Annotated in this window: 103 protein-coding genes, 1 tRNA gene, 1 pseudogene and 1 riboswitch (2 of these 106 only partly in view); of the genes and pseudogenes, 58 read left to right on the top strand and 47 right to left on the bottom strand. The window is 64.4% G+C overall.

From position 1 onward, the window contains the following. The 3 genes from icmF to HGB41_RS14375 form a co-directional block, all read right to left on the bottom strand. A protein-coding gene (icmF, locus tag HGB41_RS14385; RefSeq protein WP_171085517.1) for a fused isobutyryl-CoA mutase/GTPase IcmF crosses the window boundary here: on the bottom strand, nt 1–251 show its start. It extends 3,037 nt beyond the left edge of the window; the window shows 251 of its 3,288 coding nt (coding positions 1–251); its start codon is at nt 249–251; the stop codon falls past the left edge of the window. 233 nt (nt 252–484) lie between these two features. After that, nucleotides 485–4,042: an indolepyruvate ferredoxin oxidoreductase family protein gene (locus HGB41_RS14380; RefSeq protein ID WP_171085509.1), complete on the bottom strand. Its 3,558-nt coding sequence runs from the start codon at nt 4,040–4,042 to the stop codon at nt 485–487. A 184-nt stretch (nt 4,043–4,226) separates the two neighbouring features. After that, a complete protein-coding gene (locus HGB41_RS14375) occupies nt 4,227–5,162 on the bottom strand; it encodes a LysR substrate-binding domain-containing protein (protein ID WP_171085507.1) in 936 nt (311 codons plus the stop codon). 108 nt (nt 5,163–5,270) lie between these two features. On the opposite strand from HGB41_RS14375, the gene HGB41_RS14370 reads away from it, so the two are divergent. Together HGB41_RS14370 and HGB41_RS14365 are read left to right on the top strand one after the other, a co-directional pair. Continuing rightward, nucleotides 5,271–6,491, top strand: a complete 1,221-nt coding sequence (locus tag HGB41_RS14370; protein WP_171085505.1) for an HD-GYP domain-containing protein — start codon at nt 5,271–5,273, stop codon at nt 6,489–6,491. Between the two features lie 81 nt (nt 6,492–6,572). Beyond that, nucleotides 6,573–7,178, top strand: a complete 606-nt coding sequence (locus tag HGB41_RS14365) for a 2-hydroxychromene-2-carboxylate isomerase (protein ID WP_171085503.1) — start codon at nt 6,573–6,575, stop codon at nt 7,176–7,178. Between the two features lie 6 nt (nt 7,179–7,184). On the opposite strand, the gene HGB41_RS14360 is transcribed toward HGB41_RS14365, so the two are convergent. After that, nucleotides 7,185–8,219, bottom strand: coding sequence for a GGDEF domain-containing protein (locus HGB41_RS14360; protein WP_171085501.1), 1,035 nt, complete (start codon nt 8,217–8,219; stop codon nt 7,185–7,187). A 355-nt stretch (nt 8,220–8,574) separates the two neighbouring features. Here HGB41_RS14360 and HGB41_RS14355 point away from each other — a divergent pair, with 355 nt between their 5' ends. The 12 genes from HGB41_RS14355 to HGB41_RS14300 all read left to right on the top strand — a co-directional run bounded on the left by HGB41_RS14355 (nt 8,575) and on the right by HGB41_RS14300 (nt 19,665). Beyond that, complete coding sequence (locus tag HGB41_RS14355) at nt 8,575–8,784, top strand: Flp family type IVb pilin (RefSeq protein WP_171085499.1); 210 nt, start codon at nt 8,575–8,577, stop codon at nt 8,782–8,784. A 60-nt stretch (nt 8,785–8,844) separates the two neighbouring features. Continuing rightward, complete coding sequence (locus HGB41_RS14350) at nt 8,845–9,366, top strand: A24 family peptidase (RefSeq protein WP_171085497.1); 522 nt, start codon at nt 8,845–8,847, stop codon at nt 9,364–9,366. Nucleotides 9,367–9,478: 112 nt separating this feature from the next. Continuing rightward, nucleotides 9,479–10,873, top strand: coding sequence for an ATP-binding protein (locus HGB41_RS14345; RefSeq protein ID WP_229423024.1), 1,395 nt, complete (start codon nt 9,479–9,481; stop codon nt 10,871–10,873). Next, nucleotides 10,870–11,715: a Flp pilus assembly protein CpaB gene (gene cpaB / locus HGB41_RS14340; protein WP_171085495.1), complete on the top strand. Its 846-nt coding sequence runs from the start codon at nt 10,870–10,872 to the stop codon at nt 11,713–11,715. Before HGB41_RS14345 ends, cpaB begins: the two co-directional genes overlap by 4 nt. A 25-nt stretch (nt 11,716–11,740) precedes the next feature. Beyond that, nucleotides 11,741–13,324, top strand: a complete 1,584-nt coding sequence (locus HGB41_RS14335) for a type II and III secretion system protein family protein (RefSeq protein WP_171085492.1) — start codon at nt 11,741–11,743, stop codon at nt 13,322–13,324. Between the two features lie 9 nt (nt 13,325–13,333). Beyond that, entirely contained in the window at nt 13,334–13,609 is a 276-nt protein-coding gene (locus tag HGB41_RS14330; protein WP_371868522.1) for a hypothetical protein, read from the top strand. Between the two features lie 48 nt (nt 13,610–13,657). Further along, the gene (locus HGB41_RS14325) at nt 13,658–14,833 is read left to right on the top strand and encodes a CpaE/TadZ family protein (RefSeq protein WP_171085489.1); all 1,176 of its coding nucleotides are present in this window, start codon (nt 13,658–13,660) and stop codon (nt 14,831–14,833) included. 29 nt (nt 14,834–14,862) lie between these two features. Further along, nucleotides 14,863–16,209 carry a TadA family conjugal transfer-associated ATPase gene (locus HGB41_RS14320; RefSeq protein ID WP_171085487.1) on the top strand — a complete coding sequence of 449 codons (1,347 nt, stop codon included), beginning with the start codon at nt 14,863–14,865 and terminating at the stop codon, nt 16,207–16,209. A gap of 10 nt (nt 16,210–16,219) precedes the next feature. Further along, entirely contained in the window at nt 16,220–17,197 is a 978-nt protein-coding gene (locus HGB41_RS14315) for a type II secretion system F family protein (protein ID WP_171085485.1), read from the top strand. 7 nt (nt 17,198–17,204) lie between these two features. Further along, nucleotides 17,205–18,146 carry a type II secretion system F family protein gene (locus HGB41_RS14310; protein ID WP_171085483.1) on the top strand — a complete coding sequence of 314 codons (942 nt, stop codon included), beginning with the start codon at nt 17,205–17,207 and terminating at the stop codon, nt 18,144–18,146. Nucleotides 18,147–18,163: 17 nt separating this feature from the next. Beyond that, the gene (locus HGB41_RS14305) at nt 18,164–19,249 is read left to right on the top strand and encodes a LytR C-terminal domain-containing protein (RefSeq protein WP_171085481.1); all 1,086 of its coding nucleotides are present in this window, start codon (nt 18,164–18,166) and stop codon (nt 19,247–19,249) included. Nucleotides 19,250–19,341: 92 nt separating this feature from the next. After that, the gene (locus HGB41_RS14300) at nt 19,342–19,665 is read left to right on the top strand and encodes a BON domain-containing protein (protein ID WP_171085479.1); all 324 of its coding nucleotides are present in this window, start codon (nt 19,342–19,344) and stop codon (nt 19,663–19,665) included. A 25-nt stretch (nt 19,666–19,690) separates the two neighbouring features. On the opposite strand, the gene HGB41_RS14295 is transcribed toward HGB41_RS14300, so the two are convergent. Continuing rightward, nucleotides 19,691–20,458 carry a GIN domain-containing protein gene (locus HGB41_RS14295; RefSeq protein ID WP_371868521.1) on the bottom strand — a complete coding sequence of 256 codons (768 nt, stop codon included), beginning with the start codon at nt 20,456–20,458 and terminating at the stop codon, nt 19,691–19,693. 717 nt (nt 20,459–21,175) lie between these two features. Here HGB41_RS14295 and HGB41_RS14290 point away from each other — a divergent pair. The 5 genes from HGB41_RS14290 to HGB41_RS14270 all read left to right on the top strand — a co-directional run bounded on the left by HGB41_RS14290 (nt 21,176) and on the right by HGB41_RS14270 (nt 29,149). Then, a complete protein-coding gene (locus tag HGB41_RS14290) occupies nt 21,176–24,193 on the top strand; it encodes a TonB-dependent receptor (protein WP_171085477.1) in 3,018 nt (1,005 codons plus the stop codon). Nucleotides 24,194–24,307: 114 nt separating this feature from the next. Beyond that, entirely contained in the window at nt 24,308–25,885 is a 1,578-nt protein-coding gene (locus HGB41_RS14285; protein WP_171085475.1) for a tryptophan halogenase family protein, read from the top strand. 25 nt (nt 25,886–25,910) lie between these two features. Next, nucleotides 25,911–26,621, top strand: coding sequence for a SapC family protein (locus tag HGB41_RS14280; protein ID WP_171085473.1), 711 nt, complete (start codon nt 25,911–25,913; stop codon nt 26,619–26,621). Beyond that, complete coding sequence (locus tag HGB41_RS14275; protein ID WP_212760941.1) at nt 26,605–27,633, top strand: cupin-like domain-containing protein; 1,029 nt, start codon at nt 26,605–26,607, stop codon at nt 27,631–27,633. Before HGB41_RS14280 ends, HGB41_RS14275 begins: the two co-directional genes overlap by 17 nt. Nucleotides 27,634–27,643: 10 nt before the next feature. Continuing rightward, nucleotides 27,644–29,149 carry a tryptophan halogenase family protein gene (locus tag HGB41_RS14270; protein ID WP_371868520.1) on the top strand — a complete coding sequence of 502 codons (1,506 nt, stop codon included), beginning with the start codon at nt 27,644–27,646 and terminating at the stop codon, nt 29,147–29,149. On the opposite strand, the gene HGB41_RS14265 is transcribed toward HGB41_RS14270, so the two are convergent. Beyond that, the gene (locus tag HGB41_RS14265) at nt 29,128–29,739 is read right to left on the bottom strand and encodes a TetR/AcrR family transcriptional regulator (RefSeq protein WP_171085470.1); all 612 of its coding nucleotides are present in this window, start codon (nt 29,737–29,739) and stop codon (nt 29,128–29,130) included. The two genes, HGB41_RS14270 and HGB41_RS14265, sit on opposite strands and share 22 nt — an antisense overlap. 135 nt (nt 29,740–29,874) lie before the next feature. Here HGB41_RS14265 and HGB41_RS14260 point away from each other — a divergent pair, with 135 nt between their 5' ends. Beyond that, nucleotides 29,875–30,900: an MBL fold metallo-hydrolase gene (locus HGB41_RS14260; RefSeq protein WP_212760940.1), complete on the top strand. Its 1,026-nt coding sequence runs from the start codon at nt 29,875–29,877 to the stop codon at nt 30,898–30,900. Nucleotides 30,901–31,010: 110 nt separating this feature from the next. Here the strand turns inward: HGB41_RS14260 and HGB41_RS14255 are convergent, their stop codons facing one another. The 9 genes from HGB41_RS14255 to HGB41_RS14215 form a co-directional block, all read right to left on the bottom strand. Beyond that, a complete protein-coding gene (locus HGB41_RS14255) occupies nt 31,011–32,327 on the bottom strand; it encodes a sugar MFS transporter (protein WP_171085466.1) in 1,317 nt (438 codons plus the stop codon). Nucleotides 32,328–32,342: 15 nt separating this feature from the next. Further along, complete coding sequence (locus HGB41_RS14250) at nt 32,343–33,311, bottom strand: glucokinase (protein WP_171085464.1); 969 nt, start codon at nt 33,309–33,311, stop codon at nt 32,343–32,345. Then, nucleotides 33,308–35,797, bottom strand: a complete 2,490-nt coding sequence (locus HGB41_RS14245) for a glycoside hydrolase family 3 protein (protein WP_171085462.1) — start codon at nt 35,795–35,797, stop codon at nt 33,308–33,310. The genes HGB41_RS14250 and HGB41_RS14245 overlap by 4 nt, the downstream gene beginning before the upstream one ends. A 32-nt stretch (nt 35,798–35,829) precedes the next feature. After that, the gene (locus tag HGB41_RS14240; RefSeq protein WP_171085460.1) at nt 35,830–37,197 is read right to left on the bottom strand and encodes a GH1 family beta-glucosidase; all 1,368 of its coding nucleotides are present in this window, start codon (nt 37,195–37,197) and stop codon (nt 35,830–35,832) included. Nucleotides 37,198–37,300: 103 nt separating this feature from the next. Beyond that, the gene (locus HGB41_RS14235) at nt 37,301–38,329 is read right to left on the bottom strand and encodes a LacI family DNA-binding transcriptional regulator (protein ID WP_171085458.1); all 1,029 of its coding nucleotides are present in this window, start codon (nt 38,327–38,329) and stop codon (nt 37,301–37,303) included. A gap of 78 nt (nt 38,330–38,407) precedes the next feature. After that, nucleotides 38,408–39,460, bottom strand: coding sequence for an ABC transporter ATP-binding protein (locus HGB41_RS14230; protein WP_171085456.1), 1,053 nt, complete (start codon nt 39,458–39,460; stop codon nt 38,408–38,410). Between the two features lie 4 nt (nt 39,461–39,464). Beyond that, nucleotides 39,465–40,349: a carbohydrate ABC transporter permease gene (locus tag HGB41_RS14225; protein WP_171085454.1), complete on the bottom strand. Its 885-nt coding sequence runs from the start codon at nt 40,347–40,349 to the stop codon at nt 39,465–39,467. Beyond that, nucleotides 40,346–41,221 carry a carbohydrate ABC transporter permease gene (locus HGB41_RS14220; RefSeq protein ID WP_171085453.1) on the bottom strand — a complete coding sequence of 292 codons (876 nt, stop codon included), beginning with the start codon at nt 41,219–41,221 and terminating at the stop codon, nt 40,346–40,348. Before HGB41_RS14220 ends, HGB41_RS14225 begins: the two co-directional genes overlap by 4 nt. Before the next feature lie 3 nt (nt 41,222–41,224). After that, nucleotides 41,225–42,493 (bottom strand): ABC transporter substrate-binding protein, encoded by a 1,269-nt coding sequence (locus HGB41_RS14215; protein ID WP_171085451.1) that lies wholly within the window; start codon nt 42,491–42,493, stop codon nt 41,225–41,227. A 385-nt stretch (nt 42,494–42,878) separates the two neighbouring features. Between HGB41_RS14215 and HGB41_RS14210 the strand changes: the two genes are divergently transcribed. Next, complete coding sequence (locus HGB41_RS14210; protein ID WP_229423023.1) at nt 42,879–43,418, top strand: lysozyme family protein; 540 nt, start codon at nt 42,879–42,881, stop codon at nt 43,416–43,418. A gap of 52 nt (nt 43,419–43,470) precedes the next feature. On the opposite strand, the gene HGB41_RS14205 is transcribed toward HGB41_RS14210, so the two are convergent. The 6 genes from HGB41_RS14205 to petA form a co-directional block, all read right to left on the bottom strand. Beyond that, a tRNA-Thr gene (locus HGB41_RS14205) sits at nt 43,471–43,546 on the bottom strand. A gap of 26 nt (nt 43,547–43,572) precedes the next feature. Then, nucleotides 43,573–44,061 (bottom strand): ClpXP protease specificity-enhancing factor, encoded by a 489-nt coding sequence (locus HGB41_RS14200; RefSeq protein ID WP_171085449.1) that lies wholly within the window; start codon nt 44,059–44,061, stop codon nt 43,573–43,575. A 138-nt stretch (nt 44,062–44,199) separates the two neighbouring features. Continuing rightward, nucleotides 44,200–44,811 carry a glutathione S-transferase N-terminal domain-containing protein gene (locus HGB41_RS14195; protein ID WP_171085447.1) on the bottom strand — a complete coding sequence of 204 codons (612 nt, stop codon included), beginning with the start codon at nt 44,809–44,811 and terminating at the stop codon, nt 44,200–44,202. Nucleotides 44,812–44,910: 99 nt separating this feature from the next. Beyond that, complete coding sequence (locus HGB41_RS14190; protein WP_171085445.1) at nt 44,911–45,675, bottom strand: cytochrome c1; 765 nt, start codon at nt 45,673–45,675, stop codon at nt 44,911–44,913. Nucleotides 45,676–45,698: 23 nt separating this feature from the next. Beyond that, nucleotides 45,699–47,114 carry a cytochrome b gene (locus HGB41_RS14185; RefSeq protein WP_171085444.1) on the bottom strand — a complete coding sequence of 472 codons (1,416 nt, stop codon included), beginning with the start codon at nt 47,112–47,114 and terminating at the stop codon, nt 45,699–45,701. Next, nucleotides 47,115–47,729 carry a ubiquinol-cytochrome c reductase iron-sulfur subunit gene (gene petA, locus HGB41_RS14180; protein ID WP_171085442.1) on the bottom strand — a complete coding sequence of 205 codons (615 nt, stop codon included), beginning with the start codon at nt 47,727–47,729 and terminating at the stop codon, nt 47,115–47,117. Nucleotides 47,730–47,955: 226 nt separating this feature from the next. On the opposite strand from petA, the gene mscL reads away from it, so the two are divergent. From mscL to HGB41_RS14160, 4 genes are read left to right on the top strand one after another with little or no spacing between them, the layout of a single operon-like run. After that, the gene (gene mscL, locus HGB41_RS14175; protein WP_171085440.1) at nt 47,956–48,363 is read left to right on the top strand and encodes a large conductance mechanosensitive channel protein MscL; all 408 of its coding nucleotides are present in this window, start codon (nt 47,956–47,958) and stop codon (nt 48,361–48,363) included. A gap of 38 nt (nt 48,364–48,401) precedes the next feature. Then, a complete protein-coding gene (locus HGB41_RS14170; protein WP_171085698.1) occupies nt 48,402–49,550 on the top strand; it encodes a Do family serine endopeptidase in 1,149 nt (382 codons plus the stop codon). Nucleotides 49,551–49,571: 21 nt separating this feature from the next. Then, entirely contained in the window at nt 49,572–50,264 is a 693-nt protein-coding gene (locus HGB41_RS14165) for a DUF2461 domain-containing protein (RefSeq protein WP_171085438.1), read from the top strand. Between the two features lie 27 nt (nt 50,265–50,291). Continuing rightward, nucleotides 50,292–50,672: a cupin domain-containing protein gene (locus tag HGB41_RS14160; protein WP_171085437.1), complete on the top strand. Its 381-nt coding sequence runs from the start codon at nt 50,292–50,294 to the stop codon at nt 50,670–50,672. Nucleotides 50,673–50,904: 232 nt separating this feature from the next. Here HGB41_RS14160 and HGB41_RS14155 read toward each other — a convergent pair whose 3' ends face one another. From HGB41_RS14155 to HGB41_RS14135, 5 genes are all read right to left on the bottom strand, one after another. Continuing rightward, nucleotides 50,905–51,936, bottom strand: a complete 1,032-nt coding sequence (locus tag HGB41_RS14155; RefSeq protein ID WP_171085434.1) for an NAD(P)H-dependent glycerol-3-phosphate dehydrogenase — start codon at nt 51,934–51,936, stop codon at nt 50,905–50,907. A gap of 19 nt (nt 51,937–51,955) precedes the next feature. Next, on the bottom strand, nt 51,956–52,396 hold the full coding sequence (locus tag HGB41_RS14150) for an SH3 domain-containing protein (RefSeq protein ID WP_171085432.1): 441 nt from the start codon (nt 52,394–52,396) through the stop codon (nt 51,956–51,958). A gap of 104 nt (nt 52,397–52,500) precedes the next feature. Beyond that, the gene (secB, locus tag HGB41_RS14145) at nt 52,501–52,959 is read right to left on the bottom strand and encodes a protein-export chaperone SecB (RefSeq protein ID WP_171085430.1); all 459 of its coding nucleotides are present in this window, start codon (nt 52,957–52,959) and stop codon (nt 52,501–52,503) included. A 170-nt stretch (nt 52,960–53,129) separates the two neighbouring features. Beyond that, complete coding sequence (gene grxC, locus HGB41_RS14140) at nt 53,130–53,393, bottom strand: glutaredoxin 3 (protein ID WP_171085428.1); 264 nt, start codon at nt 53,391–53,393, stop codon at nt 53,130–53,132. A 23-nt stretch (nt 53,394–53,416) separates the two neighbouring features. Further along, on the bottom strand, nt 53,417–53,818 hold the full coding sequence (locus HGB41_RS14135; protein WP_171085426.1) for a rhodanese-like domain-containing protein: 402 nt from the start codon (nt 53,816–53,818) through the stop codon (nt 53,417–53,419). 212 nt (nt 53,819–54,030) lie between these two features. On the opposite strand from HGB41_RS14135, the gene gpmA reads away from it, so the two are divergent. The 17 genes from gpmA (at nt 54,031) to HGB41_RS14050 (ending at nt 71,361) form a co-directional block, all read left to right on the top strand. Further along, nucleotides 54,031–54,777, top strand: coding sequence for a 2,3-diphosphoglycerate-dependent phosphoglycerate mutase (gpmA, locus tag HGB41_RS14130; RefSeq protein ID WP_171085424.1), 747 nt, complete (start codon nt 54,031–54,033; stop codon nt 54,775–54,777). Between the two features lie 8 nt (nt 54,778–54,785). Then, entirely contained in the window at nt 54,786–56,210 is a 1,425-nt protein-coding gene (locus tag HGB41_RS14125; RefSeq protein WP_229423038.1) for a murein hydrolase activator EnvC family protein, read from the top strand. An 8-nt stretch (nt 56,211–56,218) separates the two neighbouring features. Continuing rightward, a complete protein-coding gene (locus HGB41_RS14120) occupies nt 56,219–57,697 on the top strand; it encodes a S41 family peptidase (protein ID WP_171085422.1) in 1,479 nt (492 codons plus the stop codon). Between the two features lie 193 nt (nt 57,698–57,890). Beyond that, nucleotides 57,891–58,649 carry a HesA/MoeB/ThiF family protein gene (locus HGB41_RS14115; protein WP_171085420.1) on the top strand — a complete coding sequence of 253 codons (759 nt, stop codon included), beginning with the start codon at nt 57,891–57,893 and terminating at the stop codon, nt 58,647–58,649. 141 nt (nt 58,650–58,790) lie between these two features. Next, nucleotides 58,791–59,234 carry a type II secretion system major pseudopilin GspG gene (gene gspG, locus HGB41_RS14110; RefSeq protein WP_171085418.1) on the top strand — a complete coding sequence of 148 codons (444 nt, stop codon included), beginning with the start codon at nt 58,791–58,793 and terminating at the stop codon, nt 59,232–59,234. A 9-nt stretch (nt 59,235–59,243) separates the two neighbouring features. Continuing rightward, nucleotides 59,244–59,723 carry a type II secretion system minor pseudopilin GspH gene (gene gspH, locus HGB41_RS14105; protein ID WP_171085417.1) on the top strand — a complete coding sequence of 160 codons (480 nt, stop codon included), beginning with the start codon at nt 59,244–59,246 and terminating at the stop codon, nt 59,721–59,723. 38 nt (nt 59,724–59,761) lie between these two features. Then, on the top strand, nt 59,762–60,151 hold the full coding sequence (gene gspI / locus HGB41_RS14100; RefSeq protein WP_171085415.1) for a type II secretion system minor pseudopilin GspI: 390 nt from the start codon (nt 59,762–59,764) through the stop codon (nt 60,149–60,151). Then, the gene (locus tag HGB41_RS14095; RefSeq protein ID WP_171085413.1) at nt 60,148–60,786 is read left to right on the top strand and encodes a PulJ/GspJ family protein; all 639 of its coding nucleotides are present in this window, start codon (nt 60,148–60,150) and stop codon (nt 60,784–60,786) included. The genes gspI and HGB41_RS14095 overlap by 4 nt, the downstream gene beginning before the upstream one ends. An 11-nt stretch (nt 60,787–60,797) precedes the next feature. Next, the gene (gene gspK / locus HGB41_RS14090) at nt 60,798–61,793 is read left to right on the top strand and encodes a type II secretion system minor pseudopilin GspK (protein WP_171085412.1); all 996 of its coding nucleotides are present in this window, start codon (nt 60,798–60,800) and stop codon (nt 61,791–61,793) included. A gap of 16 nt (nt 61,794–61,809) precedes the next feature. Continuing rightward, entirely contained in the window at nt 61,810–63,030 is a 1,221-nt protein-coding gene (gene gspL, locus HGB41_RS14085) for a type II secretion system protein GspL (protein WP_171085410.1), read from the top strand. Then, nucleotides 63,027–63,557, top strand: coding sequence for a type II secretion system protein M (locus tag HGB41_RS14080; protein ID WP_171085408.1), 531 nt, complete (start codon nt 63,027–63,029; stop codon nt 63,555–63,557). The genes gspL and HGB41_RS14080 overlap by 4 nt, the downstream gene beginning before the upstream one ends. Continuing rightward, on the top strand, nt 63,554–64,327 hold the full coding sequence (gene gspN, locus HGB41_RS14075; RefSeq protein ID WP_171085406.1) for a type II secretion system protein N: 774 nt from the start codon (nt 63,554–63,556) through the stop codon (nt 64,325–64,327). The genes HGB41_RS14080 and gspN overlap by 4 nt, the downstream gene beginning before the upstream one ends. Next, nucleotides 64,327–66,636, top strand: coding sequence for a type II secretion system secretin GspD (gene gspD / locus HGB41_RS14070; protein WP_171085400.1), 2,310 nt, complete (start codon nt 64,327–64,329; stop codon nt 66,634–66,636). Before gspN ends, gspD begins: the two co-directional genes overlap by 1 nt. A gap of 7 nt (nt 66,637–66,643) precedes the next feature. Then, the gene (gspE, locus tag HGB41_RS14065) at nt 66,644–68,065 is read left to right on the top strand and encodes a type II secretion system ATPase GspE (protein WP_171085398.1); all 1,422 of its coding nucleotides are present in this window, start codon (nt 66,644–66,646) and stop codon (nt 68,063–68,065) included. Nucleotides 68,066–68,072: 7 nt separating this feature from the next. Beyond that, a complete protein-coding gene (gspF, locus tag HGB41_RS14060; RefSeq protein WP_171085397.1) occupies nt 68,073–69,293 on the top strand; it encodes a type II secretion system inner membrane protein GspF in 1,221 nt (406 codons plus the stop codon). A gap of 73 nt (nt 69,294–69,366) precedes the next feature. Continuing rightward, on the top strand, nt 69,367–70,089 hold the full coding sequence (locus tag HGB41_RS14055) for a hypothetical protein (protein ID WP_171085395.1): 723 nt from the start codon (nt 69,367–69,369) through the stop codon (nt 70,087–70,089). A gap of 84 nt (nt 70,090–70,173) precedes the next feature. Beyond that, nucleotides 70,174–71,361: a serine hydrolase domain-containing protein gene (locus tag HGB41_RS14050; protein ID WP_171085392.1), complete on the top strand. Its 1,188-nt coding sequence runs from the start codon at nt 70,174–70,176 to the stop codon at nt 71,359–71,361. On the opposite strand, the gene HGB41_RS14045 is transcribed toward HGB41_RS14050, so the two are convergent. The 11 genes from HGB41_RS14045 to HGB41_RS13995 all read right to left on the bottom strand — a co-directional run bounded on the left by HGB41_RS14045 (nt 71,339) and on the right by HGB41_RS13995 (nt 82,385). Beyond that, on the bottom strand, nt 71,339–72,073 hold the full coding sequence (locus HGB41_RS14045) for a helix-turn-helix domain-containing protein (RefSeq protein ID WP_171085390.1): 735 nt from the start codon (nt 72,071–72,073) through the stop codon (nt 71,339–71,341). The two genes, HGB41_RS14050 and HGB41_RS14045, sit on opposite strands and share 23 nt — an antisense overlap. A 307-nt stretch (nt 72,074–72,380) precedes the next feature. Next, entirely contained in the window at nt 72,381–72,581 is a 201-nt protein-coding gene (locus HGB41_RS14040; protein ID WP_171085388.1) for a hypothetical protein, read from the bottom strand. Between the two features lie 19 nt (nt 72,582–72,600). After that, nucleotides 72,601–73,941 carry an ATP-dependent protease ATPase subunit HslU gene (hslU, locus tag HGB41_RS14035; RefSeq protein WP_171085694.1) on the bottom strand — a complete coding sequence of 447 codons (1,341 nt, stop codon included), beginning with the start codon at nt 73,939–73,941 and terminating at the stop codon, nt 72,601–72,603. A gap of 14 nt (nt 73,942–73,955) precedes the next feature. Further along, a complete protein-coding gene (hslV, locus tag HGB41_RS14030) occupies nt 73,956–74,492 on the bottom strand; it encodes an ATP-dependent protease subunit HslV (protein ID WP_171085386.1) in 537 nt (178 codons plus the stop codon). Between the two features lie 111 nt (nt 74,493–74,603). Continuing rightward, a complete protein-coding gene (locus HGB41_RS14025) occupies nt 74,604–75,899 on the bottom strand; it encodes an STAS domain-containing protein (RefSeq protein WP_171085384.1) in 1,296 nt (431 codons plus the stop codon). Between the two features lie 261 nt (nt 75,900–76,160). Beyond that, the gene (gene dksA / locus HGB41_RS14020; protein WP_171085382.1) at nt 76,161–76,613 is read right to left on the bottom strand and encodes an RNA polymerase-binding protein DksA; all 453 of its coding nucleotides are present in this window, start codon (nt 76,611–76,613) and stop codon (nt 76,161–76,163) included. A 256-nt stretch (nt 76,614–76,869) separates the two neighbouring features. Next, the gene (locus tag HGB41_RS14015; protein ID WP_171085376.1) at nt 76,870–77,940 is read right to left on the bottom strand and encodes a CobW family GTP-binding protein; all 1,071 of its coding nucleotides are present in this window, start codon (nt 77,938–77,940) and stop codon (nt 76,870–76,872) included. A gap of 140 nt (nt 77,941–78,080) precedes the next feature. Then, complete coding sequence (xerC, locus tag HGB41_RS14010; RefSeq protein WP_171085375.1) at nt 78,081–79,034, bottom strand: tyrosine recombinase XerC; 954 nt, start codon at nt 79,032–79,034, stop codon at nt 78,081–78,083. Nucleotides 79,035–79,038: 4 nt separating this feature from the next. Then, nucleotides 79,039–79,704 carry a DUF484 family protein gene (locus HGB41_RS14005; protein WP_171085373.1) on the bottom strand — a complete coding sequence of 222 codons (666 nt, stop codon included), beginning with the start codon at nt 79,702–79,704 and terminating at the stop codon, nt 79,039–79,041. A 111-nt stretch (nt 79,705–79,815) separates the two neighbouring features. Beyond that, nucleotides 79,816–81,093 carry a porin gene (locus HGB41_RS14000; RefSeq protein WP_171085371.1) on the bottom strand — a complete coding sequence of 426 codons (1,278 nt, stop codon included), beginning with the start codon at nt 81,091–81,093 and terminating at the stop codon, nt 79,816–79,818. A gap of 242 nt (nt 81,094–81,335) precedes the next feature. Then, complete coding sequence (locus tag HGB41_RS13995) at nt 81,336–82,385, bottom strand: porin (protein WP_171085369.1); 1,050 nt, start codon at nt 82,383–82,385, stop codon at nt 81,336–81,338. A 447-nt stretch (nt 82,386–82,832) separates the two neighbouring features. Between HGB41_RS13995 and HGB41_RS13990 the strand changes: the two genes are divergently transcribed. Further along, entirely contained in the window at nt 82,833–84,461 is a 1,629-nt protein-coding gene (locus HGB41_RS13990) for a tetratricopeptide repeat protein (protein ID WP_171085368.1), read from the top strand. A gap of 375 nt (nt 84,462–84,836) precedes the next feature. On the opposite strand, the gene HGB41_RS13985 is transcribed toward HGB41_RS13990, so the two are convergent. Then, nucleotides 84,837–85,418: an SCO family protein gene (locus HGB41_RS13985; protein WP_171085366.1), complete on the bottom strand. Its 582-nt coding sequence runs from the start codon at nt 85,416–85,418 to the stop codon at nt 84,837–84,839. 8 nt (nt 85,419–85,426) lie between these two features. Beyond that, nucleotides 85,427–87,085, bottom strand: coding sequence for a multicopper oxidase family protein (locus HGB41_RS13980; RefSeq protein ID WP_171085364.1), 1,659 nt, complete (start codon nt 87,083–87,085; stop codon nt 85,427–85,429). A gap of 923 nt (nt 87,086–88,008) precedes the next feature. On the opposite strand from HGB41_RS13980, the gene HGB41_RS13975 reads away from it, so the two are divergent. Next, nucleotides 88,009–88,272, top strand: coding sequence for a hypothetical protein (locus HGB41_RS13975; protein ID WP_171085362.1), 264 nt, complete (start codon nt 88,009–88,011; stop codon nt 88,270–88,272). A gap of 160 nt (nt 88,273–88,432) precedes the next feature. Here HGB41_RS13975 and HGB41_RS23545 read toward each other — a convergent pair. From HGB41_RS23545 to HGB41_RS13960, 4 genes and pseudogenes are all read right to left on the bottom strand, one after another. Further along, nucleotides 88,433–88,624 (bottom strand): annotated as a pseudogene (locus HGB41_RS23545) (IS5/IS1182 family transposase); the annotation flags it as partial. 94 nt (nt 88,625–88,718) lie between these two features. After that, a complete protein-coding gene (gene dapF / locus HGB41_RS13970; RefSeq protein ID WP_171085360.1) occupies nt 88,719–89,579 on the bottom strand; it encodes a diaminopimelate epimerase in 861 nt (286 codons plus the stop codon). Between the two features lie 57 nt (nt 89,580–89,636). Beyond that, nucleotides 89,637–90,500: an LpxL/LpxP family acyltransferase gene (locus HGB41_RS13965; protein WP_171085358.1), complete on the bottom strand. Its 864-nt coding sequence runs from the start codon at nt 90,498–90,500 to the stop codon at nt 89,637–89,639. Then, a complete protein-coding gene (locus HGB41_RS13960; protein WP_171085356.1) occupies nt 90,497–91,348 on the bottom strand; it encodes a lysophospholipid acyltransferase family protein in 852 nt (283 codons plus the stop codon). The genes HGB41_RS13965 and HGB41_RS13960 overlap by 4 nt, the downstream gene beginning before the upstream one ends. Nucleotides 91,349–91,539: 191 nt before the next feature. On the opposite strand from HGB41_RS13960, the gene metK reads away from it, so the two are divergent. The 5 genes from metK to metF all read left to right on the top strand — a co-directional run bounded on the left by metK (nt 91,540) and on the right by metF (nt 97,233). After that, nucleotides 91,540–92,706, top strand: coding sequence for a methionine adenosyltransferase (gene metK, locus HGB41_RS13955; protein WP_171085354.1), 1,167 nt, complete (start codon nt 91,540–91,542; stop codon nt 92,704–92,706). A gap of 265 nt (nt 92,707–92,971) precedes the next feature. Further along, nucleotides 92,972–94,354, top strand: a complete 1,383-nt coding sequence (locus HGB41_RS13950) for an ATP-binding protein (protein ID WP_171085352.1) — start codon at nt 92,972–92,974, stop codon at nt 94,352–94,354. A gap of 90 nt (nt 94,355–94,444) precedes the next feature. Then, nucleotides 94,445–94,516: riboswitch (S-adenosyl-L-homocysteine riboswitch) on the top strand. Between the two features lie 29 nt (nt 94,517–94,545). Beyond that, nucleotides 94,546–95,958 (top strand): adenosylhomocysteinase, encoded by a 1,413-nt coding sequence (gene ahcY / locus HGB41_RS13945; RefSeq protein WP_171085350.1) that lies wholly within the window; start codon nt 94,546–94,548, stop codon nt 95,956–95,958. A gap of 101 nt (nt 95,959–96,059) precedes the next feature. Beyond that, nucleotides 96,060–96,416, top strand: a complete 357-nt coding sequence (locus HGB41_RS13940; RefSeq protein WP_171085348.1) for a phage holin family protein — start codon at nt 96,060–96,062, stop codon at nt 96,414–96,416. Further along, the gene (gene metF, locus HGB41_RS13935; protein ID WP_171085346.1) at nt 96,403–97,233 is read left to right on the top strand and encodes a methylenetetrahydrofolate reductase [NAD(P)H]; all 831 of its coding nucleotides are present in this window, start codon (nt 96,403–96,405) and stop codon (nt 97,231–97,233) included. Before HGB41_RS13940 ends, metF begins: the two co-directional genes overlap by 14 nt. Nucleotides 97,234–97,376: 143 nt before the next feature. On the opposite strand, the gene HGB41_RS13930 is transcribed toward metF, so the two are convergent. Further along, nucleotides 97,377–97,976 carry a 5-formyltetrahydrofolate cyclo-ligase gene (locus HGB41_RS13930; protein WP_171085344.1) on the bottom strand — a complete coding sequence of 200 codons (600 nt, stop codon included), beginning with the start codon at nt 97,974–97,976 and terminating at the stop codon, nt 97,377–97,379. A gap of 32 nt (nt 97,977–98,008) precedes the next feature. On the opposite strand from HGB41_RS13930, the gene HGB41_RS13925 reads away from it, so the two are divergent. The 6 genes from HGB41_RS13925 (at nt 98,009) to HGB41_RS13900 (ending at nt 105,388) form a co-directional block, all read left to right on the top strand. Continuing rightward, entirely contained in the window at nt 98,009–100,057 is a 2,049-nt protein-coding gene (locus HGB41_RS13925; RefSeq protein ID WP_171085342.1) for a lytic transglycosylase domain-containing protein, read from the top strand. A gap of 10 nt (nt 100,058–100,067) precedes the next feature. Then, nucleotides 100,068–101,030 carry a complex I NDUFA9 subunit family protein gene (locus HGB41_RS13920; RefSeq protein WP_171085339.1) on the top strand — a complete coding sequence of 321 codons (963 nt, stop codon included), beginning with the start codon at nt 100,068–100,070 and terminating at the stop codon, nt 101,028–101,030. Nucleotides 101,031–101,073: 43 nt separating this feature from the next. Then, nucleotides 101,074–101,793 carry a glutathione S-transferase family protein gene (locus tag HGB41_RS13915; RefSeq protein WP_171085337.1) on the top strand — a complete coding sequence of 240 codons (720 nt, stop codon included), beginning with the start codon at nt 101,074–101,076 and terminating at the stop codon, nt 101,791–101,793. Between the two features lie 2 nt (nt 101,794–101,795). After that, nucleotides 101,796–103,034, top strand: a complete 1,239-nt coding sequence (locus HGB41_RS13910) for a multifunctional CCA addition/repair protein (protein WP_171085336.1) — start codon at nt 101,796–101,798, stop codon at nt 103,032–103,034. A 99-nt stretch (nt 103,035–103,133) separates the two neighbouring features. After that, a complete protein-coding gene (locus HGB41_RS13905) occupies nt 103,134–104,666 on the top strand; it encodes a diguanylate cyclase (RefSeq protein ID WP_171085334.1) in 1,533 nt (510 codons plus the stop codon). Between the two features lie 77 nt (nt 104,667–104,743). Continuing rightward, a complete protein-coding gene (locus HGB41_RS13900) occupies nt 104,744–105,388 on the top strand; it encodes a GNAT family N-acetyltransferase (RefSeq protein ID WP_171085329.1) in 645 nt (214 codons plus the stop codon). 109 nt (nt 105,389–105,497) lie between these two features. Here HGB41_RS13900 and HGB41_RS13895 read toward each other — a convergent pair whose 3' ends face one another. Continuing rightward, nucleotides 105,498–106,013 (bottom strand): Lrp/AsnC family transcriptional regulator, encoded by a 516-nt coding sequence (locus HGB41_RS13895; RefSeq protein ID WP_091870301.1) that lies wholly within the window; start codon nt 106,011–106,013, stop codon nt 105,498–105,500. Nucleotides 106,014–106,225: 212 nt separating this feature from the next. Here HGB41_RS13895 and HGB41_RS13890 point away from each other — a divergent pair, with 212 nt between their 5' ends. The 3 genes from HGB41_RS13890 to HGB41_RS13880 all read left to right on the top strand — a co-directional run bounded on the left by HGB41_RS13890 (nt 106,226) and on the right by HGB41_RS13880 (nt 113,437). After that, nucleotides 106,226–109,780 (top strand): indolepyruvate ferredoxin oxidoreductase family protein, encoded by a 3,555-nt coding sequence (locus HGB41_RS13890; RefSeq protein WP_171085327.1) that lies wholly within the window; start codon nt 106,226–106,228, stop codon nt 109,778–109,780. Nucleotides 109,781–109,946: 166 nt separating this feature from the next. Next, on the top strand, nt 109,947–111,560 hold the full coding sequence (locus tag HGB41_RS13885) for a S41 family peptidase (protein ID WP_171085325.1): 1,614 nt from the start codon (nt 109,947–109,949) through the stop codon (nt 111,558–111,560). Between the two features lie 116 nt (nt 111,561–111,676). Then, on the top strand, nt 111,677–113,437 hold the full coding sequence (locus HGB41_RS13880) for a M14 family metallopeptidase (protein WP_171085323.1): 1,761 nt from the start codon (nt 111,677–111,679) through the stop codon (nt 113,435–113,437). Between the two features lie 152 nt (nt 113,438–113,589). Here HGB41_RS13880 and HGB41_RS13875 read toward each other — a convergent pair whose 3' ends face one another. Together HGB41_RS13875 and HGB41_RS13870 are read right to left on the bottom strand one after the other, a co-directional pair. Then, the gene (locus HGB41_RS13875; RefSeq protein ID WP_171085322.1) at nt 113,590–113,979 is read right to left on the bottom strand and encodes an MAPEG family protein; all 390 of its coding nucleotides are present in this window, start codon (nt 113,977–113,979) and stop codon (nt 113,590–113,592) included. Nucleotides 113,980–114,135: 156 nt separating this feature from the next. Further along, on the bottom strand, nt 114,136–114,512 hold the 3' portion of the coding sequence (locus HGB41_RS13870) for a SixA phosphatase family protein (RefSeq protein ID WP_229423022.1). 124 nt of this gene lie beyond the right edge of the window; only the last 377 of its 501 coding nucleotides appear in the window; its start codon lies beyond the right edge, outside the window; the stop codon is at nt 114,136–114,138.

The following is a 114,512-nucleotide window of genomic DNA, read 5'->3' as shown; positions in this document are numbered from 1 at the left end:
CCACCCTGGTAGCTCGAGATGGCGATGCCTTGCACGTCTTCGTTCAGCGCCGCGGTGACGACTTCGTCGACCGAGCGGTTGTGGCCGAGGTGAATCACTTCGGCACCGTTCGACTGCAGGATGCGGCGCATGATATTGATCGAGGCGTCATGGCCATCGAACAGCGAAGCGGCGGTGACGAAGCGCACCTTGTTGGCCAGCTTCGGCTGCTCCGGCAGGTCGAGTTTGGCGGCGGAAGTGATGTCGTTCATTGGATGTGGTCCTTGGTATTGGGAGGACAGGGGTAGTTTGGTACGGTATATGACGTTAACGTTAACGTCAAGCCGGGTACGTCTAACTTTCGTAGGGTGGGCGGCTTCGCCGCCCGCGCGTTCAACCAGCGGATGCGCCGTCGAGCATTCAGCATTTGCGATAACGCGAGGGCTCGTCGAACGCGTGGGCAGGGCAAGACAGTCCAGTGGACTGTTTTACGCCCTTCCAGCGATTACGCGGCTCGTTTCTTGACGTTGCCTGAGAGCAGCTCAGCCTTGCGCGCGCGGAACTCGGCCACGGCCTTTTCCTTCACGTGGCCGAAGCCGCGGATCTGTTCCGGCAGCGAGGCCAGTTCGACCGCATCGGCGTGCGTCGCAGCGTTCAGGCCAGCCAGCAGGCCTTCCACCATCCCGCGGTATTCGACGATCAGGGCGCGCTCCATCTTGCGCTCTTCGGTGTAGCCGAACACGTCGAAGGCGCCGCCGCGCAGGCCTTTCAGCTTGGCCAGCAGCTTGAAGGCGCCGAACATCCACGAGCCGTACTGCGCCTTGACCATGCGGCCCTTGGCATCCTTTTTCGCGAACAGCGGCGGGGCCAGGTTGAACTTGAAGGAGAAGTCGCCCTCGAACTGGCTCTTCACCTGCTCCAGGAAGCGGCCGTCGGTGTACAGGCGCGCCACTTCGTATTCGTCCTTGTAGGCCATCAGCTTGAAGTAGTACTTGGCCACGGCTAGCGACAGCTTGTTGCCCAGGCCTTGCGCGGTTTCAGCGGCGCGCACGCGCGCCACCAGGTCTTCGTACACGCCCGCATAGGCGCTGTTTTGGTAGCCGGTCAGGAAGTCCACGCGCTTCTTGATAATGGTCTCGAGGCTTTGCGGCATCTGCACGACGATAGCTTGCGAAGGCGTGGCCTGCTTCTCGACGCGCTTGAAGTCCACGGCGGCGCGGCGGCCCCACAGGAAGCTCATCTTGTTCGAGGCGACCGCCACGCCATTGAGTTCGATCGCGCGCAGCAGCGCGGCTTCGCTCAAGGGGATGCGGCCCTTCTGCCAGGCGTAACCCATCAGGAACAGGTTCGTCGCGATCGAGTCGCCCATTAGCGCGGTCGCGATGCGGGTGGCATCGACGAAGTCCACGCCATCCGCGCCGCCCACGGCTTCCAGGATCAGCGCACGCACGTCAGCAGCCGGGAATTCCCAGTCGGCGTTCTGCGCGAAGGTGCCGGTCGGTTGCTCGTGCAGGTTGACGATGGCCAGGGTGCGGCCCGGGCGCATCTTCGAGACTGCGTCGGCCGCGCCGGTGGTCAGGATGTCGCAGCCGAGGATCAGGTCCGCTTCGCCGGTGGCGATACGCTGGGCGCGCAGGCGGTCCGGGGTCACCGCGATCTTGACGTGCGAGGTCACCGAGCCGTTCTTCTGGCTCATGCCGGTCATGTCCAGCACCGACGCGCCCTTGCCCTCGAGGTGGGCGGCCATGCCCATCAGCGCACCGACGGTGATGACGCCGGTGCCGCCGATGCCATTGATCAGGATGTTGTAAGGATGTTCGATGCTTGGCAGGGTCGGCTCAGGGAGCAGGCCCCAACCATCGTCGGAACCTTGCTTGCTGACGCCGGCCTTGCTCTTCTTGAGCATGCCGCCTTCGACGGTGACGAAGCTCGGGCAGAAGCCCTTGGCGCACGAATAGTCCTTGTTGCAGGACGACTGGTCGATGGCGCGCTTGCGGCCGAATTCCGTTTCCTTCGGCAGGATCGACACGCAGTTCGACTGGATGCCGCAATCGCCGCAGCCTTCGCAGACGGCTTCGTTGATCACCATGCGCTGGGTCGGGTCGGGGAACTCGCCTTTTTTCCGGCGGCGGCGCTTCTCGGCGGCGCAGGTCTGGTCGTAGATGATGACGGTGACGCCCGGCAGTTCGCGCAGCTCGCGCTGGATGTTATCCATCTCCTTGCGGTCGTGCAGGGTGACCAGCGCTGGCAGGTTGGAGCGGTCCGCATAGCGCGACAAATCTTCGGTGACCAGCGCGATGCGCTTGACGCCTTCCGAGGCCATCTGGTTGGCGATCATCGGCACCGAGGTCTGGCCGTCGACCGGCTGGCCACCGGTCATCGCGACCGCGTCGTTGTACAGGATCTTGTAGGTGATGTTTACCTTGGCCGATACGGCGGCGCGGATCGCCAGGTAGCCCGAGTGGAAATAGGTGCCGTCGCCCAGGTTCTGGAACACGTGCGGCACTTTCGAGAACGCAGCCTGGCCGATCCACGGTGCGCCTTCGCCGCCCATGTGGGTGGTCAGCTTGTTCATTTCCGGGTAGATCGAGGTCGCCATCACGTGGCAGCCGATGCCGGCCAGCGCGAACGAACCGTCCGGCACCTTGGTCGAGGTGTTGTGCGGGCAGCCGGAGCAGTAGAAGGCCGGGCGGAAGGGCGTGGTGATGGCCTTCTGCAGCACGGCGTCCTTCGCATCGAGGAAGGCCAGGCGTGCGCGGATCAGATCGCGGGTGGTGTCTTCCAGGTTCAGGCGCGCGATGCGGCCGGCGATCACGCGCGCCACTTGCGCTACCGAGAAGTCGGCCTTTGGTGGCAGCAGCCAGTCGCCGCGCGGGGCGACCCATTCGCCCTTGTCGTCGAACTTGCCGACCACGTGGGGACGCACGTCGTCGCGCCAGTTGTACAGCTGCTCTTTCAACTGGTATTCGACGACCTGGCGCTTTTCTTCGACCACCAGGATTTCGTCCAGGCCCTGCGCGAATTCGCGCACGCCGTCCGGTTCCAGCGGCCAGATCATCGCGATCTTGTACAGGCGCAGCCCGACCTTGGCGGCCATGGCTTCGTCGATGCCCAGTTCTTCCAGTGCTTCCAGCACGTCCAGGTAGGATTTGCCCGAGGCGATGATGCCCAGCTTCGCATCCGGGCTGTCGATCGTGACGCGATTGAGCTTGTTCTCGCGCGCATAGGCCAGCGCTGCGTAGATCTTATAGTCCTGCATCAGCGCTTCCTGCGCGCGTGCCTGCTGGCCCAGCGGAACTGAAGAAAGCCGCGTATTTAATCCACCCTCCGGCATCGTGAAGTCCTGCGGCAGCTTGACCTCCACGCGGAACGGGTCGGCGTCGACCGAGGCGCTCGATTCGACCGTATCGGCCAGCGCCTTGAAGGCCACCGCGCAGCCCGAGAAGCGCGACATCGCCCAGCCATGCACGCCGAGGTCCAGGTATTCCTGCACGTTGCACGGGTAGAGCACCGGGATCATGCAGGCCGAAAAGATGTGGTCGGACTGGTGCGGCAGCGTCGAGGAATAGGCGCCGTGGTCATCGCCGGCCACCAGCAGCACGCCGCCGTGTTTCGCGGTGCCGGCGTGGTTCATGTGTTTAAAAACGTCGCCGCAGCGGTCCACGCCCGGGCCTTTGCCATACCACATGGCGAACACGCCGTCGTACTTGGCAGGGCCGATCAGGTCCACGGTCTGGGTGCCCCAGACGGCGGTTGCGGCCAGGTCTTCGTTCACGCCCGGGACAAACTGGATGTTGTTCGCTTCGAGGTGGCCCTTGGCCTTCCACAGCGTTTCATCGAGGCCGCCCAGCGGCGAGCCGCGGTAGCCCGACACGAATCCGGCCGTATCCAGGCCCGCGGCGGCATCGCGCTCGCGCTGCATCATCGGCAGGCGCACCAGGGCCTGGATACCGGACAGGAAGATGTTGCCGGTCCTGGCGGTGTACTTGTCGTCCAAGGTGACGTTGGTAAGGCGGGACGAATAGTCCGGCGCCGCGGTGTCGCGGGCGATGGTGTCTGGCATGGGAGTCTCCAAAATCGTGGTTCGGGCGGTGCTTACTCGCTGGCTGCCGGGTAGGCGAGGGCGGGGAAGCAGGGAAGCGCTCTGTAGGCACTTCTTGACCGGGTGGAGTGTAGGGACTTAGCCCAGCCAGGGCCAATAGGGATTGCGGATGGGGGTATAAGAAATAATGATGACTGTTATAAGCTCAGGGCCCGATCAGCCGTGCCCCTGGCCAGGCGCTATTCGCACAGAGTTCTTCGGTGATTTCTCGCACCAGCTTCCCGATTGCCGCGGCGGCATTCGTGAGCGGGATGTTCCGTGAAGCGCACAGCGTCACGTGGCGCGTCACCGCCGGACCATGAACCGGCCACGCCGCCATCGCGCCGCGTTCGATATCCGCCTGCAGGGGCGCCACCGGCAGCAGGGTGGCGCCGAGATCGGCCAGCAGCGCCGAGCGCAGGATGGCGAGCGAATTGATTTCGAGGATGCTGCCGGGGACCAGGCCGGCGCCCTGCGCGACCCGTTCGACCAGCGGACGCACGCCGTGCTGGCGCGCCGGCAGGATCAGGGTGCTGGCCAGCGCCTCCGCCAGGGTGAGCGAGGCCGCGCCAGGTGCGAACGGGGAACCGGCGCGGCAGATGAACATCAGGTCTTCCTCGACCAGCGGTGTGCTGATGAAATGCCCGGCCGGGACTTCGTCGAACAGCACCGCCAGGTTCAGGCGCCCGGACTTGAGCTGCTCGGTGAGGCTGCCCGAAATTTCCTCGGTCAGCTGCAGCGTGATTTCCGGATAGCGCGCGCGCGCGCTGCTGAGGATCGGCAGCGCCAGCGCACCCGAGATGCTGTGGGGAAGGCCCAGCGTCACGCTGCCGGAGGGCCGCGTGGTGGACTGCACCACGGCCGAGCGGGCATCCGCCACCTGCTTCAGGATGGCCTGCGCATGCTCGTAGAAGATCTTGCCGGCGTCGGTGCTGACGACGCCGTGGGCCGATCGGTGCAGCAGTTGCGCGCCCAGTTCTTCTTCCAGCTGGCGCAGTTGCTGGGTGAGTGCCGGCTGCGCCACGTGCAGGACCAGCGCGGCGCGCGAGAGCGAGCCGTGGTCGACGATGGCGACGAAATAGCGCAGCTGGCGGAGTTCCATGCAATTGACTGTGTCTTAAAGGAAACAAATAGTGAATATTAGTAACAATCTTGCTATACTGCATCTAGGCCGACTGGCGCCGACATTATTACAGAGCAGAGACTTACCATGTTAAAGAAGGTGGATGCATCGCAGCTGAAGGTCGGGATGTTCATCCACGACCTCGATTGCGGCTGGATGGATCATCCATTCGTGCGCGCGCGTTTCGTGCTGACGACGGAAGCCGAGATCTACAAGATCCGCAATGCCAGGATCCGCAGCGTGGTCATCGACTGCAGCAAGGGACTGGACATCGACGACGCACCGACGCTGGCCGAAGCCGACGCCGAGACCGAAGCCGAAGTGACCGCGATCGCGACCAAGCCGCTGATCGTCACCCGCGTCTCGCTGGGCGAAGAACTGCAGCGCGCGGCCCAGATCCGCAAGCAGGCGGCCGGCATGGTGCGCACCGTGATGGCCGATGCACGCCTGGGCAAGGCGGTCGAAATGGACAAGGTGGCCCCGGTAGTCGAAAGCATCACCGAATCCATCCTGCGTAATTCGGGCGCGCTGCTCGGGCTCCTGCGCATCAAGAACAAGGACGACTACACCTTCCTGCATTCGGTGAGCGTGTGCGCGCTGCTGGTGGCCTTCTGCCGCTCGCGCAACCTGGACGCGGAAACGACCTACCAGGCAGGCCTCGGCGGCCTGCTGCACGACACCGGCAAGGCGCTGGTCCCGGACAGCATCCTGAACAAGGCAGGGCGCCTGACCGACGAGGAATTCGACATCATCAAGCGCCACCCGCGCGATGGCTACGACATCCTGGTCAAGTCGCCGGAGATCGGCCAGATCCCGCTCGACATCACGCTGCACCACCACGAGCGGCGCGACGGCAGCGGTTATCCGGACAAGCAGGGCGAAGGCAGCATCAGCGAACTGGCGCAGATGGCGGCGATCGTCGACGTGTACGACGCGATCACCTCGGACCGCTGCTACCACAAGGGCATGCCGGCCGCCGAAGCGCTGCGCAAGATCTACGAGTGGAGCAAATTCCACTTCAATCCGACGCTGGCGCAGGAATTCATGCGCTGCGTCGGCATTTACCCGGTCGGCACGCTGGTGCTGCTCGAGTCGGGGCGCCTGGGCGTCGTGATCGAGCCGCATGAAACCAGCCTGCTCACGCCGAAAGTGAACGTCTTCTTCAGCACCAAGACCCCAGGCTACATCAAGCCGCAGACCGTCGACCTGTCCAAGGCGCTGGGCTTTGGCGGCGGCGACAAGATCGTGCGCCACGAAGCGGCCGAGAAGTGGAACGTCAACCCGCTGCAATTCATGAACATCGCCTGACGCTCCCCGGAGCAGCAGGCCCCGGAGATGCGACAATGGCATCTCCGGGGCTTTTTTTTTGCCATTTGGTAAGGATTCGCGATGCACCCACCCATCGAGTTCTGGTTCGAGTTCGGCAGCAACTACAGCTATCTCTCCCTGATGCGCATCGAGGCGCTGGCCGACCGCGCCGGCGTGCCGCTGTCTTGGCGGCCCTTCCTGCTTGGGCCGATCTTCCGCGAACTCGGTTACCAGAGCTCTCCGTTCAACGAGCAGAAGGAAAAGGGCGAGTACGCCTGGCGCGACATGGAACGCCGCGCTGCGAAATACGGGCTTCCCTTCAAGCGCCCATCGGTGTTCCCGCGCCCGGCCCTGCTGCCGATGCGCGTGGCGCTGCTCGGCGCGGACCAGCCGTGGATGGGCGAATACTGCCGCCGCATCATGCTGCAGAATTGGGTGCACGACCGTGACATCGACAATGCCGATGTCGTGCTGGCGGCGCTTGCAGGGCTGGTCGACGATCCGGCTGCCATCGTGGCGGAGGCAGGTTCGGAGCGGACCAAGCTGCTGTTGCGCGCCCAGACCGCTAACGCACGCGATCACGGGATCTTCGGCGCCCCGACTTTCATGGTGTACAACGAGATGTTCTGGGGCGATGACCGCCTGGAAGACGCGCTCGAATGGGCGCAGGCCTGTCCGGCCCCCTAAAACGCGTCAGAAGAATTCGGCGGTGTCGTTGGTGGCGATGGTCTGCAGCAGGCCGTTCGCCAGCAGCTCTTCGTAATAGCAGGCGCGGTTGCGTCCGTTGGCCTTGGCGAAGTACAGCGCCTGGTCGGCATGTCCGAGCGTGACCACTGGCGAATCGGCCGCGCGGATGCTGGTGAAACCAACACTCACGGTCACCCGTCCCACCTGCGGGAATTCATGCGTCTCGACATCAAGGCGGAAGCGGTCGATGATCTTGCGCGCATTGTCCAGCGTGGTCGAGCGCAGCAGCACCACGAATTCCTCGCCGCCGAAGCGGAACACCCGGTCCTGCGCACGGAACGACGACTGCAGCAAATTGGCGACCAGGATCAGCACTTCGTCGCCGTACAGGTGGCCGAAGCGGTCGTTCACTCCCTTGAAATGGTCGACGTCGACCACGGCCAGCCACTGCTTTTCCTCGGCGCCGTGGTGGCGCCGTTCGGGCAGGCCGGGCACGAGGGACCCGGCATCAGGCGCGTGCAGCATGCGCGCCAGCTGGTCGTCGAAGGTCTTGCGGTTGAGCAGGCCGGTGAGTGAGTCGCGCTCGCTGTAGTCGAGCAAATTCTGGAAGTTGCGGTAGACGCTGACGATCCCGCTGATCATGTGGATCGTATCGCCCGTGAATTCGCCGTGGTGCGTGATCTCGAGGCAGGTCGCGGCCTTGTCGCCGAACCAGATCGGCAGCCACAGGACACGCAGTCCGTCGGGCCCCTTACCTTCCGCACGCGAATCGTGGTGGTCCAGGCAGTGCGCCAGTTCGGGGAAGGCCGTGATTGGCTCGCCGGGGCTGCCATCCTGCGCCTCGTCGGGGCAGGCGACGCCGCCGGCGCGGATGCAGGCGCGCGGACGCACGAAGCGCTGCCCGCAGACGCTGGCGATCGCCAGCACCCGGGTCTGCAGCGCGCCCGACAATTCCTGGACAGCCGAAATCACCGAGATGTCCAGCATCGTGTGATCGCGGTGGCCAGTCATGTCCACCATGTGTCTCAGCAGGGAATCCATATCGTTCACAGCACCAAAGTCAGGCAAAAGCACGGCTTGTCGATACCACGGGAGCGCCGTTTTTTTAAGCGCACAAGAAAAACAGCATAATGCTTTTTTGTATTACAGGCAACTATTCTTGACAATATTTATCGACCATCCGGCCGAGGCAGGATTCCAGTTGTACGGCGGTTGTCCAGGCGCATGAAGGCAAAAGCATTTCCGCATGGAAAACTTGCCTAGCATCAACTTGCCACATGGAATTATTCGGTACAGTGAACTCACTGACAGATGCAGTGCAAAGCAGCAAAGCAGTAAAGGAGACGGGGCCCCGTCTGCTGTCAGTAAGTCCCTTTAACCACTTCAAGGAGTTGTCATGAGCACCATTACCTCCGCCATCAAAGCTTTCGTAGCCGATGAAAACGGTGTGACCGCCATCGAATACGGCCTGATCGCTGCCCTGGTCGGCGTCGCGATGGCGACGGTGGCCGGCCAGCTTGGCGGCAAGATCAAGACCACGTTCGAGCTGATCCGCGATGCGTTCACCACCCTGCCTGCAGCGCCTGCAGCGCCGACTGGACCCTAATCGCTGATATGCCCCCCGGGTGCCGCAAGGCTCCTGGGGGGCTTTTTTTTGGAGCGGATCATGGTTGTCACACCTTACCTCGACACGCTGCTGCTGCTGATGGTAGCCGCCGCCGCGATCAACGATCTTGCCAGTCGCCGTATCCCGAACCTGCTGCTGTTATCCGGCCTCGTCGCCGCGCTCGTCCTGCACTCGATTTCGCCGGATCCCGGCGCCGCCCTGCTGTCCTCTGCCGGCGGCCTGCTGACGGGTTTCGTGATGTTCATCCCTTTTTACCTCGTCCGCGGCATGGCTGCCGGGGACGTCAAGATGATGGCAACGATCGGTGCCTTCACCGGTCCCGACCTTGCTCTTCATATTGCCATCCTGGCGTGGTGCGCCGGTGGCGTGATGGCGCTTGGCATCGTCATCTGTCGCGGCCGGCTGCGGCTGGCGTTTTCCAACCTGTGGAGCATCCTGCGGCCGGCCGTGCTGCGGCTTCCGGCGGTGCCCGGTGCGGTGAAGGAAAGTGCCGGATCCATGCCTTATGGCGTGGCGATCGCGGCCGGCACGATCTACCTCCTGCTAGGCCGTTACGCTTGACTTTTCCGCTGAGCCCGCTTCCTTGCCGGAGGTCAAACGGCAGGGAAGGGGCGATGGCTAGAATCAATTTAACAGATGTAAGAAATATCCGTACCCAGCAGGAGGTTTCCCCATGGAAGTATTGACAGCGTCCACGCCAGCAGTCCCCGATGTCCCGCTCGGGCGGCTGCCGGCAGCGCCGGGCAACGCGCTCGAGGCCGACCATGCGCCGGTCCTGCCGCGCCAGCCGCGCTCGGTGCGCGATACCGGCCTCGAACCGCGCTTCGTCACCGGCCTGGTCGTCAAGACCATGTACGGCAGCGGCAAGATGGCCTTGTCGGTGCTGACCGGCCGCCTGCGGCTGTCGATCAGTGTGGTGCGCGAGGTGTTGCAGGGGCTGGTCGCCGAGCAGCAGGTGGAAGTGGCGTGGTGCGGCGACTCCGACATCGACGTGCACTACCAGCTGACCGCGTTCGGCCAGCGCGCCGCCACCGAATACCTGGCCGAATCGCGTTATGTCGGTCCGGCCCCGGTCACGCTCGATGCCTACCGCGCCATGGTCGAACAGCAATCGCTGCGCCAGCCCGGCGCCCTCCGCGTGACGCCCGCAGCCCTGCGTGCCGTGCTTGCCGATGAAGGCGTCGAGCCTGCAGTGCGCGACCTGATCGGCGCAGCGCTGCATTCACACCGCCCGCTGATGCTGTATGGCCCGTCCGGCAGCGGCAAGACGACGCTGGCCTGCAAGTTCGCGCGCCTGCACCAGGATCCAATTGCGCTGCCCTACGCGGTGCTCGTCAATCATGAGATCGTGCAGATCTATGACCCGCGGCTGCATCCGGCGCCGCTGCCGCCGCGCGCCATGGAAGAGCGGCGCAGCTGCGATGCGCGCTGGGCCCTGTGCCAGCGTCCGCTCGTGCACGTCGGCGCCGAACTGGCGCGCGACATGCTGGAGCTGCGCCTCGATACCGCCAGCGGCGTACTGCGTGCGCCGCCGCACCTGCTAGCCAACAACGGCCTGCTGGTGCTCGACGACGTCGGCCGCCAGCGCGTGCCGGCCGGCGAGGTGCTGCACCGCTGGCTCGGCGCCCTCGAAACCGGTGAAGACCATGTCGCGGTACCAGGGGGGGCGACCCATGCGCTGCCTTTCGACGTGTCGCTGGTACTGGCCACCAGCCTGGCCCCGGAGTCGGTGCTGGACGAATCCTGCCTGCGCCGCATCGGCTACCGGATTCCGGTCGGCCCGCTGTCCGAATCGGGCTACCGTGCGCTGCTGCGGCGCCAGTGCCGGCTGTGCGGCATCGAGCCCGACGAAGGCGCGATGGATTACCTGGTCAACGATCTGCACCGCCGTACCCGGCGTCCCCTGCTGGCGGCCTGGCCGCATGAGCTGCTCTGGCGGATCGCCGATTTCGCCGGCTTTGCCGGCCATGCCCCGCGTTTCGACGTGGACAGCGTGGCCCAGGCTTGGAGCAGCCTGTTCGGCGCCAAGGCGGCGCCCGATCCAAGCAACCTGGGAGAAGCCCGATGAAAAACAAGCGTGCCGTGATCGTGATGGCGCTCGCGATCCTGTTCGGCCTTGCCGCCGTCGTGCTGGCCTCGCGCTGGCTCCTGACGCAGCCGGCGGCAAGCGCCGGCCGCATCGTGGTGGCGGTGGCGGACATCGATATCGGACAGCGCCTGACGCCCGAGATGCTCAAGCTGGTCGAATGGCCGGCCCACAGCGTGCCCAAAGGTGCGTTCGACGACCCGCAAAAACTCGCCGGCCGGGTGCTCAAGACCAGCATCCTGCTGGGCGAGCCGCTGAGCGAGGCCAAGCTCGCGCCGGCGGGCACGCTGGGCGGCCTGTCGGCCCTGATCACCGAAGGCAAGCGCGCCATCACGGTGCGCGTGAACGACGTGATCGGCGTGGCGGGCTTCGCCCTGCCGGGCAACTACGTGGACATCATTGTCAGCACCGAGACCGATCCGCAATCGCAGTCCGGTACGCCGCGCGAGCAGAGCATATCGAAGATCGTGCTCGAACGGATCCTGGTACTGGCCGTCGCGCAGGAAGTCAACCGCGATGAAACCAAGCCCAAGGTCGTGAATGCGGTGACGCTCGAAGTCACACCCGAGCAGGCCGAGATGCTCGACCTCGCGCGCAGCGTCGGCACGCTGTCGCTGGCCCTGCGCAACCAGGTCGACCCGGCAGTGGCATTGACCCTGGGCGCCACGAAGCAAAACCTGCTGCCGGCTACCGTGTCGCCCTTGAAGCCGGTGGTGATGCCGGTGGCCCTGCCACGGCCGCGGATGCAGGCGCCGCGTCCGGCGCCGCAGCGCGATTGCGTGAAGGTCATCAACGGCCTGAACGCTTCCCAGGAATGCTTCTGAGCCCTACCGAACCGGGATGGATGCCATGAACAGACACCTCAATTTTGCACAGCTCGCCACGGGCCTCGCGCTGGCCGCCACCGTGCCCGCCCACGCAGCCCCCGCGCCGGCGCCGGCAGCTGCGGCCCCGGCGCCCGCCCAGGCCGCAGCCGCGGCCCCGGCCAGGACGCCGACAGTACGTTCCCAGCCGGCGGCGCGCTCCCAGCCTGCAATGGGTTGCATCGGCGAGGCTGCACGCCCCGCCACCATGGCGCTCCACATGGGCAAGTCGACCATGCTGCGGCTGCCCGAAAAGGTCGCCCATCGCAGTGTCGGCAATCCCGACATCGTGCAGGCGATGCTGGTGGCACCGGACACCCTGTACATCGCAGGCGTCGATGTGGGGACCACCAACATGATCGTGCAGGGCAAGAGTGGCCTGTGCAGCGTGGTGGATATCGTCGTCGCGATGGACCCGGCCGCGCTGCAGGCGACGCTCGCTGCCGCCATGCCCGACGAGAAGGATATCCGGGTGATGGCCGCCGCCGATTCGCTGGTGTTGACCGGCACCGTCAGCGACGCCGGCGCGATTGCGCGCGCGGTGGAACTGGCCAGCGCCTACGTACGGCGCCCGCTGCGCCAGTTGACAGTCGCGGAAAAGGATACCGGCGGCGTCGTCGGCCTCGGCGGCAACAATACCGGTGGCGGGGGGGCGTCCGCCACGACCCGCGTGGTCAACCTGCTCAATGTCAGCGCGCCACAGCAGGTGCAGCTCGAAGTGAAAATCGCCGAGGTGTCGAAGACGCTGCTCGAACGGCTCGAAACGAACACGACCTTCCGTTTCGGTTCCGGCAGCTGGACGACCGCCCTGGTGTCGAACTTTTTGACTGGCCGGGCCCAGGCGGGCATACAGGCCACCAAGACCAACGGTAACCGGTTCGGGGCGGATGCGGACAAGCAGGACAGCCTGGTGCGCGTGCTGGCCGAGCCGAACGTGCTCGCCATCAGCGGCCAGGAAGGCACCTTCCTCGCGGGCGGCAAGTTCTTTATTCCGGTCGCCCAGGACGACAAGAAGATCGTCCTCGAGGAAAAGGAATTCGGCGTCGGCCTGCGCTTCACCCCGACCGTGCTGGCAGGCGGGCGCATCAACCTGAAGGTGGCCCCGGAAGTGTCCGAACTGTCGCGCGAAGGGGTCGGCGTATCGGCCGCCGGCATCACCGGCACCGCGATCCTGCCCTTGATCACCACGCGCCGCGCCAGCACCACGGTGCAGCTGTACGACGGCCAGAGCTTCGCCATTGGTGGGCTGATCAGGAACAACCTGGTGGCCAACCTGAAAGGCTTGCCGATGCTGGGAGAAGTGCCGATCCTGGGCGCGCTGTTCCGCAGCACCGACTATCAGCAGGACCGCACCGAACTGGTGTTCGTCATCACGGCGCGGCTGGTCAAGCCGATGCCGGGCGCCACCTATTCGCTGCCAACCGACAAGGTAGGCGTGCCGACGCGCGCGGAAGTGCTGCTCGGCGGGCGGCTCGAGGGCACGGCGCCGGCGAGTACTACCGCTGCCGTATCCACCCCGCCGGCCTCGCCGCCCGTCGCGCAGACCGCCGGCGGCTTCGAACTCAAATAGGAGCTTATCGTGACCACGATCCGATTCACTGCATTGGTCCTGCTGGGCGCCTGCCTGCAGGGCTGTGCGCAAACGACCCCGCACTGGGACCAGCAGTTCGGCAGCGCCACGCGCAACAACCTGGCTGCCCAGGTGCTCGACCCGCGCGTCTCGGCGAACCAGAATCCTGCTGTCGGCATCGACGGCCGCGCTGCCAAGGGTGCCCACGACCGCTACCAGCGCAGCTACGAGCAGCGGGAGCCCCAGGCACCGACGCTGGTCATCAATGCCGGCAGCTCCCGATGAGCGCGCCAATCCACTCCTGATCCGAATGCGTCCGCCACGAGGCCCGCCATGAAAGCGCTACTTATCAGCCGCGACAGCCAGCTTTACGCGGAAATCGCCTCCCAGGGCGCCGCGCGCGTGCCGCCGCTGAACCTCGGTGCCGTCCGCGCCAGCATGCGCGAGGCGCTGGACCGGCCCGAGTCCGACAGTCCCCAGCTGGTGATTGTCGATGCCACCGATACCGAGCCCTCCGAAGTGGCGCTGCTCGAACGCCTCGGCCGCCAGTATCCCGAGGCGCACCTGATGCTCCTGACCGCCCAGAACCAGCCCGAGCTCCTGATCCGCGCCATGCGCGCCGGCGTGCGCGAGGTGCTGCAGCTGCCCCTGGTGCACCGCGCCTTCCACGAATCGATGGACCGGATCTCGACCGCTGCCGGCGTCTCGAGCCTGCGCGACGGCAAGGTCCTCGCCTTCATCGCCTGCAAGGGCGGCAGCGGCGCCACCTTCATCTCGACCAATTTCGGCTATGCGCTGGCCACGCTCGCTGCCAAGAAGGTGCTGCTGATCGACCTGCACGGCCAGTTCGGCGACGCAGCACTGTATGTGTCCGACCAGAAGCCAACCATGACCCTGTCGGACGTCTGCGCGCAGATTGCACGCATCGACGGCCCTTTCCTTGAAAATTGCGTGGTGCACGTCACGCCCGGCTTCGGCGTACTGGCCGCCGCCGACGACCCTGCCCATGCCAAGGAAGCCAAGCCGGAACACATCGACACCATCCTGCGGGTAGCGCGCCAGCACTACGATTACGTGCTGCTCGATGTCGGGCGCCAGATCGACGCAGTGTCGCTGCGCGCGCTCGACGTCACCGACACCATTTATCCGGTCCTGCAACTGGCGCTGCCCGACATCCGCGATGCGCGCCGGCTGCTCGATATCTTCCGCTCGCTCGGCTACGTGCTCGACAACATCCGGCTGATCGTGAACCGCTACGAAAAGGGCGGCAAGCTGCGCCTGCAGGACCTGCACGGTGCGCTCGGGTGTGAAGTCGTGCATACCTTCCCCAACGACTACGTTGCCGTGACCGATTCGGTCAACCAGGGCGTGCCGGTGCTGCAGTTGTCGCGCTCGAGCGCCGCCGCGCGCAGCCTGGCCGACATGGTCGAACTCGTGACCACCCGCCGCGTCCAGGAAAGCAAGGGCCTGTTCGACCGCCTGTTCGGGCGCGGCGAGTCCGAAGACTGAACGCCATCACGGACAATACGGAGCCTCCCATGTCCCTACGAGAACGTCTCGCGACCTCTACCCAGGAACGCCAGTCCGGCGCCATCCTGCCGGACACCTCGAACCAGGCCTACCAGGAGCTCAAGAAATCGATGCACCAGATGATCCTGGACCGCATCGACCTCGAGCGCCTCAAGCGCCTCACTGCCGAACAGTTCAAGCACGAGCTGGCGCTGCTGATCCAGCGCATCATCGAGGAAGAGCGCATCGTGCTGAACCAGCACGAGCGCCACAACCTGGTGCTCGACATCCAGCACGAGATGCTCGGCTTCGGCCCGCTCGAGCCCTTGCTGAACGACCCGACCGTGTCGGACATCCTGGTCAACACGGCCAGCAAGGTGTACGTGGAGCGGCGCGGCCGGCTCGAACTCACCGACATCACCTTCCACGACAACGCCCACCTGATGAAGATCATCGAGAAGATCGTCTCGCGCGTGGGCCGGCGGGTGGACGAATCGAGCCCGATGGTCGATGCGCGCCTGCCCGACGGCTCACGCGTCAACGCGATCATCCCGCCGCTGGCGGTCGACGGGCCGCTGCTCTCGATCCGCCGCTTCGGCAGCACGCCGCTGTCGGTACAAAACCTGCTGGACTACAAGAGCCTGACGCAGCCGATGATCCATGTGCTGGAATGCCTCGGCGCCGCCAAGGTGAACATCCTGATCTCCGGCGGCACCGGCAGCGGCAAGACCACGCTGCTGAACCTCATTTCCGGTTTCATCCCGGCCAGCGAGCGCGTGGTGACGATCGAAGACGCCGCCGAACTGCAGCTGCGCCAGCCGCACGTGGTGCGCCTGGAGACGCGCCCGCCGAACATCGAAGGCAAGGGCGAGGTGACCCAGCGCGCCCTGGTGCGCAATGCACTGCGGATGCGGCCTGACCGCATCATCCTTGGCGAGGTGCGCGGCGGCGAGGCACTCGACATGCTGCAGGCGATGAACACCGGCCACGAGGGCTCGCTGGCGACGATCCACTCGAACACGCCGCGCGACGCGCTGTCGCGGTTGGAAAACATGGTCAGCATGGCTGGCGTCAGCCTGACCGCACGCGCGATCCGCCAGCAGATCGTGTCGGCAGTGACGGTTGTGGTGCAGGTCTCGCGCCTGACCGACGGCACCCGCAAGGTGGTCAGCCTGCAGGAAATCACCGGTATGGAAGGCGAGGTCATCTCGATGCAGGAGATTTACCGCTTCGAGCAGAGCGGCGTCGATGCCGACGGCAAGGTACTCGGTAGCTTCAGCGCCACCGGCGTGCGCCCGCGCTTTGCCGACCGCCTGAAGATGTACGGCGTCCCAGTGCCGGACAATGCGTTCGATCCCGACCGCATATTCGATTAACGGAGGACGCATGGACGCGGTGTTCTACGCTTTTGCGGTGTTCCTGTTCGCGGCGGTGATCCTTGCGATCGAAGGCGCCTACCTGTGGTGGATGGGAACCTATGGGGCAGCGGCGCGCCGGGTCGCCCGCCGGTTGCAGGTCATGTCCGGCTCGTCGGGGCGCAGCGGCGAGCGGATCTCGATCCTCAAGCAGCGCCCGTACAGCCGCAACGAGGCATTCGACCGGGTGCTGCACCGGATCCCGCTGGCGCATCGCATCGACGCGCTGCTCGTGCAGGCCGGGTCGAGGACGACGGTGGGGCAGTTTCTGGCCTGGTCGTTCGGCTGCACAGTTGTGGTCGGAATAATGTCGCTCGCGTGGCCATTGCCGGTACCGGCGCGCCTGCTGCTGGCCGTGCTCGGGTCATGCATGCCCTGGTTCCTGGTGCGCCGTGCACGCCAGAGGCGGCTGATCCGCCTCGAGCAGCAGCTGCCCGAGGCGGCCGATTTCATCGCCCGCGCCCTGCGCGCAGGCCATTCGTTCAGCAACGTGCTGCAGATCGTCGGCGCCGAGCTGCCCGAGCCGCTCAGCGGCGAATTCCGCATCGCGCGTGAGGAAATCAATTATGGCGTGCCGATGAACGAGGCGCTGCACGGAATGGCCGCACGGATTCCGCTGACCGACCTGCGCTACTTGATCATCGCGGTGCTGATCCAGCGCGAGTCGGGCGGCAACCTGGCCGAAATCCTGGGAAACATCAGCCAGATCATCCGTGCCCGCCTGAAGCTGGTGGCGCACGTGCGCGTGCTGTCGGCAGAAGGGCGGATGTCGGCCTGGATCCTTGGCCTGCTGCCGTTCGCCGTGATGGGCACGATGATGGTGTCGAGCCCGGAGTACGTCAGCATGCTCTGGACCGATCCGCAGGGCGTCCGCCTGCTCTGGTATGGGCTGGGCATGATCGCCTTCGGATTCGTCTGGCTGCGCAAGATCATTCGTATCCGCATCTGAGGTTCCCATGACGTCATCCCAGCTGATCTTCCTGCTCCTCGTCCTGTGTGTCGTGTTCGGCCTCGCCTGGCTCGGCCTCGTGCTGTTCGCGCCCCTGGCCCTGCGCGAGCGCCTGCGCCGCTTCCTCGGCAGCGCGGCGCCCAGCCAGCTCGATGCCGGCAGCGGCTGGATCGAACGCGTTGCCACGGTCGCCCAGCCCCTGACCAAACTCTCGATCCCCGAAGAAGGATGGGAAAAATCCACCCTGCGCACCCGCTTCATGAATGCGGGCTGGCGCAACCCGTCGGCGCCGACCCTGTACTTCGCTTCCAAGACCGGACTGGCGCTGCTGCTGCCGGCGCTGGCAGCGCCATTTGCTTTCGTCTTCGGCAGCGAACTGCCCGGCGGGCACATGCTGGCGCTGCTGCTGTTGGCGGCGTCGTTCGGCTACTACCTGCCGAACATCGTGCTGGGGCGGATCGTGGCGCGCCGCACCCGCGAGATTTTCGAGACCGTTCCCGATGCGCTCGACCTGCTGACGGTCTGCGTCGAAGCCGGCTTGAGCCTGGAGCGGGCACTGGTCAAGGTGGCCAGCGAGATCCATATCAAGAGCGTGGTGCTGGCGCAGGAACTGCAACTCGTGCTGATGGAGATGCGGGCCGGCTTCAGCAAGGAGAAGGCCTTGCGCAACTTCGCGCTGCGCTCGGGTGTCGAGGACGTGGATACGCTGGTGGCGATGCTGATCCAGTCCGAGCGCTTCGGCACCAGCGTGGGTGATTCGCTGCGCGTGCATTCCGAAAACCTGCGCCACAAACGGCGCGTGCTGGCCGAGGAGCGCGCCGCCAAGATCGGCCTGAAGCTGTTGTTCCCCCTGATTTTCTGCATTTTCCCGACGCTGCTGATGGTGCTGCTCGGTCCCGCCGTGTTGCAGATCGGTCGAACCCTGGGTGCGCTCCCCGGCGCGCACTGAATACGAAGGAGCCTGTGATGCGAATCCCTACCTTGTTCACCCGTCTGTCGCTGCTGTGCGCGGCCTCGAGCCTGCTCGCATGCGCGCCGTTTTCGAGCCGTGGCACCTTCGACGGCGCCATGCCGGCAGCCGACAATGGCTACCTCGCGGGCCGCAATCATCACCTGGCGCGCCGCTATGACGAAGCGCGCGCGGCGTACCAGGCGGTCTTGAAGGCGTCTCCGCAGCACGTCAACGCCCGCAACGGGCTGGCGACGCTACATGCCGAGCAGCGCGACTTTGCCGCCGCGATCGCGCTGTGGCGAGCGCTGACCGAATCGCTGACGCTGGCATCCGGTCCGGGCAAGGCCTACCTGTTCAGCAACCTCGGCCATGCCTACTTCCTGAACGGGGACTACGATAACGCACTCGTCACGCTGGAAAAAGCCTGCCTGCTCGACCCGCTGAACCACCGCTCCTGGCAGTTGCTGGGTGAAACCTTGCGCAAGCTCGGCCAGGAAGAGCGTGCCCAACAAATGCTGAGCCAGGCCGATGCCTTGCGTGCCCACGATTTCCACAAGGACTACGCTGCCGCCGGCAGCCAGACGACCGTCGTGGCAATCGACCGCGCCGTGAAGTCGCCCACCCGCGAGGAACCAGGCTGGAGCCATGCGCAAATACATGTGGGAACCGACGGCATGCTGGAATTGCGGCGTGGCCCGGCACGGTTGCCGATGCCCGGCCCCACTCCGGCCCCGGCGGCACCAGGCGGCCGTGCCCCCGCCTCGGTGGAAATACGCAACGGAAATGGCTTGCAGGGAATGGCACGTACGCTGGCGCGCCAGCTCGGCACGACCGAATGGAAGGTCACGCGCCTGTCCAATGACCAGGGGTTCGGCGTGCACCGTACCCGCATCGAGTACGAAGCGGCCAATCGCGCGATGGCCGAGCGGTTGGCGGCGCGGTTCGGCGAAGTCTCCCTGCAGGAAGTGGCGAACTGCGCGCCTGCCCGGCTGCGGGTGGTCATCGGACGCGACATCGCGCGCCGCGGTTATGCACTGAAGCCGCCGGTGCCGATGCGTGACGTGGCGGCACCCGTACTGGCGGCGAATAATCCCGGTTGAAAAAAGGTCCGGTTGCACGTTTGGTCAGCATCAAACGCATTGATGCGGCGCCCGAGAGAATGGGTTGCCCCGTCTTCTCTTGGGAGCCTGTCATGAATCTTTCCTACCGCCTCTACCTCATCTTCGCCGGCCTGTTGCTAGCGGCACTCACCGCCTGCGCGCCGACCAGCACCCGCCAGGGCACCGGCGAATACATCGACGACACCGTCATCACCAGCCGCGTCAAGGCCGCCTTTGCCGCCGACCCTGATGTCAAGGCGATCGAAGTGCAGGTCGACACCTTCAAGGGGACGGTGCAGCTTAGCGGCTTCGTCGAATCACCGGAGAGCGCCGTGCGGGCAGCGCAGATTGCGCGTGCCGTACCGGGCGTCAAGGAAGTCCGGAACGCCATGGTGCCCAAGGATACGCGCCGTTAGCAGCGCGCGCCGCGAACGGGCCGGCTTATTTCCAGGCCACCCTGCCCATGCCGCTGGTATTGACCTTGCGGGTCGACGGGTTACCGTAGACGGTGGCGGAGCCCATGCCGCTCAGGTCGACCTCGGCGGCACGGCTTGCATGCACGGTCGCGCCGCCCAGGCCGGACATGTCGAGGTCAACTGTGTCGGCACGCAGACCCTGCGCTTCGAGGCTGCCGACGCCTGCCAGCTTCGCGCGCAGTAGCTTGCTTTCGCCGCTGACGCTGATCCGGCCCGCGCCGCGCAGACTCAGCTCGAGGCGTTCAGCGCGCACGCCGTTCAGGGTCATGCCGCCCACGCCGCCCAGGCGCGCATCGATGCTGCGGTAGTTGCTGTTCATCGTCACCGATCCGGCGCCGTCGAGCGCCACGCGGACCGCGTCGCCCGAGAAACCGGTGACCGTCGATGCTCCCACGCCGTGCGATGCGAACTCCGTCAGGTTCGGCACGGTCAGTTCGGCGCGGAGTTTCTCGTGCCGGTCGCCATCGCGCGAGTTGAAGGATTCGGTGCCGATTTCCAGCGTGTCGCCCTGTTGCGAGGTGGTGATGCGCTGCACGTAGCGGCGGTCGCCAGAGACGACCAGCGAAGGGGTATTCCCCTGGCGTAGTACAAGGTCGACCACGCCGCCCAGTTTCACCTTCGTCACCCTGGCATCGACTGTGCGGTTTTCGCGCACGACCTCATCGGCAAGGGCAGGGTGGGCAACCAGGGCGACGGTGGCGGCAACGGTGGCCGCACTCAAGAGCTTTTTCACGTTTGTTCTCCGGGTGGGATGGTGATGGGATCACTATAGGACGCATGCCGGACGCGCCTGGAGCGATTGCGATGAACTGCGCATTCCGCGGTCTGGAGCGTAAAAAACCGTGAACGGCAGTCGTCGCTATTACCTGCGCGGCTCCTCCGATCGACCTATCGCCCAGACATCCCCCAAAGGCGCTACCACGCTGTATGCGCCCTTATTCCAGCGACGTCCAGGGCCAGCTAGTTCGCTGCATATGCACGCACGAGCCCAGCTTCCCCCAACGGCATAGCCGATGTTGCAAATCCGCCGCAATCCACCACATCCCTGGCAGGAATATTCCGTTGACAATTTTTTTACCTAACCCTAATATTCAGACAATGGAGATGGAAACGTTTCCACGTAGCCGGTGAGTTGCTTGAACAACGACTGCATCCTGGATGCATCCCTGAGCGATTGAAGATGAACGAGCGCAGCGCCCGCAGCCTTGCAGCGAGGACATCGGCCCCGGCCGCATGTCCTCTTTGCGCCGCCTGGCCGGGTAGGCCATGCGCAACAGGACGGCCGTGCCGGCCCGTCCGGCGCCAGCCGGCAAGGTGGCGGGGAGGTGTCCAGTTTTAAGAACACAGCATGAAGGCCGGCAGCGTGCAGCCATGGTTGAGCCGGCGACTGGAAGTGGAGACACCGTTGAAGTGGGTGACGGTCAAAATTCAAAAAAAACAGGAGAGCACCATGCATTACCCCAAGGCTAAACAGACATTGATGAGCCTGGCCGTGGCCAGCGCGTGCGCGGCATTCATGCCGGCCCATGCCCAGGAGGCCGCCCCGGTCCCGGACGCCGCGACAGCCACCGACCCGGCATCGGCCCAGGCCCAGGAAGCGACCACACCGTCCTCGCCGGCCGGCGTCCAGACCGTCCTCGTCACCGGACTGCGCGCCAGTCTTGAATCGTCGATGAACCTCAAGCGCAATGCGACCGGCTTCGTCGACGGCATCGTCGCCGAAGACATCGGCAAATTCCCGGATACCAACCTGGCCGAATCGCTGCAGCGCATCAGCGGCGTCTCGATCGACCGCAGCATCGGCGAAGGCTCGAAAGTCACCGTGCGCGGCGTCGGCCCCGACTTGAACCTGGTGCTGCTCAACGGCCGCCAGATGCCGACCTCGAACCTGGGTGACCGCCCGGGCCGCGCTTACGATTTCGCGAACATCGCGTCGGAAGCGGTTTCGCAGCTGCAGGTGTACAAGTCGGCGCGCGCCGAAACCCCGACCGGCGGCATGGGCGCCACCATCAATGTGTTGACCGCGCGTCCGCTGTCGCGTCCGGGCATGCAGGCCAGCGTCGGCGTCAAGGGCGTCTACGACAAATCGGCCGAGAACCTGCCGAACGACGTCCAGCGCGGCGACAAGATTACGCCGGAAATCTCGGGCATCTACAGCAACACCTCTGCCGACGGACGGTTCGGGATCGCCCTGTCCGCGAGCTACCAGGAACGCAACCTGGGCTTCAACCAGGCCGCCGTGTCGAACGGCTGGAAAGGCCCATTCCGCGGCGACGAAAACAACTGGGGCACGATCCCCCAGCCTGGCACGCCGGGTTCCGAGAACATCACCAACCGTCCCGACCCGACCGATGTGTACCAGGTGCCGCAAAACCTGAACTACAACATGAACGGCATCCAGCGCCAGCGCACCAATGGCCAGCTGGTGTTCCAGTTCGCCCCGGTGAAGGAAATCACCACCACCCTCGACTACACCTACTCCGAAAATAAGATCCAGACCCGTCGCAACGACATTTCGGCCTGGTTCAACTTCGGCCCGTCGACCAGCAGCTGGACCGACGGTCCGGTCGCAGCGCCGCTGGTGTACACCGAGATCATCAACCCGGCCGTCAGCGATATCGCCATGGGCGCCGCCGATTTCGCCACCCGCACCCAGAACAAGTCGCTTGGCTTCAATGCGGCATGGCGCGTCAACAGCGACATCCGCCTCGAACTCGATGCCCACAGCTCCACCGCCGAATCGACGCCGGACAGCCCCTTCGGCTCGAGCAACACGCTGGGCACCGCCAGCTTCAGCCGCGGTAACACCAGCGTCGACTTCTCGAAAGACTTCCCGGTACTGAGCATCCAGGGCGCCGACTTTGCGCGCGCGCCGCAGCAGGTGACCGGTTCGGTCTTCGAGAACGGCTATGTGAAGAGTGAGATCAAGCAGCTCCAGACGCATGCGAGCTGGAAGATGTTGGAAGCCTCCGAGCTGAAGTTCGGCCTGGCGACCACCGACGTCGAAAACCGCTCCGCATTCTCGATCCAGCAGCGCGACACCTGGGGCGGCGCCACCGTGCCGTCCGACTATCCGGCCAGCGTCTTCCACCAGGAGAGCCTGCGCCAGTACTTCGACAACATCGACGGCAGCGACAACCCGGCCCTGTTCAACACCTTCTATACCTTCGATTTCGACCAGGTGCGCCAGTTGGCGGCCAAGGCGTCCGGGCGGCCGGAGCTGTACCTGCCGAAGACCACCTGGAACACAGACCAGCGCACCCGCGAGAAGTCGAAGAGCCTCTACCTCCAGTTCAACACCGACTGGAACACGGCACTGCCGATCCATACCTCGTTCGGCGTGCGCTACGAGAAGACCGACGTCACCTCGACCGCGCTGGTGCCGATCGCCACCTCGATCACCTGGGTATCGCAGAATGAATTCCCGGTCACCTTCGGCGAGCCGAACTTCACTACCCTGACCGGCAAGTACCATCACGTCCTGCCGAACTTTGATGCCGATATCGACCTGCGGTCGGACATGAAGGGCCGCTTCAGCTATGGCGAGAGCATCGGCCGTCCGCGCTACGACCAGCTGACTGGCGGCCAGGTGCTGAACAACCTGGCGCGCGTGAACGGCGGCACCGGCACCCAGGGCAACCCGGGCCTGCTGCCCGTGAAATCGAAGAACATCGACCTGGCCTACGAGTGGTACTACGGGAAGTCGAGCTTCGTCTCGCTCGGTCACTTCCGCAAGAGCCTGGAGAACTACGCTGGCCAGTCGAAGCTGGTCGCCCAGCCGTTCAACCTGCGCACGCCGGTCGGTGGCGCTTACTGGAACGCGGCGCTCGCCAATGGTTGCGCCGGTGCGGACACGACCTGCATCCGCAACTACATCTTCCGCAACTTCAACGGCCAGCCTGGCGTCGTGCGTGGCACGGATGACCCGGCGGGCAATGCCACCGGCGTGATCACCGGCCAGGGCAATGACCCGATCGCGAACTTCGAGATCAACACCTACGCCAACCAGAAGGCGGCGCGCCTGCGTGGCCTGGAGTTCAACCTCCAGCACATGTTCGGCAACAGCGGCTTTGGTTTCTCGTCGAACTACACCTATGTCAAATCGAGCCTGAAATACGACAACGCAAGCATCGGCGAACAGTTCGCCCTCCCGGGCCTGAGCAATTCGGCCAACTTTGTCGGCATCTACGAGAACGACAAGTGGAGCGTGCGGGCTGCCTACAACTGGCGTGATGAATTCCTCTCAGGGACTTTCGATGGCGCCGGCCCGAATCCGACCTATGTCGAGGCCTTCGGCCAGTTCGATTTGAGCGTGGGCTTCAACGTCAACCGCAACCTGACCGTGCAGTTCGAGGGCATCAACCTGACCGACGAAATCAAGCGTATCCACGGCCGCAGCGAGCGCCAGTTGCTGTTGGTCGAGCAGTCGGGGCCGCGTTACATGCTGTCGGCGCGCTACAAGTTCTGACCTGGCCGTTTCACTTCGACGGAACGCCTCACCAACAAGGCCGCGGCTCCCGCCGCGGTCCGCCGTGGCCTGTTCTGGGTTAGACTTGCCCCGCATCTTTTTCGGAACCACTTCATGGTGAACACCACCATCCGGCATGTCGTGATCGTAGGCGGGGGTTCGGCCGGCTGGCTGACGGCCGCCGTGCTCGCGTCCAGCCTCCAGCCGGCCGACAAGGGCGGCATCCGCATCACCCTCATCGAATCGCCTGACGTGCCGGCGATCGGCGTCGGCGAAGGCACCTGGCCCACCATGCGCGACACGCTGCGCGCGGCAGGCATCTCCGAGACCGCTTTCTTTCGCGAATGCGACGCCGCCTTCAAGCAGGGCTCGCGTTTCAATCGCTGGGTGACCGGCGACGACAACGACTATTACTTCCATCCCTTCGTGCTGCCCCAGGGTTACGGCGACGCCGACCTCGCCGGGCGCTGGCTCGAACGCCATACGTCCGTGCCCTTCGCCGACCTGGCCAGCTACCAGCCGCACCTGTGCACCCATGGCCGCGCGCCCAAGCAGGCTGCGACGCCCGAATTCGCAGCGGTTGCCAATTACGGCTACCACCTTGATGCCGGCAAGTTCGGGGTCTTCCTGAAGAAGCACTGCCTGGAGCAGCTCGGCGTGCATTACGTGCCGGACCACGTGACCGGCATCCGCTCCGAGGACAACGGCGACATCGCCGCCCTGCATACCAAGGCGCATGGCGAGCTGGCGGGCGACCTGTTCGTGGATTGCACCGGCATGCAGTCGCTGCTGCTCGGGAAGCACTACGACATCCCTTTCCTGTCCCAGCGCGGCATCCTGTTCAACGACAGCGCGCTGGCGGTGCAGGTGCCGTATGCGCGCGAAGATGATCCGATCGCCTCGCAGACCACCTCCACCGCGCAGGACGCCGGCTGGATCTGGGACATCGGCCTGCCGCACCGGCGCGGCATCGGCTACGTGTACTCGAGCGCGCATACCAGCGACGAACACGCCGAGACCGCACTGCGCGCCTACATCCGCGCCACCGGCGGTCCCGACGACATCCCTGCGCCAAGAAAACTGAGCTTCCACCCCGGCTACCGCGAAAAATTCTGGCACCGCAACTGCGTTGCCATCGGTCTGTCGGCCGGTTTCATCGAGCCGCTCGAAGCCTCGGCGCTGGCGCTGGTCGAATTGTCGGCCGCGATGCTGGCCGACGAGATGCCGGTCACGCGCGCGCAGATGGATATCAGCGCCGCCCGCTTCAACGAAACCTTCACCTATCGCTGGGAGCGGGTCATCGATTTCCTCAAGCTGCACTATGTCCTGGGTCGCCGCGAGGGGAGCAGTGACCCCGCCGGCTACTGGCGCGACAACCGCCGCGCGGGGACCATTCCGGGCCGCCTGCAGGACCTGCTGGCGCTGTGGACCCACCGTCCTCCTTCGCGCTACGACTTTAATCGCATCCAGGAGGTGTTCCCGGCGGCGAGTTACCAGTATATTTTGTACGGGATGGGATTCCGCCCCGAACCGGGCCATGCGCGGCGCGACCGCGCCGGCGAGGGCAACGGCGAGATGGCGGATGGTTTCTTCCGCCAGGCGGCCGACCTGACGCGCAAGATGCTACCGGCGCTGCCCGACAACCGCACGCTCATCGCGCACATCGTGCGCCATGGACTGCACAAGCATTAACGACAACCGATAAAGAGACACCGTAATGGCAAACCCTGTACTGCTGAATAACATCGAACACAAACACCTGCGCGTGATCACCCGCCATGGCAAGGGCCTGGGCGACAGCCACCCCTATGTACCGACCTTCGCGGGCGAATTCCGCCTCCTGCAGGCGCATTACCCGATCGTCTTCAGCAAGCCGGCCGAAGACCAGCCATTCGAACCGGTCGCGCTGTTCGGATTCGAGAACGACGAAAACCTGTTCCTGAACGAGAGCGGCTGGGACGCCACCGTCATCCCGCTGCTGGTCGAGCGCCTGCCTTTCCTGATCGGCAAACACGGCGAAGAATTGATGATCCACATCGACCTGGACAGCCCGCGCATCAGCAAGACCGAAGGTGAGCCGCTGTTCCTGGAGCATGGCGGCATGACGCCCTACCTGGAGAACATCAATTCGATGCTGATCACCGTGCACCAGGGGATGGAGTCGAATGCCGGCTTCGTCGAGGCGCTGGTGAAGCACAATCTGCTCGAATCGTTCGCGCTCGATGTGCAGCTCGACGACGGTTCGCAGCACCGCATGACGGGCTTCCACACCATTCATGAAGAAAACCTGAACAAGCTCGATGCTGCGACGCTGGACAGCCTGCACAAGGAAGGTTACCTGGCTGCGATCTACTTCCAGCTGGCGTCCTTGTCGAATTTCCGCGCGCTGATCGACCGCAAAAACGCGAGCAATGCTGCTAAAGGCTAAGCTGCCCGCAGCCCGGGCGATTCGCGAGGTCGCCGGTTTGAGCCCGCGCGATCTCGGCCCCGGGATCCTCGAGGCCACCGAGCCGGTGGTGCTGCGCGGCCTGGTCGCCAGCTGGCCGATGGTGGCTGCCGCGCGCGAATCGCCAGGGGCGGCCGATGCCTACCTGCGCCGCTGGTACCGCGACGCCACCGTCACCGCGATGCTCGGCACGCCCGAGATCGAAGGCCGTTTCTTCTACAACGAAGACCTTAGCGGCTTCAATTTCGCGCCGGTGCGGGTGCGCATCGACAAGGTGCTCGACGAACTCGCACGCTACCGCGATACCGACAAGGCGCCTGCCATCTACGTCGGCTCGACTACGATCGACACCGCGCTGCCGGGCTTTCGCGCCGAGAACGACGTGGATCTTGGTGGACGCGACGCGCTGGCGAGCATCTGGATCGGCAACCGCACCCGCATCGCCGCCCATTACGACCTGCCCGACAACCTCGCCTGCATCGCCGCCGGCCGCCGCCGCTTTACCCTGTTCCCGCCACAGCAGGTAGGGAATTTGTATATCGGCCCGCTCGACTTCACGCCGGCCGGGCAGGCCATCAGCCTGGTCGATTTTCTACAACCCGACCTGGAACGCTTCCCGCGCTTCGCCCAGGCGATGGAGCATGCACTCAGCGCTGACCTGGAGCCGGGCGATGCGCTGTTCATCCCCAGCATGTGGTGGCACCACATCCAGGCGCTGGACGCATTCAACGTGCTGGTCAACTACTGGTGGCGCCGCTCGCCGGAGTACATGGACACGCCCACCAACGCCCTGATGCACGCCCTGATGACCGTGCGCGACCTGCCGCCAGAACAACGCCAGGCCTGGCAGGAGCTGTTCCGCCACTACGTATTCGAAGCGGACGACAGCACGTCCGCCCACATACCGGAAGCTGCACGCCGCATCCTCGGTCCGCTCGACGGCGACGCGGTACGCGGCATCCGCGCCCAACTACTAAAAAGAATGAACCGCTGAGGAGACGCACGTGGACAAGGGATCGAATGGCATGGGGCGGCCGGTACGCCGGGTGGTCATCGCGGGCGGCGGCACCGCCGGCTGGATGGCGGCCGCCTGCATCTCGAAGGTGCTGGGAAAGCAGCTCGACGTCATATTGGTCGAGTCCGACGAAATCGGCACGGTCGGTGTCGGCGAAGCCACCATCCCGACCCTGATGAATTTCCACAACCTGCTCGAGATTAACGAGCAGGAGTTCATGGCCGAGACCAAGGCCACGTTCAAGCTCGGTATCAGTTTCGAAAACTGGCGCAACGTGAACGAGGATTACATCCACTCGTTCGGCCTGACGGGCACCGACCACTGGACCGCCGGCTTCCAGCACTTCTGGCACAAGGGCCGCGAACGCGGACTGGCAGGCGACTATGGCGATTACTGCCTCGAGCTGCGCGCCTCGCAGGAAAACAAGTTCGCCCACCTGCCGCGGGGCGGCATGAACTACGCCTACCACCTCGATGCCAGCGCCTACGCGCGCTACCTGCGCAAGTTCAGCGAGCGCTTTGGCGTGCAGCGCATCGAGGGCAAGATCGTCGACGTGACCACCAGTGCCTTGAGCGGCGATATCCGCTCGATCATGCTCGATTCGGGCGTGGACATCGAGGGTGATTTGTTCATCGACTGCACGGGCTTTCGCGCGCTGCTGATCGGGCAGGCGATGAAGGTCGAGTACCAGGACTGGTCGCAATGGCTGTTCAACGATTGCGCCGCCGCGCTGCAAACCAGCTCCGTCGGCGACGCGGTGCCGCTGACGCGCTCGATCGCCCATCCCTTCGGCTGGCAGTGGCGCATCCCGCTGCAGCACCGCGTGGGTAATGGCATCGTGTTCTCGAGCCGCTACGTGGCGGAAGAGGAGGCGGTACAGGCGCTGATGGGGAACATCGTCGGCGAACCGCTGATGAAGCCGCGCGTCATCAAGTTCACGCCGGGCCAGCGCGAGCAGGTCTGGAAGGGGAATTGCGTGGCCATCGGCCTGTCGAGCGGCTTCCTGGAGCCGATCGAATCGACCAGCATCCACCTGATCCAGCGCAGCATCATCCGCCTGATGCAGATGTTCCCGACCAAAGGCATCGCGCAAACCGACGTCGACGAATACAACAAGCAGTCCTCGCATGAAGTCGAACATATCCGCGACTTCATCATCCTGCACTACAAAGTCAACAATCGCATCGACGCGCCCTACTGGCGGGATGCGCGCAACATGGACGTTCCCGTCTCGCTCCAGCACCGCATCGATTTATTCCGCGAAACCGGCCGAGTGTTCCGCGTGCCGAACGAATTGTTTGCCGAGAATTCGTGGATCCAGGTGATGCTGGGGCAGGGCATCATGCCCTTCCAGCACCACCAGACGGCCGACCTGATGGGAGACGAAGAGCTGTCGCACTTCCTCGGATCGATCAAGGGGCAGATCGACAAGACGGTGGCGGGGCTGCCCTCGCACCAGTCGTATGTCGAGCGTTACTGCTCCGCGCCGAAATAAGACAGGAACATCGATACCGCCGCGTCGATCACCGGCCCGGCCGTACCACCCGTGATCGGGGCGGCGCCCATCGTCACCTGGGGCCAGAAGCCGAAGGCCTTGACCTGGCCCTGCAGGATGGTCGCCGCAAACGCCGGGTCGCCGGTTTTCAGTTTGCCGTCCAGCTGGGCCGCCCGGATCCAGGCCGTCACCCCTTCCTCGCGCTCATTCAGGCGCGCAAAAATCGGCAGCGCGCGCTCGGGCGCGTGGATCGCTTCCGAAATCGCCACCCTCGCCAGCGCAATGAAGTCCGGGTCTTCCAGCGTGCGCATCTTCAGGCGCATCAGTTCCGTCAGCTGCTCGCGCAGTCCGACGTTGCTGCGGTAGGGCAGCTCCAGCAGCTCCGCGCTGGCCTGGAACAGCTGCACGATCGTTTCCGCGAACAGTTCTTCCTTGCTCGGAAAATGGTTGTAGACCGTGCGCTTCGACACGTTGGCCACAAACGCAATCCGGTCCATGCTGGTGGCCTCGAACCCGTTGGCACGGAATTCGGCCGCGGCGGCATTGACGATGGCGTTGCGCTTGAGGTCGGTGAGCCGGGGAGTATGCATGCGTTTATTTTACACCGACCAGTTTACTTTCTCAAAAATAGAAACTACACTGTGTAGTGTACTTTTACGCCTTCTCATGTCAGGTCCACCATGCGCCTCTTGTTTGCCACACTCTTCCTGGGAGTTGTTTCCATCATGACTTACTGCACCCTTGCTTCGGCCGCACCCTCTTTCCCGGCCTCATCCCATTACCAGGACGGTAAATTCCGCAACGCGATCAAGATGCGCGAATACAGCGTCGGCGAAATGGCCAGCCTGTGGTGGAACGCCATGATCAACAAGCCAATCGGCACCACGCCTGCGGGTGCGGTCCCGGTGCGTCCCTTGACGCGCGCGGAATTGCTGGCTGCCCCGGACAAGACCCTGTACCGCCTTGGCCACTCCACCATGCTGGTCAAGTTGAAAGGGGAGTTCTACCTGACCGACCCGGTGTTCTCCGAGCGCGCCTCGCCGGTGCAGTGGGCCGGCCCGAAGCGCTTCCATGCGCCGCCGATCAGCATCGAGGAGCTCCCGCCGATCAAGGCCATCATCCTCTCGCACGACCATTACGACCACCTCGACCATGCCGCGATCAAGGCCCTGGCCGCGAAGACCCAGCACTTCCTCGCGCCGCTGGGCGTGGGCGACCGCCTCATCGACTGGGGCATCGAGCCATCGAAAGTGCGCCAGCTCGACTGGTGGCAGGAAGCGAGCATCGATGGCGTGCGCTTCGTCGCCACGCCGGCCCAGCACTTCTCGGGCCGTACCCTGGGCGACCGCGATACCACCTTGTGGGCATCCTGGGTAATCCTGCACGACGACCTGCGCCTGTTCTTCAGCGGCGACAGCGGCTATTTCAAGGGCTTCAAGGAGATCGGCGAGCGCTTCGGCCCCTTCGATGTCGCCCTGGTCGAAACCGGCGCCTACGACCAGCAGTGGCCCGACGTGCATATGCAGCCTGAAGAAACCCTGCAGGCCTTCCTCGACCTGAAGGGCGGGTGGCTGCTGCCGATCCATAACGGCACCTTCGACCTGGCCCTGCACCGCTGGCAGGACCCGTTCGACCGCATCGCCGCGCTGGCCGCAGCAAAAGGCGTATCGATGACGACGCCGGAAATGGGCGAGCCCCTTAGCCTGAAGGCGCCGCACCCAGGCAACCCTTGGTGGCGCGAGGTCAAATAGCCGCGCTCCGTGGCGTGGGCAGATTCTGTCCACGCGTTCAACCAGTGCCCATGCCGCTCGAACGCAAAGTGCCCACACGAGGTGGGCATTTTTTTACAACTGTCAAAAAATCAGGCGCTTGCCACCGGCTGCTTGTGCAAGTTCACATACTTCACCCCAAAGTACAGGATGAACAAATAGCACACCGCCGGCACCAGGAAGGAGGGCTGCAGCCCGACCGTATCGGCGAACATGCCCTGCACGAAGGGCACCACCGCACCGCCCACGATCGCCATGCACAGAATGCCCGAGCCTTGTCCGGTGAACTTGCCAAGGCCGTGAAGCGCCATGCTGAAAATGGTCGGGAACATGATCGAGTTGCACAGGCCGACCGCGAGGATCGCCCACATCGCCAGCTTGCCTTCTCCAAAAGTCGCCACCAGCACCAGCAGGATCGAGCCGAGCGCATTGAAGGCCAGGGTCTTGCCCGGGCTGACGTAGCGCATCACCGCGAAGCCGATGAAGCGGCCCACCAGCGCGCCGCCCCAGTACAGGCTGACGTATTGCGCCGCGTCCGCGTGGCTCAGGCCCGCGATATGGCCCTCTCCCAGGAAGTTGATCAGGAAGCTGCCGATACTGACCTCCGCACCCACGTACAGGAAGATCGCGACCGCGCCCAGCACCAAGTGGCGATAGGCCATCGCGCCGCCCTTGCCGTCGATGGCCGGCTTGCCGTCATCCGCATGGCTGATCTTCGGCAGTTTCGCTACTGCGAACAGCACCGCGAGGATGGCCAGCGCCGCCGCCAGGCCGAGGTAGGGGCCTTGCACGGTGGCCGCTTCCTGTGCCTTGTAGGCTGCCTGCTCGGCCACCGTCATCGCCGCCAGCTGGTCGGCGCCCAGCGCCACCGTCGACAGGATCAGGATACCGCCCAGCGCTGGCGCCACGGTGGTGCCGAGCGAATTGAAAGCCTGGGTCAGCGTCAGGCGGCTGGATGCCGTGCGCGCCGGCCCGAGCACGGTAACGAAGGGATTGGCCGCGACCTGCAGGATCGTGATGCCGCTGGCGAGCACGAAGAAGGCGAACAGGAACAGGCCATAGCCGCCTTTCGAGGCCGGGTAGAACAGGGCGCAGCCGGCCGCCGCGATCATGAGGCCGGTGACGGCGCCGTTCTGGTAGCCGATCTTCCGGATCAGCGCTCCCGCCGGCAGCGACACGATGAAATAGGCGCCGAAGAAGCAGAACTGCACCAGCATCGCCTGCAGGTAAGTCAGCGTATAGATCGACTTCAGGTGCGGGATCAGGACGTCGTTGAGCGAGGTAAGCAGGCCCCACATGAAGAACAGGATGGTGACGATGACGAGCGCGCCCGTGTGCGGGTTGTGCTCGTTCGCTGTCGCCGGCGCCAGGGGCGGCGACTCGGGTAGTTTCGGTGCTGTGTTCTGCATGGTCTCTCCGTATTGTTATGGCAGGGCTGCGACGCGGTCCGACAGCATGGCGGATACGCCGCGCAGCGCCGGGTACTGCTCGGTAATCAGGTAAGTCGGGATGCGCGCGAGGTAAGGGCGCAGGCGCCCCTTGTCCTCGAAGCGCGCGCGGAAGCTGGACTCCGTGAACAGCTTGCCAAGACGCGGCGCGATACCGCCGCCGATATACATGCCGCCGGTTGCACCCAGGGTCAATGCGACATTGCCGGCCACGCTGCCGAGGATGGCGCAGAAGGTGTCGACGGTGCGGCGGCAGTCGCTGGAGCTGCCATCGAGCGCCGCGCCGGTGATGGCCGGCGCATCGAGCCGCTTGCCGGTCAGCGCCCAGTGGATCAGCTCCAGTCCCATGCCCGACAGCAGGCGCTCGGCCGATACGTGGCCGTACTCTCCCCACAGGGCTTCGAGGATCGCCGCCTCCTCCTTGTTGGCCGGCGCGAAACTCACGTGGCCGCCTTCCCCCGCCAGCGCAATCCAGCGGTTGCCACCAGCCGGGATCACACCCGAGACCCCGAGGCCGGTGCCGGGACCAATCAGGCCGATTGGACGGTTGGCCAGCTCGATGCCGCCGCCAATCCGTTCACGTCCGTCGGCCGCCAGGTGCGGCAGCGACATCGCCAGCGCCGCGAAGTCGTTCACCACCAGCAGCGTCGCCAGCCCCTGCTGCAGGCGCAGCGCTTCGATCGAGAAGCTCCAGTGGTGGTTGGTCATGCTGACCTGGTCGTCCTCGACCGGGTTGGCAATCGCAATCGCGGCGTGACGCACGATGTCGACCGCTAGAGCGCGCCCCGCAGCCCTGCCGAGGTAAGCCCGCATCGCATCATCCAGCGTCGCGTAATCGGCGCAGGCCAGCACCTCGACGTCGGCGAACTGCCCGCCGCGCGCTTCCAGGGCGAAGCGCGCATTGGTGCCGCCGATGTCGGCCAGCAGGCGCAACTCCCCGTTCATCGCAGTTCCTCGCAACGCACGGCATCCTGCTCAGTTGCTGCGCCGCCGGCGATCTCGATGCCGGTAAAGGCTGCCGCGAAGGAGGCATCGCTGCTGATGCTGAACGGCGCGTGGACTTTTGCCAAGTCCGTACCCTTGGCCTGGAAGCAAGACAGCGGAATCTTGACGGTCTGCTTGCCCTTGCCCGCCAGGCGCTTGAACAGCGCGGTGGTGTCGAGCGTGCCGCCGCCCATGCTCATCGACACTTTGCCGGCGGGAGCGCCGGAGACGATGGTGTCGAATCGCAGCGCCGCATTGGTGCTGGCCGCCGCCGGTAGCATCATCGCACGCGTGCCACGGGTTTCGACGGTCGCCGGGCCAGTCCAGGTGATGAGCTTCGCGTCCTGCTGGGTATTCACCTGCGAAGTCTGCACCGTCACGCCCGGCAGGCTGAAGCTCGCGTTCAGGTCGGCGCCCAGCACCAGCTGCTGCGAGCTGCTGCGGATCGCCATCGGGAAGCTGGCGCGGTCGGCCTGGCTGAACACCGGGAAGGTAGTGCTGATGCCGCAGCCTCCGGCAGGGAAAGCCGCATCGAGCTTGCCGACCTTCGAGCGGGTGCTTGACTTCAATCCGTAACCCCAGGCGAACAGCGGCGCGTAACCCTTGTCGCCGACATTCAAATCGGTCTGGCAGGCCGACTTCGGCCACGAGAACGGCAGCTTGCCGGTGAAGTCATAGCGCTCGCTGCGTGCAACGAGCAGGTCAGACACGCCCTTGCCCTCGGTGCCCGGCAGCCATGCGGCGACAAACACGTCCGATAAATTGAGCAGGTCGTTGACGTAGAGCGGGCGGCCCGACACGAACACCGTCACCACGGGTGTGTCCTTGCCGGCGACGGCCTGCAGAACAGCCAAATCTTCCGGATAGCGCCCGCTGTGGCGCAGGGTGCCGCTGGGGCCGATGTCGCCATCGCCTTCCGCATACGGGCGCTCGCCGATCACGGCTACCACCACATCAAACGTCGACACGTCGACATCCTTCGCATCCACGCTGAAACTCACGTTCTCGCTGCCAGCCGCTGCGCGGATGCCTGCGAGGATCGTATCTGCGTTCGGGAAGTCCGCATTGGTATTGGCCGTGCCTTGCCAGGTGATCGACCAGCCGCCGCTCTGGTTCGACAGATCGTCGGCGGTCTTGCCGACCAAGAGGATCTTCTTGCCGCGTGCGATCGGAAGCACCGGCTTGTCGTTCTTGATCAGCACCAGCGATTCGCGCACCGCGCGGCGCGCCAGCTCGCGCGGCTGCATCGCATCGTCCTTGCCCGCATACGCGTTCTGCGCCGGGCTTTTGTCGAACAGGCCGGCGCGCAGCTTGACGCGGATGATGCGGCTCACCGCATCGTCGATGCGCGCCATCGGGATCGCGCCGCTTTCCACCTGTTTAATGGTGTTGGCGATGAAGGCTTTCCAGTCGTCCGGCACCATGACCATGTCATTGCCGGCATTGATCGCGGCCGCGCAGCTGTCGTTGCTGCAGCCCGGCACTTCGCCGTGGCCGTTCCAGTCGGTGACAACAAAGCCGTCGAAGCCCATCTTCGTCTTCAGCACGTCGGTCAGCATGGCGCGGCTGCCGTGCATCTTGCCGTAGTTGGTGCCGGCGGCGACATCGTTCCACGAATTGAACGAGGCCATGACCGTCTGCGCACCGGCCTGCAAGGCCGGGTAGTAGCCGGCCCCGTGGATGTTGATCATCTGCGCTTTGCTCGACTTGTTCACGCCGCGGTCCTTGCCGGACTCGGTCCCGCCGTCGCCGATGAAATGCTTGGCAGTGGCAATGGTGTTGGCGTCGTCCTTGAGCATGCCCTGCATGCCGCGGACATAAGCGCCGGCATAGCTCTTCACCACCTCCGGGTTTTCGGAATAGCTTTCGTAGGTCCGTCCCCAGCGGTCGTCGCGCACCACGGCCAGGGTCGGGCCGAATACCCAGGCGATGCCGCTGGCGCGCGTGGCCTTGGCGGTGGCAGCGCCGATTTCCTCCAGCAGCTTTGGATTGCGCGCTGCGCCCAGCCCGATATTGTGCGGGAAGAGCGTGGCGCCGAATACGTTGTTGTGGCCGTGGACGGCGTCCGTCCCCCAAATGACCGGCACCTTGACCGCCATGTCGGTCGCCAGCGACGCCTCGTGATAGCGCTGCGCCAGCGCCAGCCATTCGGCCGCCCTGGCATGCTTGTTCCCGTTCGGCCAGCTGCCGCCGCCATTTAGCACCGAACCGAGGTAATAGCGTTTCACGTCGTCCGGCGTGGCGCTCTTGATCTCGGGCTGGGTCATCTGGCCGACCTTCTGCGCCAGCGTCATTTTGCCGACGATGTCGAGCACGCGCTTTTCCAGCGCCGCATCCTTGCCGATGGCGCTGGTGACCCGCGGCCAGTCGGTCATGGGGGCTGCGCCGGCGGGAAGGGCCAGGGCGATGGCGAGCGCCATTGCCGGGTTGCGGAGCATGGGTGTCATGGGCTGTCTCGCTGTTGTTTTATAGGTGGGTGTCATTCGCCGCGCAGGAAGGCGCGATACCATTTGCCGCTACTCTTCAGGCGCCGTTCCTGGGTGGCGTAATCGATATGCGTGAGCCCGAAGCGCTTTAAATAGCCCTCTGCCCATTCGAAGTTGTCGAGCAGGCTCCAGGCGAAATAACCCTTCACCGGCGCGCCGTCCCGGATGGCCGAGGCCAGAGCCATCAGGTGCCGCACCAGGTAGCGGCGGCGCTCGACGTCCTCGATCTCTCCCTGCGCATTCACTTCATCCGGATAGCAGGAGCCGTTTTCGGTGATGTACATCGGGCCCGGGTGGTAGTCGCTTTCGATGCGCAGCAGCAGTTCGGCCAGGCCTTGCGGCGCCACTTCCCAGCCCATATAAGTGGTTTCGACGCCTTCGCTTGGTGGCAGCACGCGCGCAGACAGTGGTGCGTGGCCGGGTTCGTCCTGGATCGTCTCGGGGAAGTAGTAGTTCACGCCGAGGAAGTCGGTCGGCGTGGCGATGGCCTCCAGGTCGCCCGGCAGCACGACGGGCGCTGCGTCCTTAACGTCGTCGAGCGTCGCCTGCGGGTAGCCGCGGCCATACAAGGGGTCGAGGAACCACCGGTAACGTAGCCCATCATGACGCTCGGCCGCGGCGATATCTTCCGGCGACTCGCTGGCCGCACGCACCGGATGCAGGCTGAGGGCGATGCCGACCTGCGCATCCGGCACGTTCGCGCGGATCAGCGGCACCGCCTTGCCGTGCGAAAGCAGCACGTGGTGCGCCACCTGCAGCGCGGTCCTGAAATCGGTGAGGCCCGGCGCATGCCAGCCTTCGAAATTGCCGATGATCGAGGTGCACCACGGCTCGTTGTGGGTGATCCAGTGCTGCACGCGGTCGCCCAGGCGGCGCGTCATCGCGTCCACGAAGGCGAGGTAGGCGTCGACCGTGGCGCGCTTGTTCCAGCCCCCCTGGTCCTGCAAGAACTGCGGCAGGTCCCAGTGATACAAGGTGGCCCAGGGCTGCAGGCCACGCTCGAGCATGCCGTCCACCAGGCGCGAATAGAAATCCAGTCCCTTTTCGTTCGGCTGGCCGCCGACTTCCGAGAAAATGCGTGGCCAGGCGATCGAGAAGCGGTAGGCGTTCAGGCCCATGTCGCGGCCGATGTCGAAGTCTTCCGGCCAGCGGTGGTAATGGTCGCAGGCGACTGCGCCGCTCGAGCCATCTTTGACTTTGCCCGGCGTGGCGGCGAAGCGGTCCCAGATCGATTCGACCCGGCCATCCTCGGAACCAGCGCCTTCGATCTGGTAGGACGAGGTGGCACAGCCCCACAAGAAATCGGAGGCAAAATCGCCGCGCACGGGGGCGGTCGGCTCGGGACTGTCAGCTGTTGTCATGGTCGCGGTAATAGATATAAGTCGTTATGCGAAGGATATTTGGAAAGCTTTCCAATTGCAATCGAAAAAAAAGGCCGGCGAGCGGCCGTCGGGGCAGCGCGCTTCATTTTTTCTTGCCTCTGGCTGCCGGCAGCTTGGCCAGCGATGCACGCAGGGTCACGCTGACCGGGAAGCTGCGCGACACTGGGCGATGCAGGTCGTAGCAGCGATTCAGCAGCGCATTCAGGCCGTTGAGCGTCATTTCGCGCCAGGGCATGTGCACCGAGGCCAGGCGCGGCGCCGCGAATTCGGCGCTCGGCGTGTCGTCGTAGCCGATGACGGACAGGTCGCGCGGCACGCTGATGCCGGCCTCCTGGAAATAGGACAGCGCACCGACCGCCATCTCGTCGTTGGCGCAGAACAGGGCGGTGCAGCCGCGACCCGATTCGACCAGCGCCTTGGCCGCGGCCCAGCCACCGGCGGGCGAAAAGTCACTTTCCATTACCCACAGCTTGCCGGTGTCGATGCCTTCGCTTTCCAGTTCGCGCATGAATCCGTCGATACGGGCCACGTTATCCGCCAGCGCCGCCGGGCCGGAAATCACGGCGATGTCGCGGTGCTTGTGGTCGAGCAGGGTGCGCGCAGCCATCCGGCCGCCGAGCGCGTGGTCGACCGTGAAGCACTGGTCCGGGATGCCGGTAAACTCATGGTTCAGCGCCACCAGCTGGCGCTGTTTGGCGCCGAGGGTGGCCAGGTCGTCGTCGGTCAGCGCGCTGGTCATCATGATCAAGCCGTCGCAGCCGCGTTCGATCAGGAACTCGATGCCTTCCATCGCCTGCCGACGTGCATCGCCCAGGCCAACGCCGAAGGCGACCACCATGTGCAGGCCGGCGGCGCGCAGCTCGGTGTCGATGATCTGCAGGATCGGGGTGTAGAAGGTACCGCTCAGGACCGGGATGTAGACGCCGATCATCCGGCTGGTGCCGGACAGCAGGGCGCGCGCCGCATGCGAGGGGCGGAACCCGAGCTCGTCGATCGCCTTGCGCACGCGTTCGAGCGTGGCCGGCGATACCGAGCCCTTGCCGCTGACCACGCGCGAGGCGGTGCCGAGACCTACCCCGGCGAGACGCGCTACGTCCTTGATGGTTGCCACTGACGATCCTTAGTTTTCTGACGGATTATTCGAAAAACAATGAAGCATACTGTATTCGTCGAGCACTGGCATCTGTCTTCACAGGCGCTTTCCGCTGGCCGGGTCGAACAGGGAGACGCGCGCGGCATCGACCGTGAAGCGCACTGCCTGCCCGGGTGCCAGCGGGCGTGGATCGTGCACGATGGCCGACAAGCCATGTCCGCCGCAGTCCAGCCACACGACCTGGTGGTTCCCCATCGGCTCGACCAGCGTCACCGAGGCCTCTAGCTGTCCGTCGTCCGTGATGTGGATGTCTTCTGGACGCATGGCCAGCGTCACCGCGCCACCTGCGGCCGCATGGTTCAGCGGCAGTTCGAGCGCCAGCGCGCCGGCGCTGAAGCGGTGCCCGGTATCGAGCTGGCCATCGACGAAATTCATCGACGGCGAACCGAGGAAACCGGCTACGAAGCGGTTGGCCGGCCGTTCATACACCTCGCTCGGCGTGCCGATCTGCTGGATATGCCCGCCCTGCATCACGACGATGCGGGTCGCCAGCGTCATCGCCTCGGCCTGGTCGTGGGTCACGTAGATCATGGTCGAACCGAGCGCCTGGTGCAGGAGTTTCAATTCGCGCCGCAGTTCGGCGCGCAGCTTGGCATCCAGGTTCGATAGCGGCTCGTCAAACAGGTAGACGCCCGCTTCGCGCACCAGGGCGCGGCCGATCGCCACGCGCTGGCGCTGGCCGCCCGAGAGCTGGGCCGGTTTGCGGTCCAGCAGCGCTTCCAGCTGCAGCATCTCTGCGGTGCGCTGCACGCGGCGCTGGATCTCGGCCTTCGGCGCGCCGGAAATGCGCAGGCCGAAAGACATGTTCTTCTCCACCGTCATGGTCGGGTAGAGCGCATACGACTGGAACACCATGCCGATCCCACGCTCGCTCGGATCGGCATGGCTCATATCGACCCCGCCGATCTCGATCGAACCATCGGCCAGGTCGATCAGGCCCGCGATGCTGTGCAGCAGGGTGGACTTGCCGCAGCCCGAAGGTCCCAACAGCACCAGGAACTCGCCCGGCTCCACCTGCAGGTCGAGGTCGCGGATGACCGCATTGCTGCCACGGGTGATGCACAGTTTGCGCAGGTGGACGTTCGACATGCGTTTATCCTTTCACGGCGCCGGCGGCGATACCGCGTACGAACCAGCGTCCCGAGATGAAATAGATCGCCAGCGGCACCGCAGCCGTCAGCATGGTCGCCGCCATGTTGACGTTGTACAGGCGCGTGCCGGTGGTGGTGTTGATCACGTTATTCAGTTGCACCGTCATCGGCGCATTGTCGCGGCCCGCGAACACCAGGCCGAGGATGTAGTCGTTCCATACGCCCGTTACCTGCATGATGGCGGCGACCACGATGATCGGCAGCGACATCGGCAGCATCACTTGCCCGAAGATGCGCCAGAAGCCGCCACCGTCGATGCGCGCCGCCTGGAACAGCTCCTGCGGCACCGAGGCATAGTAATTCCGGAACAGCAGCGTCATGATCGGCATGCCGAAGATGACGTGCACCAGCACGATCGCCGGCAGCGTGCCGAACACGCCGGAGCGCGCCATCATCCATACCAGTGGATAAATCATCACCTGCACCGGGATGAAGGCGCCGGCCAGCAGCACGCCGAACAGGAAATTCGCGCCGCGTGGACGCCAGAACGACAGCGCATAGCCGTTGATCGCGCCCAGCAAAATCGGGATGATCGTGCTCGGCACCGTGATCGCCACCGAATTCCAGAAGCCGCCGCTGACCTGGCGCCAGGCATTCTGCCAGGGCTCGATGGTCGCCAGCAGGGGCAGGGCAAATACACTGCCGTTGCGGATCTCGTCCATCGACTTGAACGAGGTAATGATCATGACGTAGAGCGGCAGCAGGAAGTACAGTGCGGCGCTGAACAGGAAGGCATACACGCCGATGCGCGCCGGCGAAAAGCGCTTGCGGCGCGTGGCAGGGGCGGAGTCGAAGGGCATGGCCGGGGCCTGCAGGGTAGTGTTCATGCGCGGCTCCTGCGGCTGCGTGCGTACGCGTAGGGCGCGAGCAGCGCCAGCACGGGAATCAGGAGCGTCACCGCGCCGGCCGAGGCCAGGCCGATATTCGAGCGCAGGAACAGGTGGTCCATGATGAACTTGGCCGGCACTTCGCTGGCCGTGCCTGGACCGCCGCCGGTCATCGCCACCACCGCGTCGTACAGTTTGACGACTGCGGTGCATAGCAGCAGGAAGACGGTGGCGATGGTCGGGCCGAGCATCGGCAGCACGATCGACAGGTAGACGCGCCAGGCCGGGATGCCATCCAGCCGCGCCGCCTTGTAGATTTCCGGGTCGACGCCGCGCAGGCCGGCCAGCATCAGCGCCATCACCAGGCCCGAGGCCTGCCAGACGGCGGCAATGACGACCGTATAGATGACCATCTCCTGGTCGACCAGCCAGTCGAAGGTGAAGTTCGCAAAGCCCAATTGGCGCACCGCGCTCTCGATACCGGCGCCAGGCGCCAGCATCCATTGCCATACCAGGCCGGTGGCGATGAAGGACATCGCGTACGGGTAGAGGAAGACCGTGCGCAGGAAACCTTCACCCGTCACGTTCTGGTCGATGAAGGCAGCCAGCAGGAAGCCCAGCACCATGCAGGCGACGATAAACAGCGCGCCGTAGACGGCCAGGTTGTTCAGCGAGAGCATCCAGCGCTCGTTGTCGAACAGGCGCGCGTACTGGGCGAAGCCGATGAAGTTATCGGATGAGAAGGTGCGCGAACTGGTGAGCGAGGTGCGGAAGGTCCACAAGGCTGCCCCGATATAAGCGACCAGCACCGTCAGCGCCATCGGCAGCAGGGCAATATGGGGAGCGAGCTTGTTGGCTTGGCGGGCGAGCATTGTTTAGTATTTGAGCGCGTTGGCGATGCTCTTCTGAGCCTTTTCGGCCGGCATGTTCGTGTTCCAGTAAGCGGTCAGCACGTCCTGCATGGCGCCGTTCTGGTCGGGCGTCAGGTAGACCTCGGTGACGCCGGCCTGGCGCGAGCGGTCCTTCATGATCTCGATGCCCTTCTGCGCGCACAGGTCCAGTTCCGCCGCATTCACGTCAGTGCGGACCGGGATCGAGCCTTTCAGCTTGGAGAAGTCCACCTGCAGGTCCGGCTGCGACACGACCTTGGCCAGCAGGTTCTGCGCCCTGACGGTTTGTCCGTCATCGGTGCGCGGGAAAACGAAAACGTCGCCCTGGATCAGGTAGGGCGTGGATGCATTCAGGCCCGCCATGCAGCCGTAGTGCTGGCCCGCGACCTGGCGCGCATTCGTGAACTCGCCCTTGGCCCAGTCGCCCATCACCTGCAGGCCTGCTTTACCGCTGATGACCATGGCCGTGGCGTCGTTCCAGTTGCGGCCTGGCGAACCAGGATCCACATAGGACTTCATGCGCTTGAAGGTGAGCAGCACCTTGCGGAAGGCGGGTGAGAGCAGGGTCGCCTGGTCGCGGTCGCGCATCGCTTTGAGGTACAGCTCCTTGCCACCCATGTTGGCGAGGATGGCCGAGAACAGCACGGTCTCCTGCCACGACTGGCCGCCGTGGGCGAGGGGAATGATGCCGGCGGCCTTGAGCTTGTCGAGCGCGGTGAACAGCTCTTGCATGCTCGCGGGTTCCTTTGCGATGCCGGCCTTCTGGAAGGCCGCCTTCGAATACCAGAACCAGGTCTGCATGTGGATGTTCAGCGGCACCGCGTAGTAGTGGCCATCCACCTTGATGACATCGATGATCGGCATCGGCAGCAGCTGGTCCCAGTTCTGGGCACGCGCGACGCCGTCGACGTTATTGAGCATCCCCGCTTCGATCACATCTAAAAACTGCTTGGAGGTGTTGAACTGCGCGGCAGTGGGCGGGTTGCCGCCGACGATGCGGTTGATGGTGACGGCACGCGACTGGTCGCCGCCGGCGATCGCGGTGTCGATCCAGACGCCACCGGCATTGCGGTAGGCTTGGGCGACCTGTTTCACCGCTGCGGATTCGCCGCCGGAAGTCCACCAGTGGATCACCTCGGCCTTCGGCGCGGCAGGCAACGATGCCGCACGCACCGGCGCGGCATGCGCGGCAGGCATCGAAGCGGCAGCGCACAGCCATGCGCAGGCTGTCGCCAAGGTGCGTACTGTGGACATCGTGTCTCCGTTCTCTGCCATTATTTTCGGTAAGTTGGAAACGTTACCATTGGCTTTGGCTGACTATAGCATCGGGTGAAATCGTGGTCAAACAAATATTGCACTTGAAGATTTTGGCACAGTTTTGCTGGCTGATCGGCAAGCATTTTCCGGGAGACCAGTTTGCTCAGCCGCAAGCGCCTTGTCCGATGTCCATGACCTCGGTCGGTCCGGACGACGGCTTTGTTCATGCTCAACCGTCCAAGCCTGGCGCTTTCTAAGATGAGCTCAAGGAGCAGCGTGACCGCGCCACTCGAACAAGACCCGGAGGCGTCGTCCGCCGCAGTTGCCAGTGGTCCCGTATTGAATACGTTCGATGTCGCCATCGTGTCCACGAGGAGGATGTATGTCGAAACAACAGTTCCGTGCCCAGAATGGGCGGCCAGCGCGCTCGCACCAGGAGCGGTGCGAACAGAATGCGGAAGACCTGTGCCATCCCAATGTCGCTGCCTTCCTCAAGGCGATCGCGGCGGCGGAGGGCGGGGGCTATGACTTCAAGTACGGGGCGCTGAAAGGACGGAGCAATGACCGGTGGCGCTTCACCGATACCTCGACGCATCCGGGGCCGGGCATCGACGGTAAAAGCACTGCGGCAGGGATGTACCAGATCACGCGGCCGACTTGGCAGCATCACGGAGGCAAGCTGGGACTCGACGATTTTTCGCCCCGCACTCAAGACTTGATTGCTGTAGAAATCTTGCGCAGCCTTGGCGTGATGGAGCCGATCAAGGCAGGCCAGATTGCCTCTGTCATGCCCAAGGTAGCAAGGACATGGGCCGCCTTGCCGAAGGGGCCTGGCCAAGGCAATCACTACCCGCACCAGCGCTACATGAAGTTCGACGACTTCCTGTCGGCCTATCTTTCGGAAGGCGGACAAGCGGTGTGAAGTACAAAACAAAAAGCCCAGCCAAAAGGCCGGGCTCAATGCTTGATTATATTGGTGCCGGCTGCCGGTTTCGAACTGGCCACCTGATGATTACAAATCAACTGCTCTACCAAATGAGCTAAGCCGGCGTGATCTTTAGGACAAGAATTATACCTTACTTGATCCGGGTCAGCGTTGGACGCCCGCCCTTCTTGGGAGGCTCATCGTTGTCATCTGGCGACGCCACTGACTCTGAAGGAACTTCCGCCTGCTGCCTGTCCGGCACCGCCGACAAGGAAGGCGCCGACGCTTCTTCGACACCGCCTTCGGACGACAAGGTCTCCGACGCCGTCGCCCCCACCTCGAACGCCATTCCTTGGCCATTCTCGTTCGCGTAAATCGCCAGCACGTTCTGCACCGGGATATACAGCTCGCGAGAGACGCCATTGAACCGCGCGCGGAAGTGGATCGCGTCGTTGTCCATCTTCAGGCCCGAGGTGGCGCCGTAGCTGATGTTCAGGATGATCTCACCCTTGCGCACGTATTCCATCGGCACCGTCGTGGCGGCATCGACCTTGACGGCGAGGTAGGGGGTGTAGCCGCTGTCCGTGCACCATTCGTAGATGGCGCGCAGGAGGTAGGGCTTGGTGGAGATGTCTGACATTGGTTCAGGTTGATAACAATTCTGTTCGTCCACGCCAGTTTACTGGAATCGCCTTGGAAGCGTCCGAAACTGGCGTGTACCGGATCGGCGATGCAGGTGACGGACATCAAATCCGCCACGCTGCATCAATGCACCGATTTAACGGCGCATGACCTTTTCGGACGGGGTCAGCGCTTCGATATAGGCCGGGCGCGAGAAGATGCGTTCGGCGTATTTCATCAGCGGGGCCGCGGTCTTCGACAGCTCGATGCCGTAGTGGTCCAGGCGCCAGAGCAGCGGGGCGATCGCGACGTCCAGCATCGAGAATTCGTCGCCCAGCATGTACTTGTTCTTCAGGAACAGTGGAGCCAGCGTGGTCAGGCGGTCGCGGATTTCGGTGCGGGCCTTGTCGTGGCTCTTGTCGTTCGTCTTGTTGCGCTCGCTTTCCAGCACGTGCACGTGGACGAACAGCTCTTTCTCGAAGTTGAACAGCATCAGGCGGGCACGGGCGCGCATGAGCGGGTCGGCCGGCATCAGTTGCGGATGCGGGAAGCGCTCGTCGATGTACTCGTTGATGATGTTCGATTCGTACAGGATCAGTTCGCGCTCGACCAGGATCGGCACCTGGCCGTACGGGTTCATCGTCGAAATGTCTTCCGGCTTGTTGAACAGGTCGACGTCGCGCACCTCGAAGTCCATGCCCTTTTCGAACAGGACCAGGCGGCAGCGTTGGGAGAACGGGCACGTGGTGCCGGAGTAGAGAACCATCATGGTTTATAGTTCCTTAAGAAACAAAGGGGTGAAGCGCCTAGCGACTCACCCCGAAAAATGATTGCCCGTATTATAGCCAACCGGGCAATGAAAGCGAATTTACTTGACGTTTTTCCAGTACGATTCGTTCAGGCGCCAGGCCAGGAAGGCGAAAAGGGACAGGAATAACAACACAATAACGCCCAACTTCTTGCGCGCGTCTTGCGCTGGCTCAGCCATCCAGCTCAGGTAGGCAACCAGGTCGGCCGTCGCGGTGTCGAATTCCTGCTGGTTCATCGTGCCTGGCGTGACCTGCTCGAAGCCCACGAACTTGTGGATCTTCTTGCCGGCCTCGTGCGGATCGTCCACATCCTGGAACTTGGCGGTGCGGATGCCCTGCATCTGCCACATGGCGTGCGGCATGGCCACGTTCGGCACGACCATGTTGTTCCAGCCGGTCGGGCGTTCGCTGTCGGCGTAGAAAGTGCGCAGGTAGGTGTACAGGTAGTCGGCGCCGGTGCCGGCCGGCGACGACTTGGCGCGGGCGATCACCGACAAATCCGGCGGCACGGCGCCGAACCAGGTCTTGGCATCGTCCGGGCGCATGGCCGTCGTCATCATGCCGCCGACCTTGTCTTGCGAAAACAACAGGTTGGTCTTGATCTGCTCTTCGGTCAAGCCAAGGTCGCGCAGGCGGTTGTAGCGCATGCTCGATGCCGAGTGGCAGTTCAGGCAGTAGTTGACGAACAGCTTGGCGCCGTTCTGCAGCGACGACATGTCGGCCCGCTCGGGCGCCGACTCGAGCGGGAAGCCGCCTTCGGCGGCGAATACCAGTCCCGGCACCAGCGCCAGGACTGCGATCAGTTTCTTCGCAAAGAATTTCATGTGATGTCCTTGTTCGTCCGCGATTAGTGTGGCGTGAAGGTCAGGCGCGTCGGGACCGGTTTGAACCGGCCCATCGTGCTCCACCACGGCATCAACAGGAAGAACGCAAAGTACAGCAGGGTCGCCACTTGCGAGATGATCGTGAAGGTCGCCGTCGGCAGCTGGGTGCCCAGGTAGCCCAGCACCACGAACACCACCGCGAACAGGATGAACACGGTCTTGTGCCAGTCAGGGCGGTAGCGGATCGAGCGGGCCGGCGAGTGGTCAAGCCAAGGCAGGAAGGCGATGATCACCACCGACGAACCGAACAGCACCACGCCCCAGAACTTCGCTTCCAGCACCTGCGGCAGCATGCCGACCACCAGCACCAGGCCGATCACCGCGATGATGATCTTGGTGCGGTAGGCCAGGCGCGACTTGAACCAGATGAACACGACGTAGGCGGCAATCGCGGCCATCAGCACGTACATGAAGTCGGCGGTGGTGGCGCGCAGCACCGAGTAGAACGGCGTGAAATACCAGGTCGGGGCGATGTGCGACGGCGTCTTCATCGAATCGGCCGGCAGGAAGTTGTTGTACTCCAGGAAGTAGCCACCCATCTCAGGCGCGAAGAACACGATTGCCGAGAAAATGAGCAGGAATACCGACACGCCGAAGAAGTCCTTCGCCGAGTAGTACGGGTGCGACATGATGCCGTCCACCGGATGGCCGTCCGGACCCAGGTTGTCCTTGATCTCGATGCCGTCCGGGTTGTTCGAACCCACTTCGTGCAGCGCGATCAGGTGGGCGGCAACCAGGCCCAGCAGCACCAGCGGCAGCGCGATGACGTGGAAGGCGAAGAAGCGGTTCAGGGTGGCGTCCGACACGACGTAGTCGCCGCGGATCCACAGCGACAGGTCGGGACCGATCAGCGGGATGGCGCCGAACAGGTTGACGATCACTTGCGCGCCCCAGTACGACATCTGGCCCCATGGCAGCAGGTAGCCGAAGAAGGCTTCCGCCATCAGGCACAGGAAGATCGCGAAACCGAAGATCCAGATCAGTTCGCGTGGCTTGCGGTAGGAGCCGTACATCAGGCCGCGTGCCATGTGCAGGTAGACCACGATGAAGAACATCGAGGCGCCGGTCGAGTGCATGTAGCGCACTAGCCAGCCCCACGGGACTTCGCGCATGATGTATTCGACCGAACCGAAGGCCAGGTTGGCGTCCGGCTTGTAGTGCATGGTCAGGAAGATGCCGGTGATGATCTGCAGCACCAGCAGCAGCATCGCCAGCGAGCCGAAGATGTACCAGAAATTGAAGTTCTTCGGGGCGTAGTACTTGCCCCACTGGTCGTTCCAGAGCTTGGACAGCGGGAAGCGGTCGTCGACCCAGGCCAGGGCCTTCTGGCCCACCGGCGCATTGGCCGGGAGCTGCGTATCTTTGAACGGGGCGCCCATTTATGCCTCGCCTTTCTCGTCTTTGCCGATGACCATGCGGGTATCGGACAGGTACATGTACGGGGGGACATCCATGTTGGTCGGTGCCGGCTTGTTCTTGAACACGCGCGCCGACAGGTCGAAGGTCGAGCCGTGGCAAGGGCACAGGAAGCCGCCCGGCCAGTTGTCCGGCAGGTTCGGCTGGGCGCCGGAGGCCAGGCGCGACGACGGCGAGCAGCCGAGGTGGGAGCAGATACCGACGGTGACCAGCACTTCCTTGTGCTCGGCGCGCGCGCGGTAAGGGTTCTTGGCATAGGCCGGTGTCGGCAGCTGGTATTCTTTCTCGGAGTTCGGATCGGCCAGGTCACCCGAATCCTTCTCGAGGGCGGCCATCATTTCCGGCGTGCGGCGCAGGATCCAGACCGGCTTGCCGCGCCATTCGACGACCTTCATTTCCCCCGGCTTGACGTCAGCGATATCGACCTCGACCGGAGCACCGGCGGCCTTCGCACGCTCGGACGGCTGGAAGGTACTGACGAGAACGCCCGCCGTGGATACTCCAACGACGCCGCCTGCCGCGCATGTAGCGACGAGCAATCCGCGTCGGCCTGAATCGACCTGTTTTTCGTTACTCATACCAACCCCACCTCGTGAAAATACGAACTTAAAGAATCAAGTAAAGAGCTTCCAGCAACACAAAATTATATGTGAACGGCAATACCGATTGGAAAAAAATTATCAAGCGGACACAACAAGCTTGAAATTTGAAGCATTTTTTGCCTGTTTATAGGCTGTGCATACACGCCCGATAGCTTACGGTATGATGGTCATCCTTGCCTCAATAATAATGAAAGGCGTGGTCATGAGCATGATGGGTGAGTTTAAAACGTTCGTAACGCGGGGTAACGTCGTTGATCTTGCTGTCGGCGTGATCATTGGCGGCGCCTTTGGGCGGATCGTCGATTCGCTGGTCAAGGACATCATCATGCCGCCCATCGGAGCCATGCTGGGTGGCCTCGATTTTGCCAATTACTACGTGCCGCTGAACGGGCAGGGCACCAGCTTGCCCTTGGTCGAGGCGCAAAAAGCGGGCGCCGTGCTCGCTTACGGGAATTTCCTGACCATCCTGTTGAACTTCATCCTGCTGGCATTTGTTATCTTCCAGATGGTGCGGGTCGTGAACCGCATCCGCAAGCCGGCCGAAATCACCGCGGTAGAGGCCGAAGAAATCCTGCTCCTGCGCGACATCCGTGATTCCCTGAGAAAGTGAAAGACGGCACCCTCCACGAGATCCGGCCAGTCCGCCCCCTGAGGCGGCTCTGGCTGCTGTTCGCGCAAACCGTCACGGTGGCGCTGGCGCTGTATTTCGTGGTGGCTGCCTTGCAGCCCGACTGGTTGCAGCGGGCACCGACCCAGGTCCAGGTCGGCATGCCGGGCAAGGCCGTGCCGGTACTGCAGGGCCCGGCGCTCCCGGCCGGCGGCAGCTACCGCGAGGCGGCGGGGCGCGCCATGCCGGCCGTGGTCAACATCCTCACCAGCAAGGCCTCGCGCGAAACCCATCCGCTGCTGAAGGACCCGTTCTTCCGCCGCTTCTTCGGCAACCGCATGCCGCCCGATGAGCAGCTGGCCAGCCTCGGCTCGGGTGTGATCGTCAGCACCGACGGCACTATCCTGACCAATAACCACGTGGTCGAAGGCGCCGACATCATCGAGGTCGGCCTGGCGGACGGCCGCAAGATCCCGGCGCGCATCGTCGGCACCGATCCGGAAACCGACCTGGCCGTGATCCGCATTTCCGCCAGCAACCTGCCGGTGATGGTGCTCGGCGACCCCGAGCGCTCGCGGGTGGGCGACGTGGTGCTGGCCATCGGCAATCCGTTCGGCGTCGGGCAGACGGTCACGCTCGGCATCATCTCGGCGCTGGGGCGCAACAACCTGCACATCAACCATTTCGAGAATTTCATCCAGACCGATGCCGCGATCAATTTCGGCAACTCGGGTGGGGCGCTGGTCGATACCAACGGCCACCTGCTCGGGATTAACTCGGCGATCTATTCCCAGACCGGCGGTTCGGTGGGCATCGGCTTCGCCATCCCGGTGACCACGGCGAAGAAGGTGCTGGACTCGATCGTCCGCCACGGCACCGTGGTGCGCGGCTGGATCGGCATCGAGTCGCAGGACATCACGCCCGAGCTGGCCCAGAGTTTCGGCCTGGGGCGCGACAGCGGCGCCATCATCGCCGGCGTGGTGCGCGGCGGCCCGGCCGACCGCGCGGGGATCCAGCCGGGCGACATCCTGCTGGCCGTCGGCAGCAAGACCGTGGCCAATACCAGCGAGATGCTCAACCTCATTGCCCAACTGGAACCGGGGGAAAAGGCGCCCTTGCGTATCATGCGCAAGAACCGCGAGGCAACGCTTGCCGTCACCGTCGGCAAGCGGCCGCGCCAGCCCCAGTAAACTTTTTTTTTTGGAACCTGCATGCACCTGCGTGACCTGACGCAATTTTTAAGCGAGCTCAGCGAAAACAACACCCGTCCCTGGTTCATCATGAACAAGCCGCGCTACGACATCCTGCGCGCGGAATTCCTCGACGTCGTCACTGAGCTGATCCGTGAACTGGGCACGTTCGATAAACAGGTGGCTGGCTGCGATCCCAAGAAGGCGATGTTCCGTATCCACCGCGACGTGCGCTTCGCCAAGGACAAGCGGCCCTACAAAACCCATTTCTCGGCCGGCATCGCACCGCTCGACAAGCGGCGCCCGAGCGCGGCCGGCGGCCCGACCTATTACTTCCACATCGAGCCCAACGGCAACCTGCTGTTCGGGGCGGGCGAGTACCTGCCGCCGGCGCCGCGCCTGAAGGCGATCCGCGAGCACCTCGTCAACGATGCGACAGGCTTCACGAAAATGTTGAAGAATAAGCATCTCCGGTCGACCTATGGCGACCTTCAGGAAGAAGATAAATTGCAGCGTCCCCCCAAGGGCGTGGATCAGGATCACCCGCTGGTCGAATACCTGAAGCTCAAGAGCTTTTTCGTCTGGGTCGAGGTGCCGCTGCTGCTGAACGCGCCCGAACTGCTGGTGCCGCAACTGGCCAGTGGCATGAAGGATGCATTCGCGCTCGTCACCTGGCTGCGTGGGGTGCCGGAGAAACACGAAGAGCCGGAATAACAGGACACATTCATTACGGAGGGCGACATGGCCTTGCAACATGCAGTTTCAGGCGAACGCATCGCCTTGCAGCGCGGCGACAACGACATCGCGCATTTCACCTCGATCGCACTGATCAAGACCGATCATATGGAACTGATCCGCCTGGTGCTGCCAAAGGAAAAGCCGATGCCCGAGCACCGGGTCGAAGGGGAAATGACCTTGGTCTGCCTTGAGGGCGAAATCGCCTTCGATGCGCACGGACGCACCACGATCCTGCGGCCGAACGAGATGGTCTACCTGGCGGGCGGGGAGCCGCATGCGATCCGGGCGAATCACGATGCGGTGGCCTTGCTGACCATCTTGCTGGGGCCGGTGCGCAGCGGTGGGCCGACGAATGATCCGCGCGGGTCGGGGTCGGGGACTTGAACTGTGGGGCAATCAACCGCGAGCCCGCACAATGCCGGTGAATTAGCGAGAACCGTAGGGTGGGCGTAAAACAGTCCACTGGACTGTTTTACCTGCCCACGCGTTCAACCAGCGGTAGCACGGACGCGGTGCGGTTATGTTGGGCTAACTATCGCCGCGCGGGCGGAGGATCCGCCCACCCTACGACTAAGCGGCGGCTATTGAGTTATCAGCATTACCAGGCAGCCAGGTTTTACGCCAACTCATCCCTCGGATCCCTTGCCAGCAATTGCTGCGCCATCTCCGTCGCATTCACCCCATCGAACAGCACCGCCGCCACCGCCTCGGTGATCGGCATGTCCACGCCCAGCCGGCGCGCCAGCGCGCGTACCGACTTGGCACAGGGCACGCCCTCCGCCACATGCCCGAGTTCGGCCACGATGGTGTCCAGCTGCTTGCCCTGCGCCAGCGCCAGGCCCACGCGGCGGTTGCGCGACAGGTCGCCCGTACACGTCAGGATCAGGTCGCCCATGCCGGTCAGGCCCATGAAGGTGGCCGGCTGTGCGCCCAGGGTCACGCCCAGGCGGGTGATCTCGGCCAGGCCGCGGGTGATCAGGGCGGCGCGCGCATTCAGGCCCAGGCCAAGGCCATCGGCCGCGCCGGTGGCGATCGCCATCACGTTTTTCACTGCGCCGCCGACTTCCACGCCGACCATGTCGTCGCAGGCGTAGACACGCAAATTATTGCCGTGCGCCGCGGCGACCACGCGCTCACGCAGCAGGCTGGAGGTCGAGGCTACGCTCAGTGCGCAGGGTAGGCCGCGCGCCACTTCCTGCGCGAACGACGGCCCGGACAAGGCTGCGCCCGGCACCGATTCGCCCAATACTTCAACCACCACCTGGTGCGGCAGCAGGCCGCTGCCGGCTTCGAAGCCCTTGCACAGCCAGACCACGTTCGGAATCGCGCGGCCCTTCAATTGCCCCAGCAGCGGACGCAGGCCGGCCACCGGGCAGGCCAGGATCAGCAGCGGTGCTTCGTCTTGAGCGGCGTCGGCGACATGGGCCAGCGCGGCCTCGAGATCGGCGCTGACCTGCAGGCCGGCCGGCAGCGGAAAGCCCGGCAGGTAGTGCAGGTTTTCGCGCGCAGCCGCGGTTTCGGCCATCTGCCCGGGATTGCGGCCCCACAGCAGCACCTCATGGCGGGCCGCCAGCGCAATCGCCACGGCGGTGCCCCAGGCGCCGGCGCCGAGGATGGTAATCTTGGATGGTGTTTTCTGTTCTTGCATTTTTATTGAGCAGGCGACATTACAGGCCCCAGACATCGTTCGAGCGCACATAGCCGAGGATGCCGTCGCGGTGGCGCACGCGCACCCAGGCGATCGTGCTCGGGTCAACCAGTTCCAGTACCACGCCCTTGTCGGCGGTCATCAAGACGGGGGAGCTGTCATCCGGTTCGGCGAAGACCTTGGCGCCGGGCGTGCTGACGACGACGTTGCGGCGCGCCACCAGGCCCTTGGCTTCGGTCCAGGCCAGTTCGCCGCTCATGTCGCGCACCTTGACCCAGTCGCCATAACCGATCACGACCTGCAGCGGCATGCCGCGCGGCGCGATGTACAGCTTGGCGCCCTTGGTGGTCGGCGTGTCGTACAGGATCACCGGGGCCGGGCCGACGCTCTTGAAATCGAAGGCGAACGCAGCCGGTGCTGCCAGGATGAGCACGCTTGCGAGGAGACGGGATGGAATCATGGCGGGCCAAAGATCGGATCAAAACCGCGGGCAAACCGGGGGTAACGCCGTGGACGCCGGAAGGCAAGCACGGGCACCGCTAGCGATGCCCGCGAAAGAACGACTTACTGTGCCGGAGCTTCAGCAGCCTGGGCCATGGCTTGCTGGCGCTGCTGGTAGAAGGCTTCGAAGTTGATCTCGGCCAGGTGCACCGGTGGGAAGCCGGCGCGGCTGATCACGTCGGCGATGTTGGCGCGCAGGTAAGGGTAGACGATGTTCGGGCAGCCGATACCCAGCAGCGGATCCATCTGCTCGGCAGGGATGTTGCGGGCTTCGAAGATGCCTGCCTGCTTGCCTTCGACCAGGAAAGCGACCTTGTCCTTGACCTTGGCGGTGACGGTGATGGTCACGGTCGACTCGTAGATGCCTTCTGCGATGCTGTCGGCGCCGACGTCCAGCGACACTTCGATGGTCGGGGCTTCCTGCTCGAGGAAGATTGCCGGGGAATTCGGTTGCTCCAGCGACATGTCTTTCAGGTAGACGCGTTGGATTTGGAAGACTGGTTGCAGGTTTTCGTCAGACATGGAACGCTTTCGTGAAATTTTGGATGGACGGACGCGCCGTCACGATGCTTTGGTCAAACGCGACGGCAATTGTATCAAAATCAATTTGGAAGCAATACCCCTACCGCCGCAGGCCCAGAAGCCAGTCAATCCGGGCTCCACCCAGGCGCAATCCGGCTTGTAAAGCGAGATCAGGCGCCCTGCAGCAGCGGGTCCAGGCGGCCGGCCTGGTCGAGGGCGTACAGGTCGTCGAAGCCGCCGACGTGGGTGTCGCCCACATAGATTTGCGGGACGGTGCGGCGGCCGGTGCGTTGCATCATAATCTGGCGCTGCTCCGGATCCAGGTCGACACGGATGCGCTCGATGTCGCTCACGCCCTTGGCTTCGAGCAGGCGCTCGGCGCGGACGCAGTAGGGGCAGTTGGCAGTGTGGTACAGGACGACGTGTTGGGTCATGATGCTTCCTTCTGAATGAATTCTTACTTGGTCACCGGCAAGCCTGCCGCGGTCCAGGCCGTCAAGCCGCCTTCGAGCGCATGCGCGTCCTCGAAGCCTGCGGCTGCCAGCAGTCGCACCGCCTTGTCGGCGCGCGCGCCGTTCTGGCAGACGACGATGAGGGTACGGCCCTTGGACTTGTCCAGCTCGCCGATACGATTGCCCAAGTCTGACAGCGGGATGTTTTTTGCGTCGCGCACATGGCCGGCCGCGAATTCTTCGCTGCTCCTCACGTCCAGCACCACGGTCTTGCCGCGGTTGATCATTTGCGTGGCCTGCAGCGGGGAGGCACGCTTGCCGCGCGGCGCCAGGGCTGGCCAGAGCAGGGCGGCGCCAGAAACAACGGCGATTGCCACGACGAAGATATTATCGAGAATGAAATTCACAAGGCTTCCAATGGTTGAACTGAATCGGCGCATTATAAAATAGATGCTGGACCGAATATCTCCAGGCGTCTAAAAACCGTCGCGAGCGGCAGCGATGGTGGTTGAGAAGCGCAGCTGTACGAGTAGTACAGTGAGCATCGCAGGCCGCCAGCGCAACGCGCAGCAGGTTTTCAGGCGTCTATCGCAGTATTTTCTTCTTTAAAGTTGAGCTTATGTACAAAATCGTATTCATGCGCCATGGCGAATCCACCTGGAACCTGGCCAACCGGTTTACCGGCTGGGTCGACGTCGACCTGACCGAGAAGGGCATCCTTGAAGCAAAGAACGCCGGCCGCGCGCTGCGCGACGCCGGTTTTACCTTCGACCTGGCCTATACCTCGGTGCTCAAGCGCGCCATCCGCACCTTGTGGCTGGCGATGGACGAAATGGACATGATGTACCTGCCGGTGAAGAACGACTGGCGCCTGAACGAGCGTCACTACGGCGCGCTGCAGGGCCTGGACAAGGGCGAGACCGCCGCCAAATACGGCGACGAGCAGGTGCTGGTCTGGCGCCGCAGCTACGACACCCCGCCGCCGGCGCTGGCGCCTGACGACGAGCGCACCTCGTTCAAGGATCCGCGCTACGCCAATCTGGAGATGTCGCAGATCCCGCTGACCGAATGCCTGAAGGACACCGTGGCGCGCGTCATGCCAGCTTGGGACGAAGAAATTGCACCGGCCATCCGCGCCGGCAAGAACATCCTGATCTCGGCACACGGCAACAGCCTGCGCGCCATCATCAAGATGTTGGATGGCATCAGCGACACCGATATCGTCGGCCTGAACATCCCGAACGGCCAGCCGCTGGTATACGAGCTGGATGCCGATTTAAAACCGATCAAGAGCTATTACCTGGGCGACCAGGAAGCGATTGCTGCAGCCGTGGCGGCGGTGGCCAACCAAGGGAAGGCGAAGTAAGTTTGCGTTTGCCATCCATGAAGTCGGCCGGTAGCGCGCTTATCTGCACGCTGCTGGCCATCGCGCTCTCCAGCCCCGCCTACGCCCAGCGCCAGACCGACCGCAGCCGCCAGAAGCTGACTGCGGAGAAGCAGCGCGCCGGTATCCAGCAGCGGCTGCAGGCCATCAAGCGCGAAATCGCCCGCACCGAAAGCGAGAAGGAAGACGCCGCCGACGAGCTGGCGGAGTCCGAAGCCGCCATCTCCGACGCCAACCGCGCCCTGCGCGACCTGGCCGAGGAGCAGGACGTCACCAGCACCCGCGTGAACGACCTGGCGCTCGAGCAGGAGCGCCTGGCGCAAACAATTGTTAATCAAAAGAAACAATTGTCCAGTTTGCTGCGCGAGCACTATGTGGCTGGCAACGAAGACCGGATCAAGCTGCTGCTGTCTGGCGACAACCCGAACCGCATCAACCGCGACCTGCAGATGATGGCCTATGTGTCGCAGGCCCAGGCCAAGCTGCTGGGCTCGCTGCGCACCAACCTTGCCCAGGTCGAGGCGAATCGCGACAAGGTCGAGAACGCCCAGCAGGAGCTGCAGGAAATCGCCGACGAGCAGCGCGACCAGAAAGCGCTGCTGGAAAAGGAAAAAGGGCGCCGCAGTGCGCTGCTGCAGGATTTATCCAGCAAGCTGTCAGACCAGCGCAAGCAGGCCGACCGCCTGCAGCGCGACGAACAGCGCATGAGCGGACTGGTCGATCGCCTGACGCGCCTGCTACGTGAACAGGCCGAGGCCGAGCAGCGCCGCCAGGTGGCGCTGGCCGCCGCCAGGGCCAAGGCGGAAGCCGAAGAAAAAGCCCGCGCCCTCGCGCGTGCCAAAGCCGCGGCCGACAAGGCGGAACGCGAACGCATCGCGCGCCAGAACGCCAAGCCCGGCACCAAACCGAAACCGGAGCCGGAACCCGAGCCGCCGAAGGTGGCCGAGCAACCGAAACCGGTCGAGAAACCGACCGCACCGCCGCCGGCCGAAGTCACCTTGGCCCCGGCCGCGCCGAGCGGCGCCTTTGCCAGCTTGAAAGGCCGCCTGAGCGTGCCGGTCAGCGGCAGCATCGCGGCCAGGTTCGGCGCCCGCCGCGGTGAAGGGCCGACCTGGAAAGGCATGTTCATCAAGGCGCCGGAAGGCACCGAGATCCGCGCCGTCGGACCGGGCCGCGTGGTGCACGCCGACTGGATGCGCGGCTTCGGCAACCTGATCATCATCGACCACGGTGGCGAATACCTGTCGATCTACGGGAACAACTCGGCGCTATTGAAACGCCCGGGCGATATGGTGCGCGCCGGCGAGGCCGTTGCGAGCGCCGGCAACACCGGCGGCAACGAGGAATCGGGGCTATACTTTGAGCTCAGGCATCGCGGCAAAGCCTTCGATCCGGCAAGCTGGATCAAATTCTAGGGGCACATATGAGCAAAGCAAAGAATTTCAGCCTGATCGGACTGGGCGTGGTGGCCGGTGTCGCCGCCTCCTTCCAGTTCTCGGCGTATGCGCAAAAAGACATCCAGTCGCCGCTGCCGCTCGACGAGTTGCGCCAGCTGGCCGATGTCTACGGCCTCATCAAAACCGACTACGTTGAACCGGTCGAGGACAAGAAGCTGCTGTCCGAAGCGATCGGCGGCATGGTCGCCTCGCTCGACCCGCATTCCACCTACCTGGACCAGAAAGCCTTCCGCGAAATGAAGGAAGCGGTGCAGGGCAAGTTCGTCGGCGTCGGCATCGAAGTGGCCAGCGAAGACGGCTACGTGAAAGTGGTGGCCCCGATCGAAGACACGCCCGCGCACAAGGCCGGCATCAAGTCGGGTGACCTGATCACCCGCATCGACAACGTCCCGGTGCGCAATATGTCGATCGACGAAGCGGTCAAGCGCATGCGCGGCAAGGCGGGCACCAAGGTCACGCTCACCATCGCGCGCCGCGGCGAAGACCGTCCGTGGGTGCTGCCGGTGGCGCGCCAGGAAATCGTGGTCCAGAGCGTCAAGGCCAAGATGGTCGAGCCGGGTTATGCCTGGCTGCGCGTGAGCCAGTTCCAGGAAAACACCGTCGACGAACTGGCCAAGAAGGCCAAGGCGCTATACGCCGAGAATCCCGAGATCAAGGGCCTGGTGCTCGACTTGCGCAACGACCCGGGCGGCCTGCTGCCGGGCGCGATCGGCGTGTCGGCCGCCTTCCTGCCCAAGCCGGACCAGTTGATCGTCTCGACCAAGGGCCAGCTGCCGGATTCGAACCAGCAGTTCTATGGCCGCCGCGACCACTATGCGCAGCGCGGCGCCGACCCGCTGGCCGGCCTGCCGGCAGGCCTCAAGACGGTGCCGATGGTGGTGCTGGTCAATGGCGGCTCGGCCTCGGCTTCCGAAATCGTCGCCGGCGCGCTGCAGGACTACCAGCGCGCGATCGTGATGGGCAGCCAGACCTTCGGCAAGGGTTCGGTGCAGACCCTGCGCCAGCTGTCGGCCGACACCGCGGTGAAACTGACCACGGCGCGCTACTACACCCCGAAAGGCCGCCCGATCCAGGCCACCGGCATCGTGCCGGACATGAAGGTCGACGAGACGCTCGAAGGCGATGCGCTGGCCGTGCTGCGCGTGCGCGAAGCAGATTTGCAGCGCCACCTGGTGAGCGAAGGCGAGGCAGAGAAAACGCCGGCCGCCAAGGATGCCCGCGCGGCGCTGGAAGCGCAGCAGCGCGCGCTCGCGCAACTGAAAGACCGCAAGCCGCTCGACTACGGCAGCAAGGACGACTTCCAGCTGGCGCAGGCGCTGAACCACTTCAAGGGGCAGAAGGTGTTGCTGGCGAAGGCGGATCCGGAGGCTGCGAAGCCGGCGGCGCCGAAGGTGTTGCCGGGGACGGAAACCAAGCCGCCTGAACTGAAGGCGCCGAAAAAATAGCGTGGGCGGGTCTCCCGCCCACGCGGTTAATCACGCCCGAGGGCTACGAAAATCATTCGGTCTACTGACAGTTGTTGAACGCGTGGGCGCAACATAGTCCACCGGACTATGTTGCCCTGCCCACCCTACAGTTCTCGACATACTTGGCCTTCGATAAATTGCTAGCGCCCACCGCATCAGCCCCGCCCGCTGCATGAACGACACCCAACTCCTGCGTTACTCCCGCCACATCCTGCTCGACGAGATCGGCATCGAAGGCCAGCAGCGCCTGCTTGACGCGCATGCGCTGGTCATCGGCGCCGGCGGCCTCGGTTCGCCCGCCGCGCTCTACCTGGCATCCGGCGGCATCGGCCGCATCACCCTGGTCGACGATGACGAGGTTGACCTCACCAATTTGCAGCGCCAGATCATGCACACCACCGCGCGCATCGGCCAGCCGAAAGCCGAATCCGGCCGCGCAGCCCTGCTGGCCATCAACCCCGACATCGAGGTCATTGCCCTGTGCGAACGGGCAGCAGGGGAGCGCCTGCAGGAACTGGTCCGGGCCGCCAGCGTCGTGCTCGACTGCACCGACAACTTCGCCACCCGCCACGCCGTCAACCGCGCCTGCGTGGTGGAAGGAAAGCCGCTGGTCTCGGGCGCCGTGATCCGCTTCGACGGCCAGCTCTCGGTCTTCGATACCACCACACCAAGTGCCCCGTGCTACGCCTGCCTGTTCCCCGAAGACAGTCATTATGAAGACGCGGCCTGCAGCACCATGGGCGTGTTCGCGCCGCTGGTCGGCGTGATCGGCGCCATGCAGGCGGCGGAGGCGATGAAGCTGGTGGCTGGCATTGGCCAGCCGCTGGCGGGCCGCCTGCTGCTGCTCGACGGCCGCGCCATGGAGTGGACCGCCATCGGCGTGGCCCGCAATCCATCCTGCCCGGTCTGCGCGGCCCGCCACCTGGCGTAGAATCGGCCACACAATTAAGAAAGGCGGCGCACGGAAAGCTGGCATACAATTGCTAACCCGCAGTGGGTGGATCCTGCTTCGCGCTGGCTCATACCGGGCCTCACCTGTTTCGCTTCAACCGATTTATTGCAAAGATTATCTATGCACATTGTTTCGCAACGTAAGCAGCGCCGCGCACGCGGTTTCACCCTGGTCGAGATCATGGTCGTGGTGGTCATCATCGGCATCCTTGGCGCGCTGGTCGTGCCGAAGCTGCTGGGCCGCACCGGCGAGTCGCGCGTGACCGCCGCCAAGGTCGACATCGCCACCATGATGCAGGCACTCAAGCTCTACAAGCTCGACAACCAGCGCTACCCGAGCACCGAACAGGGCCTGGTGGCCCTGGTCACCAAGCCGACCGCAGGTCCGGCCGCGAATGGCTGGAAGTCCGGCGGCTATCTCGAGAAGCTGCCGAAAGACCCATGGGGTAATGGCTACCAATACCTGTCGCCAGGCATTCATGGCGAAGTGGATATCTTCTCGCTGGGCGCCGATGGCCAGCCCGGCGGTACCGGCGAGGATGCCGACGTCGGCTCCTGGGAGTAAGGCTTTTCCATGCGGGCCCACGGCGCCCTGCGCAAAGTAGCCGGCTTCACCTTGGTGGAGCTCCTCGTCGTGATGGTCATCATCGGCATCACGCTGGGGCTCGCTTCGCTCAACGCCATCCCCTCGCCGCGCCAGAACCTGCAGCAGGAAGCCCAGCGCATCGCCTTGCTGCTGCAGCTGGCGCGCGACGAAGCCATCGTGCGCAACCGCCAGGTGGCCTTCGAAGCCAATCCGGAACGCTACCGCTTCGTCGTGCGCAACGACACCGGCTGGGAGCCGGTCACGCGCGACGACCTGCTGCGCGAACGGACCTTCAAGAGCGGCCCGCTGCAGCTGGTGCTGGAACCCAATACCAGCGTCAACACTGGTCAATTGCGCATCGTCTTTGGCCGCGAGCCGGTGGATAAACCCTTCGTGCTGACCATGGCTGCCGGCCCCGACGCGGTCGCGATCCGCGCCGATGGCGTCGGCCACTTTACCGTCGAATGAGCAGCCGAATGAGCTGTCCAACGCGTTGTCCAATGCCTATGCGCCCACGCCGACCCCACGCCGCATCCGGTTTCACCCTGCTCGAAGTGCTGGTGGCGCTGGTCATCGTCGGCACCGCGCTCGGCGCCGGCCTGCGCGCGGTCGGCAGCCTCACCTCCAACAGCGCCGGACTGCGCTCTGCGATGATGGCGACCTGGTCCGCAGAGAACCGGCTGGTGCAGATCCGCCTGGGCCGTGAATTCCCGCCTGTGGGCAAGCGCAATTTCCCTTGCGCCCAGGGCGACCTCCAGCTCATTTGCGAAGAAGAAGTCATCACCAGCCCGAACCCGCAATTGCGCCGGATCGAAGTCTCGGTGTTCGACGCCGAACGTCCCGAGCGCCGCATCGTCAAACTGATACAGCTCGTCCTGAGGCCTACCCGCACATGACTCCGGCTAATCGTTCGATGGTGCGACCGCGGCGCGCCGGCTTTACCCTCGTCGAGCTGCTGGTGGCGATCAGCATCCTCGCGATCCTGGCCGTGCTCGGCTGGCGCGGGCTGGACGGCATCGTACGTGCGCGCGTCGCGCTCACCGAACAGATGGAAGTCACGCGCGGCATGCAGCTCGCGTTCGCCCAGATGCAGAGCGACGGCGAGCACCTGGCCGGGCGCGACGTCATCGGGCGCCGTCCCAACCTGCAGTGGGAAGACAACCGTTTCACGCTGGTGCGCAAGGTGTACAACGAAAATGAGCCGTCGCAGCTGGCCGTGGTGTCCTACCGCGTCGTGAACGGCGCCCTGGTGCGGCGCGAATCGCGCGGCACGCGCGACCTGGCCCAGCTCGATGGGCTGTGGCAGGCAGCCGCCAGCGATGCGCCGTCGGAATCCTCGCCGCCCGTCACGCTGCAGACCGGCGTAACCGGGATGCAAATTTTGTCCTGGCAGAACAATGCCTGGAATAAAGAGCCGGTTCCGGTCGTCGAAGGCGCCCAGGCCGAAGAAGCACGCGGCATCCAGGTCGCGCTTACTTCGCAGGGCCTGAAAGGGCCGATGATGAAGTACTTCCTGCTTGGGGGAACCTGATGTCGCGCCCGATGCTCCAACGATCAGGCCGGCACCAGCGCGGCGTCGCGGTGGTCACCGCCTTGCTGCTCACCACGCTGGCGATCTCGATCGTCGCCAGCCTGTTCTGGCAGCAACAGGTGCAGGTGCGCTCGATGGAAAACCAGCGCCTGCAACTGCAAACCCAATGGATCCTGCGCGGCGCACTCGACTGGGCCAGCCTGGTGCTGCGCCAGGACGCCTATACCTCGCAATATACCTCGCTCGACCAGGTCTGGGCCACGCCGCTGGCCGAGACCCGGCTCGACCAGTACATCGAACGCGAGCGGGTCGAAGGCGAGACCTTCGATGCCTCGCTGTCGGGTAACATCATCGATGCCACCTCGCGTTACAATCTGGCCAACCTGGCGGAGAATGGGCAGCGGGTGGCGGCCCAGGAAGCCATTTTCAGGAGGCTGCTGACGCAACTACGTCTGGATGCGCGCCTGGCCGAGCGAATCGGGATTTTCGTCGCGCAGGGCCAGCAGGCGGCCGTACAGGACCCGCAACAACCTGTGGATCCGCCGACAGGACCCCAGCTGGTGGTGCCGCCGGCCAGCGGGGTGCCGATTCCCTTGCTGCAGGTGGACGACCTGCTGGCGGTGCAGGGCATGACTCCGGAATTGCTGGCAAAGCTGAGGCCGTTCCTGATCGTGCTGCCGTCGGGGCCGACGCCGCTGAACGTGAACACGGTGCCTGCCGAGCTGCTGGCGGCGCTGGTGCCTGACATGTCGCTGTCGCAGGCCAACACACTGGTGGCGCGCCGCAAGACCGCGCCATGGAATAACGTCGAGCAGTTCAAGTCGGAAGCCCGGATGACCAGCGATACGGTCCCCGCCGACGCCTATGCAATCAAGAGCGACTGGTTCCTGGTGCAGAGCCGTATCCGCCTGGACCGCGCCGCCCTGAACGCCGAATCGCTCATCGCGCGCAAGAGCGATGTGATCGGCGGCGGTGGCACCACCGTAATCTGGACCCGCCAGAATTAGAAGAAAGCGAGACAGTTTGACTACTTTATATATCCGCCACCCGGCACGGGCAGAAGGTGAAGGCGCGCTGTGCCGGTTCGCGACCGTGTCCGACACCGGCGCCATCGAGCAGCAGGGCGAAGGCCCCTTGCGCAACCTGGGTGATGTGGTCGCGGCCAGCCGCCGCGTCGTGCTGCTGCTGGCCGGCGCCGACGTCACGCTGCTGGCGGTCCAGGCCCCGCCCCTGAGCAGCGCGCGCCTGCGTGCGGCCCTGCCGGCGCTGGTCGAAGAACAGATCCTTGGCGATCCGCTCGACTGCGTGCTGGTCGCCGGCCCGCTGCTGCCCGACGGCCGCCGTGCGGTCGGGGTGGTGCACCGCAACTGGCTCGAGCAGATGGTGAAAGCCCTGCTCGGCATGGGCGCGCGCGCAGTCGCCGCCATGCCTTCGCAGCTGTGCCTGCCGCTGCTGCCGGGCAGCGTCAGTGCCGCCATCGGCCATGGCGAATTGCTGCTGCGCCAGGGCCAGTACGAAGGCATCGGCCTGGCCCTCGACGGCAACCCGCAAGCGGCGCTGCAGACGGCGCGCGCGCTGTCCGGCGACGCGCCCATGGTGCTGTACGTGCCGCACGAGCAGCTCGGCGAATACCAGGCGCTGCTGCTCGATGCCGGTCCCGGCGTCACGCTGGAAAGCGATGCGTGGGAACACTGGATCGCCGGATCGAAAACCAGCACCCTGGACCTGGTGCCGGGCCTCGGCACCGCCGGCGTCGCCCAGCGCGACTGGAGCCGCTGGCGCTGGCCGATCCGCCTCGCGCTGGCAGCAGTCGTGGTCAACATCATCGGCGTCAACATCGAATGGCTGCGCCTGAAGCGCGAGGCCGATGCGGTACGCCAGGAAATGGCGCAGACCTTCCGCAGCGCCTATCCGAACCAGCCGGTCATCGATCCGGTCGCGCAGATGCGCCAGAACATCGCGCGTGCCAAGCTGGCCGGCGGCCAGGTCGGTGCCGACGAGTTCGGCTGGATTGCCGGCGTGTTCGGCGAAGCGGTACGCGGTCTCGGGCGTCCACCCGGAATTGCGTCAATGGAGTTCCGGGAACGTGTGCTGACTGTGCGCGTCAAACCCGAAACGGTTGACCCTGCCTCAAGTGGCCAGTTGCGTGCCGCGCTCGGGGCGCGCAATATGACCTTGGAAGAGACCGCACCCGCCACCTGGGTGATCCGCAGTACGGCACCCGGTACAGGAGGCCCGCAATGAAGGCTGCAGCAAACATCGGCGCGAAATTCGGCGCCCTGCGCGAACGCGCGCTGGCCTACTGGCTGGCCCGCACCGAGCAGGAACGCAAGTTCCTGGCCATCGGCGCCGCCGTCGTCCTTGTCTCGCTGGTCTATGCGCTCTTGCTGGCCCCGGCTATCGAAGGGCGCGACACCCTGAGCCGCTCGCTGCCCTCGCTGCGCCAGCAGGCGGCCCAGCTGCAGACCCTGGCAGCCGAGGCTTCCACCCTGGCCGCCAACCCGGCGCCCGCCGCGCCACCCATGACGCGCGAGGGGCTCCTGGCCAGCATGGGCCAGCGCGGCCTCACGGCCGGGTCGATCACCATGACCGGCGAATACGCCAAGGTCCAGCTCAACGGCGTGTCCTTCGCCAACCTCGTATCCTGGCTCGACGCCCAGCGCCGCGAGAACCGGATACAGGTGCAGGATGCCGCCTTCACGGCCCTGGCTGCCGTGGGACAGGTAGATGCCACGCTGACGCTGCGCCAAAACAATGGCGCGGCCCAATGAAGCGTTTCTTCCTCTGGCTGGTGCCGACGGCGCTGGCGGTACTGTTCACGGTGCTGGCGTTCCTGCCCGCTTCGTGGCTGGGCCCGATCGTCGAAGAGCAGACCGGAGGGCGTTTGACTCTGGGGGATGCGCAAGGTACGCTCTGGAACGGCTCAGCCTTCATTGGCGGGGCGCCTGGCCAGGGCGGGGCGGTGACACCGCTGCTGCCGGGACGCTTCGCATGGCGCCTGTCTCCGCTGGTGCTGTTCGGCCAGGTCAGCATGACACTGGAAAACCCGCAAGCGCTGGTGCGCCCGGTACGCATCGAAGGCAGCTGGTCGCAATGGCAGGTCAGCAGCGGTGAATTGCTGCTGCCGGCCGAAGGCCTCGCCGGGCTCGGCGCGCCGCTCAATACGCTGGCGCCCTCCGGCACCATCCGGCTGGTCTGGAACACGCTCGACCTGCTGCGCCAGCCCAATGCAGTAGCAATCCAGGGCCGCACCGTGCTGACCCTGTCGGACATGGGCTCGCGCATGTCGCCGGTCCGGCCGCTGGGCAGTTACGAAATGGCGTTCGACTGGCGCGGCAACGCGGCCGACCTGAATTTGCGTACCGTGCGCGGTGCGCTTTTACTGTCGGGCTCCGGTATGCTGCAGAACGGCCGCCTGCGCTTTTCCGGCCAGGCTTCGGCCGCCGAAGGATACGAAGCGACGCTGGGCAATATGCTCAACCTGCTGGGCCAGCGTCGCATGGTGAACGGCAAGAACATAATCGCACTCGAGTTCAGATAATGAAAACAATGACCCGAACCACTTCCCGTCTTCCGGCCTTGCGCCGTCTCGCCGCCGGCGCCATGCTGTGCTGTGCTGCCACCGTGCTGGCGCCCGCGCCGGCCTGGGCCCAGGAGAGCGCGAACGCCGCGGCGCTGAGCTTCGTGAACGCCGACATCGAATCGGTGATCAAGGCGATCGGCCACTACACCGGCATGACCTTCATCATCGACCCGCGCGTCAAGGGCACGATCACCCTGGTGTCGGAAAAATCGCTCAGTAAAACCCAGGCCTTCGGCCTGCTGACCTCGACGCTGCGCCTGCAGGGCTATGCCGTGGTCACCAGCGGCGACGGCTATGCCAAGGTGGTGCCGGAAGCCGAAGCCAAGGCGCAGTCCTCACCGACCCAGGTCGGCGGCGTGCGCGCCAGCAAGGCAACCGGCGACCAGATCGCCACCCAGGTGTTCTACCTGTCGTATGAATCGGCCGCCAACCTCACCGCCGTGCTGCGCCCGCTGATCTCGCCGAACAATTCGATCATGGCGAACCCGGGCAACAACACCCTCGTCATCACCGACTACGCCGACAACCTGCGCCGCCTGGCCAAGATCATCGGCGCGCTCGACACCCCGGTCGCGGCCGACCTCGACGTCATCCCGATCCGCAACGCCATCGCCAGCGACATCGCCGCGCTCGTCAGCCGCCTGATGGAACCGGCGGCCGGCGGCGATTCGGGCCGCGTCAGCGTGCTTGCGGACCCGCGCACCAACTCGGTGGTGGTGCGCGCGCCTTCGCAGGCGCGCGCCAATCTGGCCAAAACACTGATCGCACGCCTCGATGCGCAGACTTCGTCGCAAGGCAATATCCACGTCGTCTACCTGAAGAACGCCGAAGCCAGCCGCGTCGCCCAGACCCTGCGCGCCGTGGTGTCCCAGGATACCTCGGCCTTGCCGCAGCAACAGCAGGGCACTTCGGGTGGCTCGATCCAGGCTGGCAGCACGACCGGTGGCCAGGGCGGCCAGGGCGGGCTCGGCGGCCAGCAGGGCCAGGGCAGCGTCGGCATGGGCGGCAGCGGCAACGGCTTCGGGCAGCAGGGCCAGCAGACCGCGGGCGGTGCCGGCGGCGGCCAGGGCTCCGGCTTCATCCAGGCCGATGTCTCGACCAACAGCCTGATCATCACCGCGCCGGATGCCATCTACCGCAACCTGCGCAGCGTGATCGACATGCTCGACGTGCGCCGTGCCCAGGTGTACATCGAGGCGCTGGTGGTCGAAGTCACCTCCAACAAAGCCTCCGAATTCGGCGTGCAGTGGGTCGGCGCCAGCGGCGACTCGGACAGCAAATACCGCATCGGCGGCCTGCAGTCCTTCGCCACCAATGGCAACAGCAATATCGTCAACCTGGCCGCCGCCGCCACCACCGGCCTGTCCGGCGACTCGATCCCGAGCCTGCCTGGCGGGCTGTCGATCGGCCTGTTCCGCCAGGTGGCCGGCAACCTCGGCCTGGGCGCGGTCGCACGCTTCCTCGAGAACGACGGCAATGCCAACATCCTGTCGACGCCGAACATGATTACGCTCGACAACGAGCTGGCGACCATCAAGGTCGGCCAGAACGTGCCGATCATCACCGGTTCGTTCACCACCGGCACCAGCGGCAGCTCGAACCCGTTCCAGACCATCGACCGCAAGGACGTCGGCCTGCTGCTCAAAGTGCGCCCGCAGATCTCGGAAGGGGGTACCATCAAGATGGCGATCTACCACGAGAACTCGAGCGTCGACACGTCCACCCGGACCCTGGCCTCGGGCGTGACCACGAATGTGCGTGCGATCGAAACCAACGTGCTGGCCGATGATGGCCAGATCGTCGTGCTCGGCGGCCTGATCGAAGACACCGAGGGCGATGGCGAAGAGAAAGTACGCGGCCTGGGCGACATCCCGATCCTGGGCAATTTGTTCAAGTACCGCAGCCGCAACCGCACCAAGACCAACCTGATGGTGTTCCTGCGTCCGGTAGTGGTGCGTAGCAAGGAGGCTTCGGCTTCTCTGGCAATGGACCGTTACGAATACATGCGCGGCGTGGGCGCTGCCGGCCAGACGCAGCAGGAATCCGTCCTGATGCGCGACCTCGGCGCGCCGCTGCTGCCGCCGCTGACCAATGGCCAGCCGCCGACCGGGGGCGCAATGGCGACCACGCCGGTGCAGACGACCCCGGCGGCCGGCGCCGCGCCGGGTGCGGCGAGCGGCCAGCCGGTTCCACAGGGCCAGCAGGCACAGCCGCAGCAGCGTCCCGGCTCGCAGTTCCGTCCGGTCACGCCATCGAACCAGAAATAAAGCGACCATGAACAATCTGTTGCCTTACGCCTTTGCCCGTGACCACGGCGTGCTGGCGCGCAGCGGTGACGAAACGGGGCAGGCCATCGAGGTGCTGGTCTCCGGCGCCACCGCCCCCGCCGCCATCGCGGAGGTCTCGCGCCGCTTTGGCCGCATCGCCCTGCGCCGCCTCGACCGCGACGAACTCGACGACGCCATCGCCAAGGCCTATGCCGGCGCCGGCGGCGACGCCTCGCAGGTGGTGGACGAGTTCGATGCCGACCTCGACCTCACCAAGCTGCTGCAAGACGTTCCCGCCATCGAAGACCTGCTGGAATCGTCCGACGATGCGCCCGTGATCCGCATGATCAATGCGCTGCTGACCCAGTCGCTGCGCGAGGGCGCCTCCGATATCCACATCGAACCCTTCGAGCAGACCTCGGTCGTGCGCTTTCGCGTCGACGGCGCGCTGCGCGACATCGTGCGGCCGAAAAAAGCCATCCACGCGTCCTTGATTTCGCGTATCAAGATCATGTCGCAGCTCGACATCGCCGAGAAACGCCTGCCGCAGGATGGCCGCATCACGCTGCGCGTGGGCGGCAAGCCCGTGGACGTGCGCGTCTCGACCCTGCCGACCGGCCACGGCGAGCGCGCGGTGCTGCGTTTGCTCGACAAAGAGGCCGGCCGCCTCGACCTGAGCCACCTCGGCATGGCGCCCGACATGCTGCCGCAGTTCGACCGCCTGATCAACCAGCCGCACGGCATCGTGCTCGTTACCGGCCCGACCGGCTCCGGTAAAACCACCACGCTGTACGCGGCGCTGTCGCGCCTGAATGCCTCGACCACCAACATCATGACGGTGGAAGACCCGATCGAATACGACCTCACCGGCGTTGGCCAGACCCAGGTGAATGCGCGTATCGACATGACCTTCGCCAAGGCCTTGCGCGCGATCCTGCGCCAGGACCCGGACGTGATCATGATCGGCGAGATCCGCGACCTGGAAACCGCGCAGATCGCGGTGCAGGCCTCGCTCACCGGCCACCTGGTGCTGGCAACCCTGCACACCAACGATGCGGCCTCGGCCGTGACCCGCCTGCTCGACATGGGCATCGAACCGTTCCTGTTGTCTTCGTCCCTGCTGGGCGTGATGGCGCAACGCCTGGTGCGTAAACTCTGCTCGCAGTGCAAGGTGCAGGATGCCAACGGCTGGCACGCGGTCGGCTGCGAGCGCTGCGGCCATACCGGCTACCACGGCCGGGTCGGCGTCTACGAGCTGCTCGAGACCACCGAGCTGATCCGTGCCCAGATCCATAACCGGGCCTCCGAAGCCGACATCCGCGCCGCCGCGCAGAAGACCGGCATGAAGATGATGCGCGAAGACGGCGAACGCTGGCTGGCGGACGGCACCACGACACGCGCCGAGCTGGTGCGGGTCACGAAAGATTAATTAACCCATGCCAGCATTCCGCTACGAGGCCGTCGATGCCGCAGGCAGCACCCGCAAGGGCGTGGTCAATGCCGACAATCCGCGCTCGGCGCGCGCCGACCTGCGCACGCAGGGCCTGACGCCCCTGAACGTCGAGCAGATCGCGGCCCAGCTCGACGATGCCGGCGTGGCCAGGTCGCGCGGTTTCGGCGAGCGCCTGTCGCAGGTCGAGCTGGCCTTGTTCACGCGCCAGCTGGCCAGCCTGCTGGAAGCCGGCCTGCCGCTGGAACAGGCTTTTACGGCACTGCTGGAGCAGGCCGAGCGTCCGTACGTGCGCGACCTGATCGCCTCGATCCGCTCCGAAGTCATCGGCGGCTCGGCCTTCTCCAGCGCGCTGTCGCGCCACCCGCGCGACTTCGCCGAAATTTATCGCGCGCTGGTGTCCTCGGGCGAGCAGATCGGCCAATTGTCGCGCGTGCTGTCGCGCCTGGCCGACTACATCGAGCGCCGCAACGCGCTGGTGCAGAAGGTGCGCCTGGCCTTCACCTACCCGGCCATCGTCACGGTGGTCGCCTTTGCGATCGTCATTTTCCTGCTCACCTATGTGGTGCCGCAGATCGTTTCGGTGTTCGCCAACACCAAGCAGAAGCTGCCGCTGCTGACCACGATGATGCTGGCGGTGTCGAACTTCGTGCGCGACTACGGCATCTACGTGGGCATCCTGCTGGCGGGCGCCTTCTGGATGTGGCGGCGCGCGCTGCGCAACCCCGACCTGAAGCGCCGCTGGCATACCTGGCTGCTCACCGCGCCCGTCTACGGCAAGTTCGAGCGCAGCCTGAACACCGCGCGTTTCGCCAGCACCCTGGCGATCACCACCGGCTCGGGCGTGCCGATCCTGCGCGCACTCGAGACCAGCCGCGACACGCTGTCGAACGTGGCGATGGCCGAACTGGTCGAGCAGGCGACGGCCAGCGTGCGCGAAGGCGTGAGCCTGGCGCGCGCCCTGTCGGCGCAGAAGCTGTTCCCGCCGATGCTGGTGCACATGATCCGCGCCGGCGAAATCACCGGCGAACTGCCGGCCATGCTCGAGCGCGCGGCCAATTCGCAGCAGGCCGATCTCGAGCGCCGCACCCTGACCATCGCCGGCCTGCTCGAGCCGGTGCTGATCCTGGCGATGGGCCTGGTGGTGCTGCTGATCGTGCTGGCGGTGCTGATGCCGATCATCGAAATCAATCAACTGGTGCAGTAAGCAGCTGGCGCAGTGAGCGGTAAAAAACAATAAGCTGAAAAGCAGTGAGCTGGAAAAACAAGCAAGGACCCTGATGAACAAGCGTTTGCCCCACCTCTTTACCCTGCTCGCACTGATCCTGCTGGCGGTGTCGATCGCCTACTGGTTCCTGCAGCTGTACAAGCCTGCGCAGCGCCCGCTGGCGCCGCCCCCGGTGGTGGCCCAGGCCGAGCCAAGCCCGGATGCTGCCGCGACCCTGTTCGGCGGCCAGCCTTCGGCGGTGGCGATTTCCAGCTACCAGCTGACCGGTGTCGTCTCGGCCGGCCGCGACAGCGCCGTGATCCTGGTCGCCGAGGGTTCGCCGCCGAAGGCGGTGCGGATCGGCCGCGAGATCGTGCCCGGGGTGACGGTGGCCGAAGTGCATTCCCGCTATGTGATGCTGTCGGAAGGCGGCATCATGAAGCGCGTCGACCTGGCGCAGGCCAGCGGACCGTCGCAGGGCGGAGGCGCCGTCATGGCGCCATCAGGAGCGCAGCCGGCGGCAATGGCACCGCCGCCGGGCGTCGAGCCGCAAACCGCGCCCGGCGTCGTGTCCGCGCCACCGGGCATGACGGCCGGGGCCCCGGTGGGCCGCGGTGCCGGTCCGCCGCTGCCCGACACCCCCGCGGTACCCGAGCCGCAGATGGATCCGGGCGTCGCCGACGGCACCGACCAGCCGCAGGGTGCGCAGCAGCCACCGCCGCCGAACCAGGTGCAGATGCCGCCGCCGACCCGCTCGGTCAACAGCCCGGTGGGGCAGCCGTCGCAGGTGCAGTAAGCCACAAGGCCGCCGCAGTGCGGCCTTATGTTTGTGCGGCCTTGTTCCTATGTGCAAACGGAACTCGAATAAAGGAAACCCGGCATGCGCCTTGCCCTGAGCATCCTCACCTGCGCGGTCCTGTTTCAATCACCTGCATCGGGCAGCGAAGGCAGCGCGGTTCCGCCGCCGATCGACCGGCATGTGCGGGCGGCGATGGCGCAAGCCGGAGTCCAGGGCCTGGCCCTGGCCGTCATCGACGAGGGCAAGGTCGCGTATACCGCAAGCTGGGGCGTGCGCAATGCGGCGCGCCAGCCGTTGACGCTGGATACCATCATGTACGGCGCCTCGCTGACCAAGATGGTGTTCGCCTACACGGTCATGCAATTGGTGGAAGAGGGCAAGCTGGGGCTCGACGAGCCGATTGCACGCTACCTGCCAAAGCCCTTGCCGGACTATCCGGATGAACCGGGCTACGGCCCCTGGAGCCATCTCGCCGGCGACGAGCGCTGGCGCAAGCTCACGCCGCGGATCCTGCTCACCCATTCCTCGGGCTTCGCCAATTTCGCTTTCGTCGAGCCCGACGGCAGGCTGCGCTTCCATTTCGATCCCGGTGCGCGCTACGCTTATTCCGGCGAAGGCCTGATCCTGCTGCAATTCGTGCTCGAACGCGGCCTCGGGCTGCGCCTGGGCCTCGAAATGCAGCGCCGTGTCTTCGACCGCTTTGGCATGGCCAACACCAGCATGATGTGGCGACCGGATTTCGCCGCCAACCTGGCCGATGGCTGGAGTGCCGAGGGCAAGGTCGAGCCGCACGACGAGCGCAGCCGGGTGCGCGCGGCCGGCTCCATGGACACGACCATCAAGGACATGGCGCGGTTCGCCGCGGGATTCATGCGCGGCGACGGCCTGGCACCGGATAAGCGTGCCGAAATGCTGCGCCCGCAACTGCCGATCACGACAGCCACCCAGTTCCCCTCCCTGCAGCCCGAGTTGCCGCCGGCAGGCCGGCACCCGGCCCTGGGCGCTGCGCTCGGCGTCGTGGGCTTCTCGGGTCCGCAAGGGCCGGGCTTCTTCAAGGGCGGGCATAACGACACGACCGGCAATATGCTGGTGTGCATCGAACGGGGGCGCCGCTGCGTCGTCCTGCTTGCCAATGACGTGCGGGCCGAGCGCCTGTTCCCCGGCATCGTGGCGCGCGTACTGGGCGAGACAGGCATGCCCTGGACCTGGGAGTACGGCCCCCAACTGCAGGCTGAGCCTGCGCCAGCTACTCCCGCCGCAAGGCCGTAAACGCTGCTAACTCCCACGACCTGAAGCCCAGCAGCAGCGTATAGCCTTCGCGCTCGTCCACCGGCAGGCGCCGGTCGTTGCGGTGCAGGCGCGCCAGCTCACCGGCGAGCTGTCCGATCTTCTGCCCTACCTCCTGCGCGCTCGCCGCGGACAGCCGAGCCGGCAGGCACATCAGGGCTTCGCCGGGCCGGTCGAAGCCGCCCGCGAAATAATCTTCCACGATATGGCTGCGGAAATAGCGCTGGACCGGCCCGTCCGGGAGCCAGCGGAAGGCGTTCGAGACGCGCAGGCTGTAGCGGTTCAGGGGCTTCAGCTCGATCAGGCCCAGCCGGTCGAGCTCGGCCAGCAGTGTGATGCATTCCGGTTCGGTCAGGCGATAGGTCTCGATCACCTGTTCCAGGGTCCAGTATCCGAGGCAACAGATCGCCACCAGCAGCAGGCGCGGGTTGGCCACCAGCGAGGTCTCCTGCGGCAGGGTCAGGGCGTCGGCCTGCGGCCGCGCATCGGCCGCGCGCCGCAGCACGTCTTCCAGCGCGATGCCGGTCACCTGGCAGATCTGCGCCAGCCGCGACAGCGCCATGTCCTTCTGCCCGAACAGGCGTTTGACGCTCGATTCGCTGACGCCGATGCGCGTGGCCAGCTCCTTGTACGTGATGCTGGCCGCACGCAGTTCCGCACGCAGCACGTCGAGTACCAGCTCCGGTGAGCTCATGGGGGTTCCTGAGGGTGATCGTGACGGCTGACTGTAACCGTGAACGCCGGCGCAGGCAAGATTCGTAGGGTGGGCGGCTCCACCCGAGGATGCGTGCAATTCGTCTCGCGTACGCCGCCCACGCGTTCAGCCAGCCGATGAACAGCCGCGCAGGCAGCATTTAGTGGAATTGACCGCGTGGGCGGCGCACGCCGCGCAGGCAGATCCCGCCGCGGGTGGAGCCGCCCACCCTACGAAAGCAAAGGCAAAAAAAGGCGGACACGCATACGCGGCCCGCCAAGGGGATTCACTCGGAAAGGAGGACGCCTCAGTCGTCGTCTGGCACCAGCTTGACCTGCTTGAGCGCGCGCTTGGCCTGCTGGCGCTCGCTCGACAGCGGCTTGGCGTGCGCACCCGCGGACCTGGCCTTGGCCAGCGCCGCAATCGGGTTGCGTGGCTTGCCGATTTGCTGGGAAGGCTCGATCCGCAGCCGCATCTTCTGCCGCGTCGCCAGTGCCTTGTTCGCCATGCGGGTCCTCTCCTGGTAATTACAGCACGTAGCGCGACAGGTCCTCGTTCACCGCGAGCTTGTCGAGCCGGTCGTTGACATAGGCCGCATCGATCGTCACGACCTGCTCCTTTTCGGCGCCGGCGGTAAACGAGACTTCTTCGAGCAGCTTTTCCATCACCGTGTACAGGCGGCGCGCGCCGATGTTCTCGGTGCGTTCGTTGACCGAGAACGCGATCTCGGCCAGGCGGTGGATGCCCTCATCCAGGAAATCGACGGTCACGCCTTCAGTCGCCAGCAGCGCTTCGTATTGCTTGGTCAGGCTGGCGTCGGTCGAGGTCAGGATGCTCTTGAAGTCCTCGATCGACAGCGATTCGAGTTCGACCCGGATCGGGAAGCGGCCCTGCAGCTCCGGGATCAGGTCCGACGGTTTCGCCAGGTGGAAGGCGCCCGAGGCGATGAACAGGATGTGGTCGGTCTTGATCATGCCGTACTTGGTGTTCACCGTGGTGCCCTCGACCAGCGGCAGCAGGTCGCGCTGCACGCCGGCGCGCGAGACGTCGGCGCCGCCGTGTTCGGAGCGGGTGGCGATCTTGTCGATCTCGTCGAGGAAGACGATGCCGTTCTGCTCGACATTGGCGATGGCCTTCTGCTTGAGCTCATCTTCGTTGACGAGCTTGGCGGCTTCTTCATCCACCAGCAGCTTCATCGCGTCCTTGATCTTCATCTTGCGCGACTTCTTGCGGGCACTGCCGACGCCGGCGAACATCGACTTGATCTGCTCGGTCATTTCTTCCATGCCCGGCGGCGCCATGATTTCCATCTGCGGCGCCACCTCGGCCACATCGATCTCGATCTCGCGGTCGTCGAGCGAGCCTTCGCGCAGGCGCTTGCGGAAGGTCTGGCGGGTGGTGTCGCCTTCCTTGGCGTCCGTGCCCGTGGCAGGCGTATTGAAGCCGAAATCGCGCGCCGGCGGCACCAGGATGTCGATCACGCGGTCTTCCGCGGCATCTTCGGCGCGCTGGCGCACCTTCTTCTGTTCGCTGGCGCGGGTCTGCTTGACGCCGATGTCGATCAGGTCGCGGATGATGGTGTCGACGTCGCGCCCGACATAGCCGACCTCGGTGAACTTGGTCGCTTCGATTTTGATGAAGGGCGCATCGGCCAGCTTGGCCAGGCGGCGCGCGATCTCGGTCTTGCCGACGCCGGTCGGGCCGATCATCAGGATGTTCTTCGGGGTGATCTCGTGGCGCAGCGGTTCGGCGACCTGCTGGCGGCGCCAGCGGTTGCGCAGCGCGATCGCGACCGCGCGCTTGGCCTTGCCCTGGCCGACCACGTGCTTGTCCAGTTCCGAGACGATCTCGGGCGGCGTCATGTTCATGATGGGGGACTGGTTCATTCCAGGGTCTCGATGATGTGGGACATATTGGTGTAGATGCACAGCTCGCCAGCAATGGTCAGCGCCTTCTTCACGACCTCGGCCGGCGACATGTCGGTATTCTCATACAGCGCCTTGGCGGCGGACTGGGCGTACACGCCGCCCGAGCCGATTGCCCCGAGGCCGTCTTCAGGCTCAAGCACGTCGCCATTGCCGGTCAGGATCAGGGTAACTTCGCGGTCAGCCACCAGCAGCATCGCCTCGAGCTTGCTCAGCATGCGGTCGGTGCGCCAGTCCTTGGCCAGTTCGACCGAGGCGCGCAGCAGGTTGCCCTGGTGTTTTTCCAGTTTGCCTTCGAAGCGGTCGAGCAGGGTAAAGGCGTCGGCAGTGGCGCCGGCGAAGCCGCACAATACCTTGCCCTGGTACAGCGTCCGCACCTTGCGCGCCGAGCCCTTCATGACGACGTTGCCCAGCGTGACCTGGCCATCGCCGCCGAGCGCTACCTGGCTGCCGCGCCGTACGCTGACGATGGTGGTGCCGTGAAATTGTTCCATTTTTAGCCTCGTGGTTGTCTAGCATCCCGCAGATGGGGTGGGTGCATAAAATTGCAAGACAATCGCCGCCCAAAAACTGTCGAGCAGGAAAAACAGCCTGATTAAAACAGCTCAGTAGCGGTTTGGATACAGCCGGATGCCATCACTGTCCCCGTAGCCCAGCAGGCGCAGAAGGGCCGCGGCCAGGTGGTTCAGCTCGCGCAGCTCGATGCGGCGGCCTTGTGCGGCATGGGGGCGCAGGCGGCCCTGCAATGCGCTCGCGCAGGCGTAATCCATGCGCGCCAGCCGCGAGCAGTCCAGTACCAGCAGCTCGCGTCCCTCGGCATAGGCATCGATCGCATCAAACAGCGGCGCGCAATTGCCCGTGGCCAGCGGCGGCAGCAGGAAACGGTCGCCGGTGGCCGGTTCAGGAGCGGCGGTGGTCACGTGTTGCGGGGTTTCGAACGAGGGTGGCGACACCTCGAAGGTGACGCAATAGTCCATCGCCGATTCTTCGAAATCCTTTTCGCGGTCCAGCAGGAGCAGCAGCTCGAGCAGCAGCAGCCAGGGTGCCTCGCCGGAGCCGCGCTCGCCGATCACCAGCATCGGCCGCAGGGTGGCCAGCAGGGTGTCGGCGCCGGCCAGCACCAGCTCGCGCCCATCCCGGCGCAGCGTTTGCAGGGCGGCCAGCAGCAGCGCGCAGCCATCGGTGCCGGCGCTGCGCACGGCCCCGACATCGACCCGCACCAGCGGCGAACTCGACGCGAGCAGGCGCTGCAGGCGCGGCGCAATGCTGCTGTCGAGCATGGGACCGAAGGATTCGGATGCGGCAACGCCCGCCACCTGGGCCGGGGCCGAGGCCGGCGTCAAGGGCAGCCAGGCCGGCGGCGAGGTCTCGAAATGGCTGGCGTAGTCGATGGCGAAGCTCTCGAACTCGGCTTCGCGCCCGGTGGCCTGGTAGAGGTCGAACAGCATCCACCAGGGGAGGCGCTCGCCCTGGCCGAAGTTTGCCAGGCTGTCGCGCAGCAGGCCTTCGGCGGCCGCGGCCTGGCCGTTGGCGTACAGGATGGCGCTTTCCTCGACCGCCGGTGCGCTGGCCGGCAGGGCCGCCGCCTCGGGCGCGTCGTCTGCCGTGTCCGGTTCCTGCATGTCGGGATAACTGGCGGCGGGGAGGGGAGCGGGGGCGGCGGCCGGACGGCGTACGGCGCTGCCCCAGGCTGGCTCGTCATTAAAAATGTCGGAGGCCATTGCCAGCTCGATCTCGTCGATCTTGGCGGCAGTGGCACGGGCGATTTCGCGCTGGCGTTCGCGCTCGGCTTCGCTGAGCAGGCGCGAGGGCTCGCCGCCACGCAGGCGCGTGTCGGGAGTGGCGAGGAAACCCTCGCCAGGCGCGTCGTTCTTTTTCTTCAGGAAGGAGAACAGCCCCATCGGATCGCCAGTGGTTAAATGAACAAGTACCGGAACGTGCATGACGGTAGCACGGCTGCGTCCGGCGTGTGCTGCGCGCACGCTGCCATGCGCTGCCGGGCGATGGTCACGCACTACGTGACGCACTCCGTGACGCACTACGTGACGTCCGCTAGTGTATCCGATAGGAAACGAAAAAGACCGCACCCGAGTTCGGGTAGCGCGCAAAAGAAAAAAGCATGCGCCTCGCGGAGCATGCTTTTTCGGTAGGGAAGGGGCAGGTCAGTCGCCGTACAGCTTTTGCTTGAGTTCGCGGCGCTGCTGGGCTTCCAGCGAGAGGGTCGCGGTCGGGCGGGCGATCAGGCGCGGGATGCCGATCGGTTCGCCGGTTTCTTCGCACCAGCCGTATTCGGCGGAGTCGATCGATTGCAGCGACTGCTGGACTTTCTTGAGCAGCTTGCGCTCGCGGTCACGGGTGCGCAGTTCCAGCGCATGCTCTTCTTCGATGGTCGCGCGGTCGGCCGGGTCTGGGACCAGGACGGTTTCGCGCAGGTGCTCGGTGGTTTCTCCGGCGTTTTTCAACAGTTCCTTTTCCAGCTCCTGGAGCCGGTTGCGGAAGAACGCCAGCTGGGCTGCGTTCATGTAGTCATCGTCGCCCATGGCCCGAATTTCATCTTCCGTCAGAAGGCGTTCTTCGAGCTGCGCGGCGGTATTCGGTTTCGTTGTTTTAGTCATGATGCCTTCGATACGACAGAGGTTTTCATTTTAGCAGCAAACTCAGCAATAACACCCGGCCTGCCTGGTGCTCGTGAAGCTGCTGCCCGGACGGCGACCGCCGTCCTTCGCTGCCTGCCCCGACCCGGACATGGTGGGCGGGTCGGATGCCCGGATGCGCCTGGCGCCGTGTTGCTGGCGCTAGTGCCCGGCCTGCCAGACATCGTCATGGCAGGTCGTCAGGCAGGCCCGGGCCTGCCCGCAAAACTGATGTAGTTTATACCAAACACTGTTCTAGTCCGCGGATAAATACGTCTTTTGGTAAATTTTTACCAATAAACACCATTTTGCTGCTGCGGGGTTCATCCTCGCCCCACTTTGCGCCGAGGTCACTGCCCATGATTTGATGCACGCCTTGGAAAACCACCTTGCGCTCGGCGCCGGCCATCGACAGCACGCCTTTGTAGCGCAGCATCTGCGGGCCGAAGACCTGCACCATGCTGCCCAAAAACTGGTCAAGGCGTTCCGGGTCGAAGGCGCGTTCGTTCTTGAACACGAAAGCCGCGATATCGTCGGTATGATGGCTGTGGTGGTGGTCCTGGGTGGTGCAGGCCTCGCTGTGGACATGGTCGTGGGCACAGTGCTCGCCGTGCTCATGGCCGTGGTCGTGGTCATGATCGTGCGCGTCCTCCAGAAGCAGGAAGTCCGGATCCAGCTCCAGCTTGTCGTTCAGGTTGAAGCCGCGCAGGTCGAGCACGTCCGAGATCGGCGCACGGCCGAAATCGCTGGTGCTGATTGGCGCGCGCGGGTTCATGCGGCGCAGGCGCGTTTTCAGGGCCTCGACCGCGCCGGCATCGACCAGGTCTGTTTTTGAGAGCAAAATCTTGTCGGCGAAACCGACCTGGCGCTGGGCCTCTTCGTGCTGGTCGAGCTGATCCATCGCATGGCGCGCATCGACCACGGTCACCACGGCGTCGAGCATGTAGTTAGCGCCCACTTCTTCGTCCACGAAGAAGGTCTGCGCCACCGGACCCGGATTGGCCAGGCCGGTGGTTTCGATCACCACGCGGTCAAAGCTGATTTCGCCGGCCGCGCGCTTCTGCGCCAGGCTGTTCAGCGCCACGATCAGGTCGCCGCGCACGGTGCAGCAGATACAGCCGTTATTCATCTCGACGATCTGCTCGCCGGTATCGCGCACCAGGATCTCGTTGTCGATGTTTTCCTGGCCGAACTCGTTCTCGATGACGGCAATGCGCAGGCCGTGGTCCTCATGCAGGATGCGGTTGAGGAGGGTGGTCTTGCCGGCACCGAGGAAGCCGGTGAGGATGGTGCTGGGGATGGGTTCCATGTTCGCCGTGTATCTGGTTGGGCCCGCATTAGAGCCGAGAATCGGGCGATTATGCCGGATTTCGTGTTACATCACCATCAACCGTGCTGCGTCTTGACGCAGCTCATACTGAAACGCAGAAGCTGGACAGTTCGGTCAACCTATTTGCTCTTGGCACGCGGATGGGCCCGGTCATACACGGCGGCCAGGTGCTGGAAGTCGAGCGAGGTATACACCTGGGTCGAGGTGATGCTGGCATGCCCGAGCAATTCCTGCACCGCGCGCAGGTCGCCCGAGGATTGCAGCAGGTGCGAGGCGAAGGAGTGGCGCAGCACGTGGGGATGCACGTGCACCGGCGTGCCGGCACGCAGCGCATGCGCTTTCAGGCGGTTCTGCACCACGCGCGGCGTGATACGCGCCAGGCGCGCGGACAGGAACAGCGCGGCGCTGCCGTCGCGCGCGGGAGGACGCACCGCCAGCCAGGCCGCCAAGGCCGTACGCGCCTGGGCGCCGACCGGCACGCGCCGCATGCGCTTGCCCTTGCCGGTGACGACCACTTCGCCGGCCGCCAGGTCGAGCCAGCCGAGCGAGGCGGGCACACCATTGCCGCCTTCGGTATAGACCATGTCGAGGCTGGCAAGTTCCGATACCCGCAGGCCGCTCGAGTACAACAGTTCGAACATCGCGCGGTCGCACAGCTCGGCCGGCTCGGGGTGGCCGTGGGCATTGGCTTCCATCAGCTGCACGGCATCGTCGACCGACAGCGCCTTCGGCAGGGTTTTCGGGCGGCGCGGGGCGCGCACGCCGTCGACCGGGTTGGCCGCCAACCTGACCTGGCGCGACAGCCATTCATAGAAGCCGCGCCAGCCGGAGAGCTTGCGCGCGATCGAGCGCGCCGACTGGCCGCCGGCATGCAGTTTGGCGGCGAAGCGGCGGATGTCGTGGTGGGTCAGGCGTGGCCAGTCATGGTGGCCGGCCAAGGTGGCGAGTTCGAGCAGGTCGCGGCGGTAGGCGGACACCGTGTGGTGCGAGAGCTGGCGCTGGGTGGCCAGCTCGCCCAGGTAGCGTGCCGGCCAGTCATCCGCTGACTGCGACTGTTCCGGCGCCGCAGCCATGACATCAGGCGCGCAGCGGCGCCAGCGCGGTGCTGGCGGTGGCGGCGATGTGGGCCAGGAAATCAGTCGCCATGGTCGCGGTGAAGCGGTCGGCGTCGGGGGCGCCCAGCACCAGCAGGCCGAAGCACTTGCCCTCGGCACTAAGGGGCATCAGCACGGTCGAGCGCACAGCAAGCGGGTCGTCCAGCCAGCGCACCGCTTCGAAATCGTTGTTCAGGCCGCAGTACGGGGCGCGCAGGCCGGCTGCGAACAATTTGGCATCGCTCGATACGCCGCTGGCGAACCAGGCGCCGTCATGCTCGGGCGCCAGGTTCCACAGGCGTAGCGTGACTTGCGGCACCATGAATTCGGTGCGCAGCGCATCGACCAGGTCGCGCGCCATCGCAGCGCCGCGATCGGAGCCGAGCAGGGCCTGGTTCCAGGCGTGGAAACGGTTGGCGATCGCATGGTTTTCCTCGGCGCGGCGGGTCAGGTCGGCCAGGCGCAATTCCAGCACGCGGTATTTGTCGCGCATCACTTCCATCTGGCGCTCCTGCAGCGACACGGCGCGGCCGGTCAGCGGGCTCGACAGTTTCACTTCGCCCAGCAGGCCGGCGTGCTCCTCGAAGAACTGCGGATGGTCGAGCAGGTATTGGGCAACGGCGTTGGCGTCGAGCGTGTCAGTGGTCATGAATGTGATCGAAGGTGAATGAATCCGGCGGTCATTTTACCTGAGGGCAGGGAGCCGACGGACATAAAAAAAGACGCCCGGAGGCGTCTTTTTTGCCAAGAGTAAAAACTCTTAGAAGCGGTGGCGGATGCCGACCTGCAGTGCGCGGCCGTCTTCGCCTGGACGCTTGGTGAAGCCGCCTGGGTTGCCGGCGGTGCCTGGTGCGTACTGGCCGTCGTTCTGGTTGCGGATGATCGCGGCGACGGTGTAGATGTCGGTGCGCTTCGACAGGAAGTGGTCGTAGCCCAGTGCGAACAGGTCGGCGTCGCTGTTCGACGAGGTACGGTCGTTCTGGTGCGCGTACGACGCCATGATGCGGCCGCCGCCCAGGTTGTAGTGCATGCCGGCCTGGTAGCTGTTGGCATCCTGCTGGGTGTTGGCGGTGATTGCGCGCACGAAGATGCCGCGCAGTGCAGCCTGGTTAGCCGCAGGCACGCCTTGCTGGGTCAGGACCGGGGTCACGCCCGCATCCCAGCCGCCGATGTAGTCGGCCAGCAGTGCCGAGTTGGTGTTGCGCTGGCTGTGGAAACCGGCGAAGAACTTGAACTGGTTCAGGGTGTACGAACCGCCCACGGTGGTGGTGCGCAGGCTCGGACGGTTTTGCTGGTCGTAGCCGTGGTTGTAGCCGACGCCGACGTCGAAGCCGTTGGCCGCGTAGGTCAGCGCGCCGGCGCGGAACTTGTTGTAGCGGCCGAGGTAGCCCGAACCCTTCGGACCGTACATCAGCGAGCCGCCGATGCCGTTCGGCAGGGCGATGCGGTACTGGACCGCTTCCTGCGAGCGGATGTCGGCGCCCAGCGCGGTGAAGCCGGCGGTGCCGCCGGTGATGTGGCCCCAGGTGCCGGCAGTGCCGGACTCGAAGACGTCAGACTTGTTGAAGACTTCGTAGCCAGGGGTGTACATGCGGCCGAGCAGGACTGCGCCGACCGGAGTGATCAGGCCAACCATCGCGGTACGGTCGAACAGCGCGCGTTCCTGGTTGACGGCCGGGCCGCCTGGCGGCTGGATCAGCGACTGCAGGCGCGAGCGGATCGCGACCGGGATCGCATCCATGCCGCGCAGCAGGTAGGTGCCTGGATTGTCGTTCATCAGGGTTGGCTGCTGGGTGCCGGTGTCGAGTTCGACGCGTGCTTCCAGGTTGAAGATGGCCTTGAAGCCGTTGCCGATGTCTTCGGTGCCCTTGAAACCGATGCGCGAGCCGTCGGCGCCGCCGCTAAAGATCTTGGTCGGGCCGCCCTTTTGGAACATCACGCCTGCGTCGGCGATGCCGTAGATTTGCACGCTGGACTGCGCGAATGCCGAGGTTGCGAAACAGGTGCCGAGCAGCGCGGCCAGAATACTCTTCTTCATTGCATCTCCAATATAATTTTGCGAACGAGCGTTTAGTTACTCGACTGCCAATATGCCATTGCTTCGACGCACTGTACAGACTCTGAACACAGGTCATGCACGAGCGCTGGCTGGCGTTGCTTAAAAACTACATAATCACTGTGTTTACAGCTGACATCGCAGCGGATATGACAAGGGCGGCATGGTTGCCCATGTCCGCCCCGTGATCCCGGGCTGCTGCCCAGGACCGACTTGCGTTCAGTTTAGAACGAGTGGTTCACGCCGACGTCGTAGTGGTTGACGGTCGACTGCAGGGCGTTGATGCCCTTCTTGCGCGACGCGTCCACGTACAGGTAGGTACGCTTCGACAGGCTGTACTCGTAGCCCAGCGACAGCTGCTTGACCTTCTGCAGGCCGTCGACGTCCTTCTGGCCATAGCCAGCCAGCACCTTGCCCGGGCCCATGGTGTAGTTCGCGCCCAGCACCCATGCCTTGGTGTTGGCGTTGGCGATGCGGTTGTGCTCCTGGTCCTGCTCCGAGTAGGTGCCCATCAGCTTCAGTTCCGGGGTGGCGGCGAACGACGCGCCGACCGACCAGACCTTCGATTCGATGGCATTGCGCTCGTAGGCAGCCATGAAGGCGGCCGGACCGTTGTTGTAGGTGCCGCTGATCGAGAACGGGTTGGCCGATGCTTCGGCGCCGGTCGGGTACTGCGGGTTGGTCACGGTGCCGCGGCCGACGACGGCCGGACCGCCGCCGCTTTCCTTGGTGGCGATCGCGGTATTCAGCTGGAAGCCGCTGATGATCGGCGAGTTGTACCAGGCAGCGTTCGAGAAGCGGTTGTTCGAGTAGCCAAGCACGTCGAGCGGCTGCGAGGTGTAGCCGGCGACGGTGAGGTCGGTCCAGAAACCGGCTGGGCTCGGCGAAGCGTGGAAGGGATCGAAGGCGCCGACGGTTTCGTGTAACGGGGTCAGGCCGCGTCCGATGCGGACGATACCGAAATCGCCCTGCAGGCCGACGCGCGACTGGCCCTGGAAGAGCGGACGCTGGCTGCCGGTGCCGCCGATTTCATTGGTGCCGGTGTCCGGCTCGTAACGCATTTCCAGTTGGAACAGTGCCTTGAGGCCATTGCCCAGATCTTCGGTCCCTTTGAAGCCGAGGGTGTTGGAAGCACGCTTGCCGATGTTCAGGGTCTGGCCACTGCGCTTGATGACGCCAGCGTCGATGGTGCCGTAGATCTGGACAGCGGTTTGTGCGTGTGCCGCGCCGGCGAATGCGCCGAACAGTGCGACGGCCATGAGGGAGTGCTTCATTGTTTCTAATCCTTTTATTAATAAATCTCGGTCATCCTTGGCATCGAGACACAAATGCTGAATGCCCGGATAACCTGCACCTTAATTGCTTGAGTGGTCAAGGTTATCGGTTTGGTCAATTATGAAGGGGGCACTTGGTCGAAAGCCAATAATTCCAATCGTGCTGTTGTATTTTTGAAACGCGTGTAACGCTGGATGTCACAATTCCCCACCGTAATACCTTCCCGCTCGCTAACTCGGCGGTTTGCGCCTCCTCAAGGAAGCCCGGGATTGAATCGGATCGGCGCCGGGCGCGGCTTAGACTCTGCTCACATTCAGTGCGTGGCGACGTAAAAGCATGGATTCTTGTATATTGGCAACTTTTTTGCGGATGGCCTCTGCGCCTTTCGACACCAACTGCCATGCCGTCTTCGTCGCGCTGACCGACCTTCACCATGAAACGTAACAATGGCTAACCGCGAAGAACTGGCGATCATCCGCAACGCGCGCGCCGGGCAGGCCGCCGCCCAGCTCGAGCTGGGCAAGCTCTACCTGTTCGGCAGCGCCGGTTTGCCGCAGAGCCTGCCCACCGCGCTGCACTGGCTCGAACGTGCCGCACGCCAGGAATGCCAGCCGGCATGGCAGCTGATCGGCAACCATATCCCCCTCGAGCTGGCGCAGCCCTGCGCGCAGGCACTGGCCCCATGGTACGAACGCGCCTACGACGACGGCAGCGTGCACGCCGGGCTGGTTTTCGCCCAGTTGGTGTTCAACGGGGCCGGGACAGGCACCGCCATGCCGGCCCGCGACGACACCGGCGCCGCCCCCGACCGTAGCAAGGCATTGCGCGCCCTCGAAGACGCGGCGCGCGCCGGATTTCCCGAAGCGCAATGGCTGCTGGCGCGCCAGCATGCCGTCCCGGCGCAGGCCGCCGCTGCCGGAACAGGCGCTGCTGCGGGGCTGGCCCCATCCCAGGGCTGGCTCAAGCGCGCCGCCGACAACGGCGTGGCCCAGGCCCAGTATGCGGTGCTCGACCAGGCCTGGAAAAACGGCCAGCACAGCGACTACCTGGTGCGTGCGCTGCCGCTGGCGCGCGCATTGGTGCGCTCGGTCGCCGTCCAGGACGGGGTGCAGCGCCTGGCTCCGGGCGACATCGCGCTGCTGTCGCGGGTAGCGCGCCTGCTCGACGCCGGCGACCATGGGGCCACGCTGGAGGCCGGCGATCCACTATGTTTCTGGGAGCTTGCCGCGGCCGAGCACGAACGCCACGCCCAGCTGGCGATGGGGCTGCGCTGCGCCCGCATGGGCATCGATGGGCGCCGCATTACCGGCGGCAGCAGCGGCGCCGCCAATTTCAAGAAGGCGATCCGCTGGCTGACGCTGGCGGGCGAGCAGGGGCTGGCTGAAGCTTGGTATGCGCTGTCGCGCATCTATATCAAGCCCGAGTTCTCGCAGCGCAGCGTCGGCGACGCCCAGCGCTACCTCGAGCGCGCTGCCGACATGGGCTATCGCGAGGCCCAGCTCGAGTGCGGCAACATTGCCTGGCGCGCCCGCCGCGAGAACGAAAACAACGACGTGCGCGCCGTGTTCTGGCTGCAGAAGGCGGCCGGCCAGGGCTGCGTCGAGGCAGCGGGGCTGCTGCGCAAGATCGCGCCGCGGCTGGCCGGCCCGGCCTATGTCGAGACCGGCAAGCTGCTGTCCCGGAACCTTGAGCTCGACCGCACGCATCCGCTGCTGGCCGCGCGGCTGGAGCTGGCTGGGCTGTTCAAGCTGTCACGCGCCGAAGCCTTGCTGCTCGATGTTCCGGCTGCCGACCACGGGCATTGCCTGGTGATCGACATCCGCTCCAGCTACGGGCGCAGCAAGCGCCGCCTGGTGCTGGTCGAAGCGGCGCCGGAGCGCCATGCGCTCGATCGTATCGCGCGCCTGTTCGAGGGGATCGATTGTGGGCCGTCGGGGCCGGAAGGAAATTACCGCCAGCGGCTGTATCGCTTGCGTACCCTGCTGGGGGCACAGGATGAGGAAGCGGGTGTGCAGGATAGGAAGGAGTCGGAAAAGGATCAGCAGGGGCCGGCGGGCCTGGAGCTGGCTGCCTGATATCCCGGCTGAACTCAGTCAGGCCGGACCAAGTATCGACATTCAGAACGTACATACCCAAACTGGCGAACCAGACTTCGTACATCAGAGCCAGCGAATCGGGCCAGCGCATTAACTGCGCGGTTCGATCTTGTGCCTAATGCTTCGCATCTCCGAAGGTATCTCTCTAAATTAATCGGGCAGGTGTCTCAAGTTATATTGGCACAGCGGAGCGGGAAAACTTGTAATGGTTGACTGGTGCAATTGTTCCCTTGCCAGCAGCTTCCGCAGAGGTAGCGATGTATGCCGTTTCAACTCCATCCTGCAAATTTAGTACAAATGTATATGGCGCAGCAAAGGCTTATGAGCCTTGCTGCGGGGTAGTGAGAAAGTCTTTTAAGACACCCTCTTTTTCATCGACGTAATTGACTTGACGATCTGCTGAGGCTTCAACAACGATGGCATCATCGACCAACGATCAATTCCTGCATTGCCAATACGAAGCATGCCCGTGTGACGTTCAAGACTTTCATCAACTGCTGGGTCAGGATCAACGAAACCCAACGTCTTTCTAACAATGTCAACTTCCTTCCGTTCGCCTGTCAGCAGCGTCCAGCCGAGTGCAATGCCATACTGCTTGGCATACGCCTGCAAATCACGTGGCTTGTCAATCTCTGGCTGCAGGGTGATAGAGAAGAAAAAGACATCGCGGCCCATCCGGCTGCCGAGCATTTTCTGTACTTGAATCAAGTTTGCTGTATTGGGCGGGCAGATGTTTTGACATGTCGTATAAATCATGTTGAATACGACGACCTTATTCCCTTTCACCAGGTCATCGTAAAACCTAACCTCCTTACCAAGGTGAGTTTGCAGCACTACATTTGGCAGATACTCTTTTGATTGCGGCCGAGCTGCAAGTGCTGGAATCGCTGCGGCTGCCCCAAAGGCACCCAGCAGGAAATTTCTTTTGCTGTTCATTTTGGGCCTCAGGCTTTAACAACGTCGTAGCGAATCATCATGGCGCTATCCTCATGCGCCGTCTGGTGGCAGTGCATCATGTACTTGCCAACATAATCGGTAAACATAACAAGCACGCTCATTTCAACGCCTGGCAAGAGTGGAATAACGTCCTTGCGGCCAGCCCATTCGGGTGGTGGCTTTCTCCCGTTGTACGAGAGAATGCGGAAGTCGTCCAAGTGGATGTGAATTGGATGAGCCCAGCCGCCACCAATATCGAACTTCCAAATTTCTGCTTCGTTGTGTTTTACGACTGCGTCAACTCGCTCAGGATCAAAGAACTTGTCGTTGATGGTCCATTGTCCATTTTTCCGTCCAAGTTCCCATCGGCGGGTGCGCACGACGTTGGTTGGCATGGGAGGCAATGCTCGGAGGAACGCAGGAATCGGAGGTGAGTCAGTCGTCTTTTCACCAATGTCAAAGCGCATCAGCCGCACAGGTTTGGTCAACAGGTTGCCACTGGGCTTGCGCGGGTCAGTTTGTTCCAACCTGTTGACGAGGTAGATCTTAGTGCCAGGTGGATACTTGCCAAAGTCGATAATGATGTCCGACCGTTCTGCCATTCCCATGAACAGCCTCGTCATCTTCACTGGCCGCTCCAGCAGGTTGCCGTCGCTTGCAATGTAGGTGAACTCCTGGTCTTTACCAGCTTCATTGTGAAGGTGGAACTGGAAGTACCTGGCCATGGAGGCGTCCAACAGGCGGAAGCGATATTTCCGGCCCTCAACGTTGAGGTAAGGCGAGACCGTCCCGTTGACCATCATAAGGTTACCTAAGAAGCCCTCAGGGTCTAACTGATTAAACATCAGGTTACCACCAACATCAAACCTTTTGTCCTGCACTACCAGCGGAATGTCGTACTTACCAACTCCACTTGGAAGACGCAATGCCTTCGGGTTCGGATCGCTCTCGTTGCCTGAATCAATTTCATCGAATACGAGGTACATGCCTGTAAGGCCACGATAAACATTTGGAGCGGTAAACTCTTCGCGATGATCGTGATACCACATTGTTCCACAAACGTTCCGAGGATCACCTTTGCTCGGGTAGTTCGGATAGTGATTATCGTAAAAGGCACCCTTGTCACTAATCGTTGGCCCTTTGTCTTCCCTGCTATAGTAGTTGCCAGCGTAGCCGTCCGACTCGGACCCAACGTGTGCGCCGTGAAGGTGTGTGCTAATTTCAGGAGAACCAAACCCTTTGTGATCTTCCGGAAGATTGTTAATGAAGCGCACCATTGTCGGCCTGAAGCTGCGTTCCACAAACGTTGGGCCGGGAATTGTCCCATCATATGTCCACACCTGTTCAAGTGGAAGCTCAGAGTGAAAGCGATGAGTTGAAACTCCCACCTTTACAATGTACTCGTTATTCGCATCTGGTGGAAAGCGATCAAAGGCCTGATGAGGATCGCGTCCACATTCTCCTGCCACGCGAAATTTCGCACATTCGGGCTGCATTATTTCTGCGATCTTGATTGCTGGCACAAATAACGGGTCTTTAAATGGCGTGACGTAAGGTGTTGGGACGACGGCAACTTGTCCAGCAACCTCACTTGTTCTAAGACAAGTTGATGCGAGTATGCCAGATGTAGCAGTACCCTTGAGTAAAGTGCGGCGGCTATTGTTCATTTGAAGACCTCTTTTCAGGATCGCACGATGAATTCTGCCATTTTCGCAATGACATTTTTGATCTTTGGTGAAACGTTAGTGCCATTAGTAATGGCAGTGGATCGCGGGATTGGAACTCACGATTCCGTCATGGATTGCTGCCTTTCTAAGACCGCGCGATCGATTGCTCTGCCATATATCGATTGGCGCTACTATGATTTTACCCTTTTATGCGGTCGACAATAATTGCTATAAACTAACCAGAAGGGCCGGAACGACTACTTGCGTTTCCAGTGACCTCAAGTTTTCCATTCAATCCCGATGCAGGCAATGAAATTATCGCGGTTGTCGGAAATGTACAACCCACCTGCCCCTATTTGCTTTTGCCAAACATTTCAAACTTTGTTTTGCGGTTGTGCTGATACCCGGGAAAAAAATGATAATTTAATGGAATAAAAATAATCGTCGATTAATGCTTTGAGTTGAATAAGGAAAACAGTTCCAGGAAAAAAGCTGGGTTGGACTATCACGCTTCTAATCTAAGCCACCGCTACTTTCTTGTACAGGATGTGAACTGATATACAGAATAAAAACCAGTTCAAATATGAGTCATGCAATCAACGTAAGAGTTGATGCAGAAAAAGTTTCTCTTCTCTGATTAAGATTGGCTCAGGTGTATAGGAGTAACATTGCTGCACGCCTGGCAGGAATCTCTTTGGAAACACTACGAGTGTGGGAGTATGGAGCCGAGCGATCGGAGCTTAGCCAGCGCTTGTATTCTGAAAGTCGAGTTCGACATCTCAGTCCATTTAAGCAACGGGTGGTTCGGGGATTCCAGATCGGCGTGTTAGCGCTTCTTCATGTTGAATGGTTGCCCAAGACAGCAAGGAGCACCTTGGCTGCGCCACCTCAGGCAACTGGACCTATCCGCGTCGCCGTGGTCGGTGAGCGACTGGCTCGTCGCATTGATGTGGGAGGCCGTCACGCCTTGTTTTGGGGGTACCAGGAAGTTGCCTTATACTCAAGCATATGCGGAGAGTCTGACCGGCGCAAATGTCGAAGTTCTGCTTCTAGAACTGTCTGAAATTCGTGAAGGGGTTATGCCGTTTGTAGCAGTGGCGTGTGTTGCAGCAGGCGCGACGGCGGTGGTTATTTTAGACCGCCTTGTTCAACCAATCAAAAACTGCGCCAGCAAGGTTTCCCGGTAGTCCGGACATCAAGAAGAGCCCGCCCTGTCGTGCTGGACAATTAATCCGTTCATGTACTAGTTCATCAAAACAACGTTATAGCGGCGAGCAGAGCAAAAAACCGCAGTCTTCGGCGGCTGCAGTATCTCCTTTCGAACTTGAGCATCCGTCTGCTTTTGGGCCGGATCGCGGCCAACATCCGTTCAGGGCCGAGAATCGCTAGCAAACGCCTGAAGTCATAGGCGAGCACATGCAGGCTCATCTCTGCTTTGACGCGCTCCAGGCCTTTTGTCAGGAAATACGTCGCTCCCATCCACGCCTTGACTGTCGAGTACGGATGCTCAACAGTCGAGCGCCGGATTCGCATAGATTCGTTACCTCGTGCTCAAGGATCACGGGCTGGGCCGAAAGCAGACGGTCACAATGTCTTTGTGTATGAGGTGTTGTTGAGCAAGCAAGCGGTCTTGTCAGGTGTTTCCAATCTCAATTTCGCCTTCAAACACCGTTACCGCTGGCCCGCTCAGATAAACCGGTGTGCCATCCCCTGCCCACGCAATGCTCAGTTCGCCCCCCTGCGCCGATACCCGCACCGGCGAATCGAGGAGGCCGCGGCGGATGCCGGCTACGACCGCAGCGCAGGCACCGGTGCCGCAGGCCAGGGTTTCGCCGGCGCCGCGCTCGTAGACACGCAGGCAGATGTGGTGGCGGTCCACCACCTGCATATAGCCGGCATTGACCCGTTTCGGGAAACGCGGATGGGCTTCGATTTCCGGACCAGTCTGCTCGACCGGCGCGCTCTCGACGTCGCTAACTACCTGCACCGCGTGCGGGTTGCCCATCGACACCACTGAGACGAAGACCGTCTTGCCGCCGACCTGCAAGGGCCAGGTCGTGTCCGTTCCCTCTAGCAAACCATCCAGTCCGGCGCTGTCGAAAGGCAGCGCACCCGGTTCCAGCCTCGGGGCACCCATATCCACCGTCACGCTGCCATCCTCCTCCAATCGGGGAGCGATGATGCCCTTCATGGTCTCAACGCGGATGCTGCGCTCGGTCGACAAACCCTTGTCGCTGACGAAACGGGCAAAGGCACGCGCGCCGTTACCGCACTGCTCGACTTCGCTCCCATCGCTATTGAAGATGCGGTAGCGGAAATCGCAGCCTTCGGTGGTCGGTCGCTCGACCACCAGGATCTGGTCGGCGCCGATGCCGAAGCGGCGGTCGGCCAGTCGGCACCATTGCTCGGTGCTGAACGATACGTCCTGGTGGATTGCGTCGATCACGATGAAATCGTTGCCGGCGCCGTGCATCTTGGTAAAGCGGAGTTTCATGGCAGTGTCAGCCTGGTTCAGTGCAGCTTAATGATGGTTTAATCGATTAAGCAAAACTTAATCGTAGAGTGAAGCCTCGCCCTCTGGCCGGGTCTTGAAGCGCTTATGGGTCCAGAAGTATTCAGCCGGCGTCTCGCGCGCCCGTTCCTCGATGAAGGCGTTCATGCGGCGGGTTGCCTCGACCATGTCATCGCCCGGGTAATTCTCCCACGCCGGATAGAAGCGCACACGCCAGCCCTCGTAGTTCGGCAGGTAGGTAGCGACCACGGGGATGACCTTGGCGCCGGTCGTAGCCGCGATGCGGCCCAGCGCGGTGAGCGTTGCCGCCGGAATGCCGAAGAAAGGCACGAATTCGGCATCTTTCGCGCCGAAGTCCATGTCCGGCAGCATGAAATAGGGCAGGCCGTCGCGCAGCGCGCGCAGGATCGGCTTGATGCCTTCCTTGCGCGTCACCAGGCGCACCGGACCGTAGCGTTCGCGGCCGTGGCGCAGCAGCGCATCGAAAGCGGCATTCTTCTGCGGCACATACATGCTGCACACCGGGATCACGCGCGACGCCACGCCCGCCACGTCGAGGCAGACGAAGTGCGGGCACAGCAGGATGGTCGGGCCGTCTTCCATCGCGGCCTGCGGCACCGCCGGCTCGACGTGGATGAGGCTGCGCACGCGCGCTTCCGGCGCCCACCACAGGATCGAGCGCTCGAAGATGCTGCGCGCGTAGGCACGGAAATGCTGCCTGGCGATGGCCCGGCGCTCGGCGTCGGATTTTTCCGGGAAGCACAGGCGCAGATTGGTCAGGGCAATGTGGCGGCGCCTGCCCATGATCAGGAACATCAGGCTGCCGACCCCTTCGCCAAAGCGGGCAAGGATGGGCAGCGGCAGAAAGTGCAGCAGCCACATGAAACCGAGCAGGACCCTCATGCCGATACCTCGCTGTCGGGGCCGGCCACGCCATCGGGCTGCTTGTAGCGGTTATAGCTCCAGAAATACTGGGCCGGGGCGCGTGCGATCAGTTGTTCCATGGCTCGGTTGACCTGCGCCGCCTGGTCGGCGGCAGTGCCAGACAGGTCGCCTTCGAAGGGTACGAAGCGCACGACATAGCCCTTGCCGCGCGGCAGGCGCTCGGCATACACCAGCAGGATGTCGGCCTTGCCCAGCTGCGCCAGTTTTGCCGGCAAGGTCATCGTATAGGCGGTACGGCCGAACCACGGGGCCCACACGCCTTCGCCTTCCTGCGGCACCTGGTCCGGCAGCAGGCCGATCGGCTGGCCGCTTTTCAGGGTCTTGGCCAGAATGCGCACGCCGCTGAGCGTCGCCGGCGCCAGGTGCAGGTTGTGGCGGGCACGGGCGCCTTCGACCAGGGGTTTGAGCGCGCTCTTGCGCGGCGGGCGGTACATAACCGTCAGCGCGGTCTTCAGGGCAATCTGCTGGGCCGTCATCTCGAAGCAGCCCAGGTGCGGGGTGAGAAAGACGATACCGCGACCCGCATCGAGCCGCTCCTGCACCAGATTCCAGTTTTCCACGCGCGCATGGCGCGCCACGCGCTCGGGTTTCGCGCACCACACAAAAGCGAGCTCGATGATGGCCTTGCCGGCTTCGGCCACGGCCGCGTTCAGCTGGTCTTCATAACCCGCCTGCGCCAGGTTGGCGCGCAGCCTGCGGCGATAGGACGAAGACAGGGAATAGACGAGCCAGCCGAGGCTAGACCCGAGGGCATGCAAAAACGGCAAAGGAAATACCGATAGTGCACGGAACAAAATAACTAACATGCGATTGACCAGAATTGAATGGAACGAGACTTGCTTGAGCAAAATTCTCGAAGGAAGCGTAAAATACCACTTTATGCAGGATCCGCCGAGTTAATAGACAACTTGCGAAGCGGAATATAAATGTCGCTAAAGCGTCGCAGGCACCTGTTGCTGCGGCACGTATACATCTACAACCCGTAACCGGAGCCTTCATGTCCAACGACTATCTCTTCACTTCCGAATCCGTCTCGGAAGGCCATCCCGACAAGGTCGCTGACCAGATTTCCGACGCCATCCTCGACGCCATCCTGGAACAGGATCCGCGCGCGCGCGTCGCTGCCGAAACGCTGTGCAATACCGGCCTGGTCGTGCTGGCAGGCGAGATCACCACCCACGCCAACGTCGACTATATCCAGGTGGCACGCAACACCATCAAGCGCATCGGCTACGACAACACCGATTTCGGCATCGACTATAAAGGTTGCGCCGTGATGGTCTGCTACGACAAGCAGTCGCCGGACATCGCCCAGGGCGTGGACGAAGGCGCCGGCCTCGATCTGGACCAAGGCGCGGGCGACCAGGGCCTGATGTTCGGCTATGCCTGCGACGAGACCCCGGAACTGATGCCGGCTGCTATCTATTACGCACACCGCCTGGTCGAGCGCCAGTCGCAGCTGCGCAAGGATGGCCGCCTGCAGTGGCTGCGCCCGGATGCCAAGTCGCAGGTCACCCTGCGCTACGTCAACGGCCGCCCGGTCGCGGTCGACACCGTCGTGCTGTCGACCCAGCACCATCCGGACGTCTCGCACTCGCAGATCGAAGAAGCTGTCATCGAAGAAATCATCAAGCCGGTCCTGCCGCGCGAGTGGCTTGATGGCACCAAATACCTGGTCAACCCGACCGGCCGCTTCGTCATCGGCGGCCCGCAGGGCGATTGCGGCCTGACCGGCCGCAAGATCATCGTCGACACCTACGGCGGCGCAGCCCCGCACGGCGGCGGCGCGTTCTCGGGCAAGGATCCTACCAAGGTCGACCGTTCGGCCGCCTATGCCGCACGCTATGTCGCCAAGAACGTCGTGGCCGCCGGCCTGGCGCGCCAGTGCCAGGTGCAGGTCAGCTACGCGATCGGCGTGGCCCGCCCGATCAATATCACCGTCTACACCGAAGGCACCGGCGTGATCCCGGACGACAAGATCGCCCAGCTCGTGATGGAACACTTCGACCTGCGCCCGAAAGGCATCGTCCAGATGCTCGACCTGCTGCGCCCCATCTACGCCAAGACCGCCGCCTACGGCCACTTCGGCCGCGAAGAGCCGGAGTTCACCTGGGAGCGCACTGACAAGGCAGCCGCACTGCGCGCCGCAGCCGGCCTGTCGTAATAGCAGCCAGCTCGCTGGTGGGGGGCTGCCCCTGCCGGCGACGCATCGAATCTTGCCAGCCGGCGACGTCATCGCGTGTCCGCCGGCGCAAATTGTGGTTCATCACCGGTATTTGCCTCATTGACTCGAGCGAAGCTGCCGAGTCTGTTGCATAATCCGTCGGACTTGTTTATTTCATCTCGGCATCAAACATTCCCGGGCGGCGCCGATTTGGCCTGCCACGGCTGATCCAGTCGTGCACCATTTTCATTTGACGGAAAGGCACATGCAACACCCCATCCTCACCAGCCTCATCGGTACCGAAGTCGACGTCATCGCCTCGCGCCAGCGCGCACGCCAGATCGCGGCCCGTTGCGGTTTCGGTTCGCATGACCAGGCACGCATTGCCAGCGCGGTGTCCGAACTCGCGCGCAATGTGTTCAGCTATGTGGGCGAGGGCAAGGTCGCGTTCTCCCTGCTGGGCTCGACGGGGCGCCAGGCCTTGATGGTCGTGATCGAGGATGAGGGCCAGGGTATCGAAGGCCTCGACGCCATGCTGGCGCGTGCGGACGAAACGCACCAGTCGGCCGGCAGCGGGCTGCTGGCGGCGCGCCGCTTCATGGATACCTGCGATATCACTACCGGCAGTACCGGGACCCGTATCGTCCTGACCAAGCTGATGCCGGTGCACGCTCGCGCATTGTCGGCGTCCACGATCGCCGAAGGCGTGGCCGGGGTTTCCGTGCCGAGCAACGTGGCGCTGTCCGAAGCCCATCACCAGAACCGCGAGCTGGCCGATGCGCTGGCTGCGCTGCAGGAGCGCCAGGACGAGCTGGTCGAAGTCTCGCGCCGCCTGGAGCAGACTAACGGGCGGGTCGAGGAACTCAATCGCCTGCTGAACGAACAAGCGGCCTCGCTGATGTCCGCGGACCGCCAGAAGAACGAATTCCTGTCGATGCTGAGCCACGAGCTGCGTGGCCCGCTGTCGGCCGCGTCGATGGCGGCCCAGCTGCTCAGGAAGAATCCGGATGCGCCTGCGCAGACCCACAGCCTGAGCGAGTTGATCAGCCGGCAGGTCGGCCACATGAACCGCCTGGTGGAAGACCTGCTCGACGTCTCGCGGGTCAGCCGCGGCCTGATTTCCATCGTCAAGACCGAGGTCGACATGCGCGACGTGGTGGCGGCTGCCATCGAACAGATCATGCCGGCCGCCGAGCGCAAGGGCCAGTGGGTCGAGCTGGCCCTGCCGCCGGTCCCGTGCCGGGTCGAAGGCGACGCGACCCGCCTGGTGCAGGTGATCGGCAACCTGCTCGGCAATGCCATCCGGTATACCGGACCGGGCGGCCGGATCGCGCTGACGCTGGAAGAGCAAGGCGTATGCTGCGCGCTGCGCGTCGCCGACAATGGCCAGGGTATTGCCGCCGAGCTCCTGCCGCACCTGTTCGACCTGTACGTGCAGGCCGAGACTTCGTCGGAGCGCCAGCATGGTGGCCTCGGCCTGGGACTCGCCCTGGTCAAGAGCCTGATTGAATTGCATGGCGGCTCGGTGCGGGCGGCCAGCGACGGCGTCGGCCGCGGCAGTACCTTCGACATCAGCCTGCCCCTGGCCCAGCCCCGCGAAGCGGCGCGCCTGCAGGAGGCCGGCACTGCGGCCTGCGCCTCGACCTGAGCTTCCAACGCTTGCGTTGTACGAACGTACATCCCCGGCAGCAGAGGCCGGCACCCATCGCATCCTTGCCGCACTCGTGGTAAACTAGTTCATTCCGAGGAGCGTTGCGACGAAGAGATTCCTCTTCGCCAGGCTCGGATATCAACACCGCGCTCACGTTAACTTTTTTCAACCATTGAAAGGAGCGCGTGATGAGCGCCGTACTCAAAGATCTCAAGGACTTCCATATCGCCGACATCTCCCTGGCTTCCTGGGGCGAGAAGGAAATCCGTATTGCAGAAACCGAAATGCCGGGCCTGATGGCCATCCGCGAGGAATACGCCGCCGCCCAGCCGCTGAAAGGCGCGCGCATCGCCGGTTCGCTGCACATGACCATCCAGACCGCGGTCCTGATCCGCACCCTGGAAGCCCTCGGCGCCGACGTGCGCTGGGCATCGTGCAACATCTACTCGACGCAAGACCACGCTGCTGCCGCCATCGCCGCAGTCGGCACCCCGGTGTTCGCCGTCAAGGGCGAGACCCTGGACGAGTACTGGGAATACACCCACCGCATCTTCGAATGGCCGGGCGACAACCACGCCAACATGATCCTGGACGACGGCGGCGATGCCACCCTGCTGCTGCACCTGGGCGTGCGCGCCGAGAAGGACATCTCGGTGCTGGACAAGCCGGGTTCGGAAGAAGAAATCTGCCTGTTCAACTCGATCAAGGGCCGCCTCGCGCGTGACCCGGCCTGGTACTCGAAGCGCCTGCCATGCATTCTGGGCGTGACCGAAGAAACCACCACCGGCGTGCACCGCCTGTACCAGATGCACCTCGAAGGCAAGCTGGCTTTCCCGGCCATCAACGTCAACGATTCGGTCACCAAGTCGAAGTTCGACAACCTGTACGGTTGCCGTGAATCGCTGGTCGACGGCATCAAGCGCGCCACCGACGTCATGATCGCCGGTAAGGTTGCCGTGATCGCCGGCTATGGCGACGTGGGCAAGGGCTCGGCCCAGGCCATGCGCGCGCTGTCGGCACAAGTGTGGGTTACCGAAATCGACCCGATCTGCGCACTGCAGGCGGCGATGGAAGGCTACCGCGTCGTGACCATGGATTACGCTGCGGAACACGGCGACATTTTTGTTACCTGCACCGGCAACTACCACGTCATCACCGAGCAGCACATGCTCAAGATGAAAGACCAGGCCATCGTCTGCAACATCGGCCACTTCGACAACGAAATCGAAGTCGCCGCGCTCAAGAAATACGAGTGGGACAACATCAAGCCGCAGGTCGACCACGTCATCTTCCCTGATGGCAAGCGCATCATCCTGCTGGCCGAAGGCCGCCTGGTGAACCTGGGCTGCGGTACCGGCCACCCGTCGTACGTGATGAGCTCGTCGTTCGCGAACCAGACCATCGCCCAGATCGAGCTGTTCGCCAACACCGCCCAGTACCCGGTCGGCGTGTACACGCTGCCGAAGCACCTGGACGAGAAGGTCGCGCGCCTGCAGCTGAAGAAGCTCAATGCGCAACTGACCGAACTGACCGAAGAGCAGGCTGCCTACATCTCGGTGAGCCAGGCCGGCCCGTACAAACCGGACCACTACCGCTATTAATCGGTAGCTGACTGACACGGGCGCTGTTGTTACAGCGCCCGTTTTTTCAATAGCCGGGCGTTTCCAAGTGGATGCGCCCGCGACCCACGAAAGTCGATGCAATGCGCCTGCTCGTTACCTGGCTGATCAATGCCGCGGCCCTGATGGCCCTGCCTTACCTGATGTCTTCCGTTTCGATGTCGAATTTCACGACCGCGCTGATCGCCGCGCTCGTGCTCGGGCTGGTCAATACCCTGATCCGCCCGGTCCTGGTCATCCTCACCTTGCCGGTGACCGTGATCTCGCTCGGGCTGTTCATCCTCGTCATCAATGCTTTCCTGTTCTGGGTGGTTGCGCGCTATATCGACGGCTTCGACGTCGGCGGTTTCGGATCGGCCTTCATCGCCGCCATTCTGTACAGCATCATTTCGTGGGCGCTCGCTACCTTGCTCCTCAGAGATAAAGATGGAAACGCATAATTTCAGTATCGAGTTCTTCCCGCCCAAGACCGACGAAGGCGCGGACAAGCTGCGCGCGGTGCGCCAGAAGCTGGCGCTCTTGGCGCCGAAGTATTTCTCGGTGACCTTCGGCGCCGGCGGCACCACCCAGCAGGGCACGCTGCAGACCGTGCTCGAGATCAAATCCGAAGGCTACGAGGCGGCGCCGCACCTGTCCTGCGTCGGCGGCACCCGCGACTCGCTGCGCGCCATCCTGCAGCAATTCCAGGACGCCGGCATCCGCCGCCTTGTCGCCCTGCGCGGCGACCTGCCGAGCGGCTATGGCGGCGCCGGCGAGTTCCGCTACGCTAACGAGCTGGTCGAGTTCATCCGCAAGGAAACCGGCGACTGGTTCCACATCGAAGTGGCGGCCTACCCGGAAATGCACCCGCAGGCGCGCTCGCCGCAAGACGATTTGCAAGCCTTCGCGCGCAAGATCCAGGCCGGTGCGAATGCCGCGATCACGCAGTATTTCTACAATGCGGACGCCTATTTCCAGTTCGTCGACAACGCGCGCAAACTGGGCCTCGACGTGCCGATCGTGGCGGGCATCATGCCGATCACGAACTATACGCAGCTGATGCGCTTCTCGGACATGTGCGGCGCCGAGATCCCGCGCTGGGTGCGCGTGAAGCTTGCGAGCTTCGGCGACGATTCGGCCTCGATCAAGGCGTTCGGGCTGGATGTGGTCACAAGCCTGTGCGAACGCCTGCTGGCCGGCGGCGCGCCGGGGCTGCATTTCTACAGCATGAACCAGGCGGTGGCGACCACGGCGATCTGGCAGAGGCTGGTGAAGTAACGGAAGCTAGGGCCGCGGCGCTGATTCTGCCACGGTCCGTAGGGTGGGCGGGTTTCCCGCCCACGCGGTGATAGTTAGCGCAAGAAATGCCGGAGCGGCAGATTAAGTGCTGGCTGACCGCGTGGGCAAGGAACTTGCCCACCCTACGATTCCGTAATGATCTCCCCTAACGGGATGTCATATTCATTCAGATCAAATTCCACCAGCTGGCAAGAGTACGCAATCCCCAGCGTCCGTGGCCGCGGCTCTTCCGCCAGCGTCCGGTCATAAAACCCCCCGCCATACCCCAGCCGATACCCCTGCGCATCAAACCCCAGGCACGGAACCAGCAAGGCCTCCGGCCGCCCCACCATCCTTAACTCCGCCGGCACCGCCACCCCCATGCTATCGGCCACGGTCGCCTCGCCGGGCACCCATTGCGCAAACCCCAGCGCCGCATCGCGTGCCACCACAACAGGCAAGGCCAGCCGTACGCCTTCCTCGGCCAATTCCGCGTAGGCTGGACGCAAGTCCGGTTCGCCCGCCAGCGGCCAGTACACTGCCAGCGAGCCGGAGGGGTTGGCCCGCCACCATGCCAGCACCTGCGCGCCGATGCGGTCGTCCCAGGCGCGTTTGACGTCAAGCGCAATAGCACGGCGCCTGTCCTTGAGCGTGCGGCGCAGCAGCGCTTTGTCCGCTGTTGCGCTTGCGCCAGCCTCTGGCAGGAGCGCAGAGGCGCGTGGTATTCTTGAATCGCCGGTCATGGTTTATATGCAGCGTAGAGTGAGAGTAGTGGATGTTTCAATCGAGATCGACAGCCGGCTCACTGCCGGCAGCCCTTGCCCTTGTGTTTGCTTCGTGGACGCTTCCTTTCGGCACAGTCCACGCCCGGCCCGCGCCTGATGCCACCCAAGCCGGGCAAGCTACGCAAACCGCCCCCCCTGTGCCTGCCGGCGCACCCGCCGTCCCCGGCGTGGTCAACGGCGCCCCGGATACCCGGGCCGACGACGACACCTTCCTGCTGCTGCGCGAAGCGGCGCGCCAGGACGATGCGGCGCGCACCAATGCCCTGGCTTCGCGCCTGCCGAACTACCTGTTGGCGTCCTACGTCGACTATTATCGTCTGAAACCCCGACTGCGCGACGCCACGGCCGAGGAAATCCGCGAGGTGCTGCGCCGCCACGAAGGCAGCGCGGTGGCCGACCGCCTGCGCAGCGACTGGCTGCTCGAGATGGGCCGGCGCCGCGACTGGGCCGGTTTCGAACGCGAACTGGGCCAGCTTGGCAGCAACGGCGAGCTGCAGATCCGCTGCTATGCCTTGCTGGCGCGCGCCGGCCGCGGCGAGCAGGTGGCGCCTGACGCCCGCGCGCTGCTGCTCAACCCCGACAACTACGGCGAAGCCTGCGCCGCCCTGATCGCCCAGTTATACCAGGGCGGCCAGTTCAGCCAGGACGACCTGCTGTGGCAGTTGCGCATCGCCGGCGAAGCCGATGCCACCGGACCGGCACGCCGCACGGCAAGCCTGCTGGGCGCCTCCGACACCCGCGCCGCCCAGGCGGTGGACGTGCCGGCGGTGGCCATGGCGCGCGGCATCGGCAGCACCCGCGCCGAACGCGCCATCTACCTGGTGGCCCTGGGCCGCATGGCGCGCACCAGCCTGAAACTGGCCACGGTCGCCCTGGAAAAGAACAGCCCGAACCTGAGCGTTGACGAACGCGCGATCGGCTGGGCCGGCATTGCGCACGCCGCCTCGATCGTGCTGTCGCCCGACGCCGCCCTTTACTGGCAGCGTGCCAACGGGGTGCCGCTCACCAGCGAGCAATTGCAGTGGAAGACCCGCATCGCCCTGCGCCGCGGCGACTGGAAGACCGTGCGCGCCACCATCGAGGCGATGCCGGCCTGGCTGCGCGCCGATGGCGCCTGGGTCTACTGGCTGGGTCGGGCCGACAAGCACGAGGGCAAGATGCTGGAAGCGACCGCGCTGTTCGAGCGGATCGCGGTCCCCCACCATTTCTATGGCCAGCTCGCCATGGAAGAGCTCGGTCGCCAGGTCGCGGCGCCTCCACCGGCCCAGCCCGTCAGTGTCGATGAGCTGGCCTCGGTGAGCGCCAACCCGAGCCTGCAGCGCGCACTGAAGTTCTACGGTTTGCGCCTGCGCGCGGAAGGCAACCGTGAATGGAACTGGGCGCTGCGCAGCATGTCTGAACGTCAGTTGCTGGCCGCCGGCGAACTCGCTCGCCGCAACGATCTGCTCGACCGTATGGTCGAGACCTCGCTGCGCACGCGCACCGAACTCGACTACGCACAGCGTTTCCCGGCGCCGCACCTGGACGTCCTGCACCCGACCGCGCAGGGCCTGGGCCTCGATAAAGCCTGGGTCTATGGCCTGATCCGCCAGGAGTCGCGCTTCATCACCGATGCGCGCTCCGGCGTCGGCGCTTCCGGCCTGATGCAGGTGATGCCGAGCACCGGCAAATGGGTGGCGGCCAAGATTGGCATGGACAACTTCGTACACGGCATGCTCAACGACCTGCGCACCAACATCACGCTCGGCGCCAACTACATGAACATGGTGCTGGGGAATTTCGACGGCAACCAGATCCTGGCCACCGCCGCCTACAATGCCGGGCCTTCGCGTGCGCGTACCTGGCGCGGCCTGCTCGAGCAGCCGATGGAAGGCGCGGTGTTCGTCGAAAGCATCCCGTTCTCGGAAACCCGCGGCTATGTGCGCAACGTGATGGCCAATGCCACCAACTACGCCGCCGTGTTCGAGCAAAAACCGCAGTCCCTCAAAGCGCGCCTGGGCTACGTACAACCGCGAGAGCGCGCATCCATTCTCCCCTGAAGGAACGACCATGCGCGACCTGAACGTGGTGGTATTCGGCGCCACCGGCTTCATCGGCGGACATTTGCTGGCGCGCCTGGCTGAAGACGGCGTCAACATGCTGGTGCCCACGCGCCACTACGAAAGCGCCAAGCACCTGACCACCTTGCCCTATCTCGACCTGGAAGTGGCCGACATCCACGACGACGCCACCCTGCGCCGGCTGCTGGCCGGGCGCGATGCGGCGATCAACCTGGTCGGGGTGCTGCACGGCGGCCACGGCACCCCTTACGGCCCTGGTTTTCGCAAGCTGCACGTCGACCTGCCGCGCCGCATCGCCGCCGCCTGCGCGGAAGTGGGCGTGCCGCGCTACCTGCACATGAGCGCCCTGGGCGCGAACAGCGCCGGCCCCTCGATGTACCAGCGTTCCAAGGGCGACGGCGAGCTGGCCGCGCGCAGCCAGCCGCAGGTAGCGGCCACCATCTTCCGGCCCTCCGTCGTGTTCGGCCCGGGCGACCATTTCCTGACCATGTTCGCGGCGCTCCAGCGCTATCTGCCGCTGGTGCCGCTGGCCGGCAGCGGCGCGCGCTTCCAGCCTGTCTACGTGGGCGACGTCGCCGCCGCGTTTTCTCGCTGCTTGAGTGACCCGCACACGAGCGGCGCCATCATCGAGCTGGGCGGCCCCCAGGTCTATACCCTGGCCGAACTCGTGCGGCTGGCCGGGCGCTTCGCCGGCCACGAGCGCCACGTACTTGGCTTGCCCGACTGGGTGGCGCGCGCGCAGGCGCGGGTGTTCGAGCTGCTGCCGGGCGACCCGGTCATCAGCCGCGACAACCTCGATTCGATGAAAACCGACAATGTGGTCGAAAAGCAAACAGGAGTCTTGACAGCCGAGGCGCTGGGAATCAAGCTCACATCGATCGAGGCCGCCGCGCCGCACTACCTGGCCAAAGGCAAGGACCTCGATGATTATCGTATGCGCGCCGGGCGCTAATGCCCGTGCACGGCTTTCAACATCGCTTCGACCACAGGAAACCATGCAGACCATCGACCTCGACCCGACCCTGTCCACCACCCTCGAGCAGGCCCGCCAGCCAGGCCTGACCCTCGTCATCGGCAACAAGAACGTGTCGTCGTGGTCGATGCGGCCGTGGGTGGCGGCGGTGGCCTTCGGGATCCCGTTCACCGAAGTGCGTGTCTTGCTCGACAAGCCGGACACCTCGGCCAACATCGCGCGCTACTCGCACGCTGGCCGGGTGCCGGTGCTGCTGGCGGGCGAGATCACGATCTGGGACAGCCTGGCGATCACCGAATACCTGGCCGAGCAGTTCCAGGAAAAGCACATGTGGCCGCAGGACGTCGCCGCACGCGCGATGGCGCGCTCGATCGTGGCCGAGATGCATTCGGGCTTTGGCGAGTTGCGCAACGCCATGTCGATGAACATCCAGGCGCGCCTGCCTGGCCGCGGCCGCACGCCGGGCGCCCAGGCCGACATCGGCCGCATCTGCGAGATCTGGGAAGACTGCCTGTCGCGCTTCGGCCACCACCGCTTCCTGTTCGGCGAGTTCTCGATCGCCGACGCCTTCTACGCACCGGTGGTCTGCCGCTTCAAAACCTACGGCGTGGCGCTGGCGCCGGCGCTGCAGGCCTATTGCGAGCGCGTGCTGGCCCATCCGGCGGTGGCGCGCTGGGTCGACGAGGCGATGAGGGAAAGCGATGCGACCCCGCAGCACGACCTCGACCTGCCGCAGGAGTGAAGTTGCGTAGTTATGTCGTAGGCGGCGCCGTGCGCGACGAGCTGCTCGGGCGCCCCGTCACCGACCGTGACCACGTGGTGGTCGGCGCCACGCCGGAACAGATGGTGGCGCAGGGCTTCCGCCCGGTCGGCAAGGATTTCCCGGTCTTCCTGCACCCGCAAACGCACGAGGAATACGCGCTGGCCCGCACCGAGCGCAAGACCGCGCCCGGCTACCACGGCTTCGTGTTCCACACGGCGCCCGAGGTCACGCTGGAAGAAGACCTGGTGCGGCGCGACCTCACCATCAATGCGATGGCGCGCGCCGACGATGGCAGCATCGTCGATCCGCACAACGGGCAGGCCGACCTGCAGGCTCGCATTTTCCGCCACGTGTCGGCGGCTTTTGCCGAAGACCCGGTGCGCATCCTGCGCCTGGCGCGCTTCGCCGCGCGCTTCCCCGATTTTGCGGTGCACGATTCCACCAATGCGCTGATGCGCAGCATGGTCGAGGCGGGGGAGGTCGACGCCCTGGTGGCGGAGCGGGTCTGGCAGGAGCTGGCGCGCGGCCTGATGGAAGAACGGCCTTCGCGCATGTTCGACGTGCTGCGCGATTGCGGGGCATTGGGCCGCATCCTGCCCGAACTCGATGTCCTGTGGGGCGTGCCGCAACCCCCGGCGCCCCATCCGGAAGTCGACACCGGCGTGCACGTCATGCTGGTGATCGACTATGCGGCTGCCCAGGGCTGCCCGCTCGAAGTACGCTTCGCGGCCTTGATGCACGACCTCGGCAAGGGCCTCACGCCCCCAAGCCAATGGCCATCCCACCACGGCCACGAAGGCGAGGGCGTGAAGCTGCTGGCCGAAGTGTGCAAGCGCCTGAAGGTGCCCAATGAATGCCGCGACCTGGCCCTGATGACGGCGCGCGAGCACGGCAACGTCAGCCGCGCGGTGGAACTGCGCGCCAACACTATCGTGACCCTGTTCGAGCGCTGCGACGCCTTCCGCAAGCCGGAGCGCTTCGCCCAGATGCTGCTGGCCGCCGAGTGCGATGCGCGCGGCCGCGGCCACGCCGATCACCCGCTGCGCCACCGCGACTATCCGCAGCGGTCGCACCTGCTGCAGGCCCTGGGCGCGGCGCGCGCCGTGAATGCGGGCGAGGTCGCGGCGCGCTTTGCTGAAGACCGCGCGAAGATTCCCGAGGCGGTGCACGCGGCCCGGGTGTCGGCGGTCAAGGCGGCCCTGCGCGACCTGCGCGACTGAGCATGACTGATCACAACGGGATCGCTCGACTGGGGTGCGCGACTGATCCGCAAGCATGCGTTATCCTCTGGGCATAACACCTGAAGTAACGGAGGAGAAATGGTAGCCGTGCTGGCGCAGCGCGTAGCGAGCTTGAGCCTGCGCCGCCGCCTGCAAGTCGGCGGCCTGGTGGTACTGGTGCTCGCCTTGGTGCTCGCCTTCCTGTATGTCCGGTCCGAAACGGCCGATCCCGAAATCCGCAACCACGTCATGCTCAACCTGCGCGAGCTGGAAAAGCTCGACGCCGAATGGGATGCCAACATCCTGCGCGCCCACATCGGCCGCGCCCCGGCAGCCCCGCAGCTGACGACCGGGCTGCCGCGCATGCGCGACCTGGTCACGCGCCTCGGCGAAGCGGTGCCGGAGGCGTCCAGTCCCACGCTCGACGCCGCCTATATCCAGCTGCGCGACGCGATACAGCGCAAGGAACTGCTGGCCGGCCAGTTCGCCCGCCACAACCCGCCGCTGCGCGAGGCCCTGCTGTTCCTGCCGCCGGCCGTGGCCGACCTCAAGACCGAACTGGGCGGCATCGAAGGCGCGCTGGTGCCGGCCCAGATCGTGGTGCGGCTCGACGCCTCGCTCAATGCCCTGCTGACCGAGATCCTGCGCTATAACGGCGCCTCGTCGCCGGTGCTGGCGGCGCGCATCGAGGAGATCCTGGGCGACATCGCGGCCCAGCAGATCGCGTTCTCGCCGGCAGTGGTCGAGAAGATGGGTGCCCTGATCAAGGCCGCGCGCACCATCCTGGAGAAGCGGCCGCTGGAAAACCGGCTGGAAGCGCAGATCGCCGCCACCGCCACCGGCGCCGCGCTCGACCGCCTGGGACGCGAGTTCGACCGCTCGTTCGACACCGTGCTGCTCGAACGCGAGCGCTACCGCAGCTTCCTGTTCGTGTATTCGAGCCTGCTGCTGGTGCTGCTGGTGTATGCGGCGGTGCGGCTGCGGCGCAGCTACCGCATCATCGGCGAGGTCAACCACCGGCTGCAGGCCGCCAACGAGAACCTCGAGCACCGCGTGGCCGAACGTACCGCCGAACTCGAGTCGCAGTCGAAGCAGCTCGAACGCCTGGCCCAGCACGACAGCCTGACCGGCCTGATCAACTACCGCCAGCTGACCCGCCTGCTGGAGAGGGCGCTGGCGCGCGCCAACCGGCGCGATTCGGTGGTGGTCATCATGTTCATCGACCTCGACGGCTTCAAGGCGGTCAACGACACCTGGGGCCATGCCACCGGCGACCTGGTGCTGCAGATGGTGGCGCGCCGCGTCGAGGCGAAGCTGCGCGCCGAGGATGCGCTGGCGCGGCTCGGCGGCGACGAATTCGTCATCATGCTCGAAGAAGTCACCTCGCGCGAAGGCGCGCTGCGCGTGGCCCAGCTGGCGCTCGACCAGATCCGCTCGGTGACCGAGGCCGATGGGCATCCGGTAACGATCTCGGCCAGTATCGGCATTTCCAGCGCCCGCGGCCATGCCGGCGCCGCGCGCGGCTCGGCGGCGCTGCTGGCCGAAGCCGACAAAGCCATGTACGAGGCCAAGGCCTCGGGCAAGGGCGTGTTCCTCGTCAGCCCGTCGGCACAGTGGAGGACGCCCGGCTAGAAGGCCGGGTTCGGCGTGCAGCTAGAGAATCCGCTACAATCGCGGTATTGTTGCACTGCACAAAAAAAGGACTCACCATGCTGGACACTCCGTTGGGTCGCTGGCTGCGCGGCCTCAAGGGCCAGCCCGGCCGGCCAACCGTGCTCGTCAAGGAACTAAGCGAGCGCGACCGCCGCCGCATCCTGCGCCATTTCCTCGCGCTCAACCCGAACGACCGCCTGCTGCGCTTCGGCAGCATGATTCCGGACGACGCCATCGCCGCCTATGTGGCCAAGCTCGACTTCAAGCGCGACATCGTGTTCGGCGTGGTGAACCGCGTCTTCCAGCTGGTCGGCGTCGGCCACCTGGCCTTCGCGAAAGCCGACGACGGCAAGCCGACCACCAAGGAACGCGTGGCCGAGCTCGGGGTATCGGTGTCGGCATCGGCCAGGGGCAAGGGCGTCGGCTCGCGCCTGTTCGACCGCGCCGCGATCCACTGCCGCAACTCGGACGTGGACACCCTGTACATGCAATGCCTGTCCTCGAACCAGACCATGATGCATATCGCCCGCAAGGCGGGCATGCAGATCAAGCGCGAGTTCGGCGAGGCCGATGCCTATTTGCAGATCCCGCCGCCCAGCCCTGGCAGCGTGATGGCCGAGGCGCTGGAAGAGCAGTGGGCGGTGATTGATTACAACTTCAAGGCCAATGCGAGGGCGGCGGCGAAGTGGTTTTCCAAGTAGCGTGGGCGGCTTCGCCGCCCACGCGGTGATAGTTGGGATTTGAGGAGCCGCGCAGGCAGAATCACCGTGATTTGAACGCGCGGGCGGGAGACCCGCCCACCCTACGACATCATCCGACGACTGGCAGCGCCGTGGTCTCCTTAATCCTCTGCAAGGCAAAGCTCGACTTCACATCCAGCACCGCCGGATGCTTGAGCAGCGTCCCCATCATGAAGCGCGAGAAGTGGTCCATGTCTTCGACGTGCACCCGCAGCAGGAAGTCCATCTCCCCGGTCATCGCATAGCAGGCCACCACTTCCGGCCAGGTGCCCACCGACACCGCGAAATCGTTGCGTGGCGAGGTCGCCGGCAGGCCCGGCGTGCCGCGCGCGCCACCCGCCACTTCGCTGTGCTTTTCCAGCCGCACGTTCACATAGGCCAGCAGGCCGAGGCCGATCTTGTCCGGGTCGACCAGCGCCACGTACTGGCGGATCACGCCAGCCTCTTCCAGGCGCTTGATGCGGCGCAGGCAGGGCGAGGGCGACAGGTTGACGCGCTCGGCCACGTCCTGGTTGGACAGCCGTCCGTCCGACTGCAGGACCGCCAGGATTTTGCGGTCGGTCTTGTCGAGCTCGATTTTTGACATGATTTCCTCGGTGAATTCGCGAACCCGGCAATTTTATTGCGCAAATCATCTGGCGGGGTGAATTGTTTGGAATTTAATGCCGGAAGGGCAGGACTATACTGTGCGCCATACGGGAGGAGGCTGGCCCAGCCCAGCCGCGCGTGCCATGACGACCACCAAGAGTCCTCGGCCCGCGTCCTGAAGCCCCTAGCGAAAAAATACGGAGACACCGCATGAACGCACCCCTCGACCGCGCCAATTTTGCGCAGCCGCAGCACGACATCACCCTGGACGACAAGTGGACGCTCGAGCGCGGCCGTGCCTTCATGACCGGCACCCAGGCCCTGATCCGCCTGCCGATGCTGCAGCGCGAGCGCGACCTGAAAGCTGGCCTGAACACCGCCGGCTACATCACCGGCTACCGCGGCTCGCCGGTCACCGCCGTCGACCAGACCGCGATGAAGGCGAAGAAGCACCTCGACGCCCACCACGTCAAATTCCACCCGGGCATGAACGAAGACCTGGCGGCGACCGCCGTCTGGGGCACCCAGCAGACCAACCTCTACAAGGACGCGCTGTACGACGGCGTGTTTGCCATGTGGTACGGCAAGGGCCCGGGCGTGGACCGTTGCGGCGACGTGTTTAAACACGGCAATAACGCAGGTTCGGCCAAGAACGGCGGCGTGCTGGTGCTGGCTGGCGACGACCATGCGGCGAAATCCTCGTCCACCGCGCACCAGTCCGACCACATCCTGACCCACTGCGGCATCCCGGTGCTGTATCCGTCGTCGGTGCAGGAATACATCGACTACGGCCTGCACGCCTGGGCCATGAGCCGCTACACCGGCCTGTGGGTGTCGATGAAATGCGTTACCGACATCATCGAATCCGGCGCCGTGGTCGACCTCGACCCGGACCGCGTGCAGATTGCGCTACCGACCGATTTCGAAGTCCCGCAGGGCGGCCTGAACATCCGCTGGCCAGACGCCGTGCTGGACCAGGAAGTCCGCATGAGCAACTTCAAGTGGTATGCGGCTCTAGCCTACGCCCGCGCCAACAAGCTCAACAAGATCATCTGGGACGCCCCGCAGGCCAAGATCGGCATCATCACCGCCGGCAAGAGCTATGTCGACACGCGCCAGGCGCTGGCCGACCTCGGCATCGACGAGCAGGCGGCCCGCGACATCGGCCTGCGCCTGTACAAGGTCGGCATGACCTGGCCGCTCGAATCCGAAGGCGTGCACGAATTCGCGCGCGGCCTGGACGAGATCCTGGTGGTCGAAGAAAAGCGCCAGGTGATGGAATACGCACTGAAAGAAGCGCTGTACAACCTGCCGGATGCCCAGCGTCCGCGCGTGGTCGGCAAGTTCGACGACACCGGCGAGTGGAGCAACAAGGACCGCATGGGCCACGGCGACTGGCTGCTGCCGGCCACCTACGAGCTGAACCCGGCGCAAATTGCCCGCGCCATCGCCTCGCGCATCTCGCATTACTGCGCCGGCCATCCGGTCGAGCAGCGCGTGAAAGAGCGCATCGCCTTCCTCGAAGCCAAGGAACTGGTGCTGCGTAACATCCCGGCCAAGGCGAATCCGGAAACCGACCGCATTCCTTATTTCTGCTCGGGCTGCCCGCACAACAGCTCGACCAAGGTGCCGGAAGGCTCGCGCGCCATGGCCGGCATCGGCTGCCATTACATGGTGCTATGGATGGACCGCGAAACCTCCACCTTCACCCACATGGGCGCGGAAGGCACGACCTGGATCGGCCAGTCGCCGTTCACGAGTGAAAAACACGTGTTCGTGAACCTCGGTGACGGCACCTATTTCCACTCGGGCATCCTGGCGATCCGCGCAGCGGTGGCCGCGAAGGTGAACATCACCTACAAGATCCTGTACAACGACGCGGTCGCGATGACCGGCGGCCAAACCGTCGACGGACCGCTCGATCCGGGCATGATCACGCGCCAGATCGCCGCCGAAGGCGTAGGCCCGATCATCGTCGTCACCGACGAACCTGAAAAATACCCGGACGATTACGCCTGGGCCCCGGGCGTCACCGTGCGCCACCGTTCGGACCTGATGGACGTGCAGCGCGAACTGCGCGAACTGCCGGGCGTTACCGCCGTCATCTACGACCAGACCTGTGCGTCGGAAAAGCGCCGCCGCCGGAAAAAAGGCGAGTTCCCCGACCCGGCCAAGCGCGCCGTGATCAACGAGGCGGTCTGCGAAGGCTGCGGCGATTGCTCGGTGCAGTCGAACTGCCTGTCGGTCGAACCGCTGGAAACGGAATTGGGCCGCAAGCGCCAGATCAACCAGTCCTCGTGCAACAAGGACTTCTCTTGCGTGTCGGGTTTCTGCCCGAGCTTTGTGACCGTCGAAGGCGGTGGCCTGAAGAAGCCGAAGAAGGCTGCGACTTCCGAGGCCACTCCGCCCGTGTTGCCTGAGCCAATCGTCCCGCAGATCGCCGCGCCGTTCGGCATCCTGGTCGCCGGCGTCGGCGGCACCGGCGTGGTCACCGTCGGCCAGATCCTGGCCGTGGCGGCCCACGTCGAAGGCAAGGGCGCGATCGTGCTCGACCAATCCGGCCTGGCCCAGAAGGGCGGCCCGGTGATGTCGCACGTGCGCCTGGCCGAAAAACAGTCGGACCTGCACTCGACCCGCGTCGGCACCGGCAGCGCCGATCTCGTGATCGGCTGCGACCAGATCGTCGCCGCCAGCCGCGATGCCCTGAGCCGCATGGGCGAAGGCCGTACCTGGGCTGCCGTCAATTCGACCGGCGCCACCACCGCCGCCTTCGTGAAGAACCCGGACTGGCAGTTCCCGGGCGAAGGCTCGCGCGGCGCCATCCTGCAGGCCTGCGGCGCATCGAACGTGGACTTCGTCGACGCCGGCCAGATCGCCACCGCCCTGATGGGCGACTCGATCGCGACCAACATGTTCATGCTGGGTTACGCTTTCCAGAAGGGCCATGTGCCGCTGCTCGAATCCTCGCTGATGAAGGCGATCGAACTCAATGGCGTGTCGGTGCCGTTCAATAAGGCTGCCTTCAACTGGGGCCGCACCGCGGCGCACGACCTGGCCTCGGTCAAGAAGCTGACCACCCCGGCCCAGGTCATCGAGTTCAAGCGCACACAGAGCCTGGATGACGTGATTGCCCGCCGTGTCGAACTGCTGACCGCTTACCAGAACGCCGCCTACGCCGCCCAGTACAAGGCCTTCGTGGACCAGGTGCGCGCCGAAGAAGCGAAGTTGGGCAAAGGCACCCGCATGGCCGAAGCCGTGGCGCGCTATTTCTACAAGCTGATGGCCTACAAGGACGAGTACGAAGTCGCCCGCCTGCATACCGATCCGGCCTTCAAGGAAAAGATCGCCAACATGTTCGAAGGCGACATCAAGATCAAGTACCACCTGGCGCCGCCGCTGCTGGCCAGGCATGACAAGGAAGGCCGCGCGATCAAGCAGGAATTCGGTTCGTGGATGATGGGCGCCTTCGGTGTACTGGCCAAGCTCAAGGGCCTGCGCGGTACGCCGTTCGACATCTTCGGCTATACCGCCGAGCGCCGCACCGAGCGTGCGCTGATCGGTGAATACCGCAAGACGGTCGAAGCGCTGCTGCCGAATCTCACGCCTGAAAACCTGGCGCAGGCGGTGGCGATTGCCAGCATCCCGGAAGACATCCGCGGCTACGGCCACGTGAAGGAGCGCCACCTGGTGACGGCCAAGCAGAAGGAAGCGGCGCTGCTGGCCGCCTTCCACGCTCCGCTTGGCGCCGCACCGCGCGCCGCCTGATCGTCGTTCGATGACAGCTTGATATCAGCTTGATGTCAGCTTGATATGGCCGGCCCGCCGGTTCGTATCAAGCTGATATTCCCTCTAGCATTTCTTGTTGTTCCTCAGCCCCGGCTGTTACAGTTGGTTGCACTCCAGGCCGGTGGCCGCGTCTATAATCGGGCGCATGACATCGCCTTCCGCCCCTGGTCGCGTGACGACCGCTCCCCGCCTTCGCCTGGTTGCTTCCCTGCTCGCTGCAAGCGTCGTCTTCGCCGGTTGCGGCGGCGGCGGCGGTTCGCCCGGGGTCGGCATCCGTCCCGACCAGTCGTCGCAGCAGCCGCCCCCGACCACGCCCCCGGTGACACCGCCGGCGCCCACGCCTGTCGGGCAGACCGCGGCCGACATCGATGCCGGCACGCTGGGCGACGCCTTCCAGTACTGGAACAAGTGCGCCGCGCCGCGCACCGGCCTGGATTTCCAGGGCCGGGCTTTCCCGGACAAGCAGGGCACGCTGCTCGACGAGCTGAATTTCCTGCGCGCCTGGACCCACCGTTACTACCTCTGGTACAACGAAGTCCCGAACACCTACAAGATGGCCGACTTCACCAATGCCATCGACTATTTCAACGTGCTCAAGACCCCGGCCCTGACCGAATCGGGCGCGGCCAAGGACCGCTATCACTTCACCTACGCCACCGAGGAGTGGGAGAAGATGACCACGGCCGGCCTCGACCTGGGCTATGGCATCACCTTCAAGCGCAACACCGGTGCCAACATCCCGCGCACCTGGCTGGTCACGCTGGTCGAGCCGGGTTCGCCGGGCGCGGCCGCCGGCCTGCAGCGCGGCGACATGCTGACCCGCGTCGACGGGATCGATTTCGTCAACGCGGGCGAGGCCGACCTGGTCCGCCGCATCAACCTCGGCCTGTTCCCGGAAACGGCGGGCACGCCGCACAGCTTCAGCTTCCAGCGCGGTGGCATCAGCTTCGACGTGACGATGACGGCCCTTGAGGTGAGCGTCCAGCCGGTGAAGAACGTGAAGGTGCTCGACACCCCGACCGGCAAGGTCGGCTACCTGAGCTTCGAAACCTTCAACGCGGTGTCGGAACGCCAGCTGGTGGATGCCTTCACCACCCTCAAGGCGTCGGCGGTGACTGACCTGGTGCTCGATTTGCGCTACAACGGCGGCGGCCTGCTCTACGTCGCCAGCGAGCTGTCGTACATGATCGCCGGCCCGGATGCGACCCGCGGCAAGGTCTTCGAGCGCCAGCAGTACAACGACAAGACCGCGCCGCAGGATCCGATCATGTTCATGTCCACGGCCTACGGTTTCAGTTCGCCAAACCCGGTGCGCTCCGGCACGCCGTTGCCGACCCTGGGCCTGCGGCGCGTCACCATCCTGACCACCTCGGGCAGCTGCTCCGCCAGCGAAGCGGTGATCAACGGGCTGCGCGGCGCCGACATCGAAGTCAACCTGATCGGCGGCCAGACCTGCGGCAAGCCTTACGGCTTCACGCCGATCCCGAACTGCGGGACCACCTATTTCTCGATCGAGTTCAAGGGCGTGAACAACAAGGGCTTCGGCGACTTCCCGGACGGCCTGGCGCCGACCTGCCAGGTGGCCGACGACCTGTCGCGTCCAGTCGGCGACCCCGCCGAAGGCCTGCTGGCCGCCGCACTGGCCTACCGCCAGACCGGCACCTGCCCGACCTCGAGCGCCCGCGCCCGCAGCGTGCCGATGGAGATCGTGCGTCCGCAAGTGAAGGAAATCTCGATCTATACCAGGCCGCGCCAGTAATTTTTGCAGCCCTGGTAACCGGCCCGGCCAGCGCAAGCTGCCGGGCCGATTTCATTCTGGAAACGGGTCTATAATCGTCGGCTTTGTCACCTGAACAATTGCCGGAGCTTTCCTCGATGATCCGTCCCGCCTTACTGCTGGCCCTGCTGGCTGCCGTCCCACTCTCCCATGCCGCGCCGAAGCTGACGACCGTTTCGGAACGCTCGGGCTTCCAGGCCACCGGCCGCTACGATGAAGTCATTGCCCTGTGTGGCGACTTCCAGAAGGCCTATCCGAAACAGGTGAAATGCATCGAGTTCGGCCGCACGCCGGAAGGCCGCCCGATGATGGCGCTGGTCGCCTCGAATACCGGCGCCTTCACCGCGCAGGCTGCGAAGAAGCAGGGACTGCCGGTCACGCTGATCCAGGGCGGCATCCACGCCGGCGAGATCGACGGCAAGGACGCCGGCTTCCTGGCGCTGCGTGAAACCCTTGCCGGCAAGCTCGCCAAGGGCGCGCTCGACAAGCAGGTGCTGGTCTTCGTCCCGGTGTTCAACGTCGATGGCCACGAGCGCTTCGGCAAATGGAACCGCCCGAACCAGCGCGGCCCGGTCGAAATGGGCTGGCGCACCACGGCGCAGAACTTCAATTTGAACCGCGACTATGTAAAAGCCGACGCGCCGGAAATGCAGGCGATGCTGAAGCTCGTGAACGCCTGGGACCCGCTGACCTATGTCGACCTGCACGTGACCGATGGCGCCAAGTTCCAGCACGACGTGTCGATCCAGGTCGAGCCGGTGTATTCGGGCGATCCGGTCTTCCGCGCGGCCGGCCTGGCGCTGCGCACCAATGTGATTGCCGACATCGCCAGGCAGGGCTCGACGCCGCAGTCCTACTACATGTCCTTCGCCAAGACCGACGACCCGCAATCGGGCTTCATCGACGGCACCTCGGATCCGCGCTTCTCGACCGGCTACTTCCCGCTGCGTAACCGCATGGCGATGCTGGTCGAGACCCACTCCTGGAAGGATTACCCGACCCGCGTGCGCGTCACCCACAACAGCGTGATCTCGGTGCTGGAACAGGTCGCGAAGCATGGCAAGCAATGGCAGCAGGCCGCGCTGGCCGCGGATGCCCGCGCAATGAAGCTGGCCGGCACGCCAGTGGCGCTGACCTACCGCACCACCGACAAGACCCAGATGGTCGACTTCCAGGGCTACGAGTACACCCGCACGCCGTCCGAGGTGTCGGGCATCCTGATGACGCGCTATGACGAAAGCAAGCCGCAAGTCTGGCGCGTGCCGCTGCGCGAAGAAGTCGTGGCCGACCGCCAGGTGAGCGCACCGCGCGCCGGCTACATCGTGCCGGCAGCCTATGCCGACATCGTCGCGGCCAAGCTGGCGCTGCACGGCATCGCTTTCCGCAAGCTGGACAAGGCGGTTCCGCAAGCGCAGGTCGAGACCTTCCGCGCCGACAAGGCGATCTTCGGCGCGACCTCGTTCGAATCGCACCAGCGCCTGACGCTGGAAGGCGCCTGGAAGGGCGAGCCGCGGATGGTGGCGCGCGGTTCGCTGTTCGTGCCGGTGGCGCAGCCGAAAGCGCGCCTGGTGGTGGCGATGCTGGAGCCGCAGGCGCCGGACTCGCTGCTGGCCTGGGGCTTCTTCAACAACGCCTACGAGCGCAAGGAATACATGGAAGAGTACGTGGCGGAAGACGTGGCGCGCGCGCAGATGGCGGCCGACCCGGCAGTGGCTGCGGAGTTCAAGCGCCGCGTCGAGAGCGATCCAGCGTTTGCGAAGAATGCGCAGGCGAGGCTGGAGTTCTTTGCGAAGCGCCACGAGTCGTGGGATGAGCGCTTTAACCTGTATCCGGTGCTGAGGACGGATGTGGCGCCCTGACGGGGCCCTCACCTTGCGCCATGGTTGCGGCCTCGCCGTCCTGAAGGCAGTTTCCGCGTGGGCGGAAACCGAACATTGTCCGTGTTCGCGCTTTGCTCTGGCGCTGGTGCTATGGGTACAAACCGGGATGCCTACCTGCATAGGGCTGAGGTTCAAGTGCTCCCATGTTCCGCCTGGAGCAGCAAGAATGCCACGGCGACCAGATAGCTGGTAAAGGTGAGCGCCATTCCTGTCACACGGAAGGTGAAGACTTCCGCTTCTTTCGACAAGCCGAACGCATGGATGAGACGGGAAACCAGCAGCAGGATGCCGAGACCGTGAACGAGCAAGTCGGGTGCCCCGGAAAATTCGCAAGCTGCAATGAGCAGCAGGCCGATGGGGGTGTATTCGGCGAAGTTGCCGTGGACTCGCATGGCGCGGAGCATGGCGGTATTGCCGCCATCGCCAACGGGGATGTGCAGGCGGCGCCTGTACCGCAAAGTACGCACGCTTAATACAAAAAAGAACAAAGCCAGCAGCGCTGTATAGATAGGCCAGATCACGACTTACCTCCTGTGAGCATGCATACGACGATGGGACAGGATCAGACTGGCCTTGGCAAAAGCCGCACTGGATACATTACATGAAGATCAGTCACTTTCCTACGCCGCGGACAGCTCCCCAAGGTTCATTCGAGGTTCAGGTACGCGACGTCCCGCTCACGGAGTCGTAAACAGCACGGTATTGACGCCACCCGCCCCCGGCGTCAGCTGGTAAAGCCGGTCATACTCCTTATCCCCGATATCGGCCCCCGGCGCCCCGCCGAACAGGCGCACCAGCTCGGGCAGCGTATTCGAATGTCCCACCACCAGCACTGCACCACTCAAGCCCTTCACCTTCTCCACCAGCGCCTTTGGATTGCGCGGATCGTAGACTTGCACGGTCAATCCGGTCTTCTGCGCCAGCGGCTCCGCAGTCTGGCGCGTGCGGTTGGTCGGCGTGCTGAAGATATGGGTGATCCCAACCCGGTGCAGCAGGATGCTCACGTGCTGCGCCCGGGCCCGGCCCTGCGGGGTCAGGTCCGGATCGCCGTTTT

Origin of the sequence: Telluria aromaticivorans, from assembly GCF_013003915.1 — a bacterium.
GTDB classification, from domain to species: domain Bacteria; phylum Pseudomonadota; class Gammaproteobacteria; order Burkholderiales; family Burkholderiaceae_D; genus Telluria; species Telluria aromaticivorans.
Note: the sequence above shows the minus strand (reverse complement) of the source record. Positions and strands in the feature narration are given on the sequence as shown.

Excerpts from the sequence above, each read along its gene's own strand:
- HGB41_RS14380 (WP_171085509.1), bottom strand. The coding sequence starts at position 4,042 with ATGCCAGACACCATCGCCCGCGACACCGCGGCGCCGGACTATTCGTCC.
- HGB41_RS14375 (WP_171085507.1), bottom strand. The coding sequence starts at position 5,162 with ATGGAACTCCGCCAGCTGCGCTATTTCGTCGCCATCGTCGACCACGGC.
- HGB41_RS14370 (WP_171085505.1), top strand. The coding sequence starts at position 5,271 with ATGTTAAAGAAGGTGGATGCATCGCAGCTGAAGGTCGGGATGTTCATC.
- HGB41_RS14365 (WP_171085503.1), top strand. The coding sequence starts at position 6,573 with ATGCACCCACCCATCGAGTTCTGGTTCGAGTTCGGCAGCAACTACAGC.
- HGB41_RS14360 (WP_171085501.1), bottom strand. The coding sequence starts at position 8,219 with ATGGATTCCCTGCTGAGACACATGGTGGACATGACTGGCCACCGCGAT.
- HGB41_RS14355 (WP_171085499.1), top strand. The coding sequence starts at position 8,575 with ATGAGCACCATTACCTCCGCCATCAAAGCTTTCGTAGCCGATGAAAAC.
- HGB41_RS14350 (WP_171085497.1), top strand. The coding sequence starts at position 8,845 with ATGGTTGTCACACCTTACCTCGACACGCTGCTGCTGCTGATGGTAGCC.
- HGB41_RS14345 (WP_229423024.1), top strand. The coding sequence starts at position 9,479 with ATGGAAGTATTGACAGCGTCCACGCCAGCAGTCCCCGATGTCCCGCTC.
- cpaB (WP_171085495.1), top strand. The coding sequence starts at position 10,870 with ATGAAAAACAAGCGTGCCGTGATCGTGATGGCGCTCGCGATCCTGTTC.
- HGB41_RS14335 (WP_171085492.1), top strand. The coding sequence starts at position 11,741 with ATGAACAGACACCTCAATTTTGCACAGCTCGCCACGGGCCTCGCGCTG.
- HGB41_RS14325 (WP_171085489.1), top strand. The coding sequence starts at position 13,658 with ATGAAAGCGCTACTTATCAGCCGCGACAGCCAGCTTTACGCGGAAATC.
- HGB41_RS14320 (WP_171085487.1), top strand. The coding sequence starts at position 14,863 with ATGTCCCTACGAGAACGTCTCGCGACCTCTACCCAGGAACGCCAGTCC.
- HGB41_RS14315 (WP_171085485.1), top strand. The coding sequence starts at position 16,220 with ATGGACGCGGTGTTCTACGCTTTTGCGGTGTTCCTGTTCGCGGCGGTG.
- HGB41_RS14310 (WP_171085483.1), top strand. The coding sequence starts at position 17,205 with ATGACGTCATCCCAGCTGATCTTCCTGCTCCTCGTCCTGTGTGTCGTG.
- HGB41_RS14305 (WP_171085481.1), top strand. The coding sequence starts at position 18,164 with ATGCGAATCCCTACCTTGTTCACCCGTCTGTCGCTGCTGTGCGCGGCC.
- HGB41_RS14300 (WP_171085479.1), top strand. The coding sequence starts at position 19,342 with ATGAATCTTTCCTACCGCCTCTACCTCATCTTCGCCGGCCTGTTGCTA.
- HGB41_RS14290 (WP_171085477.1), top strand. The coding sequence starts at position 21,176 with ATGCATTACCCCAAGGCTAAACAGACATTGATGAGCCTGGCCGTGGCC.
- HGB41_RS14285 (WP_171085475.1), top strand. The coding sequence starts at position 24,308 with ATGGTGAACACCACCATCCGGCATGTCGTGATCGTAGGCGGGGGTTCG.
- HGB41_RS14280 (WP_171085473.1), top strand. The coding sequence starts at position 25,911 with ATGGCAAACCCTGTACTGCTGAATAACATCGAACACAAACACCTGCGC.
- HGB41_RS14275 (WP_212760941.1), top strand. The coding sequence starts at position 26,605 with ATGCTGCTAAAGGCTAAGCTGCCCGCAGCCCGGGCGATTCGCGAGGTC.
- HGB41_RS14265 (WP_171085470.1), bottom strand. The coding sequence starts at position 29,739 with ATGCATACTCCCCGGCTCACCGACCTCAAGCGCAACGCCATCGTCAAT.
- HGB41_RS14260 (WP_212760940.1), top strand. The coding sequence starts at position 29,875 with ATGACTTACTGCACCCTTGCTTCGGCCGCACCCTCTTTCCCGGCCTCA.
- HGB41_RS14255 (WP_171085466.1), bottom strand. The coding sequence starts at position 32,327 with ATGCAGAACACAGCACCGAAACTACCCGAGTCGCCGCCCCTGGCGCCG.
- HGB41_RS14250 (WP_171085464.1), bottom strand. The coding sequence starts at position 33,311 with ATGAACGGGGAGTTGCGCCTGCTGGCCGACATCGGCGGCACCAATGCG.
- HGB41_RS14245 (WP_171085462.1), bottom strand. The coding sequence starts at position 35,797 with ATGACACCCATGCTCCGCAACCCGGCAATGGCGCTCGCCATCGCCCTG.
- HGB41_RS14240 (WP_171085460.1), bottom strand. The coding sequence starts at position 37,197 with ATGACAACAGCTGACAGTCCCGAGCCGACCGCCCCCGTGCGCGGCGAT.
- HGB41_RS14230 (WP_171085456.1), bottom strand. The coding sequence starts at position 39,460 with ATGTCGAACGTCCACCTGCGCAAACTGTGCATCACCCGTGGCAGCAAT.
- HGB41_RS14225 (WP_171085454.1), bottom strand. The coding sequence starts at position 40,349 with ATGAACACTACCCTGCAGGCCCCGGCCATGCCCTTCGACTCCGCCCCT.
- HGB41_RS14220 (WP_171085453.1), bottom strand. The coding sequence starts at position 41,221 with ATGCTCGCCCGCCAAGCCAACAAGCTCGCTCCCCATATTGCCCTGCTG.
- HGB41_RS14215 (WP_171085451.1), bottom strand. The coding sequence starts at position 42,493 with ATGTCCACAGTACGCACCTTGGCGACAGCCTGCGCATGGCTGTGCGCT.
- HGB41_RS14210 (WP_229423023.1), top strand. The coding sequence starts at position 42,879 with ATGTCGAAACAACAGTTCCGTGCCCAGAATGGGCGGCCAGCGCGCTCG.
- HGB41_RS14200 (WP_171085449.1), bottom strand. The coding sequence starts at position 44,061 with ATGTCAGACATCTCCACCAAGCCCTACCTCCTGCGCGCCATCTACGAA.
- HGB41_RS14195 (WP_171085447.1), bottom strand. The coding sequence starts at position 44,811 with ATGATGGTTCTCTACTCCGGCACCACGTGCCCGTTCTCCCAACGCTGC.
- HGB41_RS14190 (WP_171085445.1), bottom strand. The coding sequence starts at position 45,675 with ATGAAATTCTTTGCGAAGAAACTGATCGCAGTCCTGGCGCTGGTGCCG.
- HGB41_RS14185 (WP_171085444.1), bottom strand. The coding sequence starts at position 47,114 with ATGGGCGCCCCGTTCAAAGATACGCAGCTCCCGGCCAATGCGCCGGTG.
- petA (WP_171085442.1), bottom strand. The coding sequence starts at position 47,729 with ATGAGTAACGAAAAACAGGTCGATTCAGGCCGACGCGGATTGCTCGTC.
- mscL (WP_171085440.1), top strand. The coding sequence starts at position 47,956 with ATGAGCATGATGGGTGAGTTTAAAACGTTCGTAACGCGGGGTAACGTC.
- HGB41_RS14165 (WP_171085438.1), top strand. The coding sequence starts at position 49,572 with ATGCACCTGCGTGACCTGACGCAATTTTTAAGCGAGCTCAGCGAAAAC.
- HGB41_RS14160 (WP_171085437.1), top strand. The coding sequence starts at position 50,292 with ATGGCCTTGCAACATGCAGTTTCAGGCGAACGCATCGCCTTGCAGCGC.
- HGB41_RS14155 (WP_171085434.1), bottom strand. The coding sequence starts at position 51,936 with ATGCAAGAACAGAAAACACCATCCAAGATTACCATCCTCGGCGCCGGC.
- HGB41_RS14150 (WP_171085432.1), bottom strand. The coding sequence starts at position 52,396 with ATGATTCCATCCCGTCTCCTCGCAAGCGTGCTCATCCTGGCAGCACCG.
- secB (WP_171085430.1), bottom strand. The coding sequence starts at position 52,959 with ATGTCTGACGAAAACCTGCAACCAGTCTTCCAAATCCAACGCGTCTAC.
- grxC (WP_171085428.1), bottom strand. The coding sequence starts at position 53,393 with ATGACCCAACACGTCGTCCTGTACCACACTGCCAACTGCCCCTACTGC.
- gpmA (WP_171085424.1), top strand. The coding sequence starts at position 54,031 with ATGTACAAAATCGTATTCATGCGCCATGGCGAATCCACCTGGAACCTG.
- HGB41_RS14120 (WP_171085422.1), top strand. The coding sequence starts at position 56,219 with ATGAGCAAAGCAAAGAATTTCAGCCTGATCGGACTGGGCGTGGTGGCC.
- HGB41_RS14115 (WP_171085420.1), top strand. The coding sequence starts at position 57,891 with ATGAACGACACCCAACTCCTGCGTTACTCCCGCCACATCCTGCTCGAC.
- gspG (WP_171085418.1), top strand. The coding sequence starts at position 58,791 with ATGCACATTGTTTCGCAACGTAAGCAGCGCCGCGCACGCGGTTTCACC.
- gspH (WP_171085417.1), top strand. The coding sequence starts at position 59,244 with ATGCGGGCCCACGGCGCCCTGCGCAAAGTAGCCGGCTTCACCTTGGTG.
- gspI (WP_171085415.1), top strand. The coding sequence starts at position 59,762 with ATGCGCCCACGCCGACCCCACGCCGCATCCGGTTTCACCCTGCTCGAA.
- HGB41_RS14095 (WP_171085413.1), top strand. The coding sequence starts at position 60,148 with ATGACTCCGGCTAATCGTTCGATGGTGCGACCGCGGCGCGCCGGCTTT.
- gspK (WP_171085412.1), top strand. The coding sequence starts at position 60,798 with ATGCTCCAACGATCAGGCCGGCACCAGCGCGGCGTCGCGGTGGTCACC.
- HGB41_RS14080 (WP_171085408.1), top strand. The coding sequence starts at position 63,027 with ATGAAGGCTGCAGCAAACATCGGCGCGAAATTCGGCGCCCTGCGCGAA.
- gspN (WP_171085406.1), top strand. The coding sequence starts at position 63,554 with ATGAAGCGTTTCTTCCTCTGGCTGGTGCCGACGGCGCTGGCGGTACTG.
- gspD (WP_171085400.1), top strand. The coding sequence starts at position 64,327 with ATGAAAACAATGACCCGAACCACTTCCCGTCTTCCGGCCTTGCGCCGT.
- gspE (WP_171085398.1), top strand. The coding sequence starts at position 66,644 with ATGAACAATCTGTTGCCTTACGCCTTTGCCCGTGACCACGGCGTGCTG.
- gspF (WP_171085397.1), top strand. The coding sequence starts at position 68,073 with ATGCCAGCATTCCGCTACGAGGCCGTCGATGCCGCAGGCAGCACCCGC.
- HGB41_RS14055 (WP_171085395.1), top strand. The coding sequence starts at position 69,367 with ATGAACAAGCGTTTGCCCCACCTCTTTACCCTGCTCGCACTGATCCTG.
- HGB41_RS14050 (WP_171085392.1), top strand. The coding sequence starts at position 70,174 with ATGCGCCTTGCCCTGAGCATCCTCACCTGCGCGGTCCTGTTTCAATCA.
- HGB41_RS14045 (WP_171085390.1), bottom strand. The coding sequence starts at position 72,073 with ATGAGCTCACCGGAGCTGGTACTCGACGTGCTGCGTGCGGAACTGCGT.
- HGB41_RS14040 (WP_171085388.1), bottom strand. The coding sequence starts at position 72,581 with ATGGCGAACAAGGCACTGGCGACGCGGCAGAAGATGCGGCTGCGGATC.
- hslU (WP_171085694.1), bottom strand. The coding sequence starts at position 73,941 with ATGAACATGACGCCGCCCGAGATCGTCTCGGAACTGGACAAGCACGTG.
- hslV (WP_171085386.1), bottom strand. The coding sequence starts at position 74,492 with ATGGAACAATTTCACGGCACCACCATCGTCAGCGTACGGCGCGGCAGC.
- HGB41_RS14025 (WP_171085384.1), bottom strand. The coding sequence starts at position 75,899 with ATGGGGCTGTTCTCCTTCCTGAAGAAAAAGAACGACGCGCCTGGCGAG.
- dksA (WP_171085382.1), bottom strand. The coding sequence starts at position 76,613 with ATGACTAAAACAACGAAACCGAATACCGCCGCGCAGCTCGAAGAACGC.
- HGB41_RS14015 (WP_171085376.1), bottom strand. The coding sequence starts at position 77,940 with ATGGAACCCATCCCCAGCACCATCCTCACCGGCTTCCTCGGTGCCGGC.
- xerC (WP_171085375.1), bottom strand. The coding sequence starts at position 79,034 with ATGGCTGCGGCGCCGGAACAGTCGCAGTCAGCGGATGACTGGCCGGCA.
- HGB41_RS14005 (WP_171085373.1), bottom strand. The coding sequence starts at position 79,704 with ATGACCACTGACACGCTCGACGCCAACGCCGTTGCCCAATACCTGCTC.
- HGB41_RS14000 (WP_171085371.1), bottom strand. The coding sequence starts at position 81,093 with ATGAAGAAGAGTATTCTGGCCGCGCTGCTCGGCACCTGTTTCGCAACC.
- HGB41_RS13995 (WP_171085369.1), bottom strand. The coding sequence starts at position 82,385 with ATGAAGCACTCCCTCATGGCCGTCGCACTGTTCGGCGCATTCGCCGGC.
- HGB41_RS13990 (WP_171085368.1), top strand. The coding sequence starts at position 82,833 with ATGGCTAACCGCGAAGAACTGGCGATCATCCGCAACGCGCGCGCCGGG.
- HGB41_RS13985 (WP_171085366.1), bottom strand. The coding sequence starts at position 85,418 with ATGAACAGCAAAAGAAATTTCCTGCTGGGTGCCTTTGGGGCAGCCGCA.
- HGB41_RS13980 (WP_171085364.1), bottom strand. The coding sequence starts at position 87,085 with ATGAACAATAGCCGCCGCACTTTACTCAAGGGTACTGCTACATCTGGC.
- dapF (WP_171085360.1), bottom strand. The coding sequence starts at position 89,579 with ATGAAACTCCGCTTTACCAAGATGCACGGCGCCGGCAACGATTTCATC.
- HGB41_RS13965 (WP_171085358.1), bottom strand. The coding sequence starts at position 90,500 with ATGAGGGTCCTGCTCGGTTTCATGTGGCTGCTGCACTTTCTGCCGCTG.
- HGB41_RS13960 (WP_171085356.1), bottom strand. The coding sequence starts at position 91,348 with ATGTTAGTTATTTTGTTCCGTGCACTATCGGTATTTCCTTTGCCGTTT.
- metK (WP_171085354.1), top strand. The coding sequence starts at position 91,540 with ATGTCCAACGACTATCTCTTCACTTCCGAATCCGTCTCGGAAGGCCAT.
- HGB41_RS13950 (WP_171085352.1), top strand. The coding sequence starts at position 92,972 with ATGCAACACCCCATCCTCACCAGCCTCATCGGTACCGAAGTCGACGTC.
- ahcY (WP_171085350.1), top strand. The coding sequence starts at position 94,546 with ATGAGCGCCGTACTCAAAGATCTCAAGGACTTCCATATCGCCGACATC.
- HGB41_RS13940 (WP_171085348.1), top strand. The coding sequence starts at position 96,060 with ATGCGCCTGCTCGTTACCTGGCTGATCAATGCCGCGGCCCTGATGGCC.
- metF (WP_171085346.1), top strand. The coding sequence starts at position 96,403 with ATGGAAACGCATAATTTCAGTATCGAGTTCTTCCCGCCCAAGACCGAC.
- HGB41_RS13930 (WP_171085344.1), bottom strand. The coding sequence starts at position 97,976 with ATGACCGGCGATTCAAGAATACCACGCGCCTCTGCGCTCCTGCCAGAG.
- HGB41_RS13925 (WP_171085342.1), top strand. The coding sequence starts at position 98,009 with ATGTTTCAATCGAGATCGACAGCCGGCTCACTGCCGGCAGCCCTTGCC.
- HGB41_RS13920 (WP_171085339.1), top strand. The coding sequence starts at position 100,068 with ATGCGCGACCTGAACGTGGTGGTATTCGGCGCCACCGGCTTCATCGGC.
- HGB41_RS13915 (WP_171085337.1), top strand. The coding sequence starts at position 101,074 with ATGCAGACCATCGACCTCGACCCGACCCTGTCCACCACCCTCGAGCAG.
- HGB41_RS13905 (WP_171085334.1), top strand. The coding sequence starts at position 103,134 with ATGGTAGCCGTGCTGGCGCAGCGCGTAGCGAGCTTGAGCCTGCGCCGC.
- HGB41_RS13900 (WP_171085329.1), top strand. The coding sequence starts at position 104,744 with ATGCTGGACACTCCGTTGGGTCGCTGGCTGCGCGGCCTCAAGGGCCAG.
- HGB41_RS13895 (WP_091870301.1), bottom strand. The coding sequence starts at position 106,013 with ATGTCAAAAATCGAGCTCGACAAGACCGACCGCAAAATCCTGGCGGTC.
- HGB41_RS13890 (WP_171085327.1), top strand. The coding sequence starts at position 106,226 with ATGAACGCACCCCTCGACCGCGCCAATTTTGCGCAGCCGCAGCACGAC.
- HGB41_RS13885 (WP_171085325.1), top strand. The coding sequence starts at position 109,947 with ATGACATCGCCTTCCGCCCCTGGTCGCGTGACGACCGCTCCCCGCCTT.
- HGB41_RS13880 (WP_171085323.1), top strand. The coding sequence starts at position 111,677 with ATGATCCGTCCCGCCTTACTGCTGGCCCTGCTGGCTGCCGTCCCACTC.